This window comes from Alteromonas sp. NFXS44, from assembly GCF_040148705.1.
In the GTDB taxonomy this organism is placed as follows: domain Bacteria; phylum Pseudomonadota; class Gammaproteobacteria; order Enterobacterales; family Alteromonadaceae; genus Alteromonas.
Map to the genome: position 1 here is coordinate 461,372 of NZ_JAGDEA010000005.1, position 115,343 is coordinate 576,714.

At 49.0% G+C, this 115,343-nt stretch carries 102 protein-coding genes and 11 tRNA genes (2 of these 113 running past the window's edge); 72 read left to right on the forward strand and 41 right to left on the reverse strand.

The features are described from left to right. On the reverse strand, positions 1–735 hold the 5' portion of the coding sequence (locus tag J3369_RS07295; protein ID WP_303575007.1) for a cytochrome C assembly family protein. Its footprint begins 57 nt before the window's first position; the window shows 735 of its 792 coding nt (coding positions 1–735); its start codon is at positions 733–735; the stop codon falls past the left edge of the window. A gap of 218 nt (positions 736–953) precedes the next feature. On the opposite strand from J3369_RS07295, the gene ffh reads away from it, so the two are divergent. The 5 genes from ffh to J3369_RS07320 all read left to right on the forward strand — a co-directional run bounded on the left by ffh (position 954) and on the right by J3369_RS07320 (position 8,892). Beyond that, positions 954–2,348: a signal recognition particle protein gene (gene ffh / locus J3369_RS07300; protein ID WP_303575006.1), complete on the forward strand. Its 1,395-nt coding sequence runs from the start codon at positions 954–956 to the stop codon at positions 2,346–2,348. Between the two features lie 358 nt (positions 2,349–2,706). Continuing rightward, entirely contained in the window at positions 2,707–6,387 is a 3,681-nt protein-coding gene (locus tag J3369_RS07305) for an ATP-binding protein (protein WP_349585429.1), read from the forward strand. Beyond that, positions 6,384–7,019, forward strand: coding sequence for a condensin complex protein MksE (locus tag J3369_RS07310; RefSeq protein ID WP_349585432.1), 636 nt, complete (start codon positions 6,384–6,386; stop codon positions 7,017–7,019). Before J3369_RS07305 ends, J3369_RS07310 begins: the two co-directional genes overlap by 4 nt. Continuing rightward, positions 7,016–8,236 (forward strand): phosphoenolpyruvate carboxylase, encoded by a 1,221-nt coding sequence (locus J3369_RS07315; protein ID WP_349585435.1) that lies wholly within the window; start codon positions 7,016–7,018, stop codon positions 8,234–8,236. The genes J3369_RS07310 and J3369_RS07315 overlap by 4 nt, the downstream gene beginning before the upstream one ends. 248 nt (positions 8,237–8,484) lie before the next feature. Beyond that, positions 8,485–8,892 (forward strand): tellurite resistance TerB family protein, encoded by a 408-nt coding sequence (locus J3369_RS07320; RefSeq protein ID WP_119503352.1) that lies wholly within the window; start codon positions 8,485–8,487, stop codon positions 8,890–8,892. 123 nt (positions 8,893–9,015) lie between these two features. Here J3369_RS07320 and J3369_RS07325 read toward each other — a convergent pair whose 3' ends face one another. The 3 genes from J3369_RS07325 to J3369_RS07335 form a co-directional block, all read right to left on the reverse strand. Continuing rightward, complete coding sequence (locus J3369_RS07325; RefSeq protein ID WP_119500780.1) at positions 9,016–12,129, reverse strand: efflux RND transporter permease subunit; 3,114 nt, start codon at positions 12,127–12,129, stop codon at positions 9,016–9,018. Next, complete coding sequence (locus tag J3369_RS07330) at positions 12,122–13,177, reverse strand: efflux RND transporter periplasmic adaptor subunit (RefSeq protein WP_349585439.1); 1,056 nt, start codon at positions 13,175–13,177, stop codon at positions 12,122–12,124. Before J3369_RS07330 ends, J3369_RS07325 begins: the two co-directional genes overlap by 8 nt. 125 nt (positions 13,178–13,302) lie before the next feature. Further along, positions 13,303–15,063 (reverse strand): ABC transporter transmembrane domain-containing protein, encoded by a 1,761-nt coding sequence (locus J3369_RS07335; RefSeq protein ID WP_303574999.1) that lies wholly within the window; start codon positions 15,061–15,063, stop codon positions 13,303–13,305. A gap of 230 nt (positions 15,064–15,293) precedes the next feature. Here J3369_RS07335 and J3369_RS07340 point away from each other — a divergent pair, with 230 nt between their 5' ends. The 12 genes from J3369_RS07340 (at position 15,294) to J3369_RS07395 (ending at position 29,946) form a co-directional block, all read left to right on the forward strand. Then, the gene (locus tag J3369_RS07340) at positions 15,294–16,463 is read left to right on the forward strand and encodes an HD domain-containing phosphohydrolase (protein WP_349585441.1); all 1,170 of its coding nucleotides are present in this window, start codon (positions 15,294–15,296) and stop codon (positions 16,461–16,463) included. Continuing rightward, positions 16,460–18,490 carry an MHYT domain-containing protein gene (locus J3369_RS07345; RefSeq protein ID WP_349585443.1) on the forward strand — a complete coding sequence of 677 codons (2,031 nt, stop codon included), beginning with the start codon at positions 16,460–16,462 and terminating at the stop codon, positions 18,488–18,490. The genes J3369_RS07340 and J3369_RS07345 overlap by 4 nt, the downstream gene beginning before the upstream one ends. Continuing rightward, complete coding sequence (locus J3369_RS07350; protein ID WP_349585445.1) at positions 18,471–19,358, forward strand: response regulator; 888 nt, start codon at positions 18,471–18,473, stop codon at positions 19,356–19,358. Before J3369_RS07345 ends, J3369_RS07350 begins: the two co-directional genes overlap by 20 nt. 135 nt (positions 19,359–19,493) lie before the next feature. Continuing rightward, positions 19,494–19,745, forward strand: a complete 252-nt coding sequence (gene rpsP / locus J3369_RS07355) for a 30S ribosomal protein S16 (protein WP_070174859.1) — start codon at positions 19,494–19,496, stop codon at positions 19,743–19,745. A gap of 25 nt (positions 19,746–19,770) precedes the next feature. Next, on the forward strand, positions 19,771–20,292 hold the full coding sequence (gene rimM / locus J3369_RS07360; protein WP_349585447.1) for a ribosome maturation factor RimM: 522 nt from the start codon (positions 19,771–19,773) through the stop codon (positions 20,290–20,292). After that, the gene (trmD, locus tag J3369_RS07365) at positions 20,292–21,053 is read left to right on the forward strand and encodes a tRNA (guanosine(37)-N1)-methyltransferase TrmD (RefSeq protein WP_349585449.1); all 762 of its coding nucleotides are present in this window, start codon (positions 20,292–20,294) and stop codon (positions 21,051–21,053) included. The genes rimM and trmD overlap by 1 nt, the downstream gene beginning before the upstream one ends. A gap of 18 nt (positions 21,054–21,071) precedes the next feature. Next, positions 21,072–21,431: a 50S ribosomal protein L19 gene (gene rplS / locus J3369_RS07370; RefSeq protein WP_119500788.1), complete on the forward strand. Its 360-nt coding sequence runs from the start codon at positions 21,072–21,074 to the stop codon at positions 21,429–21,431. A 217-nt stretch (positions 21,432–21,648) separates the two neighbouring features. Then, complete coding sequence (locus J3369_RS07375; RefSeq protein WP_349585451.1) at positions 21,649–23,781, forward strand: TonB-dependent siderophore receptor; 2,133 nt, start codon at positions 21,649–21,651, stop codon at positions 23,779–23,781. A gap of 96 nt (positions 23,782–23,877) precedes the next feature. Continuing rightward, positions 23,878–24,393, forward strand: coding sequence for a maltose acetyltransferase domain-containing protein (locus J3369_RS07380; RefSeq protein WP_349585453.1), 516 nt, complete (start codon positions 23,878–23,880; stop codon positions 24,391–24,393). Between the two features lie 236 nt (positions 24,394–24,629). Next, positions 24,630–25,721: a 3-deoxy-7-phosphoheptulonate synthase gene (locus tag J3369_RS07385; protein ID WP_349585455.1), complete on the forward strand. Its 1,092-nt coding sequence runs from the start codon at positions 24,630–24,632 to the stop codon at positions 25,719–25,721. A 30-nt stretch (positions 25,722–25,751) separates the two neighbouring features. Continuing rightward, positions 25,752–26,897 carry a bifunctional chorismate mutase/prephenate dehydrogenase gene (tyrA, locus tag J3369_RS07390; RefSeq protein WP_349585457.1) on the forward strand — a complete coding sequence of 382 codons (1,146 nt, stop codon included), beginning with the start codon at positions 25,752–25,754 and terminating at the stop codon, positions 26,895–26,897. A gap of 394 nt (positions 26,898–27,291) precedes the next feature. Beyond that, on the forward strand, positions 27,292–29,946 hold the full coding sequence (locus J3369_RS07395) for a TonB-dependent receptor plug domain-containing protein (RefSeq protein ID WP_349585459.1): 2,655 nt from the start codon (positions 27,292–27,294) through the stop codon (positions 29,944–29,946). A gap of 104 nt (positions 29,947–30,050) precedes the next feature. On the opposite strand, the gene J3369_RS07400 is transcribed toward J3369_RS07395, so the two are convergent. The 7 genes from J3369_RS07400 to yciH form a co-directional block, all read right to left on the reverse strand. Beyond that, entirely contained in the window at positions 30,051–30,752 is a 702-nt protein-coding gene (locus J3369_RS07400) for a TorF family putative porin (RefSeq protein ID WP_349585461.1), read from the reverse strand. A 9-nt stretch (positions 30,753–30,761) separates the two neighbouring features. After that, on the reverse strand, positions 30,762–31,979 hold the full coding sequence (locus J3369_RS07405) for a BCCT family transporter (protein WP_303574991.1): 1,218 nt from the start codon (positions 31,977–31,979) through the stop codon (positions 30,762–30,764). 3 nt (positions 31,980–31,982) lie between these two features. Continuing rightward, positions 31,983–33,686 (reverse strand): choline dehydrogenase, encoded by a 1,704-nt coding sequence (gene betA / locus J3369_RS07410; RefSeq protein ID WP_349585464.1) that lies wholly within the window; start codon positions 33,684–33,686, stop codon positions 31,983–31,985. A 9-nt stretch (positions 33,687–33,695) separates the two neighbouring features. Then, positions 33,696–35,159, reverse strand: a complete 1,464-nt coding sequence (gene betB, locus J3369_RS07415; protein WP_349585466.1) for a betaine-aldehyde dehydrogenase — start codon at positions 35,157–35,159, stop codon at positions 33,696–33,698. Positions 35,160–35,482: 323 nt separating this feature from the next. Beyond that, positions 35,483–36,670, reverse strand: coding sequence for a prephenate dehydratase (gene pheA, locus J3369_RS07420; protein ID WP_119500799.1), 1,188 nt, complete (start codon positions 36,668–36,670; stop codon positions 35,483–35,485). A 255-nt stretch (positions 36,671–36,925) separates the two neighbouring features. Further along, positions 36,926–37,726 (reverse strand): response regulator, encoded by an 801-nt coding sequence (locus tag J3369_RS07425; protein WP_119500800.1) that lies wholly within the window; start codon positions 37,724–37,726, stop codon positions 36,926–36,928. 56 nt (positions 37,727–37,782) lie between these two features. Then, complete coding sequence (gene yciH / locus J3369_RS07430; RefSeq protein WP_119500801.1) at positions 37,783–38,106, reverse strand: stress response translation initiation inhibitor YciH; 324 nt, start codon at positions 38,104–38,106, stop codon at positions 37,783–37,785. A gap of 238 nt (positions 38,107–38,344) precedes the next feature. On the opposite strand from yciH, the gene J3369_RS07435 reads away from it, so the two are divergent. From J3369_RS07435 to J3369_RS07470, 8 genes are all read left to right on the forward strand, one after another. Beyond that, positions 38,345–38,650, forward strand: a complete 306-nt coding sequence (locus J3369_RS07435) for an STAS domain-containing protein (RefSeq protein ID WP_119500802.1) — start codon at positions 38,345–38,347, stop codon at positions 38,648–38,650. Positions 38,651–38,671: 21 nt separating this feature from the next. Then, positions 38,672–40,321, forward strand: coding sequence for an ATP-binding SpoIIE family protein phosphatase (locus J3369_RS07440; RefSeq protein ID WP_303574987.1), 1,650 nt, complete (start codon positions 38,672–38,674; stop codon positions 40,319–40,321). Positions 40,322–40,414: 93 nt separating this feature from the next. After that, the gene (locus J3369_RS07445) at positions 40,415–40,861 is read left to right on the forward strand and encodes a tellurite resistance TerB family protein (protein ID WP_303574986.1); all 447 of its coding nucleotides are present in this window, start codon (positions 40,415–40,417) and stop codon (positions 40,859–40,861) included. A 65-nt stretch (positions 40,862–40,926) separates the two neighbouring features. Then, on the forward strand, positions 40,927–42,987 hold the full coding sequence (locus tag J3369_RS07450) for a putative bifunctional diguanylate cyclase/phosphodiesterase (RefSeq protein ID WP_349585469.1): 2,061 nt from the start codon (positions 40,927–40,929) through the stop codon (positions 42,985–42,987). Between the two features lie 200 nt (positions 42,988–43,187). Beyond that, positions 43,188–43,460 carry a calcium-binding protein gene (locus tag J3369_RS07455; RefSeq protein ID WP_119500806.1) on the forward strand — a complete coding sequence of 91 codons (273 nt, stop codon included), beginning with the start codon at positions 43,188–43,190 and terminating at the stop codon, positions 43,458–43,460. A 98-nt stretch (positions 43,461–43,558) separates the two neighbouring features. Then, a complete protein-coding gene (locus J3369_RS07460; RefSeq protein WP_349586212.1) occupies positions 43,559–44,959 on the forward strand; it encodes a sensor histidine kinase in 1,401 nt (466 codons plus the stop codon). Next, positions 44,959–45,552 carry a hypothetical protein gene (locus tag J3369_RS07465; RefSeq protein ID WP_119500808.1) on the forward strand — a complete coding sequence of 198 codons (594 nt, stop codon included), beginning with the start codon at positions 44,959–44,961 and terminating at the stop codon, positions 45,550–45,552. The genes J3369_RS07460 and J3369_RS07465 overlap by 1 nt, the downstream gene beginning before the upstream one ends. After that, a complete protein-coding gene (locus J3369_RS07470; protein WP_349585472.1) occupies positions 45,549–46,889 on the forward strand; it encodes a sigma 54-interacting transcriptional regulator in 1,341 nt (446 codons plus the stop codon). Before J3369_RS07465 ends, J3369_RS07470 begins: the two co-directional genes overlap by 4 nt. 101 nt (positions 46,890–46,990) lie before the next feature. Here J3369_RS07470 and J3369_RS07475 read toward each other — a convergent pair whose 3' ends face one another. Next, complete coding sequence (locus J3369_RS07475) at positions 46,991–47,893, reverse strand: DUF72 domain-containing protein (RefSeq protein WP_349585474.1); 903 nt, start codon at positions 47,891–47,893, stop codon at positions 46,991–46,993. 26 nt (positions 47,894–47,919) lie between these two features. Continuing rightward, positions 47,920–48,075, reverse strand: a complete 156-nt coding sequence (locus J3369_RS07480) for a hypothetical protein (protein ID WP_349585476.1) — start codon at positions 48,073–48,075, stop codon at positions 47,920–47,922. Here J3369_RS07480 and aspS point away from each other — a divergent pair. From aspS to J3369_RS07560, 16 genes are all read left to right on the forward strand, one after another. Beyond that, on the forward strand, positions 48,074–49,837 hold the full coding sequence (aspS, locus tag J3369_RS07485; protein WP_349585478.1) for an aspartate--tRNA ligase: 1,764 nt from the start codon (positions 48,074–48,076) through the stop codon (positions 49,835–49,837). The two genes, J3369_RS07480 and aspS, sit on opposite strands and share 2 nt — an antisense overlap. Positions 49,838–49,843: 6 nt before the next feature. Beyond that, the gene (gene nudB, locus J3369_RS07490) at positions 49,844–50,281 is read left to right on the forward strand and encodes a dihydroneopterin triphosphate diphosphatase (protein WP_349585480.1); all 438 of its coding nucleotides are present in this window, start codon (positions 49,844–49,846) and stop codon (positions 50,279–50,281) included. Further along, complete coding sequence (gene ruvC / locus J3369_RS07495) at positions 50,278–50,796, forward strand: crossover junction endodeoxyribonuclease RuvC (protein ID WP_119500813.1); 519 nt, start codon at positions 50,278–50,280, stop codon at positions 50,794–50,796. Before nudB ends, ruvC begins: the two co-directional genes overlap by 4 nt. A gap of 87 nt (positions 50,797–50,883) precedes the next feature. Then, on the forward strand, positions 50,884–51,501 hold the full coding sequence (gene ruvA / locus J3369_RS07500) for a Holliday junction branch migration protein RuvA (protein WP_349585482.1): 618 nt from the start codon (positions 50,884–50,886) through the stop codon (positions 51,499–51,501). 12 nt (positions 51,502–51,513) lie between these two features. Then, positions 51,514–52,518, forward strand: coding sequence for a Holliday junction branch migration DNA helicase RuvB (ruvB, locus tag J3369_RS07505; RefSeq protein WP_119500815.1), 1,005 nt, complete (start codon positions 51,514–51,516; stop codon positions 52,516–52,518). A 434-nt stretch (positions 52,519–52,952) separates the two neighbouring features. Continuing rightward, complete coding sequence (gene ybgC, locus J3369_RS07510; RefSeq protein WP_349585485.1) at positions 52,953–53,360, forward strand: tol-pal system-associated acyl-CoA thioesterase; 408 nt, start codon at positions 52,953–52,955, stop codon at positions 53,358–53,360. Beyond that, positions 53,350–54,030 (forward strand): protein TolQ, encoded by a 681-nt coding sequence (gene tolQ, locus J3369_RS07515; protein WP_349585487.1) that lies wholly within the window; start codon positions 53,350–53,352, stop codon positions 54,028–54,030. Before ybgC ends, tolQ begins: the two co-directional genes overlap by 11 nt. Positions 54,031–54,049: 19 nt before the next feature. Then, a complete protein-coding gene (gene tolR, locus J3369_RS07520) occupies positions 54,050–54,475 on the forward strand; it encodes a protein TolR (RefSeq protein ID WP_119500818.1) in 426 nt (141 codons plus the stop codon). Positions 54,476–54,481: 6 nt separating this feature from the next. Continuing rightward, complete coding sequence (tolA, locus tag J3369_RS07525) at positions 54,482–55,294, forward strand: cell envelope integrity protein TolA (protein WP_349585489.1); 813 nt, start codon at positions 54,482–54,484, stop codon at positions 55,292–55,294. Positions 55,295–55,299: 5 nt separating this feature from the next. Further along, positions 55,300–56,655, forward strand: a complete 1,356-nt coding sequence (gene tolB / locus J3369_RS07530; RefSeq protein ID WP_119503354.1) for a Tol-Pal system beta propeller repeat protein TolB — start codon at positions 55,300–55,302, stop codon at positions 56,653–56,655. A 36-nt stretch (positions 56,656–56,691) separates the two neighbouring features. Next, positions 56,692–57,258, forward strand: a complete 567-nt coding sequence (pal, locus tag J3369_RS07535) for a peptidoglycan-associated lipoprotein Pal (RefSeq protein ID WP_303574978.1) — start codon at positions 56,692–56,694, stop codon at positions 57,256–57,258. A 22-nt stretch (positions 57,259–57,280) separates the two neighbouring features. Beyond that, a complete protein-coding gene (ybgF, locus tag J3369_RS07540) occupies positions 57,281–58,096 on the forward strand; it encodes a tol-pal system protein YbgF (protein WP_119500821.1) in 816 nt (271 codons plus the stop codon). Positions 58,097–58,602: 506 nt separating this feature from the next. Continuing rightward, positions 58,603–58,678 (forward strand) — tRNA-Lys (locus J3369_RS07545). A 45-nt stretch (positions 58,679–58,723) separates the two neighbouring features. Next, positions 58,724–58,799: transfer RNA gene (locus J3369_RS07550), tRNA-Lys, on the forward strand. 229 nt (positions 58,800–59,028) lie between these two features. After that, positions 59,029–60,090, forward strand: a complete 1,062-nt coding sequence (nadA, locus tag J3369_RS07555; RefSeq protein ID WP_349585491.1) for a quinolinate synthase NadA — start codon at positions 59,029–59,031, stop codon at positions 60,088–60,090. A gap of 99 nt (positions 60,091–60,189) precedes the next feature. Then, positions 60,190–60,280, forward strand: a tRNA-Ser gene (locus J3369_RS07560). A 57-nt stretch (positions 60,281–60,337) separates the two neighbouring features. Here the strand turns inward: J3369_RS07560 and sodC are convergent. Next, positions 60,338–60,868: a superoxide dismutase [Cu-Zn] SodC gene (sodC, locus tag J3369_RS07565; protein WP_349585493.1), complete on the reverse strand. Its 531-nt coding sequence runs from the start codon at positions 60,866–60,868 to the stop codon at positions 60,338–60,340. Positions 60,869–61,036: 168 nt separating this feature from the next. Further along, the gene (tpx, locus tag J3369_RS07570; RefSeq protein WP_303574976.1) at positions 61,037–61,531 is read right to left on the reverse strand and encodes a thiol peroxidase; all 495 of its coding nucleotides are present in this window, start codon (positions 61,529–61,531) and stop codon (positions 61,037–61,039) included. A gap of 165 nt (positions 61,532–61,696) precedes the next feature. On the opposite strand from tpx, the gene J3369_RS07575 reads away from it, so the two are divergent. Further along, on the forward strand, positions 61,697–62,122 hold the full coding sequence (locus tag J3369_RS07575) for a CBS domain-containing protein (protein ID WP_303574975.1): 426 nt from the start codon (positions 61,697–61,699) through the stop codon (positions 62,120–62,122). On the opposite strand, the gene J3369_RS07580 is transcribed toward J3369_RS07575, so the two are convergent. The 8 genes from J3369_RS07580 to asnS form a co-directional block, all read right to left on the reverse strand. Next, a complete protein-coding gene (locus J3369_RS07580; RefSeq protein ID WP_349585496.1) occupies positions 62,119–62,601 on the reverse strand; it encodes a GNAT family N-acetyltransferase in 483 nt (160 codons plus the stop codon). The two genes, J3369_RS07575 and J3369_RS07580, sit on opposite strands and share 4 nt — an antisense overlap. Positions 62,602–62,618: 17 nt before the next feature. Beyond that, the gene (locus J3369_RS07585; RefSeq protein WP_349585497.1) at positions 62,619–65,780 is read right to left on the reverse strand and encodes an efflux RND transporter permease subunit; all 3,162 of its coding nucleotides are present in this window, start codon (positions 65,778–65,780) and stop codon (positions 62,619–62,621) included. Between the two features lie 9 nt (positions 65,781–65,789). Then, on the reverse strand, positions 65,790–66,947 hold the full coding sequence (locus J3369_RS07590) for an efflux RND transporter periplasmic adaptor subunit (protein WP_349585498.1): 1,158 nt from the start codon (positions 66,945–66,947) through the stop codon (positions 65,790–65,792). Positions 66,948–67,058: 111 nt separating this feature from the next. Continuing rightward, entirely contained in the window at positions 67,059–68,156 is a 1,098-nt protein-coding gene (locus tag J3369_RS07595) for a GGDEF domain-containing protein (protein WP_349585499.1), read from the reverse strand. 18 nt (positions 68,157–68,174) lie between these two features. Beyond that, entirely contained in the window at positions 68,175–68,738 is a 564-nt protein-coding gene (locus J3369_RS07600) for a PqiC family protein (protein ID WP_349585501.1), read from the reverse strand. Then, the gene (gene pqiB / locus J3369_RS07605; protein WP_349585503.1) at positions 68,728–70,377 is read right to left on the reverse strand and encodes an intermembrane transport protein PqiB; all 1,650 of its coding nucleotides are present in this window, start codon (positions 70,375–70,377) and stop codon (positions 68,728–68,730) included. Before pqiB ends, J3369_RS07600 begins: the two co-directional genes overlap by 11 nt. 2 nt (positions 70,378–70,379) lie before the next feature. Further along, positions 70,380–71,510 carry a paraquat-inducible protein A gene (locus J3369_RS07610; RefSeq protein ID WP_349585505.1) on the reverse strand — a complete coding sequence of 377 codons (1,131 nt, stop codon included), beginning with the start codon at positions 71,508–71,510 and terminating at the stop codon, positions 70,380–70,382. A 150-nt stretch (positions 71,511–71,660) separates the two neighbouring features. After that, complete coding sequence (gene asnS / locus J3369_RS07615) at positions 71,661–73,058, reverse strand: asparagine--tRNA ligase (RefSeq protein WP_119500838.1); 1,398 nt, start codon at positions 73,056–73,058, stop codon at positions 71,661–71,663. A 276-nt stretch (positions 73,059–73,334) separates the two neighbouring features. Here asnS and J3369_RS07620 point away from each other — a divergent pair, with 276 nt between their 5' ends. Further along, the gene (locus J3369_RS07620; RefSeq protein WP_119500839.1) at positions 73,335–73,706 is read left to right on the forward strand and encodes a hypothetical protein; all 372 of its coding nucleotides are present in this window, start codon (positions 73,335–73,337) and stop codon (positions 73,704–73,706) included. A 75-nt stretch (positions 73,707–73,781) separates the two neighbouring features. Here J3369_RS07620 and J3369_RS07625 read toward each other — a convergent pair whose 3' ends face one another. Continuing rightward, complete coding sequence (locus J3369_RS07625; RefSeq protein WP_303574965.1) at positions 73,782–74,750, reverse strand: calcium/sodium antiporter; 969 nt, start codon at positions 74,748–74,750, stop codon at positions 73,782–73,784. A 316-nt stretch (positions 74,751–75,066) separates the two neighbouring features. Between J3369_RS07625 and J3369_RS07630 the strand changes: the two genes are divergently transcribed. Both J3369_RS07630 and J3369_RS07635 read left to right on the forward strand, forming a co-directional pair. Continuing rightward, positions 75,067–76,515 carry a RimK family ATP-grasp domain-containing protein gene (locus J3369_RS07630; protein WP_349585508.1) on the forward strand — a complete coding sequence of 483 codons (1,449 nt, stop codon included), beginning with the start codon at positions 75,067–75,069 and terminating at the stop codon, positions 76,513–76,515. Continuing rightward, entirely contained in the window at positions 76,512–77,663 is a 1,152-nt protein-coding gene (locus J3369_RS07635; protein ID WP_349585510.1) for a GNAT family N-acetyltransferase/peptidase C39 family protein, read from the forward strand. The genes J3369_RS07630 and J3369_RS07635 overlap by 4 nt, the downstream gene beginning before the upstream one ends. 52 nt (positions 77,664–77,715) lie before the next feature. On the opposite strand, the gene J3369_RS07640 is transcribed toward J3369_RS07635, so the two are convergent. From J3369_RS07640 to bioA, 4 genes are all read right to left on the reverse strand, one after another. Then, the gene (locus J3369_RS07640; protein WP_303574962.1) at positions 77,716–77,982 is read right to left on the reverse strand and encodes a hypothetical protein; all 267 of its coding nucleotides are present in this window, start codon (positions 77,980–77,982) and stop codon (positions 77,716–77,718) included. A 159-nt stretch (positions 77,983–78,141) separates the two neighbouring features. After that, a complete protein-coding gene (locus tag J3369_RS07645; protein ID WP_349585512.1) occupies positions 78,142–79,497 on the reverse strand; it encodes a TolB-like translocation protein in 1,356 nt (451 codons plus the stop codon). Positions 79,498–79,649: 152 nt separating this feature from the next. Then, on the reverse strand, positions 79,650–80,180 hold the full coding sequence (locus tag J3369_RS07650) for a DUF2937 family protein (protein WP_349585514.1): 531 nt from the start codon (positions 80,178–80,180) through the stop codon (positions 79,650–79,652). A gap of 15 nt (positions 80,181–80,195) precedes the next feature. Next, a complete protein-coding gene (gene bioA / locus J3369_RS07655; protein ID WP_349585516.1) occupies positions 80,196–81,527 on the reverse strand; it encodes an adenosylmethionine--8-amino-7-oxononanoate transaminase in 1,332 nt (443 codons plus the stop codon). A 38-nt stretch (positions 81,528–81,565) separates the two neighbouring features. On the opposite strand from bioA, the gene bioB reads away from it, so the two are divergent. Genes bioB through bioD form a run of 4 tightly spaced genes read left to right on the forward strand, consistent with a single transcriptional unit; the run spans position 81,566 to position 85,292 of the window. Beyond that, on the forward strand, positions 81,566–82,666 hold the full coding sequence (gene bioB / locus J3369_RS07660) for a biotin synthase BioB (RefSeq protein ID WP_349585518.1): 1,101 nt from the start codon (positions 81,566–81,568) through the stop codon (positions 82,664–82,666). Continuing rightward, on the forward strand, positions 82,666–83,823 hold the full coding sequence (locus tag J3369_RS07665) for an aminotransferase class I/II-fold pyridoxal phosphate-dependent enzyme (protein ID WP_349585520.1): 1,158 nt from the start codon (positions 82,666–82,668) through the stop codon (positions 83,821–83,823). Before bioB ends, J3369_RS07665 begins: the two co-directional genes overlap by 1 nt. Further along, positions 83,820–84,614 (forward strand): methyltransferase domain-containing protein, encoded by a 795-nt coding sequence (locus J3369_RS07670; protein ID WP_349585522.1) that lies wholly within the window; start codon positions 83,820–83,822, stop codon positions 84,612–84,614. The genes J3369_RS07665 and J3369_RS07670 overlap by 4 nt, the downstream gene beginning before the upstream one ends. Before the next feature lie 3 nt (positions 84,615–84,617). Continuing rightward, the gene (bioD, locus tag J3369_RS07675; protein ID WP_349585524.1) at positions 84,618–85,292 is read left to right on the forward strand and encodes a dethiobiotin synthase; all 675 of its coding nucleotides are present in this window, start codon (positions 84,618–84,620) and stop codon (positions 85,290–85,292) included. On the opposite strand, the gene pepE is transcribed toward bioD, so the two are convergent. Both pepE and J3369_RS07685 read right to left on the reverse strand, forming a co-directional pair. Beyond that, complete coding sequence (gene pepE, locus J3369_RS07680) at positions 85,269–85,985, reverse strand: dipeptidase PepE (RefSeq protein WP_349585526.1); 717 nt, start codon at positions 85,983–85,985, stop codon at positions 85,269–85,271. The genes bioD and pepE overlap by 24 nt on opposite strands. A 130-nt stretch (positions 85,986–86,115) precedes the next feature. Continuing rightward, on the reverse strand, positions 86,116–86,979 hold the full coding sequence (locus tag J3369_RS07685) for a transglutaminase family protein (RefSeq protein WP_303574953.1): 864 nt from the start codon (positions 86,977–86,979) through the stop codon (positions 86,116–86,118). Between the two features lie 398 nt (positions 86,980–87,377). On the opposite strand from J3369_RS07685, the gene cspE reads away from it, so the two are divergent. Continuing rightward, positions 87,378–87,590, forward strand: a complete 213-nt coding sequence (gene cspE, locus J3369_RS07690) for a transcription antiterminator/RNA stability regulator CspE (RefSeq protein ID WP_303574952.1) — start codon at positions 87,378–87,380, stop codon at positions 87,588–87,590. 450 nt (positions 87,591–88,040) lie between these two features. Here the strand turns inward: cspE and J3369_RS07695 are convergent, their stop codons facing one another. After that, on the reverse strand, positions 88,041–88,337 hold the full coding sequence (locus tag J3369_RS07695) for a hypothetical protein (RefSeq protein ID WP_303574951.1): 297 nt from the start codon (positions 88,335–88,337) through the stop codon (positions 88,041–88,043). Between the two features lie 210 nt (positions 88,338–88,547). Here J3369_RS07695 and pobA point away from each other — a divergent pair, with 210 nt between their 5' ends. Further along, on the forward strand, positions 88,548–89,726 hold the full coding sequence (gene pobA / locus J3369_RS07700; RefSeq protein ID WP_349585529.1) for a 4-hydroxybenzoate 3-monooxygenase: 1,179 nt from the start codon (positions 88,548–88,550) through the stop codon (positions 89,724–89,726). A gap of 74 nt (positions 89,727–89,800) precedes the next feature. Here the strand turns inward: pobA and gdhA are convergent, their stop codons facing one another. Beyond that, positions 89,801–91,141 carry an NADP-specific glutamate dehydrogenase gene (gene gdhA / locus J3369_RS07705; RefSeq protein ID WP_349585531.1) on the reverse strand — a complete coding sequence of 447 codons (1,341 nt, stop codon included), beginning with the start codon at positions 91,139–91,141 and terminating at the stop codon, positions 89,801–89,803. A 189-nt stretch (positions 91,142–91,330) separates the two neighbouring features. Between gdhA and J3369_RS07710 the strand changes: the two genes are divergently transcribed. From J3369_RS07710 to J3369_RS07720, 3 genes are all read left to right on the forward strand, one after another. After that, positions 91,331–92,020, forward strand: coding sequence for an SDR family NAD(P)-dependent oxidoreductase (locus J3369_RS07710; RefSeq protein ID WP_349585533.1), 690 nt, complete (start codon positions 91,331–91,333; stop codon positions 92,018–92,020). Between the two features lie 229 nt (positions 92,021–92,249). After that, positions 92,250–92,738, forward strand: coding sequence for a low molecular weight protein-tyrosine-phosphatase (locus tag J3369_RS07715; RefSeq protein ID WP_349585535.1), 489 nt, complete (start codon positions 92,250–92,252; stop codon positions 92,736–92,738). Between the two features lie 356 nt (positions 92,739–93,094). Then, complete coding sequence (locus J3369_RS07720) at positions 93,095–94,441, forward strand: class II 3-deoxy-7-phosphoheptulonate synthase (RefSeq protein ID WP_303574946.1); 1,347 nt, start codon at positions 93,095–93,097, stop codon at positions 94,439–94,441. A gap of 6 nt (positions 94,442–94,447) precedes the next feature. Here J3369_RS07720 and J3369_RS07725 read toward each other — a convergent pair whose 3' ends face one another. Further along, complete coding sequence (locus tag J3369_RS07725; protein WP_349585537.1) at positions 94,448–94,831, reverse strand: hypothetical protein; 384 nt, start codon at positions 94,829–94,831, stop codon at positions 94,448–94,450. 25 nt (positions 94,832–94,856) lie between these two features. On the opposite strand from J3369_RS07725, the gene J3369_RS07730 reads away from it, so the two are divergent. Continuing rightward, positions 94,857–95,246, forward strand: a complete 390-nt coding sequence (locus J3369_RS07730) for a DUF3224 domain-containing protein (protein WP_303574944.1) — start codon at positions 94,857–94,859, stop codon at positions 95,244–95,246. A 196-nt stretch (positions 95,247–95,442) separates the two neighbouring features. Further along, positions 95,443–97,080, forward strand: coding sequence for a rhamnogalacturonidase (locus J3369_RS07735; RefSeq protein WP_349585539.1), 1,638 nt, complete (start codon positions 95,443–95,445; stop codon positions 97,078–97,080). A gap of 46 nt (positions 97,081–97,126) precedes the next feature. Here the strand turns inward: J3369_RS07735 and J3369_RS07740 are convergent, their stop codons facing one another. Both J3369_RS07740 and J3369_RS07745 read right to left on the reverse strand, forming a co-directional pair. Continuing rightward, on the reverse strand, positions 97,127–97,339 hold the full coding sequence (locus J3369_RS07740; protein WP_303574942.1) for a DUF3820 family protein: 213 nt from the start codon (positions 97,337–97,339) through the stop codon (positions 97,127–97,129). Then, positions 97,339–99,126, reverse strand: a complete 1,788-nt coding sequence (locus J3369_RS07745; protein WP_349585541.1) for an ABCB family ABC transporter ATP-binding protein/permease — start codon at positions 99,124–99,126, stop codon at positions 97,339–97,341. The genes J3369_RS07740 and J3369_RS07745 overlap by 1 nt, the downstream gene beginning before the upstream one ends. A gap of 186 nt (positions 99,127–99,312) precedes the next feature. Between J3369_RS07745 and moaA the strand changes: the two genes are divergently transcribed. Then, entirely contained in the window at positions 99,313–100,281 is a 969-nt protein-coding gene (gene moaA, locus J3369_RS07750; RefSeq protein ID WP_349585543.1) for a GTP 3',8-cyclase MoaA, read from the forward strand. A 23-nt stretch (positions 100,282–100,304) separates the two neighbouring features. After that, a complete protein-coding gene (locus J3369_RS07755; RefSeq protein ID WP_349585545.1) occupies positions 100,305–100,862 on the forward strand; it encodes a GNAT family N-acetyltransferase in 558 nt (185 codons plus the stop codon). Between the two features lie 23 nt (positions 100,863–100,885). Here J3369_RS07755 and J3369_RS07760 read toward each other — a convergent pair whose 3' ends face one another. The 5 genes from J3369_RS07760 to J3369_RS07780 form a co-directional block, all read right to left on the reverse strand. Beyond that, entirely contained in the window at positions 100,886–102,511 is a 1,626-nt protein-coding gene (locus J3369_RS07760) for a response regulator (RefSeq protein WP_349585547.1), read from the reverse strand. A gap of 443 nt (positions 102,512–102,954) precedes the next feature. Continuing rightward, positions 102,955–103,030 (reverse strand) — tRNA-Val (locus J3369_RS07765). A gap of 29 nt (positions 103,031–103,059) precedes the next feature. After that, positions 103,060–103,135, reverse strand: a tRNA-Val gene (locus tag J3369_RS07770). A gap of 50 nt (positions 103,136–103,185) precedes the next feature. Further along, positions 103,186–103,261 (reverse strand) — tRNA-Val (locus tag J3369_RS07775). A 105-nt stretch (positions 103,262–103,366) separates the two neighbouring features. Next, positions 103,367–103,442, reverse strand: a tRNA-Val gene (locus tag J3369_RS07780). A 300-nt stretch (positions 103,443–103,742) separates the two neighbouring features. Between J3369_RS07780 and gltX the strand changes: the two genes are divergently transcribed. From gltX to J3369_RS07840, 12 genes are all read left to right on the forward strand, one after another. Next, on the forward strand, positions 103,743–105,152 hold the full coding sequence (gene gltX, locus J3369_RS07785) for a glutamate--tRNA ligase (RefSeq protein WP_349585549.1): 1,410 nt from the start codon (positions 103,743–103,745) through the stop codon (positions 105,150–105,152). A 90-nt stretch (positions 105,153–105,242) separates the two neighbouring features. Beyond that, positions 105,243–105,318, forward strand: a tRNA-Ala gene (locus J3369_RS07790). Between the two features lie 140 nt (positions 105,319–105,458). Next, positions 105,459–105,534: transfer RNA gene (locus tag J3369_RS07795), tRNA-Glu, on the forward strand. 261 nt (positions 105,535–105,795) lie between these two features. Then, a tRNA-Glu gene (locus J3369_RS07800) sits at positions 105,796–105,871 on the forward strand. A gap of 241 nt (positions 105,872–106,112) precedes the next feature. Beyond that, a tRNA-Glu gene (locus J3369_RS07805) sits at positions 106,113–106,188 on the forward strand. Positions 106,189–106,364: 176 nt separating this feature from the next. Continuing rightward, positions 106,365–107,420, forward strand: a complete 1,056-nt coding sequence (locus J3369_RS07810; protein ID WP_349585551.1) for a tetratricopeptide repeat protein — start codon at positions 106,365–106,367, stop codon at positions 107,418–107,420. A 169-nt stretch (positions 107,421–107,589) separates the two neighbouring features. Further along, a complete protein-coding gene (locus J3369_RS07815) occupies positions 107,590–108,498 on the forward strand; it encodes a M14 family metallopeptidase (protein WP_349585553.1) in 909 nt (302 codons plus the stop codon). A 90-nt stretch (positions 108,499–108,588) separates the two neighbouring features. Next, on the forward strand, positions 108,589–108,747 hold the full coding sequence (locus tag J3369_RS07820; protein WP_349585555.1) for a hypothetical protein: 159 nt from the start codon (positions 108,589–108,591) through the stop codon (positions 108,745–108,747). Positions 108,748–108,892: 145 nt separating this feature from the next. Continuing rightward, positions 108,893–109,843, forward strand: a complete 951-nt coding sequence (dusC, locus tag J3369_RS07825; RefSeq protein ID WP_349585557.1) for a tRNA dihydrouridine(16) synthase DusC — start codon at positions 108,893–108,895, stop codon at positions 109,841–109,843. Between the two features lie 117 nt (positions 109,844–109,960). Further along, positions 109,961–111,382 carry an amidohydrolase gene (locus J3369_RS07830; protein ID WP_502877431.1) on the forward strand — a complete coding sequence of 474 codons (1,422 nt, stop codon included), beginning with the start codon at positions 109,961–109,963 and terminating at the stop codon, positions 111,380–111,382. Next, the gene (locus tag J3369_RS07835) at positions 111,379–112,656 is read left to right on the forward strand and encodes an amidohydrolase family protein (RefSeq protein ID WP_349585561.1); all 1,278 of its coding nucleotides are present in this window, start codon (positions 111,379–111,381) and stop codon (positions 112,654–112,656) included. The genes J3369_RS07830 and J3369_RS07835 overlap by 4 nt, the downstream gene beginning before the upstream one ends. Positions 112,657–112,825: 169 nt before the next feature. Further along, on the forward strand, positions 112,826–113,608 hold the full coding sequence (locus tag J3369_RS07840; protein WP_349585563.1) for an alpha/beta hydrolase: 783 nt from the start codon (positions 112,826–112,828) through the stop codon (positions 113,606–113,608). 22 nt (positions 113,609–113,630) lie between these two features. On the opposite strand, the gene J3369_RS07845 is transcribed toward J3369_RS07840, so the two are convergent. Continuing rightward, positions 113,631–114,299 carry an arylesterase gene (locus J3369_RS07845; RefSeq protein ID WP_502877432.1) on the reverse strand — a complete coding sequence of 223 codons (669 nt, stop codon included), beginning with the start codon at positions 114,297–114,299 and terminating at the stop codon, positions 113,631–113,633. Between the two features lie 22 nt (positions 114,300–114,321). Here J3369_RS07845 and J3369_RS07850 point away from each other — a divergent pair, with 22 nt between their 5' ends. After that, positions 114,322–115,017 carry an ABC transporter ATP-binding protein gene (locus J3369_RS07850; protein WP_349585565.1) on the forward strand — a complete coding sequence of 232 codons (696 nt, stop codon included), beginning with the start codon at positions 114,322–114,324 and terminating at the stop codon, positions 115,015–115,017. Between the two features lies 1 nt (position 115,018). Then, positions 115,019–115,343, forward strand: the 5' portion of a protein-coding gene (locus tag J3369_RS07855; RefSeq protein ID WP_349585567.1) for an ABC transporter permease. It continues 2,201 nt past the right edge of the window; only the first 325 of its 2,526 coding nucleotides appear in the window; its start codon is at positions 115,019–115,021; the stop codon falls past the right edge of the window.

Genomic DNA, 115,343 nt, shown 5'->3' on the forward strand with positions numbered 1-115,343 from the left:
CAGACCAATAACGGTGAGTACGATAACCTGTTTGCCGCGCCAGCCCCAAATATGCTGACCGGTAAGCAGTACGATATAAACTGCCAGGGCAATTATCGACAGGACAGTTTTATGGGCATACATGGTACTGAACATGTCATCGAGGAAGACGAACCCGCTTACCAGCGATAAAATCAGCAGAAATGTGCCGACAAGCAGTAGCTTAAACAACATGCCCTCTACCAGCATTAACGGAGGTAGGGGCGAATTCAGCAGAGATGCGCCTTTCTGTTTCAGCTTAAACGTAATAAACGACATTTGCAGCGCATAAAGAAAAGCGATCACCAGCGTGCCGTAGGCAAATAACGAAAGGGTAATGTGGATAACCAGACCCGGCTGCATTTCTATGTGCATGATATGACTGACCGGCAGTACCTGAGCGGCTGCAATTGTCATCGCAGAAAAACCAAACACCACGGGCAGCAGAATGATATTCGGCATGACCGATGCGCTGATAAGCATGGATACGGTGATGAGCCAGGATACCAGTGACAATACATTGGTAATACTCATATTCTGGCCAGGGGCAATAACAATGGCCTGTGACAGGTAGCAAATATGGGCAGCCGCACCTGCCAGAGACAGGATCATTGCCAGTTTCTTGTTTGGTGTTTGCTGATTGACAATCTTGCCCATCAAAAGAAAAGCGGCAGCAAGATAAAAAATTATGCCGGCAACGGCAAATACGGTGGTCATCCCAATTCCTGTACGAAGGGGTGCTGTGTGACTTTTTCCTGCACCCGTTTTACTGGCTGTATTGATACTGCAAGTCCAAAGGAAATTCAACCAGAACCATTGTTTTTACACAGATTAAGACAATATAAACAGAGAAACACATATCAAGGTTCGTTGTGAACGCCTTTTTCGCTATAATGGCGGGAATAATGAGTTAACCGATTTGAAGAAGCTGCCTTATGTTTGAGAATTTATCTGAACGCCTTGGTCAGACGTTACGCAACGTCAGTGGCCGTGGCAGACTGACCGAAGACAACATTAAAGACACGCTCAGGGAAGTGCGGATGGCACTGCTTGAGGCGGACGTTGCCTTACCGGTAGTCAAAGAGTTTGTCGCCCAGGTCAAGGCCCGTGCTGTAGGCACTGAGGTGACCAAAGCCCTGAAGCCCGGTCAGGTCTTCATAAAAATTGTACAGTCTGAACTTGAGTCTGTCATGGGGGAGGCCAATGAAAAGCTGAACCTGTCTGCTCAGCCACCGGCGGTCGTTTTGATGGCAGGTTTGCAGGGTGCCGGTAAAACCACCAGTGTGGGTAAACTGGCTAAATATCTGACTGAGCGCGAAAAGAAAAAAGTGCTGGTGGTCAGTGCGGATATTTATCGTCCTGCGGCAATCAAGCAGCTGGAAACATTGGCTACAGATGTGGGTGTGGGTTTCCATCCTTCCTCTATTGAACAAAAGCCCATTGATATTGTTAACGGCGCCATCGATGCGGCGAAAAAACAATTTTACGACGTACTTTTAGTGGATACAGCCGGTCGTTTGCACGTTGATGCAAACATGATGGATGAAATCAAAGCGCTTCACGCGGCGGTTAAACCTGTTGAAACCCTGTTCGTGGTAGATGCCATGACCGGTCAGGATGCGGCAAATACAGCGAAAGCCTTCAATGATGCATTACCGCTTACCGGTGTGATCCTGACTAAAGCTGACGGTGATGCCCGTGGTGGTGCCGCGTTGTCGGTGCGTAAAATCACCGGCAAACCCATCAAGTTCATTGGTATGGGTGAAAAGGTTGATGCCCTTGAGCCGTTCCATCCTGAGCGTATTGCCTCGCGCATTCTGGGGATGGGTGATGTACTCAGCCTGATTGAAGAAGTTGAGCGTAAAGTTGATAAAGACAAAGCGCAGAAACTGGCGAAGAAAGTTCAGAAAGGTAAAGGTTTTGACCTTCAGGACTTTAAAGAGCAGCTTGAACAGATGCGCAATATGGGCGGCATGATGGGGCTGATGGACAAGTTGCCCGGTATGGGTGGCATGGCTGACAAAATTAAAGATCAGGCCAATGAAAAGCAGTTCAATCAGATGGAAGCCATTATCAATTCCATGACGCCGGCTGAACGTGAGCGTCCTGACATGATCAAAGGCTCCCGTAAACGTCGTATAGCTGCCGGTTCCGGTACACAAATTCAGGATGTTAATCGTCTGCTGAAGCAATTCACCCAAATGCAGAAAATGATGAAGAAAATGTCCGGCGGCGGCATGAAGAAAATGATGCGCCAGATGAAGGGCATGATGCCGCCAGGCGGAATGGGTGGCATGGGCGGTGGCGGCGGAATGTTCCCGCCACGGTAAGCCACAGAGATAAAACGAAAAAGAGGCGGCATGCTGTCTCTTTTTTTTTGGTGGCGGGCACAATGCATTGTCTGAAAATTGCCCGAACAGTGCGCCGCAACACCGACAAAATCACATCCACACTGGGCAATTTTGCCAATTCATAATACACTGCTAGCCCGCTTAAACGATGGATATCGCTGGCGACAGGGATGCCTTAAAGAAAAGGTTCGGGCCAGACTCTTTGCAGGCCGGAATGCTGGTTTGCAACGCCTGACATATTTCCCCTCCCGACAGCGGTATAACAATTTCAGCAAGACGCATACCGGCGGTCACGACGATAACAAAAAAGATATGCCGGTACGAAGACAGGATTATTATGGCTGGTTTAAAACGCATCATTCTTATTGATACCCACTTGCCGGGTGTCGTTGAACTTAAACTGGATGGACATACCAATATTTGCGGTACTAATGCATCCGGAAAAACCACCTTGCAGCGACTTATTCCCGTATTTTACGGGGAGTATCCCAGCCGCGTTGTACCGGCCACCCGGGACAGCTTTGAGCGCTGGTATTTACCCCGCACATCCAGTTTTATTATTTACGAATTCACCCGTGCTGAAGGGGATTTATGTCAGGCGGTATTGAGTTCTAACGGGACGGGGGTTAATTACCGCTTTATCGGTAAACCTTTTGATATTGACGATTACCTGCTGCCGCAAAAAAACGGTAAACGGGTGAGTATCAGCAGCGCCGAGCTTGCCAGAGCAATGAAACGCAACAACGTGCTGGTAACCAGTTTACTGACCACAAAAGACTTCCGTGCCATTTTGCAAAACGATCACGGTGTCCTGAACCAGAGCAGCAACGCACGGGAACTGTTGGGTTACGCCCGTATTTTCAGTTTGTGTCAGCCTAATTTGCATGTACGTCACATCGAGAAGCTGGCTAAAGCCGTGCATTCTAAAGAAGGCAAGATGGAAACCATCAAGGCCATGATTGCCGCTATTCTCGAAGAAGACGGTGTGCAGCCGCCCACGTCAAATTTAAGCCGCAACCGTGTGGATGACTGGCTGCGTGAATGCCAGCTCATCAAGCAGTTTGATCGTATCCGCCCCGAGTTTGCCAAACTTGAACAGGCCGATATGGCACTGGGAACGACAGAGAAGCAGCTAGGCGGTTTAAAGCAGGTGTTTGAGGCGGATAAGAGTCATTTATCCGCGGCTGTCGAAACGGCTAAGAATCAACTGGAAGAGAATCAGTTCCGGCGCAAGCAGAATGATAACCAATGGTCTGAGACCCGTGACACACTCAATCAGACGGTGTCATCTGCCCGAGCGGATGTAGAAAAATACACCTCGGAACTGGATGCCGTGGAAGAGGAATTCCAGAGCTGGCAGGAACAGGATATTGAACAGTTAAAAGAAGATGTGGCGAATCTTGGTCAGTGGCAGAACGAGCTGGAACTGGTATCCGGCCGGTATACCTTATTGACCGAAAAACATCAGGACATCGAATCAACGTTTAACCGCCGTATTGCTGAACTGGGTGAAAAGCTCAGTATGAACCTGGAGCAGCTTTCAGCCAGCCGTCAGGAAGCGGCAGATAAACGTAGTGATCTGCAGCAAAAAGAGCGTGATGCATTGCAAAACATCCGCGACGATTATGCACAGCAAATTCAATCGTTAAATCACGCACATCAAAACGCCCTCAGCGACCTGAAAGTTGCAGAAGCCGAACTGAAAGCCGGTCTGAATAACGCCGGTTATAACGAGTTTGAGCAGTCTCAGCTTGATTTACTGGATGCCGCAATAAAAGAAGCCAGCATCAATGAAGATGCTGCGCGCAGCGAGTATCGTCAGGCACAGCAGGCCCATAGTCAGGCGGTACTGCACCGTCAGTCAGCCTCATCGGCACTGGATAAAGCCCGCAACCAGCATCAGGCACAGGAAAAGCAGGTTGATGGTATCAATCAGCTGCTGTACCCCGGAGAAGGTTCCTTGCTGGAGTTTCTGCGTGGCAACCTGGATAACTGGGAACATACGCTGGGTAAGGTCGTGCGTCCCGAATTGCTGGAGCGCAAAGATCTCGTTCCGCAACTGGCTGAAGGTGAAAGCCTGTTTGGTATTAAGCTGGCACTGGAAGCACTGGATACGCCGGAATATGCCCATACTGAACAGGAGCTTAAAGCCCGTTTAAGTGCTGCAGAAGAATCTTTGGCGCTGGCGTTAGCGGCACAAAACGAGTGTGAAGCGGTATTGTCGAAAGCCAACGAAGACGTGCGTAACGCTGAGCTGGCGATGACTCAGAAAGATAATGCCGTACGCAGTGCAGAAGCCACCCGTAAGCGTGCCCAGCAGGATCGTGATGCAGTACTGAGTGAATATCAGCAGGCGTTGTCGGCCCGCAAACAGAAAGCGCGCAGCAAACTGGATGATAACGTTCAGGCCAGAAAACAGCTGGTGGCACAGTTTGAACTCGATCGCGATGAGATTAAAGATCAGCAACGGGAAGCCGAAACGGAGCACAGCTTCCACTGGCAGCAGCTTATTGCTGACACTGATGCCCGAATCAGCCAGCTTGATTCAGATATGCGTAAAGCCAGAGATAATGCGGCCAAAGACCGTCGTGACACTGAGCAGTGGCTGGAAAATGAGCTGAATAACCGCGGTGTGGACGTGGATGAAATCGGTGAGATGAAAAAGCGCATTAAAGTGCTTAAAGAAGATATCTACCGCACAGAAACTCATCGCCATAAAGTCGCTGATTATGAACGCTGGTATCAGACGGTGTTCACCGGCCACAAAGTTGCCTGGCAAAACAGCCTGGCGAAAGCCCGTCAGTCACTGGCCGAATCTGAGCGTGAACTGGCTGCAAAACAAACCGTGTACCGAGAAACTAGGGAGCAGCTTAAAGATCAGCATGGTCAGTTAGAAACGGCATTGAAAACTTCATCCGACCAATATGAGCAGGTGGTTAACTTTGCTAAATCGCTGGCAAAAATTGCCCTGCCGGCTGTACAGGCTGAAGAGGCTGTACGCCATGATGAGTTATCCGTTAATCAACGCTTATCTCAGGTGCAGAGTGCCCTGCATGAGCGTGAAGGCTTAATGTCTGATGTGAAAGCTTATGTTGAACGCTTTGATCAGCTTATCGCCGCGCAGGCGGGAACCGGTTTGTCAGATACCTGGGAACGGGCCCGCGAAGAATGTGCCGTGATGAACGCCCAGGGCGTGAAGAGCGTTGACCACCGTCGCATGGTCGGCCATCTGGCGCAATTGCTGAATGTTATTGTGCCGCAAAAATTACAGGGCCTGAAAGAGCAGGGACGTATCTTTGGCGCGGACCTGAGTCAGTACTATTACGTACTGGCAGATATCGATAAACGCATCGTCAGTCAGAGCCGCCGCATTACCAGAGAGGTTGACGGAGAACTGTTCCTGGATGGCGTGTCTGACTCCGCGGTAAAAATCCGCTCACGGATCAGTGAGCTGGAATTCTGGCCTGAACTGGAACAGTTCCGCGCATTGTACGACGAGTGGATGGGACAGGGCGCCAATGAATTGCCGGATGAAGAGTATGGGCAGAGTATGCGCCGTGTGCTGGATATTCTCGGTCGTGCCGCGCTGACCGGCGGCATCAGTAAACTGCTGGATATCGAACTGCATTTACGTGAAGGCAACAGCGATCTCGTGATCCGTACCGACAGACAGCTGAACGAGTCTTCCAGTCACGGTATGGCTTACCTTATTTTGTGTAAGTTCCTGCTTGCCTTTACCCGTTTGCTTCGTGGAGAAGCTGATACCACTATTCACTGGCCTATCGATGAATTGGGCACACTTCACCAGAGTAACGTGAAGAAGATCTTCGATGCCTGTCAGAACAATAATATCAGTGTGGTGGGGGCCTTCCCTAATCCTGAGTCTGATGTATTAACGCTGTTTGAGAACCGCTACCTTATCGATAAAGTCAGCAGACAATTACAGGTGGTTGAGCCAAAAGTCAGCGCCATTGCGGAACGAATTAAAGCCCGCCGCGAACAGGAGGTGTCAGCATGATGTCAGAACAGGGTCGTATTTTAAGTTTATTGCTCAAAGGGCAGTTTATCTGTCAGGTGAGTGATGAAGAAGGCTGGCGCTATCTGAAAAGCCGCGATAATGCGCAGAAGCTGGAGCCTCACCTGAATGTGCTCAACCGCACACTGGCGTCAACCGGTGAAGGCGACGTGTTTTTTGCTGCCTATTTAACGCTGGGCGACGATGAACGCAAAGTGTTAACTCAGCAGTTTCAGGAAACTGCATCCAGCCTGGTGCCGCTGGTGGAATGGTTGTTACTGGTACAGCAAGCCAGTGAGTCAGATATGCCCGTCACGATGGGTAACGCACTGCGTTTAAATGAACTGCAAAGCGTCATAGAAGATACGCCGGCTTATGCAGAACAGCTTGAAAAAATCTCACGCTACCGGGTGTTTAACTCTACCAGTATGAATCTGGACGGTCAGCTTAGGCAGGTGTTTAAGCGTCTGACCGATATGGGATACCTGATTAAACCGAATACCGAAAAGCAGATTTATCTGGTGACCGGTAAAGTTGAGCATCTTTTTGAGATGATTAAATTTATCGACGAAACCGAAAGTCTGTCGTTGTCTGAGCAAGCTGAGGCTGCCGTGCAGCAGGGGAGCCTGATATGAGTCAGGTGTTGGTTCAGGCCGGCACCCGGTTGCTCAATGCGTTGGGCCGCCACAGCGACCTCATTATGCACGCTTACGTGAATGGCTCAGTAAAAGAGGCGGATTTTAGTCGTAAGGTGCTGGAGCAACTGGTTCAGCTTGGGGTGTTATGGCGTCCCGATCCTCAAAGTCCGCTGCGGTTGAAAAACGCGGTACGTGCATTGCTGGAAGGCAGTTTGCAGGATGAAAGAAACCGTACCATCAACACTAACATCACTGCGTCGCTGGCAAGCTTGCGCACGTTAGCTGAGCACTACAAAGAATCGCTGCACTACAACCGTTTTAACGAAGCCCATGCTCATATGACGGATTTAACTGAGCATGTGTATCAGTTAACAGAATCACTGACCAACAGCGTAAGGGTGCTGTTCAGTCGCATTAACAATGAGTTTGGCTATGTCTCTTCGGTAGAAGCGAAAATTCGTGAGAACGAACTGGCGCAGGGGCAGGTGAGTGATTTACTGCAGCAACTGGAAAGTTTCCATTTCGATGAACTCAGTGAACTGGCCGGCAGTAACCGTGAGTTGCGGCATTTGCTGGTGGTTGCGTTACAGCAGAGTTTCTCTAAAGCTGCGCAGGAACTGTCTGTGGTGCAGGCCCGCTTACTCGACCTGCTGGGGCGTTTCCGTGAGTTTCAGGGACGTACCCGTCTGCTCAAGGGTTTTTTACTGCAAATGGAGCAACAACCGGATTTTACGCCCGGCAATTATCCTGCATTAAGTCAGGTGCCCGTATTGTTCAATCAGGCAGAGAGTGTGCTTGAAGCGGCGGCAGCCGACGTGAACCAGGTAGCTCATGAAGGTGACTATCAGATGATTGTCAGCACTCTGACTGACATTCATCGCCGTAAGCCGGATGAAAATGCCCACAAGGCCGCACAGGAAATCGAAGTCACGGCGCAGTCCAGCGTGTCACTGGAGAAGGATCCTATCCATGTTGCTGTGGATGATTACTTCTGTGATGTAATTGACTCCGGTCAGCCTAAATCAGCCCTTGAGTACTTTGAAGAACGGGATCTTGAGTTCGATAGAGAGGTATGGATTTATCAGGTTATCGGCGGTTATCAGTCGCTGGATGAAAACGATAAACAATTCTTCGCGCTGGATGCTTCCGGTCAGCCGGACGCTGTTTACACCGGCAATTTCTACATTAACGACGTTACGCTGGGGCTCAGATAGTCCCGGCGTAACCCGTCAACTCTGTGTCATTCATCCCGGTTTAGAACAATTTAGTCTGAACAAAGGATGAAAATTTTTTAAATTTCCATATAATTAACAATTGTGTAACATAATGAACTTTCTGTAGCAGCTATGCGTAATAGGCGTGTCACATAAAGGAACTAAAGTGGCGCGCGAATTTGATAATACCGGCTGACCGTCGTTGTTATCAGACTGTTAAGGCATATGGCACACGAATGGAGATTATCATGCAGTTGTCCCATGAGCAGGCTTTTAATCAAGCTCTGATCCGTTTATCTGTTTTGTTATATCAGGTAGACGGCAAGGTCACACTTTCAGAACAGGATTATCTGGAAGACGTTATAAACCATCTAGACTGGCAAAGCCCTATTTGCCGCGAGGCATTTTTTACTGACGCTATCTACCAGACACGGCAGGTACTGGATGCAGGCGAAGAGCAACGTTATCTGCGTACGTTGCAAACTGACTTACTCTTTGATGCTGATAAGGCGCTGGAAGTGGCTATGGCCATCACCGGCATTGACGGCGAACGCAGTGACGAAGAAACAGAGCTTTTGTCACTGCTGACGCACAAGGTGCTTGCGAAAGCGCTGGTAAACCGTGCAAAACCGGTATCACCCTCGGAATTAAATTAGAACGATACAATACGGCGTCTTTCAGAGATGACCGGTATCTGAATTCTGAACAGATAAAATAAGTACTGACGACATGAAAAAGGCCGCTTCAATTTGAAGCGGCCTTTGTTTTTGCTGTGTTGTTTACGCTATTTGCTGTTCATCAGCATCGGTGAGCTCTTTCTCCAGCCGCTGGGTTTCATCTGCCCGTGGCTTAGTGAAACGGGCGAGGGCGAGGTACAGCACCGGTGTCAGGTAAAGAGTAAACACTACTGCGATGCCAAGGCCTCCGAACACCACCCAACCGATGGCGTTACGAGATTCCGCGCCGGCACCGGAGGACAGGATAAGCGGCAGACCACCCAGGATGGTGGATACCAGTGTCATCATAATCGGACGCAGGCGCACCTTACCGGCTTCCACAATGGCGTCGTAAACCGAATAGCCATGATCGCGGAGCTGGTCAGCGAATTCGATGAGCAGGATGGCGTTTTTCGCCAGCAGGCCTATCAGCATCACCAGACCAATCTGCGAATACACATTAATTGTGGTATTGGTGAGGTACAGCGCATAAATCGCTGCTGCTATGCCGAAGGGTACGGTGAGCATAACCACAATGGCACTGTTAACACTCTCAAACTGCGCTGCCAGAACCAGCAGCACGATGATGAAGGCCAGTACATAAGTCAGTGCAACTTGCTGAGAGGTTTCTTCAAATGTTTGTGCTTCGCCAAGAAACACAGTGCCGATGCCATCAGGAAGTGTGTCGTTGCCGAGGGCGCGGATTTTCTCCACCGCTTCATTGATGGGGAAGCCGTCAGGTAATTCCATTTCCAGTTTAATGGCTCTGCGCTGGGACTGACGCTCCAGCTCAGCGGCAACACCTTCTTCCGTGATGTACGCTACGCTGCTCAGCGGGATGAGTGAGCCGTTATCAGACTTCACATAGAGATTAGTTAAATCTGACGGATTGCTGGTATTTCGTCTGCTGGATTCCAGCATGATTGGAATCGCCTGGTCACCCACATTCAAATCAGCAATATCATCGCCGTTAACGGCTGCCCTTAGTGTTGCTGCAATGTCACTAAGCGGTACGCCCAGTTCTTCTGCCCGGCGACGGTCGATATTAACCCGCATTTGAGGCTGGGTGGGTTCATAACTTACACGGGGCGAACCCAATTCCGGAATGTTGGTTTCAATCGCGGCTGCAAAGTCCATCGCGGCTTCATAAATACGTTCGTAGCTGCTGCCGGTTAAGGCGAGTTCAAGACCGCCACCCTGACCACGTAAATTCAGGCTGTTACCCCCGAACGCATTTCCCGGTGCTCCCGGAATTGCCTGCAACTGAGGACGGATTTCCGACACGATATCCTGTAATGATTTGTCGCGGTCATCCCAGTGTTTAAGAGGTACTGTGATAAATACAATGTTTGGATCCCAGGAGCCGACGACCGTATAGATAGAATCCACAGTGCCATTTTCGACGTAAGGCAGCAGCACCTCTTCCATCTTATGCGCCTGACGGTCCATAAAATTCATGCCTGCGCCGTCAGGGCCACGGGCAAAAATGCGGATTGTGCCCCGGTCTTCGCTGGGGAGCAGCTCATTGTTGATATTCTGAGCTGTAAACCAGGCGCCAACAGCAGCCAGAATACTCAACAGGACAATAAGCCAGGCGTATTTAAGCGACCATAAAAGTGAGCGCTGATACCCACGCAGGCATGCATTTCCGAAACGTCCCAGCGTGGCTGAGAATATGCCTTTCTCCTTAGCTTTCTTAACTGGCAAACGTGCGGTCAGAGCGGGTACCAGAGAAAGTGCGACAAAAGATGAAATAATTACTGCGCCGGCCAGTACGCCGCCGAACTCTCTGAACAGACGGCCCGCCGTAGACGGTAAAAATGCGATGGGGATGAACACCGAAGCGAGTACCGCAGTGGTTGCGACAACCGCAAAAAATACTTCACGGGTACCGATAACGGCCGCGGCTCTGGCTCCGAGGCCCATGCCCCGGCGACGCTGAATATTTTCTGACACCACAATAGCATCATCAACAATCATCCCGGTTGCCAGCACCAGTGCAAGCAGGGTCAGAATGTTGATAGAGAAGCCAAGCATCCAGATAACGCCAAGCGCGCCGGCCAGGGATACCGGAATCGACAGGGCGGGGACGATGGTTGCACGCCATGAACCAATGAAGACTAACAATGTAAACACAACCAGAATGATGGTGATGCTTAAAGAGCCAATCACTTCGCCCACAGAATCACGGATGAATTCAGCGTCATCACTGGTAACGACAATGTCCATATCAACAAAGCGTTTGTTCAGATCCTCCACCATGGCCATAACTTCATCTGAAATTTCGATGGTATTAGAGCTGGCTTGTCTGATCACGCCTAAACCAATAACCGGACGACCGTCAAGGCGCACCATACTGCTGCTGTCTGCAGGGCCAAAGAATACGCTGGCAACATCGCCGACCCGGATATCTCCGCTGATCACGATATCTGAAACATCCTGTGCTGAAACAGACGTCGCATCTGCGCGGACGATGAGAGACTGGTCCTGAGACTGGATGCTTCCTGCAGGAACATCAAAGGGAGCTAACTCGAGTGCATTTGCCACATCTGTCATCGACAGGTTGAAACTGGTCAGCCGCAGAGGATCGACAGACACGCGAAGTACGCGCTCGCGGTCGCCACTTAACTGCACATCAGCAACACCGGGAATACTTAAAAACAGCGGCGCCAGATCGGTATCAACACGCTCGGTCAGCGTTTCCATATCCAGAGTGTCACTGGATACTGCCAGACTGACTACTGCCTGAGCGTCACTGTCTGCACGGATAATGGATACCTGTTCCACATCCTCGGGTAACTGGCGCTGTACACGGCTTACTGATTCGCGGGTTTCATTGGCAGCATCTTCCAAATCAATGCCGGGTCTGAACTCAACCCGCACGCGGGCGGAGCCTTCTTCGCTCTGAGCGTAGATATTCTTCACACCGCTGACCCGTGCCACTGCGCCTTCCAGCCGGCTGGTCACTTCAGCATCCACGGTTTCCGGAGAGCCGCCGGGGTACTCTGCCGTTACAGTGATTTGTGGTGTATCAACGTCAGGCAGTTCCCGTACTTCCAGACCGTTAACAGCAGCAAAACCAGCAATGACGATAAGCAGATTAAGAACAACAATTAATACAGGGCGGCGAATAGAAACCGACGGTAAATCGCCGGTCTGAAGAGAATGCTTAGTCATTATTGTCGCTCCGGCGTGCCAGTTCGGTTGTGATTTGCTGACCTTCACGAAGACGCTGAACACCTTCAGAAATCAGCATATCACCCGGAGACAGGTTACCGGAAACGAGAATTGTGCCTCGCAGACGCTGATGCACAATCACATCAACCCGGCGAGCTTTTCCATTTTCAGCAATCCACACATAGGCACCGGTTGCACCCCATAACAATGAAGCTTCCGGTACGGCAGCATATTCATTACCATTAATCTCAAGGTTTACACGGAAGCTCATGCCCGGGCGGAAGTTATCCAGGTTGTTGTCCAGGATAGCCCGTGCGCGCAAGGTACGGTCAGTTTCGCTGATACGCGAGTCAACTTCAGCAATTTCGGCTGGCAGTGTTTTATCGCGGTTTGTCCAGGGTTGTAAAGTGACTTCCGGCTGGTTGAGCAGTACAGTCAGTGCGGCTTCAGGGGCGCGGAAATCAACAAAGAGTTTGCTTCTGTCATCTAAAGTCGTGATGGCGGTAGTGGCGGTAATACGATCGCCCACTTCAACATCTGTCAGGCCGACAATCCCGCTGAACGGTGCTTCAACGGTGCGGTCTTCTAAATCTGCTTTGGCTTCATCAAGGGTAACTTTGGCAAGGTCGCGGGTGGTTTGCGCCAGATCGAGTTCACTCTGGGGAATGGCCCCTTTTGCCCGGCTTTCCTGTAAACGTTTATAAGAACGTTCTGCGTCAAGTAGCTGGAGCTCTGCACGGCGAACGGCAACCTGCTGACGGCGGTCGTCCAGTTTCACCAGTACCCGGCCCTGTTCAACATACTGGCCCGGTACGAAATTCACTTCAGTCACTTCGTCTGCAACAGCGGGATACAACACAACCGAGCGAACGGCTTCTGCAGTTCCCACAGCTTCCACGTCCCGTTTGGCATATTGAAATTTAATTTCTTCAAGGACAACGAGCTTGGCCTGATTATCGCCAAAAAACTGGGCATTGGCACTGCTGCTCACTATGGAAAATAAAACAGTGAGACTAAAAAAAACAGAGGTTCGTAGTTGGGTTTTCATCGTATTTCCGTGTTTCATCAACGCTTGTCACTCTCCTGCGCGTTGAACGGAGAAGCGCCGGAGTCAGTAAAGTGATTGTTGTTAAATTTTTGTTTTTATAAGTTGTGTATAGCACCACAGCCTTGTCAGCTAAGCAATTGCAGTTCAGCGTACTCCCTGTACAGCGTATCGTTTTCTATCAGTTCATCGTGTTTTCCGGTACTTACAACGTGTCCTTTATCCATTACGATGATCCGGTCAACATGTTTCACTGTGGCCAGCCTGTGAGCAATAATGATGGTGGTACGACCCTGCATCAGCTTGTTCAGCGCCTCCTGCACCATTTTTTCACTGCGGGCATCCAGCGCGCTGGTTGCTTCATCAAGTAACAGCACCGGCCTGTTGGCAAGCAGGGCGCGGGCAATGGCAATGCGCTGCTTCTGACCGCCGGACAACCTTACGCCCCGTTCTCCTAACTGGGTGTGATATCCTTTTTCCAGCTCTTCAATAAATTCGTGGGCAAATGCGGATTTAGCTGCCTTCCTGACCTGCTCATCGCTGGCTGACGGGCAACCGTAGCGAATATTTTCAAGTACGCTGGTGGCAAAAACCACGGGCTCCTGAGTAACTATCGCGATCTGACTTCTTAATGATTCCAGCGATAATGATGTTACCGGTGCTTCGTCCAGCAGAATGGTGCCTTTGCGCACATCATAAAAACGAAGCAACAATTGAAACAGCGTCGTTTTTCCTGCTCCGCTGGCCCCCACCAGGGCAACCTTTTCGCCGGGATTGACTGTTAAAGACAGTTGATTAAACAGGACGCCGCTGCCGGGGTAACAAAAAGTAATATTGTCAAAAATGATGGCTGGCGGCCTGGCCGTGTCATTACTGAACTGTGTTATGCCAGGGGAGATGTCCGGTACCGTATGTAAAAGTTCCAGTAACCGTTCGCTGGCTCCGGCTCCACGCTGAACTTCGCCGATAACCTCGCTGATGGTTGCCACGCTGCCGCCGGCCATCACCGCATAGAATAAAAAGGCAGACAGTTCACCTGCCGTCATATCACCGGCAAATACTTGTCTGGCACCAAACCAGGCAATCAGGACGATAGCGCTGAGACTCAGCAGCATAATTAATCCAATCAGCATTGAACGGTAATGGATGCGGCGTCCGGCGGTTTCCATAACGGCATCCACGCCGGCCTTGAACTGGGAGCGCTCTAAATCTGCTGCGTTGAACGCCTGTACAGTCATTATTTCATGTAAACTTTGATCAATATGCGCCCCCAAATCTGCCACTCTGTCCTGACTCAGACGGGCATAATGACGTACCTGAGGGGCAAGCAAACGGATGGGGACTAACACCGCAGGCACCGCCAGTAATACGCACAAGGTCAGCACCGGGCTGGTGATGGTCATCAGCACCAGCGCGCCGGTGAAAGTGATAAAGGAACGGATCGCCATCGACAGACTCATACCCACCACAGTTTGAATAATGGTTGTGTCGCTGGTGAAGCGGGAAATGACTTCTCCGGTGCGTAATTTTGCAAAGAAAGACGGTGGCAGGGTGAGCAAATGAGAAAATACGCTGATGCGTATATCGGCACTGATGCGTTCACCCAGCCAGGTCATCAGGTAGAAACGCACATAGGTTGCCAGACTTGCTACCGCAGTAATCACCAGAACACCAATAATTGCCCGGTTCAGCATGTCTGCGTTGTCGTTCATAAAACCCTGATCGACGGCCAGCTTTATTCCCTGACCCAGAAGCAGCCACGCGCCGGAGGCAACCAGTAAGGCAATGATTGCGCCTGTTACCTGTATCCGGTAGCCCGCGAGCAGGGTCCGGATCCATCTGACAACCTGCCAGGTTGTTGCCTTATTCTTTCCTTGTTCTGAAGTCATGCCGGTATCTCAAAAAACACTGAACTTTGTATTTTACGCTACAGTTAACTATCAGGATTGCCGGATAAGACCACTTCGTCATTCAGCAAGACCAAAAACACAATAAATTTCTGACCCATAATTTGTATTTCACCGGAGATTGACCATAGTTAAACAACAGCAAAAGGTATTTTTAGTAGTCAGTCAGGTTCTGTGTCTCTTAAACAAGTGAACCGTCTCCGGGAGCCTCCATGCAAAACAAAGCACTACTGGTGGATGATGTGGCCAATGTGCTCGATTCTTTCCGGCGCAATCTTCGGGGGCAAGTTGCATTTGATGTGGCAAACAGCGGTAAAGCCGCGCTGGGACTGATGGCAGAAAATCACTATGCGGTGCTTGTCACCGACATGACTATGCCGGATATGAATGGCTTATCGCTATTAAGGGAAGTAAAGCGTCTCTATCCCGACACGGTGAGAATAATGCTTACCGGTAACGGCGATCAGCAAACAGCCATAGATGCAGTGAACGAGGGGGATGTTTTCAGGTTTCTCACCAAGCCCTGTTCTGTTGTTGAACTGAAGCGGGTTATAGAAGCCGGATTTCATCAACATAGTTTGATTATGGCTGAAAAGGGTCTGTTGAATCAGACAGTAAGAGGCATTGTCAGTGTTCTGGCTGAAGTCCTGGAACTGGTGAACCCCCAAGCTGCAGCACACAATGTACAGTTGAAAATGTACATGCTCCAGCTCGCGAGGGAACTGAAACTAAAACAAAGCTGGATGTTAGAACCCGTTGCTGAGTTATCACAGTTGGGAACGATTGTATTGCCGGGCGTACTGGCCGACCAGTATGAAACCAGTAAGCTGACGGCGGCTGAAAATGAACTGATTGAGCAACACGCCAGTCTGGCCAGCGATTTACTGGAAAAAATTCCCCGCTTTGAAGCGGTAGCCAGGAACATCCGCTATCAGGACAAGTGCTTTAACGGGGAAGGTGTCCCCGCTGACGATGTAAAAGGTGCTGACATTCCTTTCGGAGCGAGAATGCTTAAAGTGGTTAATGATTTTATCAGGGCTCGGGAGTCAGGCTTGTCCACGGTGGACGCATTACGCCGGCTGGAAACAGATGTCCGCTGGTACGACGGCAAAATTTTGTCGGCCTTTACCCGAATGTTGCTGCGCAAAGCCGATTTGATGTCAGTGCCGGTATCGTCCATTGAACCCGGTATGGTGTTATCGGAAAAAATCGCGACCAACGCCGGAAAGCAACTGGCCAGAGAAGGGCAGGTAGTAACCACTACACTCAAACAGATCCTCACTGTATGCATACAAAGTGGTGCGCTGAGTCCTGCACTGATGATCGGGGTCTACCTGGAAGATAACGGTGACGCCGGAAATGTGGAGGATATAGCAGTATGACTTTCTGGAGGTTTATCACGCCGGAGCCGGCGTTATATACGGAAGTAAACGGTCATTATAATCATTTTATTCTTTTTCTTTCTCTGCTCGTTTCTACGCTGGCGGCCTACTCGCTAATTGTCGTGTTAAAACGGATGTGGCAAACCGAATTATTGTCGACAAGACGCCAATGGAAGCGGTTTGGCAGTGTGACATTTGGGTTAGGGGTATGGGCGATGCACTTCACCGGCATGCTCGCCTTTATGTTGCCTATCGGCATGTCATTTGATGTGGCATTGACCATGGTGTCTATATTGCCGCCCATTGTTGGCGCTTATATCGCTGCGAAACTGATAGCGACACAAGTATTCACCTTTACCAATATTCAACTGAGTTCACTGAGTCTGGCGATGGGGATAGGGGCAATGCATTACACAGGCATGGAAGCTATGGAGACTGAAGCTGCCATGACCTACGATTTTGGCTTCTTCTTACTCTCCATCGTTTGCGCCTGGCTGTTTGCGATGGTTGCCATTTATATGGTGATTTACATACAGCGTAAAAACATTCGCGGGCAATTAGGATTGGTGGGCTGTGCCATGGTGATGGGCATGGCCATCGCAGGCATGCACTATGTGGCAATGTATGCGGTGCATTATTATTTGCCAGTAACATTTATTCGCTCAGAGACCGGGAGCCACGCTGAACCAGCCATTCTCGCACTGGCCATAACAACACTGGTGTTCGTCATTTTTGCAACAACGCTGCTGGGGTCAATTTTTGACAAGCGTTTACAGGCTGCTGAGCTTACAGCCAAAGTCAGTGCAGCCAGAGAGAAAGACATCGTTGAAAACCTGGCTGACGGCTTGCTGGTGGTAAATGAAAATGGCCGGATTACCGGCGTGAATACTGTCGGTCTCAGTTTGTTCGGATATAAAGATGCAGACCAGTTGCGCAATGAGGATATTACAAAGATCCTGCCCGGATTCGACATCCGGCTGCTGACAGGAGACGGTGAAGAAGGGAAGCAACAACACGTCATGCAACTGGACGGTAAACGGTCGGACGGTACTACCTTTCATTGCGAAATGAATTTTTCTCCTATGACCGTAGTTATACAGAACATGCATCTGTTCAACGTGGTTATCCGTGATATCACCCAACGACTTATGCTGGAAGACCAGTTGCGGCAGGCACAGAAAATGGAATCCATCGGCCAGCTTGCTGCCGGTATTGCTCATGAAATAAATACTCCGACGCAGTATGTGTCAGACAATATCTTCTTCTTAAAGGGCGCATCTGAAACCGGCATTTCTGTGATGAAAACCGTTCATGCGCTTCTCAACAGTAAGGATGAAGGCGAACAGGCTGAAATAAGAGCAGAACTTGAAGCTCTGATGAAGGGTGAAGATATTGAGTTCCTTATTGACGAGATGCCAGTGGCATTCGACCAGTCGGTTGAAGGTTTGCAGCGTATTGCAAAAATCGTCGGGGCGATGAAGTCTTTTTCCCATTCGGGTGACGAAAAAATGCATAAGGTCGACCTGAAAGAAGCAATCTCCTCAACCATTACGGTGGCCCGGGGAGAATGGCGTTATGTGGCCGACCTTGAAGCGGAGTTTTCTGAAGATGTGCCGCTGGTGACCTGCAGCAGAGACGAAGTGAATCAGGTGGTACTCAACTTTATTGTTAATGCCGCCCATGCCGTAGAAGAAAAGTTTGGCCGCGAACGGATGGAAAAAGGTTTGATTCAGGTGCGTGTGTATCCTGCGGATGACACGGTGATCATTGAGATTAGCGATAATGGAACAGGCATGAGCAAAGAGGTATGCAAACGCATTTTTGAACCGTTTTTTACGACCAAACCGCCCGGTAAAGGAACAGGGCAGGGGCTTTCACTGGCCTATGCAGTGATTATAGAAAAGCACAAAGGCCAGATATTAGTTAACAGTGAAATTGGACTAGGTACTACCTTTAAAATTGTTTTACCGGTGGAACACCCGCAGACCGTTGAAAGTGAGCTCAGTGATGAAAATACTCTTTGTTGATGATGAAAAAATGGTGCTCAACGGCCTTAAACGGGCGTTGTATCAAACCGGCTGGAAAATCAGTATTGCTGACTCGCCGCAAAAAGGGCTGGAGGCTATCGCCTCCGGTACGCCTGATGTGGTCATTACCGACATTATGATGCCGGTGATGAACGGTGTTGAATTTCTTGAGAAAGTAAGCGAAGGCAACCCGGTGATCAGTCGTTTCGTGTTATCAGGCCAGGCGAATGAGAGTTTAATACTGCAGGGAAGTCAGGTGTCTCACTGCTGGTTTACGAAACCCTGCTCACATGGTTTGCTGACCCAGCATTTACGTGCTGTTGAGGAAGTGAATCAGACATTTCCGGATAGTGCTGCTTGTCAGTCGATGACAGCCAGTTCGCCTTTGTTTAATTCTTTTACCTTGCTGAAACAGTTTATGCAGTGCGTCAATTCCAATTTGTGCGAGCTCACTGCATCTGTACGGCCTGATATCGATGATAATATGAAAAAGGCCGTGTCTCTTTGTGGAGAACGTTTTTTCGGGCAGGGAGATTACAGTGATTTCAAAGATGCATCATTGAAACTGACACTGGGGGAGAGTCAATTTTATGCGTTGTTGTTCACCGCTGAGTTAATGATGCGGCTGCCGGGGTTATTAGACGAACCTGCAGTGGGCGCCAAGCTGGAACAGGCACTTTCCCGGTGCAAAGACCATGCTACCCCCCTTAATGCACTGGTTCTGATGATCATGGCGTTGAAACAGGATTTGCTGGCCGGTGTGACCATCCCGGCAAAAGTTTCACCCCGACAGGCATTGTTATTTATGCTGCATATGTGGAACTTACCTTACCCCATCATCCACACCGTATCGGAAAAGGTGTCCTGAGGCGCTTTTTTCATCACTAAACTTGCAATTAAAGCGTAGATCCGTATAATGCCGCGGCCTTCTTGTTGGCGCTGATTTTTCAGTGCTTTCAACGAGGTAAGTTAACGGTAACGCTACAACGAGTTTGAGGCAACTATGGTTACTATTCGTTTACAGCGTGGTGGCGCGAAAAAGCGTCCATTTTATCAAGTGGTTGTGGCTGACAGCAGCCGCGCAAGAAACGGTCGTTTCATCGAAAACGTCGGTTTCTTCAACCCAACTGCACAAGGTCAGGCAGAACGTCTGCGTTTAGACCTGGAACGTGTTGAATACTGGGTTGGTGTTGGCGCGAGCTTATCTGAGCGCGTTAACAGCTTGGTAAAAGAAGCTAAAAAAGCGGCAGCGTAAGCTGTCCTTAATCTGGTAGGTAAAGATGAGTCAAGCGTCTGACAAAGTGATTATTGGCAAGATCGGGGCATCGTATGGTGTGAAAGGTTGGGTCAAGATCAACAGCTTTACTGATGTACCAGAAGGTATTTTTGACTATTCACCGTGGCAACTCAGTGATGGTAAAGAATACCGGATTGATCAGTGGCGACCCCACGGTAAAAGTCTGGTGGCGAAAGTTGTCGGTGTAGAGAGTCGCGATGACGCAGAGCGCATCAAGAATCTGGACATCGCAATTAACGAAAACCAGTTACCTGAACTTGGTGAAGGTGAATTTTACTGGCGGGAGCTCACCGGCATGCAGGTAGTAACTACGCAAGGTTACGATTTGGGTGTGGTGAAAGATGTGTTTAACACCGGCGCAAATGACGTTTTGCAGGTCCGCGCCAAAGTGAATGACGCATTTGGTCAAAAAGAAAGATTATTGCCGTATGTGATGGACTCCGTCATTAAATCGGTAAATAAGGCTGCAAGTGTGATTACGGTAGACTGGGATCCGGGGTTCTAGTGACTGCGGAGAAATGGTTCGGCGTTATCAGTTTGTTTCCTGATATGTTCGCACCCTTCATGCAACAAGGCGTTGTGGGACGGGCTGTGAAATCAGGCATTCTGGATGTCGACATGTTTAACCCACGTGATTACACACACGATCGTCATCGTACCGTCGATGATCGCCCTTATGGCGGTGGTCCGGGTATGTTGATGATGGTGAAGCCTTTAACTGACGCCATCGCCGCGGCTAAACAGGCCGGCGGTGAACATGCAAAGGTGATTTACTTATCACCACAGGGTAAAAAGCTGGATCAGGCAGGGGTTAAACGCCTTGCCAATAACGACCGTATGATTTTTATCTGCGGGCGTTATGAAGGAATCGATGAGCGCGTCATTGAGGCCCATGTTGACGAAGAATGGTCAGTAGGGGATTACGTGCTAAGCGGCGGCGAACTGCCAGCGCTTGTGCTCATGGATGCGGTAGCCAGAATGGTTCCGGGTGTACTCGGTCATCAGGCTTCTGCCATTGAAGATTCTTTCACCGACGGGTTACTGGATTGTCCGCACTATACGCGGCCTGAAGTACTCGACGGTAAAGCGGTTCCTCCTGTGTTGTTGAGCGGTGATCACGAAAAAATCAGACAGTGGCGACAGATGCAATCGCTGGGAAGAACCTGGCAGCGTCGCCCCGAGTTATTAAACCACCTAGCTCTGACTGAGGAGCAGCAGCGTCTTCTTGAAGTATTCAAGTCGCAGTTGCAGCAAGATGACAGTTAACTAGGACGAGAGGATATGATGAGCAAAGTCAGTCAAGATATCATCAAGAAAATTGAGCAAGCACAGCTCAAAGCTGATGTTCCTGCATTTGGTCCAGGTGACACAGTAGTAGTAAAAGTTCGCGTTACTGAAGGTGACAAAGAGCGTCTTCAGGCGTACGAAGGTGTTGTTATCGCTAAGCGTAACCGTGGTCTTCACTCGTCTTTTACCGTACGTAAAATTTCAAGCGGCGAAGGCGTAGAGCGTGTGTTCCAAACACACAGCCCGGCGGTTTCTTCTATTGAAGTTAAACGTCGTGGTGCAGTTCGTCGTGCTAAGCTTTACTATCTGCGTGAGCGTTCAGGTAAATCTGCACGTATCAAAGAGAAGCTTAACTAAGATTACTAATCCTTGCGTTACTGTTAACTATGAAAAAGCCCGCTTTAAGCGGGCTTTTTTGTACCTTCTGAAAAACCTTTACAGCCAGCCTTTTTAACAAATGTCATGATAAATAATGATTATCTAATGTTAATGATAATAATTATTATTTGAAATTCGCTATGTCCTCTTTATAATGTCGTCCGAATTTTCACTTTGGTTAAGAGCAGGTTTCACAATGACTAAAAAGCACATTTTTGCGCTTTCACCTATCATGCTGGCAATGGCTGTACAGGCGCAGAATGCTGATGCAGACAACAACGGTGCGCAAGCGGATGAAGACAATATCGAAGTAATCCGAATTGTTGAAAGCCGCGTTCAGCGTATCAGTTCAGGCGCGACTGGCCTGGGTCTGGACAGCTTTGATACGCCACAGTCGCTGTCGATTCTGGAATCTGATCTGATTGAAGACTACCGTTTAAGTGATATCAACAGCCTGTTTAAACAGGTGACAGGTATTAACGTCGACCAGTCTGAAACCGACCGGACATACTTCAACGCCCGTGGTTTTGACATCACCAGTATGCACATTGACGGCTCGGGCATTCCTTTCGGCGATATTTTTGTCGGTGACCTGGATACAGCGATTTATGAAAAGGTTGAGTTTATCCGTGGTTCAAACGGTCTGATCACCGGCCTGGGTAATCCGTCCGGTACGGTAAACTATGTGCGCAAACGCCCCGGTAACGAAACCGAAGCCAGTGTTGACTTTACACTGGGCCGCTGGGCATCCATGCGAACTGTGGCTGATGTATCCACGCCACTGACTGATTCCGGCAGCTGGGCAGCCCGTGTGGTGGTGGCCCATCAAAATAAAGAGAGCTGGCTGAACCTGTACGAAAATGAACGCAATGTGTTCTACGGTATCGTTGACGGACAGCTGAGTGACAGCGTGACTGTGATGTTCGGCTATTCGCATCAGGACAACAACAGTGACGGTGTAACCTGGGGCGCGGTGCCTCTGATTTATTCAGACGGCACTCAAGTCGACTTTGACCGCTCTACCACGACAGCAATGGACTGGACATACTGGGATACCCTGAATAAAACCGCCTTTGCCGAACTGAACTGGTTTATTAACGATAACCTGCAATATACGTCGAAGCTGAACCACATCCGTTATGAAGATCATTCTGCATTATTCTATACCTACTCCAACACGGGTTTAGAAGCAGACACAGGTCTGGGAATGCTGGGTTATCCCGGCAGATTTGATGCCGAAGATAAAACCTTAATCTGGGATAACAACCTGCAGGGCGTGTTTCAGGCGTGGGGCAGGGAGCATACATTTAATGTTGGTGTCAGCCTGGCTGATGCAGAAACCAGCGATCTGGATGCCGGTGCACTGAGCGGCTTTGATGACATGCCTGCTCTGCCGGGCTGGACGGGGACTGAAGTGGCACTCCCTGAGTGGGCGGCTCCTTATCAGGCCGGTTATACCGATATTTCACTGAACCGTTTCTATGGCTCAATACAACTGGCAGTGACCGACGCACTGGACCTGGTGCTTGGTGTCAGCTTTGTTGACTATGAAAACGAGGGTGAGTCCTGGGGCGCGTCAACCTCTACGACTGAAGATGGCAGCAGCCCGTATATCGGCTTTACCTGGGAAGTACTGGAAGGGCTGAATGTATACGGCAGCTACAGCGATATTTATCAGCCACAGTATTACCTGAATGAAGATCTTCAGCCTCTGGGTTCAGCAGAAGGCCGCAGCTATGAAATGGGCGTTAAGAAAGAGTTCGCAAACAACTTCCTGCTGACTGTTTCACTGTTCAGAACGGAACAGGAAAACCTGTATGAATTCATCGAATACGGCGATGGTGACGGTGTTGACGATGACGATTACTCTGATGACTTTAATTATGCGCTGTACCGTGGTGTAACCGTAGACTCGAACGGTTTTGAAGTTGAACTGTCCGGTGCAATCACTGATGAGTTATCCGTTCAGGGTGGTTTAACGGTGCTGAGCATGGATGAAGAGAACGGCGATGAAGCCCGTACCTTTATTCCCCGTCGTACTTTTAAGATGCTGGCGGATTATGCGCCTGTGTGGAATGAAAAGCTGAATATGGGTCTGTCTGCCCGGTATCAGAGTGAAACTTATTTCACATCAGGTTATGGCCGTATTACTCAGGATGCATACGCTGTGCTGGGCGGTTATGTGACTTACAGCTTCAGTGATAATCTGTCTTTCAGCCTGAATCTGGATAACATTACTGACGAGAAATACCTCAGCTCAGTAAGAACCGAGCAGGCATTTTACGGATCACCCACAAACTACAGTCTGACGGTTAGCTGGGATTATTAATTCCTGCTGACGATGTAACAAAATGCCCGCCTGAGTAGCGGGCATTTTTGTGTCTGTGATAGGCTTTCTCTTCCCCAAATTTGCAGGCATTCCTGAATGGAAAACGGTACTTCACTTTTACAGCACAACCCTGAATTTCTGAACATGCTGGCAGGGGAGTGGTATCTCACTAATGATGCCGGCCTCAGGCAAGTCAGGGCACAGGCAAAACAGCTGTGTCATCAGGCTGACGTTCTCTCAGGAACGGAAAAGTCACAGGTACTCAGTCAACTTATTCCCGGTGCCACGGGCTTACAGACAGGTCGTCACTTCAATTGTGATTACGGTTTTCAAATTGCTTGCAGGGGTGTGTTTACCGCTGGTTGTTATTTGACCATTCTCGATGGCGCTTCTGTGGAAACCGGCGATAATGTAAGGGCCGGAGATAATGTGGTTATTGCCACCGTTGAGCATCATAAAGACCCTCAAAAGCGACTTGCCGGATGGCAACGGGCACGTCCTGTGGTGATAGGGAACAATGTAACTATCGGAAATGGCGTAATAATTCTGCCGGGCACCGTAATAGAAGACAATACAGTCATCCCCGACGGCGCAGTCGCAGGCCGGCGATAACCTGGTTTTTAGAACGATTTTGCCGGCGTAGTGTCAAAAAAGTCTCGGGTGGTGGTTGCGGCCTTTATCAAAAATTGATAAAAAGTCAACGAGCTACGCCAATAAAGATTTTTATATTCTGTAAACTTAGATTTACATCGTGAGCGGGCAGTTAAAATACCGTGTAGCGCCGGCGGCAATTTTGCGAAAGGTCACTGCAGGCAGGCCAACCAATTTTATTTTATGAAGAGAGTCTCATGATTAAGGACACCGTTAACAATGTACACGTCAGTGCTGAACAGGTACTGATCACTCCGGATGATTTAGCTAAAGAATTGCCGGTTTCTGATAAAGCCCTTTCGGCTATCTCTGAATCCAGAAAAATTATTTCCGATATTATTCATGGCCGTGACCACCGTTTACTGGTGATCTGTGGTCCCTGTTCCATTCACGACATCGACGCAGCAAAAGATTATGCGCTGCGCCTGAAAGAACTTCATGAGTCGTGCAAAGATACCCTGTTCATCGTTATGCGTGTGTATTTCGAAAAACCACGTACAACCACAGGTTGGAAAGGGCTGATAAATGACCCGCATCTGGACGGTACGTTTGATATTGAAACCGGTCTGCGTAAAGCCCGTGAGTTACTGATCTGGTTAGCAGAGCTGGAAATTCCTGTTGCGACAGAAGCGCTGGATCCAATCAGCCCGCAATATCTGGCAGAGCTGTTCAGCTGGAGTGCCATCGGTGCCCGTACTTCTGAGTCTCAGACCCACCGTGAAATGGCATCAGGTCTGTCTATGCCTGTCGGATTCAAAAACGGCACAGACGGCAGTCTGGATATTGCAGTGAATGCATTGAAATCAGCGGCTTCCGGTCACAGCTTTATGGGTATTAACAAGCAGGGGCAGGTAGCGGTGATTTCTACCAGTGGTAACCCTGACGGCCATATCATCCTGCGTGGTGGTAAACAGCCAAACTACGACTCCGTTTGTGTATCTGACTGCGAAGTTGATTTGGAAAAAGCCGGTCTGACTGCCGGACTGATGGTGGATTGCAGTCATGCTAACTCCTCCAAAGATTACCTTCGTCAGCCGCTGGTTGCACAGAACGTAGTTAATCAGATTCTGGAAGGTAACCAGTCGATTATCGGTATTATGCTTGAAAGTCATATTAATGCCGGTAACCAGAAAGGTGATGGTGTGCCTGTTGACGAGCTGGAGTACGGTGTGTCAATCACTGACGGTTGTATTGACTGGGAAACCACAGATACGCTTATTACCCAAACCAGAGATAAGCTGATAACTGTGTTACCATTGCGCCAAAATAAACGGTCTGCTGTAGCCTGAAGCTGCAGCGCCTCTCTTCAGAGTCGCAACATGACGGATCATTCCAGTAAACTGGCCGCGCTGCGGTCAGGTATTGACGAACTCGATGCTGAGCTCGTTTCTTTATTATCCCGGCGGGCAAAACTGACCACTCAGGTCGGTCAAATCAAGGCTGAAACAGGCATGCCTGTGTATGTGCCCGAGCGGGAAAAAGAACTCATTGCCTCAAGACGTGCCGATGCAGAAGCCGCCGGCGTATCTCCTGATTTTACCGAAGATCTATTGCGCAGGATCATGCGTGAGTCTTATCACACCCAGAATAACCGCTACCGCTGTATCAATCCTGATATTCAGCAGGTTGTTATTGTCGGTGGTGCCGGTGCGCTGGGTAAAGTCATCGTCAGTCTGTTTGAAAAGTCAGGTTATCCGGTGGCGGTGGTAGAAAAAGACGACTGGTCAAAACCGGAGACGGAACAGCTTTTTACGCGGGCAGATCTTGTGATTGTTGCTGTACCTATTACATTGACTGAAGCAGTCATCAGACAGCTGGATACTCTGCCTGAGCATTGTGTGCTTGCTGACATCACCAGTATCAAAGTGAAGCCTCTGACCACCATGCTGGCGTGCCACAAAGGTCCGGTGGTGGGTTTACACCCCATGTTCGGACCCGATGCGCCCGGTATGATAAAGCAGGTTGTGGTGGTATGTGATGGCAGGGGAGAAGCCAGCTATCAGTGGTTAATTGAGCAAATGCGCACCTGGGGTGCCACTGTTCATCACAGCACGGCAGAAGAACACGACCGGGCAATGGCCTTTATTCAGGTAATGCGCCACTTCAATACATTTGTTTATGGCGCCCATTTGCAGGGTGAAAACCCGGATCTCGAAACTCTGACAGTATTCAGTTCACCGATTTATCGTCTTGAACTGGCAATGGTAGGCCGCCTGTTCGCTCAGTCGCCGCAACTCTACGCAGACATTATCTTCAATAATCCTGATAACTTTGCGTTGTTAAAGCGTTTTCATGAGCGTTTCGGACAAGCATTATCGTTATTAGAAAAAGGCGATAAACAGGCATTTATCGAAGAGTTTGACCGTATTGGCAGCTGGTTCGGAGATTACGCGAAAAAATGTCTTGTCGACAGTAAACAGCTTTTATTAAAAGCCGACGATGATGAGATGTTGAGAAAAAATTAATTATCTTTATTTGATATTTAATTAATATAGAAAGGTGGACGTTTGTCTGCCTTTTTTGTTTTGTATGATATTTAAATCAAATTCTTCGAATTAAAAGGTCATTTCACAATTAATTAAAGGTTAGTGTTCACTATCAATAAAATGACTGTTTAGTTAGGCTTTATTTAGGTTTCACTGATGTGTGTAAAACTTATTCATCCACTGTCTTTAAAATGTAATTAAAAGTAAAAAATGGAATTTTTGTCGCTATTTCCCCTTTTGTAAATTGATTTACACAGCTGGATTATGGTTTATTCCCCGCCGCGATTTCAGTCGCACAAATATAACCATCAATAATCAGAACTTCGTAATTGTCTGATTTCAGATAATGCAAATAGTTCAGGGGAACTAAAAAGTGAACATCAATCCTAAAATCGCCCAATCGATTAAAATTGCATTTGCAATGGGAGCAGCTTCAACCCTTCTAACGACAACACACGCCTTTGCACAGGATACAACCACAGCAGAACAGCAGGTTGAAAAAGTGCAGGTTACCGGCTCACGCATTAAGCGTACCGACATGGAAACGGCCAGTCCCGTTGCAATCATCAGCGCTGAAGACATTTCTTTAGGCAGCTACACGTCGGTTGAACAGGTTTTACAACAAAGTCCTGCTGCCAGTGGTATGGCAACAGGTGCCGCATCGAATAACGGCGGTGTGGGGGCTGCCCGCATTAACCTGCGTGGTTTAGGCGCCAACCGTACACTGGTACTGGTTAATGGCCGCAGAATGGTAAATTCCGGTACCGGCGCAGACTCTTCGGTTGACCTTAACACTATCCCGCTGGCGGCAATCAAGCGTATTGAAGTACTGAAAGACGGTGCTTCTGCGGTATACGGCTCAGACGCTGTTGCCGGTGTGGTTAACATCATTACAAAAGACGACTTTGAAGGTTTTCAGATTGATGTCGGTTATGCAGGCAGTGATGAGGGTGATGCCAACACAGGTAACATCAGTATTGTAACCGGCGCCGGCGGTGATAAAGGCAATATCGTTCTGGGTATCAGTTATGTTGACCGTGGCTCTGCTATGCAGGGTGATCGTGGTTTCTCTGCCTGTCCTGACAACGATTATGATGCAGAAGGTAACTGCCAGTCAGGCAGTTCCTACGTACCGGGTGGTGCATACAATGCCGGCGACGGCTGGGGAACACTGGACAGTGATAAAGACTTCTCTGAAGGATACACGCCTTACAACTACTCTGAGCGTTCTTATCTGTACACGCCGCAGGAACGTATCGGCTTATTCGCGAACGGTAATTACAACCTGACTGATGATGCACAGGCATACATGGAATTTTTGTATACCAAGCGTACATCCACGCAGCAAATGGCACCTTCTCCGATCAGTGCAACCCTGACCGCTGATGCTACAGGTAACCCTTTCGGTGTCGCAACCTCCATGCGTCGTCGTATGACAGAAGTGGGTGACCGTGTTTTCGATCAGACCACAGACACCATCCGTTCAGTCGTTGGATTCCAGGGCTATCTGGACATCGGCAACGGTTTTGACTGGGATGTGTCGTACACCTACGGCCGTAACGATGCCACAGACCGTTCTTCCAATTACATCAACCTGACTAAAATTTATCAGACCATGGACACTGATGTGTGTGACGATGTCACCATTCCCTGTCAGGACTGGTTCGCCACTGAAGGCAATATCACTCAGGAAACTCTGGATTACATCACTTATACCGACCAGGCATCCGGTGGTAACCAGTTTACTTCCTGGAATGTAAACCTGTCAGGTGAGCTTTTTGAACTGCCAGCCGGTTTCGTCGGCTTTGCCGGTGGCGCGGAATACCGTAAAGAGAAAGGCTGGTATCAGCCTGATGCGGTGACTGTTGCAGGTGATGGCAGCGCCTCGGCACAGGATCCTACTTCCGGTGGCTACGACACCACGCAGGTTTACGCAGAATTTGCTGTGCCTCTACTGGCTGACGTCCCCGGAGCAGAAGAGCTGTCTCTTGATGCCGCTATCCGCTGGTTTGATTACAGCACGTTTGATTCTGATATCACCTGGAAGCTGGGTCTGACCTGGCGAGTGAACGAAGATCTGATGTTCCGTGGTGTGGCGTCTACTGCATTCCGTGCCCCCACCGTCGATGAACTGTACGGCGGTAACGTGGGTTCTTTCGATTACCTGGTTGATCCGTGCTCAGGCTATGGTAGCCTGGATACTGCGTCAAACGTATATCAGGCCTGTAATGCGCAGATTGGTAACACCTCTTATGCGTACACGGATTCTCAGATTGAAAATACCTACGTGACCATTGACAACCTGAGCCCGGAAGAGGCTGATACTTACACATTAGGTGTGGTGTACAGCCCGTCTTTTGTGGAAGGCTTATCAATGACACTGGATTATTTCACCATTGAATTGAGCAACGCAATTTCCCGTATCGATACACAGTCTTATCTGGACAGCTGTTACGGTGGTGATGAAGAAGCTTGTAGTGTTCTGAGCATCGTCCGTGACGATATCACCGGTAACATTGATTATATGGAATCACCGCTGACTAACGTGGGGACCCTGAAAACCCGTGGTGTTGACGCCAATGTGACCTACAACTTTGACGCACTGGGTCTGAACTGGAACGTTAACTGGGATACCACCCGTCTGCTTGAGTACACTGAAGACAATGTGGAATACACAGGTAAAATCGACGGTAACAACGGTGGATTTGCAGAGTGGAAGTCAAACTTTGCGATTAAAGCCGGTACCGATGACTGGAAGCTGCGCTGGAAGATGCGTTACATCGGTGGCATGACAGACGATTACTATCTGGAATCTTACGGTCTGATGACAGATGTGGGTACTGTGGTGTACCACGATGTTTCAGGTGAATACTACATCAATGATCAGTGGTCAGTGTCTGCCGGTATTGACAACCTGTTTGATAAAACGCCTCCGTACCTGTATTCGTACAACGATATGAACACAGTACCGGAAGTTTACGACGTGCTGGGCCGTTATTTACACGCCCGCATCACTGCACGCTTCTAAGCTTTGTGCAATATGAGTAAAGCAAGTCCTCAAACATGCTTGCTTTACTCTGATTGAACTGCGCAACCGGTCGTCTCCCTGGTACCGTGTTGCGCTTTTTTTAGTTAAAAGCTGAATGTGCGGCTGACACTGGCAAACAATCTTGCATCCGCCGTGTCGTAACTCAATGTTGTATCCTCCGCTGCAATCTCGATGTCAAAACCATGAAACTGTGTCTGATACGCCACTTTGTAATGCACATAACTGCTGTCACCGGTATCCCACTGATACTTATCTTCATCCAGTGAATGAGAGTTATCTACCGTCAGCTGTATTGCATGGTTGTCTGCAATACTGAACGTGTGGGCGACTTTCCCGATGACATGATCTGCGCCGGTACCGAAATAATCCCACGAATACCACAGTGTGGTTTCTGTTATACCCAGACGGTGGGTAAAAATCAGTTTTCCGTACATCTCCGGGTAGTTATATTCGCTGGCTTCAGAGCTGCCATAGTAGCTGTAGTAAGCAATACCGAAATCAGCATCTGTTGATTCATTCAGTGACTGATAATAACCGGTGTAAAAATCCAGTTCGCGTTTTGCTGCATCGCCGTAATCCACATTGGACGTCCAGCTGCCAGCATACCAGCCGTTGTCAGCTGCATAGTCGATACTGCCCTGAAGGGCCGGATTATTCTGCGTCTGACTTACGCCGTTAAACATGTAATCGGAGGCGCCGGTTACCGTCGCTGACCAGTCCGCCAGCGCGGAGGGTGCAACGGCAAGTGAGCAAATCGCTACCATTTTTGAATATGTAAACTGCATATATTCTCCTTACTGCATGGTTTCGATTTTTTCAAAATCGAGTTCATTTTCTTTCGGTGAGCTGTCAATTTTTCTGACCGGTGTGAATTTCTTGTACAGAATATAGCCCAGACAGCAATAGAACAGGGCAATTACCAGTGCGCCGACCCACTGAATTTTCAGGAAGTCGATTTTGAACAGCATGGTCAGTGCTGCCAGTGCGATGAAGTTCAGGAAAAAGTACTTCCATTTACCCAGTCGTCCTGACGACAGATTCAGGTTGTCGGTATACAAACGAATGAGGGAATCCAGCGAGTTGATCACGAACACAATACCCACAAACACCATGGCGATGTTGCGGATCCCTGTGGTGTCTAAACCTGCCTCGTGATAGTGATACAGCACACCAAACCACAGTGCGATGGGAATCGAGGGGAAGATCAACATCGCTGACAGGACCTGCCAGGTTTTTAAGCCGCCGACGAAGCGGGAAGTAAACTGACCAATCATTATGCTCCAGGCAAACCACCAGAACAGATAAAACGCGTGATAGTTATTCAGCGGGAACAGAAAGTGCTCAATATTGGCGAAATAGCCGCCCAGCAACGAGGTGGCAGCGAAGTATTCTGAAATGTCACTTTTACCCCATAAGAAAGCACCGCCCCACATGAATGCGATGAGCGAGATAAACAGCCAGGTTGTAGAAACACTTAAAATTCTGACGTATTTAATATCTGTACTGCTGTACACCGAAAAAGCGATGGCTGCGAACACGATAAGATAAAACACGGGTACTATGGACTCGCCATCTCCGAGGGACGGCAAATACCATGGCAGGTTTTTAAGAAGCAGGAACGCCGTAAATGCACAGGTACCGATGATCACCACGTTATTGATGAACTTTACCCAGCTGATTTCAAAGAATTTTACCTTCGGCTCGATGACACAAAAGTAAAAACAGGTAACAAAGTAAAAAGCCCAGATGAAGAAGCCCCAGAACCCGAACTCAATGGCGAGAGGGTTGGTAAAGGCATACTCCGGGTTTGCCGGGGTATCGGCATAGGTACTGAACTCCGTCAATGGAAACATGATCAGTCCCACATCCAGTCCTGAAGTAAACAGAATGGAAATGAAGGTCAGTGTTTTCACCGGCGTCACACCGATCATGGTTAACTTGCCCCATTTCCACAAAATGAAAACAATGGCGATAAGGGTTAGCGCGATACCCGCGCTTAACCATAAATTCATAGGTTACTCCTGATTGTTCACCGGCGATTCAACGCCCATTACACCCATATCTCTGCTGCGCTGACGTTGCTTCCACTTGAGATCGCCGAGCACATCACGGTTCTCTGAAGCCAATGGTTCATTACCCAAAATCAGATCGGCAGCCCGCTCAGCCACCATGATGGTCGGTGCATTCAGGTTACCGTTAGGAATGGTGGGGAAGATGGACGAGTCAACCACGTGCAGATTAGCGATACCGTGTACCCGGGTTTGTGAGTCGACGACGGCCATATCATCCTCACCCATTTTGCACGAACAGGAGGGGTGATAGGCACTTTCCACCGCCCGGCGGACAAATGCGTCGATTTCCTCATCAGTCTGTACCTGCTTGCCGGGCTGGATTTCTTCGCCGCGGTACTTGTCAAAGGCAGGCTGATTGATGATTTCACGGGTCAGCCTGACGCAGGCACGGAAGCCTTCTATGTCATCCTGATGTTGCAGATAGTTGAACTGTATTGCCGGAGCCTGTGAAGGATCGGCTGATTTTACATGCACGAACCCACGACTCTTTGGTTTGTTGTGACCAATGTGCACCTGGAAGCCGTCACCTTTCACTGCGCTTTTTCCATCGTAACGCATGGCGGCGGGTAAAAAATGGTATTGCAGATCAGGCCATTCCACACCTTCTTTCGAGCGGATAAAGCCGCAGGACTCAAAGTGATTGGTAGCACCGGGGCCATCTTTAAACAGCAGCCAGCGGGCTCCGATCAGGCCTTTTGAAAACCAGTCCAGTTTGCGGTTCAGTGTGACAGGTTCTTTGCAGTAGAACTGAAAATAAAACTCCAGATGGTCCTGCAGGTTTTCTCCCACACCGGGTAAGTGATGTTGACAATCAATACCGGCTTTTTCGAGTACTTCGCGGTTACCGATACCGGATAGTTGCAACAAATGAGGAGATCCGATGGAACCGGCACTGAGAATAACAGCCTTGCTTGCAAACGCTTTTTCAGTGCCGTCTTTGCCGGTGAACTGAATACCTTTTGCGACTTTGTCTTCAAGCAGGACTTTTTCAACAGTCGCCAGGGTCACAATGGTCAGGTTGTCACGGTGCTTAACCGGATCCAGATAAGCCCTTGCGGCAGAGCAACGTTTCCCGCCTTGCACGGTCATGTGCATCGGGCCAAAACCTTCCTGCTGTGCGCCGTTGTAATCGAGCGTTTCTGCATAGCCCGCCTGTTTACCCGCTTCAATGAAAGCGGTATAAAGGGGGTTCTGCATCTGGTTGCCGTTATTTGTTCCCAGCGGGCCGTCTTCTCCGCGGTACGCGTTGGCACCCTCGTACCAGTCTTCTGCACGTTTAAAATAAGGCAGACAATGTTGATAATCCCATTGCTCAGCACCGTGCTCTGCCCATTCGTCAAAGTCGCGGGCATGGCCCCGTACGTACACCATACCGTTTATTGATGATGAGCCACCCAGCACCTTTCCTCTCGGGCAGTGCATTTCACGGTCATCAAGATAAGGCTCCGGTTCCGTGTGAAACTGCCAGGCGTATTTGTCGGTATTCATCGGAATCGACAGGGCAGTGGGCATCTGAATGAAAATGCTTTTATCACTGCCGCCGGTTTCTACCAGTAATACCTTATGCTGCGTATTGGCAGACAGGCGGTTTGCCAGCACACAGCCTGCAGAGCCCGCACCGACGATAATGTAGTCATACTGTTTCATCGTGCCTCCTTAAAACGGTGCTTCAAGTGGTGTCATGCCCATGTATACCGATTTTGTCTGGGTATACTGATCAAGGGTTTCGATACCGTTCTCACGACCGATGCCGGATAGCTTGTAGCCGCCCACAGGCATTTCAGCAGGAGAAGCGCCGTAGTTATTGATCCAGCAAATTCCGGCTTTCAGCTGGTGGATGACACGGTGAGCCCGCTGTACATCTTTGGTCATGATGCCTGCTGCCAGGCCCAGAGGGGTGTTATTAGCACGGCTTATCACTTCGTCTTCATTTTTAAAGGTCAGAATACTCATGACAGGGCCGAAGATTTCTTCCCTGCAAATAGTCATGTCGTCCGAACAGTCAGTGAAAATGGTTGGTGCCACGAAATAGCCGTTGGGGGCATCGTCCGGTTGCAACGTCGTGCCGCCGGTGAGCAGTGACGCGCCTTCAGCTCTCCCTTTTTCGATGTATCCCATCACAAGATCCTGATGTTTTTTCGAAATCAGGGCGCCGAAATTGACGTCCGGGTTCATCGGGTCGCCGGCTTTGATATTGTTTTCCGTGCGGGTTTTCAGTTCACTGACAAAAGCGTCATAAACACTTTCATGAACAAATACCCGTGTGCAGTTTGTGCATACTTCGCCCTGGGTGTAGAAATTCCCCAGCATGGCTGCACTCACAGCCTGAGAAATATCGGCATCGTCAAAAACGATAAGGGGAGATTTTCCACCTAACTCCATGGTGACATCTTTTAAATTGGCGGCAGCGGCTTCCATTACTTTACGGCCCGTGCCTACTTCGCCGGTAAACGACACTTTTTCAATGTCCGGGTGAGTGGTCAGCCAGTTACCTGTGTCGCCGTCACCATGAACCACATTAAACACACCGGCTGGAACGCCGGCTTCTATGTAGACTTTGGCCAGCTCAACCGCTCCCCGTGGCGTTTCTTCTGATGGCTTGAACAGCATGGCATTGCCGGCGGCCAGTGCCGGCGCTGATTTCCAGCAGGCGATCTGGATTGGATAATTCCACGCACCAATCCCGGCACAAATGCCCAGAGGTTCTTTTCGGGTGTAGTAGAAATCCCCGCCCAAATCCTGTTGCTGACCAACCTGAACAGGGGCCAGATTGGCGAAGTATTCGATAGCATCAGCACCGGTGACCACATCCACGCAATCTGCTTCCTGAATAGGCTTTCCGGTATCCAGTACTTCGTAACGGGCCAGTGCGTCGTTGCGCTCACGAAGAATGGCGACGGCTTTAAGCAGTATTCGCGAACGTGCCATTGCAGTCATAGAGGACCACTGCTTAAAACCTTCTCTGGCACTGTCTATTGCTGCCTGACGTACTGAGTCATCAGCAACTTCAACATCGTAAATGACTTCTCCGGTGGCCGGGTTAGTAACAGAGAAGGTTTCCCCGGACTGGTTACTGACAGGTTTGCCGTGGATAAAATTCAGAAGTCTTTTTTCAGACATTAGATACCTCAGTAAAAATTAAAAATGACCATGACACCGGCCAAAATACGGGTAGCAAAATACCCCCGCAGTGCAGGTATCATTCAGTTCGAAATCGCGTTATATACTTTCTGAGAGGGTGTTTTGGCTCACTTTCGTTTGAAGTCAAACGGGTGTGATGACGCTTAATTATTATTTAGTGAATTTGAAAGCTTTCTGTATCAAATAGATAGCATGCTGGACTTCAGCAGAAAAAAACGCAGTAAAAATCGCGGAGCATGGTCGCAGAAATGAGAGGAAAAGGCAAATCAGCCCCTGCACGGGGCTGAATTAAAGGTTGGCGATTACTCGCTGTCGATGAGCGCGCTGGCGGCGGCTACTTTCGTCGGACTGACTTCTTCAGTGGGATAACAACCCAGCACCTTCAGGTAACGGGTCATCTTTTTCAGACTCTCAATGGCATTTTGTACCGGCCCGTCTTCCAAATTTCCTTCGAAGTCGATGTAAAACATCTCTTCCCAGGGATTACCCGTAATCGGCCGTGATTCCAGTTTGGTCATATTAAGCTGGTTGTCTTTGAGCACCGTCAGCGCTTCAACGAGAGCCCCAGGCTTCTGTACAGTAGACATAATAATCGTGGTCTTAGCCGGAACCTGTAGCGGTACTTTTACCGGATCTCTTGATACAACAAAGAAGCGGCTGTGGTTCTCTTTCTGATTTGCCAGATTAGACTTAATAGCCATTAATCCGTATAGATTTCCGCCGGCTTCACTGCCGATAGCGGCCACATCGTCACGTTGTAACTCACTGACAGTCAGCATCGCTGAAGAGGTGGCATCCATGGTTTTCACTTCGACATTGCCCAGTTCCGCGAGGAAATGGCTGCACTGAGTAAATACCTGAGGGTGGGCATACAAGGTTTTAATTTTGCTGAGACTGGTGTCTTTAGCTACCAGTAAGCTGTGGCGGACAGGGTGGGTAAGTTCACCGATGATACTCAGGTGTGTGTGTTGCAGCTGGTCATAAACTTCATTGATGCTGCCTGAGCTGGTGTTTTCAATGGGTAGTACAGCGTAATCAGCTTCATTACTTTCTACTTTCTGAACAATTTCAGCAAAGCTCTGACAGCCCATTTCCATCAGTTCACCGGGCCGGCGGGAGAAATATTTTTGTGTTGCCAGATAACTGTAAGACCCTTTATCGCCCAGAAAAGCGACACGGTTAAGCGGCAGGCTGCTGCCGGGATTCGCCCGTTCAGCCAGCATGGCTTGCTGATTCAGTACACTGTCTTCAATAATGACGTGAAAAATTTGGGTGACGTAGTGGGGATCCAGGCCAGCGTTCCGGCCTTCTTTGATTAAACGGATAAGCAGTTGTTCTTCCCGTTTAACGTCTCTCACCGGAATGTGGTGGCGGATTTTCGTTTCTGCTACTTCATTGGTCAGCTGACGCCGCTCGGCCAGCAGGGTTAACAACTGGCTGTCCAGTTCGGTAATGCGTTTTCGTATTGCGTCTAAAGCGGGTTCTGACATAGTTCTACACTCGTATTCGTGGCAAAAAAAAACCTCCCGTGCGGGAGGTTTATACACACAGCGCATCCTCCCTCAAATGAAGGTGATAAAACCAAAAAAGAATGCGTTAGTGTGCTTTATATTCGTTTTCATATGCCCGACTTTATGACGATGACCGGTGAGTGTCAATAGTTTTATACAGTTTTGCACCGGTCGTTACCACCGTTCATCTTCAATCTTAGTGCCGGTTGTGCTAACAGCACCGGGGTTTACCGGTTACTCGCCTAAAAGTGCCGCCAGCATAGCCCGCACTTCGGTAGGTTCGAAGGGTTTATCACACAGGGCATTAACCCCGGTTTGCTGAATGTTAGCCATGTGCATACTGTCCTGAGACTCAGATGTCACCATGATAATCGGAATATGCGCAGTTTCCGGGTTAAAGCGGATAAATTCAGATAATTCACGGCCGTCCATTTCCGGCATATTGTAGTCTGTCACTACCAGATCAAATTCGGCATCTTTGATATGCGTCAGGGCCATGGCACCGTTTTCTGCTTCAGTGATCTTCTTCAGACCCATTCCTTCCAGCACCCGGCGAATATGATTGCGGGCCAGACGGCTGTCATCAACCAGCAATACACGGACTTCATGCACGTCGAACAATTCCAGTTCAAGCTCATCGTGGTTGATTAAATCTAAACTTGCGTTCAGTGCACGGGAGAGGTGAATCGGTTCAAAAGGCTTGGGCAAAATTGCGGCCACACCTGCCTGTTTAAATTCTTCCAGTTTCACAGTACGGCTTTCGCTGGACACCAGCATAAAAGGAATGGATGCATATTCCTGATGACTTTTAATGAATTTTAGTAACTCAATGGCGGTGCCGTCTTCAAAATACATGGCACTGACAACCAAATCTGCACTGTGGGATTCGATAGCCTCGCGGGCTTCTTTAATTGAGCTGACAGCGTCAATTTCTCTGACGTTTTCCTTGAGTAACAGGTTTGTAATTATTTTTCGTTGTGTATCTGAAGGTTCGACCAGCACTATGTGCAAGTCAGAGATTGAAAGCTTTTCCATTTTTTCTCACCTGACGTCACTATATTGAATGAGACTAATTGTAGTAAGGATTCGGTTTATCCACCGGCCAGTTTAACGGTAAATTGTTTGTCCTGAAGTAAAGTCCGCAGTTTTTCGCGGTCATCAGTTTGCACTTCTATGAGGCCTTCTTTTACTGCGCCACCGCAGCCACATTTCTTTTTCAGCTCGGTACACAAGGCCTTCAGGGCTTTTGCATCCAGGTCCAGACCGTGGATAACGGACACACCTTTACCTTTGCGTCCTTTTGTTTCACGGTGAATTCTGACCACACCATCTTTGGAAGATGAACGGGTCATTTGTGGTTTCGATTCCTGAATACGTCCACCGTCGGTACTGTATACTAATTTTGAGTCTTGCATATGTATGTCTCTGATTACGTTTGTATGGCACCGTACGGGTGATATAGTCTTTAGTCTAATATCAGTGCGCTTTTCGCTATTTCCGCATGCATCTCAGTACGTTAGTGCGCCTGCTAAGGTAATGATAAGAAATATTACAGGGAAATCCCAATGGATTCCGGCTTTTTCCGTTGTTTATGTTTTATAAACGGTTAATAACGGACTACGCTTAAACAAGATTTAATCAAAGGAAGAGTGAATGACAATTGCAGCTGGTTTATCTGATGATGGCGTCACCTGGGTAATCGAACTGGACGATAAATTTGATTTCGGCAAGGTGCAGGAATTCAGAGATGCGTACATGTCGTTACCTCAAACTGTTGAAACCGTAGAAGTCGATTTGGGCAAAACGGAATACATGGACAGCTCGGCTCTTGGCATGTTGCTCAACATGCAGAAAACACTGGCAGATAAATCGCTGAAATACAAAATTACCCATTGTCGTCCTCAGGTCGGGCGCATCTTAACTATCTCCCGGTTCGACAAGAAATTTGCCATTTCCTGATAAGCAGAAAGGCTCAAAGCCATGAAAATTCTGATTGTCGATGACGAGTCGCTGAACCGCTTTTTGCTTCTGCACATGCTGGAAGAAGAGGGGTACACCGATTGCCACGAAGCGAAAAATGGTGCAGAAGCACTGGAGATGGCCTCACGGCTTAAGCCTGATCTCATTTTGCTTGATGTGATCATGCCCCAGATGAACGGATACGAGGTCGCTCCCCACTTAAAGCAAATGTATGGTGACAGCTATTTGCCGGTGATTTTCATCACTTCACTGGATGATAAAGAGAGTCTGGCACGTTGTCTTGAAGTGGGTGGTGATGACTTTGTCGCCAAGCCTTTTGACAAAGTCATTCTGGCAGCAAAAATCCGTGCTCACGGGCGTATCAGGCAACTCAGCAATAAAATAGAATTGCAGAACCGTGCCTTACGGTATTTTCAGCAGAATGTTGACCGCGAACATACTATTGTTGAGCATATTTTTAATAATGCCATTGTAAACAAGTCTGACATTACCGCTTTCTTCGATTTCGATTTGTCACCGGCGGCGGTGTTTAACGGAGATGTGTTTCTGTGTGAAGCCAGTCCTGCCGGCGGCGTGTATTTCATGGTGGGTGACTTCACCGGTCATGGTCTTGCATCTGCTATCGGTGTGCTGCCTGTCAGCCGGTCTTTCCGTTCTATGGCCAGGCGTGGTCTCTCTGCCGGGGAAATGGCGGCAAAACTGAATACCACCTTATTATCTTTACTTCCGGCTGATATGTTTTGTGCCGCTGTCATTGTGGAAATCGATGCCAGCGGCAAGCGGTTTTCTGTCTGGAATGGTGGCATGCCTCAGTTATTGCTGAAGGAAGCTGGCACACGCCGGGTGCGCACCTTACCGCCAAGGCATATGGCTTTGGGTATCCTCGAGTCTGGTGAATTTGAAGATGACTGTGAGGTGTTCGAAGCGGCAGAGGGAGACCAGTTACTGGTCTACACCGACGGACTGATGGAAGTGATGAATGCCGCCGGAGAAATGGCTGACGAACAGGGCGTTATTAAGTGGTTTTCCGCACAGGCAAAGGTAACTTCACAATATTTGCACGACAGGGCAGTGAATTACCGTGGCGACCTGCAGCAGGCCGATGACATGACTATTGTGTTGTATACCTGTCAGTCACTGGCAACAGTAAAAAATGATTTTACCCTCAACGAGCTGCCCTACAGCATCAGTTTGTCTCTCAGCGGGGCAGAGCTTAAAAATCAGCATATCGTACCGTCGCTTATCGAAATGATTAATTCACAACCAGGTATGACGTTGCTGCGATCAGATCTATACACTGTACTTTCGGAGATGTTTAATAACGCACTCGAACATGGCATTCTGAAACTGGACTCTGCATTAAAGTCCTCACCGGACGGCTTTCTGGAATATTATCAGGCGCGGGAAATCAGACTTAAACAACTGCAGGAAGGCTCGGTCAGTTTTTTAATTCAGTTTCTGCCCAAAGATGCAGCACTGGATATCACAATCAGCGATTCCGGAGAGGGGTTTGATTATACTGCGCCGGCTAATACCGGTGAAGACAACAGTTTTGGCCGGGGACTGACACTACTCAACGAGCTTTGTGAGCAGGTGACTTACTCAGGTAACGGCAATACATTAAAGGTACGGTTGTCCGTTGACCGGTAATTTATCGCCGCCGCCTGATTGCTTATCTCACGGGGTGAAACATTCTGGTTGAAAACGCGTATAAACAGTTAAACGTTCAAACCGGAATATCACATGTTAAAAGCCGTACTTGATTTGTTCAGGGATAACCCGTCAGATAAACCGCAAGCCCATACAGTTGAGCTGGCCACCGCTGCGTTGCTGAGTGAAATCATTCGCGCAGACCGCGAAGCAGACCCGAGAGAACTTGAGGCATACCGCACCTTGCTGGAAAAGCAGTTTTCTCTGGATGCTGATGAGTTGAACGCATTAATGAACGAAGGTCAGACTTCGGCAGAAGAAGCGGTCGATATGGTGCAGTTCACACATGTTATTAATCAAAAGTGTAATATTGATGAAAAGCAGGCTATTCTAACGGGCTTATGGGAAGTAGCCTATGCCGATAAAAATATTGCTCCTGTTGAAGAGCATACCATCAGACGTATAGCCGACTTATTACATTTACCTCACAGCCAGTTTATTAAAACAAAGCTTTCCGTTACGGAACAGTCTGCCGGTTGAGCAGTTTGCAAAGCTGAGTCGTCCGACTGGTGTAAACAATCAGGCAGGTTAGTTTGTCCCGGTCCATGAAGTTGCCGTTGACGTTGCTGATATCTACAGCCGTAGCGGCGTCTGTAATCGTTGTCTACATCGTGTCGCTGAACGCGCAGCAAGCCCGTGTTACCTCCATGCAGCAGGAGCAGATGTCTGCCCTCGTGCAGAATGTTGCTGCCCGCCTGGAACCGGCGCAGGGTGACCGTGACATCGATGGCGAAGTGGCGCGAAAGGAACTTGCTCTGCAGTTGTCACACCGTCAGGTCACTGCGGCTTTCGTATTTGATTTAAGAAAAAACCTCATCACCTCTTCGGTTAAACAGAATAACCTCGCCAGTGACTCCTTTGCTGTTACATTGCCTGCTGGCATTCAGATGGCTGACGGACTTATGTATGCCGTTGCCAATATCGGTAAAGAGCCTTATCTGACTGGCAAAGTGGTGATAGTCAGCGACATGAACGGGCTGCTGGCGCAGTCGCAGAAGACATTATTTTTCTCTGTCATTCCCTGGCTTGCCGGCACCATCTTTCTCACCGTGATTGTCGCGCTGCTGGTAAGCCGCAGATTGCTCAGACCCCTGCAGGCCCTGATCGAATTTACCCGTGATATCGCCAGAGACAAAGACTACTCAAAGCGATTTTCTGATAAACACAATCACGAGGTCGCCAGGCTGGGCACCAGTATCAACAGTTTTCTCGATACAATCGAAGTCGAGCTGATTATCAATAAAGAACAGAACGATACGCTGGTGGAACAGCAACAAACAATGATGCGGCTGGCGAATTATGACAGCCTGACAGGACTCCCTAACCGGCAATTTGTGGTGGATAACCTCAGGCTTGAGCTGGCCCGGGTGAGACGCACCAAAGATGATTTGGCACTGGTTTTCTTTGATCTCGACGGATTTAAAGGGATCAATGACTCGCTGGGGCATGAAACCGGTGATCTGATCCTGATAGAAGTGGCAGACCGTGTGGTGAACTTGTTGCGGGAAGGCGATTTAATTGCACGGCTGGGCGGTGATGAATTTATCATTGTGCCTGACAGGGACGTGTCGGATGCAAGCCTGAAAAACCTGGCGGATAAACTGGTCAGCGCATTTACCGAACCCTTCATGCTGAGAGGTCTGGCGTTGACCGTCGGTGTCAGTGTGGGGATTGCCAGAGCCAGTGATGCGGAGTACGAGCTCAGTCAGTTAATGAGTAATGCTGACCTTGCCATGTACCGCTCTAAAGCCAAAGGTCGCGGAACTTACACGTTATTCACCATCGATATGGTTGAATCGTACAAGCGTAAAATGTCTATTGCAAACAGCATTGACGGTGCCATCCGGCAGGATGAATTTCTGGTTTACTATCAGCCCAAAATTAGTCAGCAGGGTGAAATTATCGGCCTTGAGGCGCTCATACGCTGGCAGCACCCTGAATTTGGTCTGGTGATGCCGTCAGAGTTTATTCCTATTGCAGAGCAGGGCGGTAAAATATCGGCCATCACCCAGTGGATGATTGAACGGGTATGTATGGAACTGCCCGATCTGCAAATGCTGATCTCCCGTAAATTTAAAGTAGCAATCAATCTGTCCGGCCACGATTTACGCCACACCGGATTGTTCGACGATATCTACGGGTTATTCGAACGTTATCAGGTGAATCCTGAGTATTTCGAATTTGAAGTCACCGAATCCGCCTATCTGGAAAACTTTGCTTTTGCTGATAAGTTCTTCAAGCGTCTCAGCAATCTCGGTTGTGCTATTTCTCTGGATGATTTTGGTACCGGCTATTCATCGTTAAGTTACCTCACGCAAATCACCATCGATACGCTTAAGGTTGATCGTCAGTTTATCCGTGAACTGGACACCTCTGAGCGCTCCCGTCTGGTAACCGGTACCATCATTGATTTGGCTAAACGACTGGCCTTAACCGTATGTGCCGAAGGTATAGAGCACCCCGGTCAATGGGCGTATCTGATTGAGCATGGCTGTGATCATGTTCAGGGGTACTTGTTCAGCAAACCTGTCCCTCTCTCCAAACTGCTGACTATTGACCAGAATTATCTGCATTTATTAAATGCTCCGGATGCGGCGCAGGGATAAAAATTTGCGTCGCCAGTGTAGATAATTTGCAACACCTCCAACTTCTTATACGTAGTGTTTAATCACAAGTTACTGATTTTGTTGGTTAATGGTATTTTGGCACTACTTGTGCAAACTCCTGCTTAACGTGAGCTTCTGTATAACCGGACGGGTCTCAGTCCTTTACATCCGCTCACAACCCGCGAGCACAGGAGGTTGTTATGAAGCGAATTGAGAAAGTATTTTTATTGTTATTCACCATTATTGCTGTTCAGGCTGTCGCTGTTGCAGAGGCCAATGCCGGTGAAGCATGGCTATCTGAACTGGATGAAGACCAGGACGGTTATATCTCCCTGAAAGAGGCTGTTGCTGATACCCGTTTGTTACGCCTTTTCAGTCGCATTGACGATAATGCAGACGGTCAGTTGAGCATTGACGAACTGAAAGCCAGCGAGGAAGTAGAACTGCTCAGCATGCGCGCATCTGCTAAATAATCTTTTTAACGATGGCACAGGGTATTTGGTGCCATCATCTATTGCGGCATTGAAAGGGGTATGCGATCCTGAAAGACCGGACTTCATTTAGTGATCGAATTTTGCGAGTTGGTTCCCTCAGACAACTTACGTTAGGTAGTTTTTTACTTGCGCTGGTTCCCCTTATAGCACTGCTTTGGCAAAGCCAGAGCGATCTTGCCAAAGTCAGCAGGATGACCACCAAAGAGACACGTTTCGTTGTGACGGTCGTGGGCTACCTGCAAAATCTGGATGGCGCTGCCATCGACCTGGAACGTACCCTTCGCCAGTACGCCATTATCCAGAACGCCACCGTCGCCGATTTAACTGACAATGCGATTGCACAGTTTGCCAGCGCGCAAAGCAAGCTCTGCGGTATCGTTCCGGCGAGTGAAAATTGCGGGCTGCTAAAAAAGCAAATTGAGCAATTACGAAATTTCCGCACTATTAACGATCAGCTTTTGCTGAATGCGTATCTCGCTTCATTAAGTAACGGTGTTACTGCCATCCGCAAAGACGTGGACAAGGCTATTCAAACCCGTCTGGCTGTGCAGCAGGAAGACATGACTGATATGCAGGCCAAGCAGGCATGGTCGACGGCGCTGCTGGTCAGTGTGTCATTGTTGCTGATTTTGCTCGGCAGCCAGTTGATAGTGAATCCGGTGCGCAAGCTCAAGCAAATCATTCAGATCCTCGCCCATCAGCGTGGTGAGTTGCCGCCTTTGTCTACGAAGGCGCCCTACGAATTAATTGGGGTAGAAAGAGATCTTCATTGGCTGGCGGAACGTTTACAGCAGCTTGAACATATCCGCACTGCGCTTTTGCGACATGCCGCCCACGAACTTAAAACGCCTCTGGCAAGCATTAAAGAAGGGTGTAGTTTGCTTTCTGAGAATGTTGTCGGTGAGTTAAATCCCCAGCAGGTTGAAGTACTTTCTTTGCTCAGTTCCAGTACCCAGCGCCTGAATACGCTGGTAGAAAAGCTGCTGGATTACAACCTGCTCCTGCAGCAGGCTGAACCCAAATTTACAGACATTAATCCTCAAGATCCGGTCAGAGATTGTATCGAAGACTACGCCCTGGCACTGCAGGACCGAGAAGTTACTGTGGATGTAACCGTAGAAACCATTAGTGTCGACGAGGAGTTGTATCGTCGTATACTTGATAATCTGGTATCGAATGCTGTGGCACACGGTGCAATAGGCAGACCTATTTCCGTCAGAATTTATCAACAGGAGGAGGTAGCAGTACTCGATGTAGCTAACCGGGGGAAAAAGATTCCGCCGGAAAAAGTGGGTAAACTTTTTGAACCGTTTACCCGGGGTGACGATCCAAGAAACGACAATGTCATTGGTACAGGTTTGGGCTTGTCCATTGTTTCAGACTGTGCCCGTTTGATGCACGGTGATGTGGCGGTTGTTGATGTAGATTATGCCGATGTCTGTTTTAGAGTAAGCATTCCGCAGAAGGAAAAACGTTAATGAAAATCAAATTATTGCTGCCACTGGCCGCCATGCTGGGTGGATGTGCAGCGATAGAAGGGAATGAGTCTGCACCAGTTATTCCGGTCGAGGAAAATACGGTCGCACCGCAACTGGTGGAGAGTGATTCCCTTTGTCTGGTAGAAAAAGACACAGAATCTTTTGAGCACCAGTGCGATTTGCTCTATTGGGTGAACCTGTGGGTTCAGGCCGACAATACCCGCTGGCCTGTACGCAGAGATGCTATCGCCGGGTTGTCCGATTCCACAGAGGATAAAATAAAAAAAATCATTTTATCACTGCCTGTAGACACCCCTTATCAGAGTCGCCTTCGTGCCCGGCACTGGCTGACCGAAGTGAAGGATAAGCTGACGCCGGATATGCAAACCGTGGTGGCCACTATTGTTAATGCCCCCAACGATGAAATGCTTGAGCTTGAATCGGCGATGGTGATCTTAAACCGCGTGAACACCGATAAAGAAAAGCAGTTGCAGATGCTCGAAAAAGAACTGGAATCACAAACTAAGAAGATGGAAGAGTTGCTTAAAGTTGAAGCAACGCTGATGGATAAAAACAGGAGTACGCAGCGATGAATGAATCCGGAGCGCGAAACGCCAGATTATTGCTCGTTGACGACGATAAAAGTTTACTTCGCCTGCTGACCATTCGCCTTGAAGGCGAAGGATATCAGGTCACGGCGGTGGAAGATGGTCAGGCGGCATTACGCAAAATTCGTAGTGATGACTACGACGTGGTGTTGTCAGATTTACGTATGCCGGGCCTTGATGGTCTGAGCTTATTTGAAGAAATCATGGGCGTCCGTAAGGATATTCCTGTGATATTGATGACTGCCCACGGTACGATTTCTGACGCCGTTGCGGCAACCCAGCGTGGTGTGTTTGGCTTTTTGCCTAAGCCGGTGGATCACGATGAATTACGCAAGTTATTGCAAAAAGCCCTGAGTCAGTCGTTATCTGTTCAGCCGGAAGAGTGGTGCAAAGATATCATCACCCGTGCTCCGGAAATGACCAGTGTGATGGACCAGGCTTTCCGTATTGCCCAGCGTGAAGTGAGTGTGCTTATCAGTGGTGCCAGCGGTACCGGTAAAGAACTGCTGGCGAATGCTATTCATCGTGCCAGTAACCGTCGTGACAAGCCGTTTATTGCCATTAACTGTGGTGCATTGCCGGAAAACCTGCTGGAGTCAGAATTATTTGGTCATGCAAAAGGCGCCTTTACCGGTGCGGTGCATGCAACCCCCGGTTTGTTCCGTGAGGCGGATGGCGGCACCTTGTTCCTTGATGAAATTGGCGACATGCCGATGACGTTACAGGTCAAATTGCTGCGTGCGTTGCAGGAGCGTCAAATCCGGCCTGTGGGCAGTGCCAAACACGTAGACATCGACGTACGTATTATTTCTGCAACACACAAAGATTTGCATAAAGAAATGGAAGAGGGCAGCTTCCGGGAAGATTTGTACTATCGTCTTAACGTGGTAAATCTGAAACTGCCTTCCCTTAAAGAGCGTAGCGAAGATATTCCGTTGCTCGCCCGTACCTTGCTCCAGCAAAGCGGTCAGCGTCACGGTGTGAATGTGACGCAATTTTCTGATGATGCCATGCAGCTACTGGTGAAATCAGAATGGCCCGGCAACGTTCGGCAACTGGTTAACGTGGTTGAGCAGTGTGTGGCGCTGACACAAACGCCGGTGATCCCGCTGCATCTGGTGCAACAGGCGCTGTCGGCTACCCGCCAGAGCTGGCCGACACTGACCGAAGCCCGTGATGCATTTGAACAAAAGTATCTGCACAAATTATTGAAAATGACCGACGGTAACGTGACCCGTGCCGCCGAGCTGGCTGGTCGCAACCGTACCGATATGCACAAGCTGATGAAAAAACATGAGCTTGATGCCGGCGATTTCCGCTAAAAGCCGGTAATTTCACCAACGTTATTTTCTGATAATGTCCCGCCGCACTCTGTTAAATGAGCAGAGTGCGGGTATTTACTTTCAACCCGGTTCTTAATTTTTCAAAACAGAGAAGTTTGCTCAGCAGGCGGTGGTGCGAAAGTCAGAGCAGGCAATGCTGCATCAGGATAGCAGTCGTTATAACTGTCGATAAATTCTGCTGCCAGCCAGGGCGCATCGCCATTTTGTGGTTTATGAAAGAACATGTATGGTGTGCGGCCTTCAAGCCGCCATTCATGGCATTTTCCTATCCAGGGCTGTAAGCAGCGGGTATTGGCGGCATCGTCATTACCACCCACAAAGCGCACAACCGGTGCCGTCGATGTCGCAATCACATTCACCGGCAGTCTGGGCTTTTTCATCCGCACTTCTGTGGTCAGTTCGCTGTCAGACGGACCGGCGAATAATCCCCGCGTATCCATAATGACCCGGTTTACCTTCTGTTCCATGAGCATGCGGTTAAATTGTTGTTCCGCGCCGCCTTTATCAAAAAATGCCGGATGGCGTACTTCAACGCCAAGGGGAATATCTGCCGGAAATTGCTGCAACATGGCGGAAATGGCCTGCAAACTGTCAGGGCCGGTGCTGGCGGGCAGTTGCAACATCAGCATGCCCAGCCGCTCTTTCAACGGGGCCAGCAGCGACAACTGCTTTTCAATATCAGGGTGGTTCGGGTCCGGTGCACCGCTGTGAGTGATGGTCTGGTGGACTTTAAACGTAAAGCGGAAGGCCTGCGGGGTCTGCTCAATCCACCGTGCCACAGTGTCCGCTGAGGGCAGGGCATAGAAGGTGGTGTTGCCTTCCACTGAATTCATCTGCTTTGCATAATATCCGAGGGCGTTTTTTCGTGCTCCTGCATCGTTAAACCAGTCCCCCGGCCAGCGGCTGTGTTGCCACTGAGGCACACCAATGTAGACAGGTGGCAGAGAATTGTTCAGTTGGCTGTGGAAATCGCTTTTAGTCATTGGGCTTTACGATGCATTTGTTTATACTATGCGACCTTATTTTTATCTAAAGTCTGAGGCTTAACCGGATAGTTGCCTGACTGAGACAAGTCACCGTCCGGCTGCATTGAAGCACTGACCGCAACGCCTTGCAAGTCAGCATCGCCAGGCAGACAACACATTACCAGAGGTTCAGGGACCATGCGCACAGATTACTGTGGGAATATTGATTCATCTTACGCCGGCCAGGAAGTCACACTTTGTGGTTGGGTTAACAAGCGTCGTGACTTAGGCGGCGTTATTTTCATCGATCTTCGTGACCGCGAAGGCATCGTGCAGGTGGTATTCGATCCTGATTTACCGGAAGTACTGGACGTAGCCAATAAACTGCGTAATGAATTCTGCGTGAAGCTGACCGGTAAAGTGCGTGCCCGCCCTGAAGGTCAGATCAACAAACAAATGCGTACCGGTGAAATTGAAATTCTGGGCACGGGCCTGGAAATCATCAATAAGTCTGCGGTACTGCCGCTGGACTGGAACCAGGAAAACTCAGAAGAACAACGTCTGCGCTATCGTTACCTCGACTTGCGTCGTCCTGTAATGAGCGACCGCCTGAAGTTTCGTGCCCGTGTTACCGGTGCGGTACGTCGTTACCTGGAAGAAGAAGGTTTCCTGGATATCGAAACCCCGATTCTGACGAAAGCTACGCCGGAAGGTGCCCGTGACTATCTGGTACCCAGCCGGACTCACAAAGGCGAATTCTTTGCGCTGCCGCAGTCTCCACAGCTGTTTAAACAGTTGTTGATGATGTCGGGCATGGATCGTTATTATCAAATCGTAAAATGCTTCCGTGACGAAGACTTACGTGCTGACCGCCAGCCAGAATTCACCCAAATCGATTTGGAAACCACCTTCCTTGATGCTGATGGCGTAATGTCTATCACCGAAGGCATGATCCGTGACCTGTTCCTGAAAATGCTTAACGTGGACCTGGGTGAATTCCCCCGTATGACTTACGCAGAAGCGATGCAGCGTTTCGGTAGTGATAAGCCTGACTTACGTAACCCGTTGGAACTGGTAGATGTGGCTGATTTGCTGGCTAACGTAGAGTTTAAAGTATTCTCCGGTCCGGCCAACGATCCGAAAGGCCGTGTGGCGGTTATCCGTGTGCCCGGCGGTGCCAGTCTTTCCCGCAAACAGATTGACGAATACACCAAATTCGTCGGTATCTATGGCGCCAAAGGTCTGGCATGGATGAAGGTGAATGAAGACAAGCCTGGTCAGGAAGGTCTGCAATCACCCATCCTGAAATTCCTGTCTGAGGACATTACTGATGCGCTGTTACAGCGTACCGGCGCACAGGCTGGCGACATTCTGTTATTCGGTGCGGACAGCAAAAACGTAGTAACTGAAGCTATGGGTGCACTGCGTCTGAAGCTGGGTGAAGATTTCGAATTGCTGGAAGGTGACTGGAAACCACTGTGGGTTGTTGACTTCCCTATGTTTGAAGAAGCGGACGGTGCGCTGTTTGCGTGTCACCATCCATTCACGGCACCCCGCGGCCTGACCGCTGAAGAGCTCAAAGCGAACCCGGCTGAAGCGATTTCTGATGCCTACGACATGGTACTGAACGGTGTGGAACTGGGCGGTGGTTCTGTGCGTATTCACAATCAGGACATGCAGTCTGCAGTATTCAGCATTCTGGGTATCGACGAAGAAGAAGCGCAGAACAAGTTTGGCTTCCTGTTAGAAGCGCTGCAGTTTGGCGCGCCGCCCCATGCTGGTCTTGCTTTCGGTCTGGATCGTCTGGTGATGCTGATGACCGGTGCAACGTCAATTCGCGACGTAATGGCATTCCCGAAAACCACCACGGCTGCATGCCCGCTGACAGATGCACCGAGCCCGGCGAATCCGGCGGCGCTGGCGGAACTGGCCATTGCGACTGTTAAGAAAGATGCTGAATAATTCCGGATGGCGTTAAAGCGACCGGAATCTGTGCTGGTGGTGCTCTATGACGAGCACCACCGCATATTGTTACTACAACGCAACGATGACCCCTCATTCTGGCAATCTGTGACAGGGACTGTTGAAGCCGGTGAGCTTCCTGCAGAAACTGCTGTCAGAGAAGTCGCCGAAGAAACAGGCATCGTGCTGACTCCCTTGCAGCTTAATGACTGCTCTCATATTAACCGCTACGAAATCCGCCGGCGCTGGCTGCACCGTTACCCGCAGGGTACCCGTTTTAATACTGAGCATGTCTTCAATGCCTGTGTCTCTTCGGCCAGTGAGCTTGTGCTAACTGAGCATCTGGCGTTTGAATGGCTGGACAAACCTGATGCCCTGGCTAAATTATGGTCGCCTTCAAACCGTGATGCAGTAGAAGCATTTGTGCCGGAGTGCCGAAGATGATTATACTGGGTATAGATCCAGGTTCCCGTGTAACAGGGTATGGTGTGATTGCCAGAAAACAGGGCAAAATTGTTTATTTGGGCAGTGGATGCATTCGTGTCAAAAGCGATGTTATGGCTGACCGGCTGGCACAAATTTTTGCCGGTGTGGGTGAAGTAATACGTGAATTCACGCCGCAGCAATTTGCCATAGAGCAGGTTTTTATGGCGAAAAACCCGGATTCTGCATTGAAGCTCGGGCAGGCAAGAGGGGCTGCCATTGTGGCGGCTACGCAGTCTGAATTGCCGGTGGCTGAATATTCGGCCAGACAAATCAAACAAGCTGTTGTGGGAAAGGGGAGTGCGGAGAAAACCCAGGTACAGCATATGGTTAAACACTTGCTTAATTTGCCGGGAACGCCTCAGGCCGATGCTGCCGATGCCTTGGCTGTCGCACTGTGCCATGCACACACGGAACAAAGTCTGATTAACATGGCGGGACAGGCCAGTAAAACCGTCCGTCGCCGCCTGCGCTGAATCTGTGCTGACAGGCTCTTAGGGAGCCACGTGCCGGCGAAAAACAGGCGGCACTATAGTCCGGCAACTAAATTGGTTATCAAATAAATGATTGGAAGAATTGAAGGGCGATTATTAGAAAAGCAGCCCCCTGAAGTGCTGATAGATGTGAATGGTATTGGTTATGAAATTCAAATGCCGATGACCAGTTTTTATCAGTTGCCTGCTGTCGGCGAAAACGTAGCTGTTTATACCCACTTTGTTGTGCGTGAAGACGCCCAGCTTTTATTTGGCTTTGCCGATAAAATGGAGCGGGGTTTGTTCCGCGAACTCATCAAAGCTAATGGCGTGGGGCCAAAATTAGGTCTGACTATCCTGTCAGGCATGTCAGCCGGACAATTTCTTATCAGCGTGCAGAATGAAGATGTGAGCGCTCTGGTCAGTTTGCCCGGGATTGGTAAGAAAACCGCAGAGCGTCTGGTAGTTGAACTGAGAGACCGGCTGGCCAAATTCGGTAAACAGCAGGCGGTGGACATTCCGTTTGATATGGAAAATAAAGCGGCTGATACGATTGTTCCTGTGAACGATGCGAAAGAAGAAGCGCAGAGCGCGCTGGTGTCATTGGGTTACAAGCCGGTTCAGGCAAATAAACTGGTTACTTCGGTTTATCAGGATGGCATGAACAGTGAAAACCTTATCCGCGAAGCTTTGAAAGCTGCGATTTAACGGGAATAAGTGATGATTGAAGCAGACAGACTCATAGCGCCGGCTGCCACCACCGAAGATGAAGTTATCGACCGTGCCATAAGGCCGAAAATGCTGGCTGACTACACGGGTCAGCCCCATGTGTGTGAACAGATGGAAATTTTTATTCAGGCGGCGCGCAATCGTGATGATGCCCTTGACCACCTGCTCATTTTTGGTCCTCCGGGATTAGGAAAAACCACGCTGGCAAATATTGTTGCTAATGAAATGGGCGTGAATATTAAAACCACATCCGGTCCGGTGCTGGAAAAGGCCGGCGATCTGGCAGCACTGCTTACCAATCTTGAAAAAAACGACGTGTTGTTCATTGATGAAATTCATCGACTGAGTCCTGTGGTGGAAGAAATCCTGTATCCGGCTATGGAAGACTATCAGCTTGATATCATGATAGGTGAAGGCCCGGCTGCCCGCTCTATTAAACTGGATTTACCACCGTTCACGCTGGTGGGGGCGACCACACGTGCCGGCTCTCTGACTTCGCCTCTGCGTGACCGTTTCGGTATTGTGCAACGTCTTGAGTTTTACAATATCAAAGATCTCACCACCATTATTCAGCGCAGCGCCAGTTATCTGAATCTGGATATGGATGCCGCCGGTGCTGAGGAAGTGGCGCGGCGCTCCCGTGGTACGCCGCGGATCGCAAACCGTTTGCTTCGCCGTGTCAGAGACTATGCAGAAATTAAAGCCGACGGAAAAGTACATGCAGACATTGCAGCGAAAGCGCTGGATATGCTGGATGTGGATAAAGAAGGCTTTGATTACATGGACAGAAAACTGCTGACGGCCATTATCGATAAATTCGACGGAGGTCCGGTGGGGCTTGATAATCTGGCAGCCGCAATCGGGGAAGAAAAGGAAACTATCGAAGACGTTATCGAGCCGTTTCTTATTCAGCAGGGGTTCCTTCAGCGCACCCCGAGAGGCCGTATTGTGTCTCAGCGGGCTTACCTGCATTTCGGATTTGAACCAAAAAGCTAAAATATCCTTTCTTGCCGGTCAGTGATTCATTGGCCGGCCATTTCTTCTTTCTGCTGCTATTTATGATATTTTCTTTCGGGCATAAAAAAAGCCCGCTCAAATTGAACGGGCTAAAACAACAAGTGTTGAAGGAAATAAATCCAGGGAACTCATGTCAATCAGGAGAAAACTCGTGTGAAACCGTTCCAGAACCGCTTCACTCTGTTCGACAGATGGGCGCATTATAGAGTAGTTTCTGAACCTGACAATTGAGGAAAATTATTTTTTTCTATTAGAAAAACTAATGTGTTAAGTTGCTGTAAATGGCTTGCCGTGGAATTTGTTTTTACCGCAGAAATAAAGCGTTTTAACGGCATAAATGGACCATTTGGTGAGTTCACCGGTAAGTTTTTCTTTATGACGTTTTCATTACATTTTTAAAAGTGGAGTATTGCATGTCTGCAAAACATACCATGCCGGTGCGGGTTTATTACGAAGACACAGATGCCGGCGGTATTGTGTATTATGCGAATTATCTGAAGTTCATGGAGCGGGCCAGAACCGAGTGGTTGAGATCGCTGGGCTACGAACAGGACAAGTTGATGGAACAATCCATAGCCTTTGTCGTCAAACGGGTTGAAATGCATAACCATGCGCCGGCCAGATTTAATCAATTGTTGAGTATTGAATCGCAAATTGTAGAATTGAAGGGCGCAAGTTTGACTTTCAGACAAGAAATAAAAGATCCGCAAGACAGCTGTTTAGTGTCGGCGGACATAAAAATTGCATGTGTAGACCCTGTGGCAATGAAGCCACGGAAATTACCAGCCACTTTATCAGGGGATTTAGCTAGTGGAATCTGATTTAACCTTTATCGGTCTGTTCCTTCAGGCCAGTTTTGTTGTTCAGCTTATTATGTTGTTGCTGCTCAGTGTGTCAGTGGCTTCATGGACGTTCATTTTTCAGCGTACCAAAGCATTGAATGCAGCAGATAAAGAAATGCGCCAGTTTGAAGACAAATTCTGGTCAGGCGCAGATCTCAACCGTCTTTATCAGGAATTATCCGCTCGTTCTGATGTAACAGGGATGGCCAATATTTTCTGCGCCGGTTTTAAAGAATTTGTGCGTCTGCGCAAAGGTAACAATGCAGTGAACGGCATTGTTGACGGTACCTACCGTGCAATGCGTGTATCTATGTCCCGTCAGGTGGAAGAGCTGGAAAGCCGTTTACCCTTTCTGGCTACTGCCGGCTCTATCAGTCCTTACATCGGGCTGTTCGGTACGGTATGGGGCATCATGAATGCATTTATTGCACTGGGTGAAGTGCAGCAGGCCACACTGGCCATGGTGGCGCCGGGTATTGCAGAAGCCCTTATTGCAACCGCTATCGGTCTTTTTGCTGCTATTCCGGCAGTTATCGCTTACAACCGCTTCAGCCATAAAGTTGAGAAACTGGAGAACAGCTACGGCAATTTCATGGAAGAGTTTTCTGCCATATTGCACCGTCAGGCGATGACGGCACAGCCACAGTAACGATGTCCGGAGACTGATTATGTACATTCGTAAACGGCGTCGTCCGGTATCCGAAATTAACGTGGTGCCTTATATCGACGTGATGCTGGTACTGCTGATCATTTTTATGGTTACCGCGCCGCTTATTTCCCAGGGTGTGAAAGTGGAATTGCCGAAAGCCAGCGCCCAGCCGATTGAGCAGGAAGATACGCCGCCGCTCATCGCTTCAGTGGACGTACAGGGTAACTATTACCTGAACGTTGGCAACGACCAGGAAACCCCGCTGGGTACGCAGGAACTTACTGCATTGGTGGCCGAAAAATTAAAGTCTGAACCGCAAACGCCGGTGGTGGTGAAAGGGGACGGACAGGTTGCATATAACGAAGTGATTCAGTTGATGGTCTTGCTGCAAAAAGCAGGGGTGCCGTCAGTGGGATTGATGACAGACCCGGTGGACGAATCATAAAAAAGTATGCGTAAATTAAATTCTAATCAGCAGGCATTAGCTAAAGCCATTGGCGTTCACATGGCGATTGCTGTAGTGTTGCTAATTAGCGTCAGTTTTTCGCCCGATCCTTTCGAGCCTGTAAGCAACAGTGATGCGCCTGTCATTCAGGCAACATTCATCGATGCGCAGGCCATTGCCGATAAGAAGCGTGCTGAACAGGCTGCAGCTGAGAAGGCTCAGGCGGAAGCAGACGCCCGTCAGCGCAAAGCCAGAGAAGCAGCCGCTCAGGAGCGCAAGCGGAAAGAAGAGCAGGCGGCCAGACAGGCAGCTGAAAAGAAAGCGGCAGATAAGAAGCGCCGCGAAGAAGCTGAGCGTCAAAAGCAGCAGGAACTTAAGCGTATTGCTGCGCAAAAGGAGAAAGAACGTAAGCAGCGCGAGGCACAGGAAAAAGCCGACGCGGAAAGAAAAGCAAAAGAAGCCCGTGAAAAAGCAGAACAGGAAAGAATTTTGCAGGAGAAAGCCGAAGCTGAACGCGCAGCTCAGGCTCAGCGTCGCCGGAAACAGGTGATGTCTGAAGTTGATCGCTACCGGGCGTTGATAACCTCTAAGGTGCAAAGCTTCCTGTATGCAGATGACAGCTTTAAGGGTAAAGAATGTCGTCTGAATATTCGCCTTGCAACGTCAGGTTACGTGACTCAGGTTAAACGCCTGGGTGGTGATGATGCGTTATGCCGTGCAGCAGAAGCAGCCGTGCGCCGGCCGGATAAGTTGCCTATGTCGGATGATCCGGCCGTGTACGAACAAATAAGAGATATAAACATAACGGTGAGACTGTAGTGACGATGAAAAAAATCAGGATGTTATTAGGTCTTGTCATACTAAGCGCTAGTGGTATGGCAAAGGCAGCATTGGAAATAGTGATCACTGAAGGGGTAGACAGTGCGCGCCCGATAGGTGTTGTCCCGTTTAAATGGGAAGGGGCCGGCCAGATGCCGGAGAACATCTCCGAAGTGGTGATGGCAGATTTAATGCGCAGTGGCAAGTTTAACCCGATTGCCGTTGCTAAAATGCCACAACAGCCGGCAACCGATAAGCAGGTTAATTACAGTGCCTGGGCGGCTACCGGTGTGGACACCATTGTTGTGGGCAGCGTGGCGCCGGAAGGGGCTGACAGATACAGAGTATCGTTTGAGCTGATTGATGTGTTGCGTGGTCAGGTTACCGGCGGCAAAAGTCAGGGTATGAGCAATGGCAAACTGGTTGACAGTGCCGATCATGTGATTGATGCCCGCCAGTCGGTAATCGGCTCTGCGGATTTTCGTCAGTACGCTCACCGCATCAGTGATGTGGTTTACGAAAAATTGACAGGTGAACGCGGTGCGTTCCTCACCCGTTTAGCGTATGTTGTGGTGCGTGACAGAAATAAAGAAAAGCTGCCGTACCAGCTGGTTATTTCAGATTATGATGGTGAAAATGAGACGAGATTATTGTCTTCACCTGAGCCGTTAATGTCACCATCATGGTCGCCTGACGGTGAGAAACTGGCTTATGTCAGTTTTGAGAATAAACGTCCGCAGATTTTTATCCAGGATATTTACACCATGGCGCGCACAAAGATGACGGATTTCCCCGGCATCAACAGCAGCCCGGTTTTCTCGCCGGATGGTAAAAGTCTGGCAATGGTGTTGTCAAAAGATGGCAATCCGGAAATCTATGTGATGGATATTGCGACGAAAAATTTACAGCGCATTACGCGAAATCGTGCCATCGATACGGAGCCGGCCTGGACACCGGATGGCAAGAGCTTAACATTTAGCTCGGAACGGGGTGGTAAACCTCAGATTTATAGCGTAAATTTATCTTCTCGTAAGGTTAGACGCCTTACATTTGAAGGCGAACAGAATCTTGGCGGTACCATTACACCTGACGGTAAACAAATGGTATTGGTAAATCGCACACGGGGTGATTACCGTATCGCTAAACTTGGATTGGAAAATGGCGGAATACAAGTACTGACGAAAACCTTTCTGGACGAGTCTCCGAGTATTGCGCCGAATGGAAGCATGATTATTTACAGTACCCTTCACAATGGCACACAGGTTTTATCTCTGGTGTCTTTAGACGGGCGCTTTAAGGCCAGGTTACCAGCCACAAATGGACAAGTGAAGTCGCCGAGTTGGTCACCATTTTTGTTTTAAAACAGATATACACAAATAAATATAAGGATTAAGAGGATGCAAATGAATAAAGTGATGAAAAGCTTCATTATTGCCTTGCCAGTGGTGACTATGATGGCTTGTTCTTCCGGCCCGTCTGAAGAAGAACTGGCCGCTGAACGTAACCGTGTTGCCCAGGAGCAGGCAGAAGCGGAACGTCAGGCTCGTGAAGCTGAACAGGCGCGTGTACAGGCAGAAGCTGCTACCCGCATGCAACGTCAGCAGGAAATGGTTGAAGAGCAGAAAGCGGCGCTGAAAAAAGAGCAAACCGTTTACTTTGATTTCGACCGTGCAACGATTAAAGCAGAATTCCAGGCTTTACTGGATAAACACGCTGAGTTCCTGGTAAACAACCCGGATCAAAACGTGGTTATCGAAGGCCACACTGACCAGCGCGGTACACCAGAGTACAACATTGCTCTGGGTGAACGTCGTGCACAAGCTGTTGAAACTTACCTGATGAACGCAGGTGTAAGCAGCAGCCAAATCTCTACTGTTTCTTACGGTGAAGAGAAGCCAGCAGTTATGGGGTCAACTGAATACGCGATGGCACAAAACCGTCGTGGTATCGTAGTTTACCAATAAGGGTTAAGCTTTGGTTAAACCAATGATTCAGGGCGTCACCATGTGTGCCGCCCTTTGTATTTCAGCCGCAGCGCAAGCTCAGGCACCTGTTTATGATGTCGGTAACAGCAGCTCGCAGCAAACGGCGAATTCAGGCAATTCCTCCAGTACATTGGAGCAACGCATCACTGTACTGGAGCGGATGGTAGACAGTCGCACGCAAATGCAGCACCGTTTACAGCAACAACTCGACACCATGCAGGGTGAAATTGATGAGTTGCGCGGGGCTGTGGAAGTGCACACCAATCAACTTGAGAAAGTGCTTGAGCGCCAACGCGAGTTGTATCTGGAAATTGACAAGCGTGTTGAAGCGTTAAAGCAGGCTGGTGTGGGCAGTGCATCCGGTTCAGCTTCTGATTATTCATCACCTGCGCCGTCTCAGCCAGCACCGTCGAAACCTCAGTCACCGGCACCGGCCAGCGCAGAAAGCGAGAGTGATGCCTATGACGCTGCAGTCAATCTGATCCTGAAATCCAGAGAATACGACAAAGCCATTCCGGCTTTTCAGTCTTTCCTGTCATCTTATCCAAACAGTGAATACGCGCCCAACGCGCATTATTGGTTAGGGCAGTTGCTGTTTAATCAGCAAAAGTGGTCTGATGCATCTGAACAGTTCAATATTGTTATTGATCGCTTCTCAGACTCTCCCAAACGACCTGACGCATTACTTAAGCTTGGAGTGATAGCAGAAAGACAGGGCAACAAAGGGCAGGCCAGAAGCCTGTTTCAGCAAGTGGTCAATGAATATCCTGATTCATCAGCCACCAAACTTGCCCAGTCCCGTTTATCCGGATTATAAGCTGATTAAAAAAACCTCCTCCGGGAGGTTTTTTATTGCCCGCAAGATTCTGGGTAAAATTCGCCTGCCTGTTTTTTATACGGAAATACAAAAGTTAGCGGTGGTGAACTCAAATTCCTAACTGCAAATTTGTCTGCGAAGTGTGATGTTGAGAACGTAAAATAACCATCTGTTGCCGGCGTCTCAAAAATAATTAAAATTATTTTGAGAAGGTTGGTGAATAATCCGGCAGTTGCACAAAATTTTTTTTAAAGATGAGAAAAAATTCAGGCAAATCCCACTGCAATTTCGCGTCTGGATGCTACATTTTTATCTGTCCGGCAGGGTTAAATTCAAAATAACTCTCCGAAAAGCGGGGGAATACTGTACGATTTGATTTCATTTTGACCGTTTGAACAAGAAAAACGAGAAAAGTGAAAATAAATCCGGATTTAAGGTTGCACTGCCTCAGAATCTGAGTATTATATGCCGCCGTTGCCACAGAGTGGTGACGCAGAAGGGCGAAAGGGTCGTTAGCTCAGTTGGTAGAGCAGTTGACTTTTAATCAATTGGTCGCTGGTTCGAATCCAGCACGACCCACCACTTTCTCCTCAGTGAGAATATCGCTTTTCACCGCAACCATAAGATGGGTCGTTAGCTCAGTTGGTAGAGCAGTTGACTTTTAATCAATTGGTCGCTGGTTCGAATCCAGCACGACCCACCATCTTATCTTTGCTCCGGTTATCCGGAACGTCTTAAAATCCTTAAATACTTCCTGTTAGTTATTATCCTGATTCGTTATCAGTTTTATTATCCGCAAAAGCATTGCATCGTTATAAGTCATAGCGCTTTAATCCGGGCAAACACTTTTATTCATAGCGTATCCCTATGTAATTTTTATGACAGTCGGGTATAATCCGTCGCCCTATTGTCGATTATTCAGGCTATTTGTTATGACTATTGCTTTCAGAGTCGATCAAGTTGATTATCCGTTCCCGGCCAAGCCTGCGCCGCTTACTGATGTGCGCAAGGCCGAACTGAAGGAACAGATCAAGCAACTGCTGCGTGATCGTAATGCTGTTCTGGTAGCTCACTATTACACTGACCCCGAGATTCAGGCGCTGGCCGAGGAATCCGGTGGTTGCGTTGCAGACTCTCTGGAGATGGCTCGCTTTGGCCGTGATGCCACTGAGCAAACGTTAATCGTGGCCGGTGTCCGCTTCATGGGTGAAACAGCAAAGATTCTCAGTCCTGAAAAAACCGTACTGATGCCAAACCTGGAAGCAACCTGTTCGCTGGACATCGGTTGCCCGGTGGAAGAATTCAGTGCTTTCTGCGATGCGCACCCTGATCACACCGTGGTTGTTTACGCCAATACGTCTGCGGCTGTAAAAGCAAGAGCCGACTGGGTGGTGACATCCAGTATTGCACTGGAAATTGTCGAACATCTGGACGAGCAGGGTAAACCTATTATCTGGGGCCCTGACCGCCACCTGGGTGCGTACATTGCGAAGAAAACCGGTGCTGATATGCTGATGTGGCAGGGCGAGTGTATTGTTCATGACGAGTTTTCAGCGCAGAAACTGAGTGACATGAAAGCGGTATACCCTGATGCAGCCATTCTTGTACATCCGGAATCACCAGCCAGTGTGGTTGAGCTTGCGGATGCTGCCGGTTCGACAAGTCAGCTGATTCAGGCCGCTCAGGATATGCCTAACAACACGTTTATTGTGGCAACAGATAAAGGCATTTTCTACAAGATGCAACAACTGATGCCGGAAAAGACGTTTATTGAAGCTCCAACGGCCGGTAACGGCGCAACCTGTAAAAGTTGTGCTCACTGCCCGTGGATGGCAATGAACGGCTTACAGGCCATCTACAACAGCCTGACAGAAGGCGTGAACGATCACGAAATTCATGTAGATGAAGCTTTGCGTCACAAAGCCCTCATTCCGCTGGACAGAATGCTCAACTTTTCAGCACAACTTAAGCAGAAAAAGCTGGCAACTGCTTAATAAAAGCGCAGTTGAGGTTTTTTTCCCGGTGAGTACTTGATTCAGCGGGAGACTTTCCCTACTATACGCGCGCTTTGACGAATTTCGTCAGACAATTCCGGAGAGATGGCTGAGTGGCTGAAGGCGCACGCCTGGAAAGTGTGTATACGTTAATAGCGTATCGAGGGTTCGAATCCCTCTCTCTCCGCCAGATACTAAAAACCCGCATTCACTGCGGGTTTTTGCTTTTCAGGCCTAAAATTTAATATCAGGCACCAATCACGCCGCACAATGCTCTGGCACCGCCACCACCGAGTTTTTCCGGCGCGTCCGAGTAGTTATCGCCGCCCTGGTGAACCATCAGTGCTTTGTCTTTTACGTCTTCCAGTGATAACCGTGGTGCCAGTACCGGATGGCTGGCATTGCCCTCATCATCAACCAGCAGTATGGGTAAATCACCCATGTGGCTGTTATCTGCCCAGGGATAGCCGTGTTGACCGGTTTTTTCCGGGTCCATATGACTGCCTGCTGCACCGGCGGGAACGTTCTTTCCGTCTTTCAGAGCAGAATCGCATGACGGATTTTCATGCACGTGGAAGCCGTGTCCGCCTGCCTCAAGACCGGATAATGCCGGCGTAAACACGAGTCCGTATTCGCTCTCTTCAATTTTTACGGTGCCGGCTGATTCACCGGTGGCAGGGTCTTTCAAGGTAACAGTGAAAAATTCTTCGTCTTCTGCAGCAATGCTACCTGCTGCGAAAAATAATGACATAGATAAAACGAGGGCTGATTTTTTCATGAAGTCTCCGTGTAAATGAAATCTGAGGGCCGATGCAGTGGAGAAGCGGTTCTTGCAGTGGCTGTCAGGGTTTCTACCCGGTTAGCACGGAAGGGAGATCAGATTTTAATGGTGACAAATACAAAAAAAGCAGCCATCAGAGGCTGCTTCGCTTAAGAAAAATTATGCTTACAGAGCGGCAATAGCTGCTTCGTAATCCGGCTCATCAGCCGTTTCAGCGACTTGCTGGGTGTAGGCCACTTTGCCTTCTTCATCAATTACCACAACACTGCGTGACAACAGGCCTGTCAGTGGACCGGTAGTGAAAGTCACATTGTAGTCTGTACCAAAATCTGAGCGGAACGTTGAACCGGTCAGAACGTTTTCAATCCCTTCTGCGCCACAGAAACGGCCGGCAGCGAATGGCAGGTCCGCAGATACACAAATGACCACAGTGTTGTCCAGTGAAGCGGCTTTTTCATTGAATTTACGTACAGACATAGCACACGTGCCGGTATCTACAGACGGAAAGATGTTCAGTACCACTTTCTTACCTGACAAATCTGCAGAGCTTACGGTAGATAAATCGGATTTTACCAGCTCAAACGCCGGTGCAGGTGTGCCAACGGCGGGTAAGTCACCCAGAGTTTCTAACGGATTGCCCTGTAATGTAACTGTTGCCATGGAAGTTCCTTCATAATTGGAGTGAATGTTCATGATCTATATTGATGGAGTCAGGCGGGATTTCAACCGCTTAATCCGTAATTTATCTAATTATTTTTCTGTCTGCTTTGTAAAGCGGTTATATGCCGTATACTCAGAACGTAAAGAGATAAGCGGGGGAGCGATGTGAGCGTTAATAGTATTATGAGTCAGCGGGTAGTGAGCGTGAAAATGGACGACAGCCTGCACACCATTAAGGAGCTGTTTGAAGCCACGGGGTTTCATCATTTACTGGTTGTCGAGGGCCGCAAGCTCACCGGGATTATTTCTGACAGAGACTTGCTGAAAGCCTTGAGTCCGTTTATCGATACGATTTCAGAAAGGGCGAGAGACAGGGCGACACTGGAACGCCGGGCCCATCAGATCATGACCCGTGATGTGATTGCCGTTAAAGAACACAGTTCCGTTCTTAATGCCATCAGCACCTTCAACCGTCACCGCTTATCCTGTCTGCCGGTCATCAACGCAAAAGACGAACCTGTCGGGGTATTATCCTGGCGGGATATTCTTCGCTACATGGAAGACAAGGTTACCGCCAGGCAACAAAGTTAATCTGCGGCGAACTGTTTGAGGGCGTCGCCGTCCAGACGGTATCTTATCCACTCATCTTGTGGTTTGGCGCCAATAGACTCGTAAAAATCAATAGCAGGTTGATTCCAGTCCAGCACGCTCCATTCAAACCGGCCGCAGTTTTGTTCTGTTGCGATCTTTGCCAGATGTTTCAGCAGAGCTTTGCCTGCACCGCAGCCTCTGGATGCCGGTGATACATACAAATCTTCCAGATAAATGCCGTATTGTCCCTGCCAGGTGGAATAACTGAAAAAATAAACGGCAAAGCCAACCGGGCCGTTTTCATTTTCACATAGCACGCAGTGTGCCTTTGGTTGATCTGAAAACAGCGTATTTTTAATATGCGCTATAGTTGCTTTTACTTCATGCTCTGCTTTTTCATATACCGCCAGTTCGGTAATGAAATCGAGTATTTGCTGGCTGTCCTGCACTACTGCAGGACGGATGGTAAGTTGGCTCATCAAAGAAACTCCGTAAATTATTCCGTGCGTGGCTGACCGGTGGATTTACGTCCGGGCACCACTTTTTTCGTAATCCGTACAACGTTATGAAACAGCCACTTAAAGGCATTGCCTGAATCAATAAGAATGAGATACAGACAGGGCACCAGAATAAGCGTCACCAGTGTGGCGTACATCACAGCAAATCCCAGCGCGATAGCCATAGGAATCACCAGAACAGCCTGCAGGCTTGTTTCAAAGAGAATGGGCAGTACACCCGCAAAAGTCGTAATGGATGTGAGCGTAATGGCTCTGAAGCGGGCAGAACCCGCTTCTTCCACAGCATCCCGGATACTGTATCCCTGGCGGCGGCGCTGGTTGACAAAATCTGTCATCACCAGTGAGTCATTAATCACAACCCCGGCGGCAGCAATCAGACCGAAAAACGACATAGTACTGAGATCATAACCGAGCAGGAAATGTCCGAATGCCGCGCCGGTGAAGCTGAACGGAATAACTGACATAATGATGAGAGGCTGACTGTAGCTCTTTAACGGCACGGCCAGCAGTATGTAAACCATAATCATCGCGGCAGTGAAAAACAGCATTTGCTGATCCTGTTGTGCCTGCTGCTCTTCAATATCACCGCCCAGTTCTGTCATGACGCCGGGGTAAGTTTTTTGCAGTTCCGGTAGTAAGTTTTCATAGATGGCTTTGATAGCCTCACCCGGTTCTACTTTCTGTTCGTCGATGCTGCCCCAGATATATACACTGCGATAGCCACTTTCACGGCGGATATAGCTGATCCCGGGGGCTTCGGTAAGCTCCGCGATGTCACCCAGCATGACTTTCTGACCGGCAGGAGTGGTAATCACACTGTATTTAAGATCGGCAAGCCGTTCCCGCTGCAGGGCAGGGTACCGCACCATGACTTTAACTTCCTCGCCGTCACGGATCACCCGCTGGGCTTCGCCACCATAAAAGCTGCTGCCAATCTGCCCGGCGATGTTTTGCAGCGTCAGACCAAGATCGTAGGCTACCGGCTTCAGTGTCATCTGTACTTCTTTGCTGGCTGGATCGATGGTTGAGCTGACGTCGAACAAGCCGTCTTCCCGCTGAAGCATTTCAATGAAAGCCAGTCCGGCTGCATTCAGGGTTTCCAGCTCCGGTCCGAACAGCAGGAAGCCAAATTCTCCGTCATCGCTGCCGCCGTTGATATCATCTATGACAACCAGTGATTTCATTGCCGGAATGTCCGGCATGGCTTCACGCCAGCGTCTGGCAAGTTCGAAGGTGTTAATTACCCGTTTACTTTCATCTACCAGCGGGGCAAACACTTCGCCGTTAGTACGGTCGTCGTTAAACACCAGAATATCCCGGACCATGCCGTCGCCACCAAACTCCTGTTTGATTTTTTCATCTTCATCGAGGATGGTTTTTTCAATGATTTTTAACGCATCGAGTACGGCGCTGTCCGGTACGTTTTCGTTCATTTCAACGCGGACTGAAGGGAAGTCGTGGGGCACTTTGCCTTGCGGGACCATGCGAATGAAATTGCCCTGAATTAAACCCATTGCCAGCATCAGCAGTGCCACAAACACCATCAGCACGGCCCATCGCCATTCAATGGCTTTAACGACGGTACGTTTGTACGGACCGTTGACGAAGCCATTAAAGCGGCTGTTAAAACGGGCGCGCCAGCTGTCCGGCTTCACCGGCTTAAATGTGGTGTGAGCGATGTGCGCCGGCAGAATAAGTTTGGATTCAATGAGACTGAAAACCAGACAACAAATCACCACCACAGCGATGTTCACCATGAAAGGTCCGTCCATACCGTCACTTAATGTGAAGGGAGCAAACACGGCAATGGTGGTCAGCACCCCGAAGGTTGCCGGTGTTGCGACACGTTTGGCTCCGCGGATCACGTTATCAATGCCGCTGCCTTTGCTTTCAATTTCAGTGTAGGCACTTTCTCCGATGACGATGGCGTCATCCACCACAATACCCAGTACCATGATGAAGGCAAACAGAGAAATAATGTTCAGACTGATACCGAGAAGCGGCATCATCATCACAGCACCGAGAAAACAGACCGGCAGCCCGAGCATGACCCAGAAGGCGAGTCTGAAGCGTAAAAAAATGGTCAGCAACAATGCAACCAGAATGGCACCCTGAAGCAGGTTTTTCAGCATCATGTCCAGGCGGCCGTCGAGGTAGTACGTCATGTCGACCATGGTTTCCAGCGACACACCTTCCGGAAATTGTTCATTTTTGTGCGCAATGTAAGCTTTTACTGTTTCTGCCACTGGCACAATATTCTGTGAAGGTGTTGCTTTGACTGAAATATAGATGGCGTTTTTACCGGAATACCTGAAGTAGTATTCGCCCTCAGTGAAGGCATCGCGGATCTCTGCCACATCGCCGAGCAATACTTTGGCACCGCCGGGGCCGACTTTTACCGGGATGGCAGCAAATTCTTCGCCACGGTAGTACTGATTCTCAACACGCACAGAGATAATGCCAGAGCGGGTTTTCAGTTGTCCGGCAGAGAGGTTGGTGGAATACGCCCTGATGGCGGTGCTGATATCACTGATCGAAAGATTGTATTTACGTAACTGATCAGGATTCACTTCAATGGCAATTTCGTCTTCGGGATAGCCCACGTCGACCAGCGAAACGTTATCCAGCAGTAATAATTCATCCTCGACTTCTTTCGCCAGGACTTTCAAATCTTTAAGAGGAAGATCGCCCACAATGGGCATGTCGATAACTTGTTGCCTGAACGCCAGTTGCCGGATGTTTACAGGTTCCATGTCTGCAGGGAAGGTGGCAATGCTGTCGACTTTCAGTTTAATTTTATCCAGGACGTCGCTCAGTTCTTCCTTATCGTCAATCTCCATATTGACTTCGCCACCATTACGGTAAGCTCTTGAGATCGTACTGTTGATTTCGGAAACGTCTTTTACCGCCTCTTCAATTTTTATCAGGATCCCTTCTTCAATTTCCTGCGGAGACGCGCCCGGGTAACTCACATCAACACGGATGTAGTTAACCTCGACGTTGGGGAACATTTGTTTCTGGATAGAGGAATAGGCAGACAAACCCATGATGATAATAAAACCCATCAACAGGTTTGCAGCAACAGAGTTTCTGGCGAACCAGGCAATCACGCCGCGGTTCGTATCGTGTTCCTGATGCATAACTTCCCCTTAAATACCGGCGGAAGTGCTATTCGCATGAGCAGCAACCAGTTTGTTGCTCTGCTCAATCACTTTCACTGCCATTCCGTTAAGCGGATATTCCGGCGGGGAGGTGACAAGTTGCAGACCATCAAAATTCCCGCGAACGAAATAGAAATCGTCCTGTTCACGGACAATCTCTACAATCTCCGACTGCAACGTGGCATCTTCACTCACCAGCCAGATCCGTTTATTGTTAACCAGTTCCTGTGGAATACGGAACACATTTTCCAGTGTTTTACCGTTAAAGCTGATGTTGGCGAAACTGCCGAATTTAATCAGGGCTTTGCCGGAGCGGACACCGTAAGGGTCGTCAATACGTGCAACCAGATGACTCATTCTGGTGGACTGATCCACGATCCCCAGATCGCGGTGGAGTTTGGCCGGGATGGTACGCTTATCTACGGTTACTGTTGCATCGAGGCTGGTGACGCTGACAGGCAAAAATGACTGGTCGAAGCCGGCAACCGGGAAGGTAATTTCAGCGGTTTCCACATTATTCAGGGTAGCAGCCACTGTACCGGGAGTTACGTAGTCACCGGTGCCGATTTCACGACTGACGATCAGTGCATCGTAAGGAGCGCGTACTTCACAGTTATCCAGGTCCCGCTTAGCAATGCGTAACATGGCTTCAGCAGATTTTACGGCGGCTTGTGCGCTGAGTAACTGAGGTTTTCTTAAATACAGGTCGGTCACACGACTCTTTGACATGCCGGCCGCTTCCCGCTCCGCCACGTTCGCCTGAGCCTGCTCCTGTATTAATTGTGCCTGTGCTGATGACAGGTTAGCTTCGGCCTGCAGCAATGCGGCTTCGTAGGCATCTTTCTCGATGGAAAACAGGATTTCACCACGACGGACAAGCCCGCCGGGCACAAAATCCGGGTTCCAGGACGTTACTTCACCCGATACCTGAGCAGCCAGCATAGTGCTTTCAAGCGGCGTGATCTCGCCATAGGAATTAAGGGTGACCGCGTAATCTTCGGCCTGAAGCTCGCTGATTGTCACTGTCGGACGGGTATCTACGATTTCAGGTTCTTCTTCTTTATCACCCGCCGAGGCGATAAGTGTCATACCTGCAAATCCTGCAGCAAGAATGACGATTGGCAGGGCAATTTTTTTCCATTGCATGTGACGCTTCCCCAGTTTCCATCTCTGTTATTATGATACTTGTTGAATCTGCTGATTGTATTGTCTGTTTGTAACAGCGTATTTATTTTGTTTCAGCGACTGCTTTTTTTATTATTGCATAACACTGGCGCATACAACTTTATTACGACCAGTTTGTTTTGCTTTGTATAGTGCTTTATCGGCCAGAGATAACCCACGGTTAAGTGAAATTTCCTCATTTATTTCACATAAACCGAAACAGGCTGTGACCTTTATTTCTTTTTGTTCCAGCCAGATGCTGGTTTTTGCCAGCGTATTACGTATTTTTTCTGCCAGAACATAAGCACTTTGTTCTCCGGTTTCAGGCAATACCATTAAAAACTCTTCTCCGCCCCAGCGGCACACAATATCTTGCCTGCGCACATTTTGCCGGAGCAGGGTTGCAGTACGTTGCAACACAATATCGCCGTTTCCGTGCCCGTAAGTATCGTTGATTTCCTTAAATTTATCTACATCAACCAATATGAGAGTGAATGCTGAACGGGTACGCTGATGCCGTTTTATTTCCTGTCCCAGTAATTGCTGCATACCTCTGCGGTTTGGCAGAGAGGTCAGGGTATCGTGTAGTGCCTGTTGTTCGTATCTGTCACTGAGTTTCTGCATCAGCTCAAAGGTCCGCTCACGGCTGTATTCGTAAAATGCAGACAAGAATGTGACAGTGGCAAACGACAGTATCAGCCGGCTTTTAAAATCTGTGGAGTAGCTGGTAAACAGCAGGGCATCGTGTGGTGTGAACAGAATAATGACGATGAGCAGCGTAAAGACTGCCATCACCATCAGACCCCGTTTGAAGCCACCGAAAAACATTGCAACGGGGGGTAATATGTAAATCCAGAGCGGACCGGTATTGTTATGCCCGCCGGAAACCACCAGGTAAGTTTCCAGCCCCATCAGGCAACCCGTCAGTAAATAAACGGATACCATCTGGCCGATTTTATTGGGGTAGGCAGCCTGAATCTGACTGGCAAGAAAAAACAACAGCGAAGCAGACAGTAAGCTGAATCCGAGCGCCCATCCACCTTTCATCAGAGAGCTTATCCCCAATACCAGTGTGATGCTGATCCCTACCAGAGCGAACAGATTGACAACAAGGATCCGGCGATTGGTTTCTTCGTCAAATTCGGGGTGACACCCACGTTTTAAAAAAAGCGATGTGGCCGGCTTAAACATTATCCTGCTTTTGAATCGTTACGGCGCCTTATCACTTATCGCTGAAGCCAGGTCATCGACAAGCAGGCGCATAGTTGCCACAGCCTCTTCAAAGCCATCGCCCTGCATGGGGCGGCGGAGATCAAACTGATGTATTTGAGGCTGTGTGTTTTCGTCCTCTTTCCAGTATTGACCTTTAATCAGCACGTTGCCATCAAATGCGGGAATAAAATCGTCGATTTTGATATGTAATCCTGACACAGGGTATTGTGGTGAATACACGGCAGCAGGTAAAACCGCCACTCCGTGATGTTGCAGAGAGGCGGTTAAAGCCTGACGGAGACTTTTATCCAGTGGCTCAGCCCATACATGGCGGGGGGAAAAATACACCGTAGCAGGTCCGGTTTGCATAGCCAGAGAACGCTGCTTCAAATACTCAGGTAAACTGAGTTGTTCAATATAAACCCGTGCTGCCGGCTCAGGTTGTTCTTCTGTCGTCGCCTGAGGGGAATGCAAAACGTAATAGGTTAAGGATGCCGGTGCACTGCTGCAACCGCTCAATAACGCAGCAAAACAGGCAGCGGTGAATAACTTAGTTCTCATTAAACATTCCTTTTCCGGCTTTCGGCTGAATATCTTCTTCGCTGTTGTCCGAGAAGATTAACCCGTTAGGTTTCTGATTAAGTTGCAGCAGCAGAGGCTGAATATTCCGTAGGGTTTCCTGCATCGTATCAACGGTTTCCTGAATTTCACCTTTACTCAAACCGCCTTCGGTATAGTTTTCCAGTAGTGCAGACATGTTGATCATCATTTCATTCAGGTTCTTGTTCAGGGCTTTCGCGTCAATATCGCCCATCAGAGTATCAAAATCACTGCTTGCCTGTTCAACCCGGTTAGATGCGGCTTTAATGTCGTCGATCACATTGGTGACCTCTACAATCATGGTTTCCAGAGGTAAATTATTGAGCTTATCCAAAATTGCATCAGCTTTTTGCGTGAGCTGAGTGAATTCGTTCGACACTGTGGGAATGACTTCAATATCGCTGATGGTTTTTACCGTCAGAGGGCTGGCATTGATGTCATGTTGTAAATCGACATAAAGTCCGCCGGTAAGCACATTTCCCATGCGTAGCGTGGCGCGTAAATCTTTGCCAATCCACTCGTGCATGGTGTCTTTAACAGCCTGCAGACTTTCCTGTGTATCCTGTTCACGCACTTTGCCCGGATAGATGCGGATAAGTACAGGAATGGGGTAATTCTGATCAAGAATATTACCGTCTATCAGGTTGGCCGGATTAATTTGTGCCACTTCACCTACTTCAATACCACGATATTCCACCGGTGCACCTTCGGTAAGGCCCCGTACGGTTTCGTCTATCAGCAGCACGTAACTGGCATACAGTTTATAGCGGGCGTTAGAGGCGGCTGCATCATCAGAGAAAATAATAAAACTGGCATTTTCATCTACCTGTCCACCAGAACTCGCGCCTTTAGGAATACCGAAAGTGACACCGTTAGCCAGCAACGTTTCCAGCGAACCGGTTTCAACTTTTACACCACTGGATTTAAGGTGCAGCTTTACGCCACTGACATTCCAGAACCGTGTATTCTGGGTGATCAGTTTATGATAGGGGGCCTGAATGAAGGCGCTGTAATACACCACACGTTCTTCAATATTAAATTCTGCTTCTTCAAATTCGCCGACTTTGAACCCCTTGTAAATGATCGGGTCGCCGGGTTTATAAGCAAACTTATCATTACTTTTCAAAGTCAGATGCAAGCCCGGTGTGCCGGGCGGTGTAGCCGGCGGGCGTTCAAGAGCAACAAAGTCAAATTTACTGCGACCGCTGTCATCGGCTGACATGGCGATGTAAGAACCTGACAGAAGGGTATTTAAACCGGAGACTTCAGAAAAACTGATCCGTGGTGCCACCACCCAGAAATCGGTATTTTCTGTCAGCAGCCGCTCAGCACTGGCATCAATGCGTGCGGTGACAAGTACACCGTCAAGGTCCGGCTTCAGCTCAATTTTCTTCACCTGACCAACTTCAAGATCCCGAACCTTTACCGGCGTCTTGTTTATCTCAATGCCACTGGCTGATTTCAATTCTATGGTGATTAATGGTCCCTGATTTTTCCACTGGTACCACACCATCCATCCGCCGGTAATAATGGCAATAATCGGGATTAGCCAGACCTTAGAAACGTGAGTTGTTGATTTTATTTTAGCTTCGTCTGTCATGCTTACTTCCTGTTTTGCCAAATCAGGCGGGTATCAAAAGTCATTGCAGCCACCATAGTAACAAAAACCACGCCACAAAATGCGAGGGCGGCCGGGCCGGGATAAATAGAAAGCGTGTTACCCAACTGCACCAGTGCTACCAATACTGCTACAACGAAGACATCGATCATGGACCAGCGCCCTATGCCTTCCGTCACGCGGTAAAACCGTGTCCGGATGCGGGCACGTTTCTCAAGACCGCGCTGCACGGTTAAATTCAGCCACGCGAGTATGATGATTTTCGCCACCGGAATAATAACGCTGGCAATCAGAATAATAATGGCCACCGGATAGTCGCCGGATTGCCACAGTGTGATAGCGCCGCCCACGATGGTACTGGGCTCATCACGTCCGAACATTTCGGTATGCATAATGGGAAGCATATTCGCCGGGATATAAAGCAGTGCAGCGGTAACCAGTAATGCCCAGGTGCGCTGGATACTCACTGAGGCGACTGCCGGTGTCAGTGGTTTCGGTGGCGGCACTTCTCCAAAGATCCAGAACGCATAGCGGTTGATATCGAACTGGATGATGCAGGCGGTCATACAGACAGAAAAGGCAATGAAAGCATAAAATGACAGGCCGATAGCAATGTCTGCCATAGAAGATATTTTGATCAGGCTGACCAGAGTGCCTACCAGAAATATTTCCGCCATGCTCCAGGGCATCAGCGCTTTCACCCAGAAAAACACATGCTTCACAAACACAGGTTTTTTATTGTGTTTGCGGCAGTGGCTTAAAATCATTATCCCGGTGAGCACGAGCCCGGGGAAAACCACGGTGGCCAGGCCGGTAATAATGGCCAGTGACAGGTAATCCTGATTCAGCAGCGCATTGAAACTGTCTGGCAGGGCGATCTGGTGCTGAATGCCACTGGCACGGAAGGATAAGAAGTTAAAGGGCAGGGAAAGGCCCAGAAAAATAAGTGCACTGATGGCAAACGCCAGTACTTTATCATTTTGGTGATAACGGTAAGTCAGCAGGGTATGGCCGCATTTGGGGCATACAGCCCGTTGCCGGTGATCCAGCGAAGGTAAATGTACTACCGTCAGACATTGGTCACATTGAATTGTAGACAGCGCGTTTTCCTGCATGCCCGGCCAGATTTATCCTGTAGAAACAACCAACTTATACAATAGCATGAATTTGTTCAACATCAGCGCCTTTATCTGTAACGGAATGTCACCCGCCTTAAAAAGCAAAAAAGGTGGCACAAAAGGCCACCTTTTTTCTCACTGAAAAAATCAGTAGTTAGCGTTACCCGGAGTACGCGGGAACGGAATGACGTCACGGACATTCTGCATGCCTGTTACATAAGCAACCAGACGCTCGAAACCCAGACCGAAACCGGAGTGAGGGACGGTGCCGTAGCGACGCAGATCACGATACCAGCTGTAATCTTCTTTGCTCAGGCCCATTTCTTCCAGGCGGCGGTCGAACACATCCAGGCGCTCTTCACGCTGTGAACCACCAATGATTTCACCAATACCCGGCGCAAGGATATCCATTGCAGCAACGGTTTTGTTGTCATCATTAATACGCATGTAAAACGCTTTAATGTCTTTCGGGTAGTTCTGCATGATAATCGGCGCACCAACATGCTCTTCTGCCAGATAGCGTTCATGCTCTGATGACAAGTCCACACCCCATTCAACCGGGAACTCGAACTCTTTACCACTGGCTTTCAGGATTTCGATGGCATCGGTGTAGTCCATACGTACGAAATCAGAACTGATCAGTTTTTCCAGACGCGTAATGGCATCCTTGCTGATTCGCTCTGCAAAGAAAGCCATGTCATCGGCACGTTCTTCAAGCACGGCTTTGCACACATATTTCAGCATGTCTTCCGCCAGCTGTGCCACATCGCTTAAGTCAGCGAACGCCACTTCCGGTTCAATCATCCAGAATTCCGCCAGGTGACGGGAGGTGTTGCTGTTCTCTGCACGGAATGTGGGACCAAAGGTGTATACCTTTGACATTGCTGCACAGTATGTTTCTACGTTCAGCTGACCGGATACGGTAAGGTAAGTTTCTTTACCGAAGAAATCTTCCTTATAGTCAATGTCACCTTTATCAGTGCGGGGCAGGTTCATCATATCCAATGTGGACACGCGGAACATTTCACCGGCACCTTCTGTATCACTGGCGGTCAAAATGGGTGTGCTGATCCAGAAGTATCCACGTTCGTGGAAGAAGCGGTGAATGGCCTGCGACAGACAGTTGCGGATACGGGTAACAGCACCGATAACGTTTGTGCGGGGACGCAGATGCGCATACTCACGCAGATATTCAATTGAGTGACGTTTGGCTGCCATCGGGTAAGTATCCGGGTTTTCTACCCAACCTAAGATTTCGATACTTTTGGCTTCCAGTTCTACCGCCTGGCCCTGGCCCTGAGACGGTTTGACTTCACCTTCAACAGATAAAGAGCAACCTGCCGTCAGGCGCTGAATATCAGCATAATTTGACAGAGAATTTAACGCGATTACCTGTACGGGATTAAAGCAACTGCCATCGTGCAGAGCGATAAAAGAAAGTCCGGCTTTTGAGTCGCGGCGAGTACGCACCCAACCTTTTACCGTCACCGTTTCGCCAACTGCGTACTTACTATCAAGCACGTCGACAACGGGCGCATGCGTCATTTGAATGTCTCCATCTTACCTGTTTGAAAAAATAATGTGTTATCAGGCGTAAAAATGCCGTAAATAACTAAAAGACACAGAAGAATTGCCGATAGTGAATGACAAAGCTAAACGCTGATAAACAACGAAAAAAACTATTAATCTTGTTATGGCATGCCAACCGGTCAGGCATGGCGGGTATCTAAAGTGTCGGTTCGTACGTATAAACGAATCGCTAGTATACTCATTCAGAAACGGGATACCAGCGAACTTTCTGCACGGAGAACTAAAAATATCATGAATTCGCAACAACCGGACAGACGACGTAAGCCGAGAGATAAAGACGGTTTTTACCAATTTGTACTGACAGTCAACTCAGTTTGCTGGCTGGTGCTGATTGGGGCGCTGGTGGTATTTCATTTTGCCCGTCCGGAAATGGTCACGGGCTTGCAAACATACTGGGGCATTGAAGGCCGCACTACCTGGTCTGAAGAGCATGTGGACGCGTTGATCATGTTGTTGCAGTTGTGTCTGGGTATGACGTTGCTGACCATGCTGCTGCGTTCCCGTCGTAACCGTCGCCGTGAAGACAATTACGGGGTGAATTTATTTATTCTCGCGGGTATTTCAATGTTAAGTCTGTTTACCCTGAATGTCAGCGTGGCCTAGTACAACGGTGAAAGCTCAATTAAAAAAGCGGCCTGTGACGCCGCTTTTTAAAACATACTCACCCGCAACGGGTTATCAGACGAAGGCTGACTGCACCAGATACCAGGTGTAAGCTACATATCCGAGTACAAATACACCACCTTCCAGTCTGTTCAGACGACCCTGACCTTTAATACCGATACAGAAGATGAACAGTGCCACCGACAGCCCCAGCATGATCATCACGTCCCGGTAGAAAAAGCTTGGCTCAACCTGCATGGGTTGAATCGTACCGGCAAGTCCTACCACCGCCAGTGTATTAAACATGTTAGAACCGATTACATTTCCCAGTGCAAGATCATGTTCACCTTTACGGATAGCCATTAGTGAGGAAGCCAGCTCAGGAAGCGACGTGCCCACAGCAATGATGGTTAATCCGATAATGGTATCGCTGACACCAAACCGGGTGGCAATTTCCACTGCTCCCCATACCAGAATACGGGAGCTGGCGACCAGCAAAGCTAACCCGGCAAGCAGCCAGATCACATTGGTTTTTACGCTGGCATCGTCCGGATTAATTTCACCTTCATATTCGGCGGCAAGGGTATCACTGCTGCCTTTCATGCCAGTCCAGATACTCCAGCCCATCAGCAGTATAAATAAACCAAGCAGGGAGAATGCATCGTCTTTGGATACATGAAAATCAATTAATTGCCAGCAGGCGAAAAAGGTAAGGCCAAGCAGAACAGGCAGTTCGCGGCGGATGATATCTGAGCGGACGGCAATGGGGCTGATGACCGCGGTCAATCCAAGAATGAGTGCGATGTTAGCGATATTGGAGCCATAGGCGTTACCCAATGCAATGCCCGAATTACCCTGCATAGCAGCAAATACCGACACGATGATTTCCGGTGCCGAGGTACCGAATCCGATGATTAGCATACCTATGAGCAACGGAGATAAACCAAAATGCCGTGCCACACCGGCGGCACCGCCGACAAATTTTTCTGCACTCCACAGCAGAACCAGCAGGCCTGCAATTATCGCTAAACTGGGTAAAAGCATATCAACTCCTTGGTACCCGTAACGGCGATAAGAATACGGGCGGGACATATACAGGTCGTGTGACCACTATATAGCGTTTCTGCTGCGTTATTTAAACGTTCTCTGATAAAAAAAATTAAAACGATTTAGTGCATAAAAATAACAGGCGGAACGCTATCACAAAAACTCATGGTAACGACAAAAAAAAGCCGTTCTGAAAACACTGGTGAATGCCCGCAGTTGAATTACACTGCCCGGACAGAAAAGGTTACTTTTAATGAAATTAACATTGTGGTAACAAATAGTTCTTACTTATTCAGGTATCAAGAAGCATTTCATGCATAAAACTCTTATCGTTGTTGACGACATTAGTGGTTTCACTCTGCCGGACCAGACCATTCTGACTTTTCAGGATTATCTGGACGAATTCCCGAAACGGAATGAACCCAAAACCCGTGTTATCAACTTGTGTGACACATCCCGCTATTTAAGTCAGGGATATTACTGTTCGTTGCTGGCGCAAGCGCGTCAACACCGTGTGTTACCGTCTGTAAAAACGATCAATGATTTGCGCATTGCCGATGAGGGCAGTGCCCGTTTACCGCTGCCGGACAAATTTAAATGGCCGGTGACAGAAGGCATTGAATCTTTCTTTGTACTGTTCGGTAAAACAAAAGATCAGGCTCTGTTGCCGGTTGCGGCCACAGCGTTTGAAGCATTTCCGTGTCCGATTTTACAGGTCACATTACACATAGCTGCTGACAACATCGGCTTTATGGAAGTGCAGGCACGTGGCTTTGCTGATTTGCCGGATTCACTGAAACAAGACTGTATTGACGGTTTACAGCAGTTCACACAACAACAGTGGCGCAGTGACCGCAAAGGCAAGAAGATGCGTTGGGACATGGCGATTCTGGTTAATCCTGATGAGCCGACACCTCCGTCTGACGACAAAGCGATTAAAAACTTTGTTAAGGCAGCTGAAAAAGCGGGCTTCAATGCTGAAGTGGTAACCAGTTTAACACCGGAAGCCGTGGGCCATTATGATGCCCTGTTTATCCGCGAAACTACCGCGATAGACCATCATACCTATCGTCTGGCCCGTGCAGCAGAGCGTGAAGGCCTGATTGTTATCGATGATACCCAGTCGATTTTGCGTTGCTGTAATAAGGTGTATCTGCAGGATGCGTTTGCTTATCAGCAAGTGCCTGCACCGCGAAGTGAGATGGTTTCAGACAGCGCTGATGACACCTGTCAGGAGTTGATTTCAACTCTGGGGTTACCTCTGGTGCTTAAGTTGCCTGAGAGTTCGTTTAGTCGCGGTGTATATAAAGTGGAAAGTGCAGAAGCGTTGAAAACACGTCTGGTAGAAATGCTTGAAGCGTCAGCACTGGTTTTGGTGCAGGAGTACGTGTTTACCGAGTTTGACTGGCGGATTGGTGTGCTTGGTGGCAAACCTATCTATGCCTGTCAGTACTTCATGGCACGCAACCACTGGCAGATTTACCATCACGAAGGTGACCGTTTCAGTTCCGGTGGCTTTAAAACCATGCCGACTTTTGAGGTGCCAAAAGCAGTCTTACAGGCGGCGATCAAGGCGGCCAAAGTGGTGGGTGACGGCTTGTACGGTGTAGATATTAAACACTCAGGCAACAAAGTGTACGTGATTGAAGTTAACGATAACCCGAGTATTGATTCGGGCGTTGAAGACAAATATCTGGGCAAAGAATTGTACCAGTTAATTATGCAGGAATTTGCAAACAGGTTGGAGTTACGCGGTCGATGAGCGCCAAACTTGCAGCTCGTGAAGTCGCAGAGCCCGTATTGTCACTTTCACCCGTGACGGTGCGGTCTGCGGCGGCTGAGGATTTATCGTCTTTGTGTGATGTTGAGCAACGTTGTTTTTCTCATGACAAATTAAGCCGTCGTCGTATGCGGTTTTATTTGACGGCGCCTCATGCTGAATTGCTGGTGGCTGAACGGGGCGGCATCATACTCGGTTACGCATTGTTGTTATTACGTCGCGGAACCATGCTAACGCGCCTTTACTCTATTGCAGTGCTGCCGGAGGCGAGGGGACAACAGGTTGCCCAATCGCTGATTGGTGAACTGGAAATCAGGGCATTGTCGCGGGGAAAGCGCTTTATGCGCCTGGAAGTGTCTGAGGACAACAAGGGCGCAATAACACTGTATCAACGTTTAGGTTTTAGTCAGTTTGGTATGTATAACGAATACTACGAAGATAAATCTGACGCCATTCGTATGCAGAAAGTACTGAACTATCCATCCAGTACTGCAGAAGTTGATGTGTATCCGTGGTATCAGCAAACCACCGAATTTACCTGTGGTCCTGCATCGCTGATGATGGCGATGGCACAGTTGAATAATGAGTACGTGGTGTCGCAAGAAAAAGAGCTATCTCTCTGGCGACGTGCAACTACGATTTTTATGACGTCAGGTCATGGTGGTTGTCATCCGGTAGGACTGGCTCTGGCAGCTTCTGACGAAGGCTTTAAGAGTGAAGTATGGTTGAACCGTACATTACCGCTTTTCACTGACGGCGTAAGAACGGCCCATAAGAAAGATATTGTAGAAGTTGTGGAACAGGGTTTCCTGCATGAAGCCGGACAAAAAGGCATTACCGTCCACATTCACGAATGGAAAATGGAATCTTTGGATGCCTTGCTGGAAGAAGGTGCTGCGGTACTGTGCTTGATCAGCACCTATGCGTTTGATAAGAAAAAAGCGCCGCACTGGGTCACTGTGACAGCCTCAGACCAGCGTTGTTTCTACATTCACGACCCGGATCCTGAAACGTTTGAAGATCAGGTCGTCGAGTATCAACACATTCCAGTCGCGCGGGAAGATTTTGTGCGTCTGGTCAGCTATGGCCGGCGAAAAGTCCGGGCGATAGTCATTATCAGAAAACGCTGAATTTAAGCGCGGTGTGAGAATAAATCACTCCGCGCTTATTCGTTTTCAGTCTTCAACGGCTGATACGCGCGTTGAAGTTACGCAATGCTTTTACCAGATTAGACAATTCTGCCGCTGAGCCCTGAAAAAGAGAAGGCTTAGTGAAAGTCGTGCCCTTACGGGCAGTGTTAAACGTACGTTTAATATCGAAAGCGGCAGTGCGGTCTGTGAGTCGTTTCCATTCGCTTTGCAGAGCGCCCGGAATAGCGTGGCGTTTTGCCAGAATGTTGTCTCGAATTTGCAACACTTGCCCAATCAGTAACGTATTTTCATTCAACATAGTTAAAACCTATTTCAATGTTGTTAGTAGTCTAAAGCCTTTATTTATGGAGTCCTGACACCAACTTATTGCCGTTTGACCCTGAATAAAGGAGCGCATTGAATAAAGACTGTTGCAACATCGATGCCTGTTTATCCTTTAGTATAATAAAAAGGCAGGTCAGTCCCGGCGCTTTACCTCATCGTATTGTCGTTTAAGTAAGGATTCAGGCAGGTAAATAACAGCAATGTTCAGGGACCGGTCATCCTCTGCCAGCATTGCCGACTGTATTTGAATTTTTGTGCCGTCGCGGCTGAACGTCGGGTGAGTATGATCCCTGGCCGTCGTTTTGTGGCCACCGCTGAGCAATTGCATTTCATCTGTGGTTCTGTCAATCAGATACAGATTACGTTCGAAGTCATCACTCACAGCCCAGCGCCCGTCCGGAGAACCGTGTACATGCCATAATCCGCTGCCACTGCGGGTTTGCCCGGTAATTCGCATTTCATTTGTACGCAAGTTCACAATACCCAGTCCTGTGGGTTTCTGGCGGCTGGCTGACGGGCCCCATTCATCATTTGTACCCACCTTGCGATGTCCCATGATGGCAAAGGCAACTTCATCTCTGGAGATCACCGCTTCATGGGTGACCCACTCATAATCTGCTTCAGGGTATAGGGCTTTGACTTCTCCACCGACTTTCATTGTCCACATTCGTTGTGGCGATTTGCCGCCGGTTTCCCAACAAAATACCAGTTCCCTGCTTACCCACGGGTTGGTCTGTATGTGACCAAGCTGGAAGGGCAGTGCCACCACCATGTTTATCTTACCGGTTTGAATATTCATACTGGCGATGCCTGTCGGGCCCGCGCCCATATTCCGGGGACCGAAATTTTCCTTGAGCGCAACCTTATCACTCAAGTGTCTGGCTGCTTCTTCCCGGCCAATACGGAAATAAATGATATCTTCGGCGGCATCCAGCGCCATATCTCCACCGGCCCCCATGGAGGCGGGTACAACTCCCACTGTTCGTTCATAGTGTCCTGACTGCTTCACCGCGTTATTTTTCACGTCCTCCAGCAGTGCTTCAATGTTCACTTCGATGATGGCTTTATCGTTCGGGTTGTCGCCGTAACGGGGTTGGGCATCTGCTGCAACAGCAGGATCCCGCATCAAATAGAGCTTGCCGCTTCGCTGTGCGTTCACCAGCATGCCAAAATAACCACCTTCACTAACCTGCACTAACAGGCCGGTTTCTTCGTTGACGGCCATGGCCTCTCCCGGCACCCGTGCAGATCTGAATACCAGCCACTCACCGTCAGCCGTCCATTGAGGATGGGTAGGGTAAATTTTCGAGTCACCCTTTGACTGTGTAGTCAAAAAGGCAATTTTTACACCGGTAACCGGATCGCGGATAAGTTTTCGTTCCGAAGGAAAAGTGTCACCGGTGGCCGCGCTGGCCGGATTTTGTAACAGACAGGCAAAAAATAATGCGAAGAAATAAAGCGGGTTCAGGCAAAAGCGGGTAACAGTCATGGCAATTTTCTTTTTGTGGTTAACTGAACTGAAAGCAAACCACAGTGTTTCCCTTTGCGCGACGGATACCTGATTTTTTTGTCAAATATGAAACACAGCAGCCAGAAGCGGTGCTAACGGCTTAACTTTTCACGGGGTCCCTGATGCTTATCTTAACTAAACCGGACCCGCGCCTTTCTCGCCTGACGCCAGTGATAAACCCGGCGACCAGCCCAAAGCGGCGAGACTACAAGAATGTTCAATGCAATGGCAATAATCAGACTGAATACAATGGCCGCTGGCGTCAGGGGGATGGACGGCGCAAAATTATCCAGCACTCTGAATAAGGTATCTTTCCTTGCGGGGGCAAACATATAGCGGGCCTGCTCAAAGTAGTTGCCGGTGGAGAGGGTTTTTAAGCCATTGTCTGCTTCTTCCAGTTTTGCCTGCAGCGCGGCTTTATTTTCAGCGTCCTGCTGCACCACGCCATCGGCGTTATTTCGCAGGCTTTCTAATAATGCATCTACAGAACTGAAATTGAATTGTCTGGCAAGATTTTCCAGCTCTATGACCTGTTCTCTGGTGGCATCGTAGTAGCCTGAGAGATACTGGCGGTAATGATCCGCCAGAATGGGAACCTGCAATGCAGCGATGAAGAGTCCTGCGAACAGAATTTTATCAATTACCCGGGCCATCAACTGCATTGTTCATCCTTTGTTTTACAGACTGGCTAAGGTGTCATAAATGCCCGTTGTCAGTCTTTCAAGTTGGCTTTCAGTAATTATGTACGGTGGCATGATATAAACCAGTTTACCGAAAGGCCGGATCCAGATCCCTTTTTCGACGAAATGCTTCTGCAGTATGGCCACATTGACCGGTTGTTTCATTTCAACCACACCGATTGCACCCAGCACCCGCACGTCAGCCACACCCGGAAGCGCTTTGCACTTTGGCAGGCTGGCTTTCAGTTGTGATTCGATGCCGGCTACCTGTTTTTGCCAGTGTCCTTCATTGATAAGTGACAGACTGGCATTCGCTACAGCACAGGCAAGCGGGTTACCCATGTATGTCGGGCCGTGCATGAATACGCCGGGTTCTCCCTGGCACACACCTTGTGCCACATCCTCTGAACACAGTGTTGCAGCGAGGGTCAGATAGCCTCCGGTGAGCGCTTTTCCTACACACATAATATCCGGGCTGATATGTGCATGGTCGCAGCCGAACAATTTTCCGGTGCGGCCAAACCCCGTGGCTATCTCATCACAGATAAGCAGCACATCGTATGCATCACACAATTGACGGCAGCGTTTCAGGTACTCCGGATGATAAATCCGCATGCCGCCGGCGCCCTGAACCACCGGCTCAATGATCAGAGCGGCTAATTCATGATGATGGCGTTCAAATAGTTCCTGAAGGGGCAAAATGTCATCTTCACTGAAGGTCTGATCAAACCGTGTTTGCGGGGCGGGCGCAAACACCTGTTTACTGATTACACCGGAAAATAAACTGTGCATCCCGTTGACCGGATCGCATACCGACATGGCGGCGAAGGTATCGCCGTGATAACCGTTGCGGGGCGCGATAATCCGGTGCTTTTCCTGACGGCCCTGACAGGCCCAGTACTGCAATGCCATTTTCAGTGCCACTTCAACAGATACCGAGCCGGAGTCGGCCAGAAACACCCGGTTCATGCCGTCCGGTGCCATATCAAGCAGCGTGCGGCAAAGTGTTACCGCCGGGTCATGGGTCAGACCGCCAAACATGACGTGGGAAAACTTGTCGATTTGCTGTTTGGCTGCGTCGTTTAAAACAGGATGATTGTAGCCATGAATGGCTGCCCACCAGCTCGACATACCATCAACCAGGTTTTTACCTGAGGCCAGTGTAATTTCTGCGCCGTCAGCTCCGGTCACCTCAAAGCAGGGCAGGGGAGAGACAGCAGACGTATAAGGGTGCCAGATATGCTGGCGATCAAACTCAATATTGCTCAAAATATAACCATTGGTAAAGGTTTGAAAATGGTCAGAGTTGACAACTCTGTAACCAGGCATAGACTAAGCCAGCATTTCTCATTAGTAAAGGATAGGGCATGACCATCGCGTCCAACGCACCACAACAACAGGCAGACATTCGCCACGACTGGACCAAAGCCGAAGTTAAGGCACTTTTCGCATTGCCATTTAATGACTTACTGTTCAAAGCCCAAACGGTTCACCGTCAGTATTTCGATCCGAACGAAGTGCAGGTGAGCACGTTATTATCAATTAAAACCGGCGCGTGTCCGGAAGACTGTAAATATTGCCCGCAAAGTGCCCGCTATGATACCGGATTAGAAAAAGAGCGCTTACTGGAAATTGAAAAAGTGATTCAGCGCGCTAAAGAAGCGAAAGCCACCGGCTCTACCCGTTTCTGTATGGGAGCTGCATGGCGTAACCCCCGTGACCGCGATATGCCATATGTCACCCAAATGGTGTCTGAAGTGAAAAAGCTTGGTCTGGAGACCTGTATGACGTTGGGTATGCTTACCCGCGAGCAGGCAGTGGCACTGAAGCAGGCCGGTCTGGATTACTACAACCACAATCTGGATACTTCCCCTGAGTTTTACGGTGACATCATTACAACCCGTACCTACGACGACCGTCTTAATACCTTGCAGAATGTGCGTGATGCCGGCATGAACGTATGTTCCGGCGGTATTGTGGGCATGGGTGAATCTGCAGAAGACCGTGCAAGCCTGCTGATGCAACTGGCTAATCTGCCGGAACAGCCGCAAAGCGTTCCCATTAATATGCTGGTGAAAGTAGAAGGTACGCCGCTGGATAAAGTGGACGATCTCGAACCATTCGAATTTATCCGTACCATTGCTGTCGCCCGCATCATGATGCCTGCCTCACACGTGCGTTTATCCGCCGGCCGTGAAAACATGAATGAACAGATGCAGGCGCTGTGTTTTATGGCTGGTGCCAACTCTATTTTTTACGGTTGCAAGCTGCTGACAACCTCTAACCCGGATACCCACGAAGACGTGTTGTTATTCCGCAAGCTGGGCATTAACGCTGAGCGTACCCGCGAGTTCTCTGATGAAGCTCATGAGCAGGCATTGCAGGAAGAAATTGCCGCGCAATCAGCCCCGGCTGACTTGTTTTACGATGCCACCGCGCCCCGTAAAACCGCGCCTGCGGAGGCCTGATGGCATTTGATTTTATCAATGCTGAGCTTCAGAAAAAGCAGGTTGCCGGTTACTTGCGTCGCCGGCATTGTGTGGAATATGAAAAGGACGGCATTATTTGTGTAGCCGGCGAGCACTATCTGAACTTTGCCAGTAACGATTATCTGGGCATGCGTCAGCATCCGGGTGTGCTGCAAAGCTGGGTAGAAGGCTTAGCTCAGTTTGGTGGTGGCAGCGGCGCGTCTCCGTTAGTGACGGGCTACACCCAGGCCCATGCGGCCCTTGAAGCCTGTCTTGAAGAGCATCTTCAGCGTGAAGCGGTACTGCTGTTTAATTCCGGCTTTGCAGCAAATCAGGCCATCTGTCAGGCACTGTTTCACAATGGTGGCAACGTACTGGCCGACAAATACATGCATGCTTCATTCATTGACGGCGTGCTTGCCAGCAAAGCTGAATTCAAGCGTTTCCGTCATAACGATTTAGCGCACTGCGAAGCACTACTATCCGGTTTATCCGGCGATACCCTTATCGCCAGTGAAAGTATTTTCAGCATGGACGGAGACAGCGCACCGGTTGGAGGACTTGTGTCACAAAGTCGTGACAGCGGCGCGTGGCTGATGCTGGATGACGCCCATGGATTTGGCGTACTGGGCGAAAATGGTTTTGGAGTGGCGGAGCACTATCAGCTTACGCAGCAGGATTTGCCGGTACTGATGGGCACATTCGGCAAGGCGGTGGGTACAGCCGGTGCCTTCGTTGCCGGCAGTCAGGCCTTTATTGATTATCTGGTCAATCACGCCAGGCATTATATTTACTCCACCGCGCTGCCGGCCTCTCAGGCTATTGCTACCTTGTATTCGCTTACGGCCATATCAACGGGTGATGAGCGTAAAACGTTACATGAGAATATTGCGACGTTTCGTTCTCTTGCTCTGGCGCAGGACCTTCAGTTAACTGAATCTGTCAGTGCCATTCAGCCTGTGATGTGCGGCGATCCTCATAAGGCACTGGCATTGTCTGAAGCCCTGAAACAACGTGGGATATGGGTACCGGCAATACGTTATCCGACAGTGCCGAAAGGTGCTGACAGATTGCGGATCACCATTACTGCTCAACACAGTGCCCGGGATATCAGCGTGCTGGTGGATGCACTAATGCTGGCTATGGAGGCGGTGTGAATCAACCCGCTTCAAAAACCGCTGAAACAACCGTATCCCGCAAACAGGCGATTGCTGCCCGCTTTGACCGTGCCGCTGACTCATATAATCAGGTGGCAGGAGTTCAGGCCCGTATCGCTGCCGATGCCCGCAGTTTGTTGCACGTTGAACCGGGCAGCCGGGTGCTTGATATCGGCTGCGCCACAGGGCGGGAAACCATATTGCTGGCGAAAAACGGTGCACAAGTTACCGGTCTCGATATTGCCGCAGATATGCTCCAAAAGGCGCAGCGGGATTATCCGTCTCTGACATTCAAAGAAGGTGATGCGGATGCACTGCCTTTTTCTGCACAGCAATTTGATGCGGTATTTTCCTCAATGGCGTTGCAGTGGAGTGATGATCCAGCCACGGCGATGCCGGAAATTGCCAGAGTGCTTAAACCCGGGGGCAGGGCGCAGTTAGCCATTATGGTTGCCGGTTCTTTTCACGAGCTTATTCTGGCCCGTTCAGTGGCGGGGTTGCCTGAATCCGTGAACACTTTACCTCAGTCTCTGGTGTGGGAAAAAGCCGCCTGTCAGGCTGGCTTTCATGTCGTGAAAAGTACGGTTGAAACATACACAGAGCACTTTGACGGAATACGCAGTCTGCTGTATTCAATCACTAAAGCCGGTGCAGGCTTATCAGACAGCGGACACGCTCAGTATTCTTTCACCCGGCATTCACTGAAAGCGTTAGAAAAGGCTTTCTGTAAAGCCCCGAACGGCACGCTGTCCCTCACTTATCACGTATTACAGATATCGCTGGAACGCTAATTTATGTTCGCTTATTTTGTTACCGGTACCGACACAGAAGTGGGTAAAACCTTTGTGTCGTCTTTATTTTTAAAGGCTGCGGCGCAATCAGGACTTTCTTCTGTTGGGTACAAGCCAGTCTCTGCCGGATGTGAAGTCATTGACGGCACGCTCAGTAACGAAGATGCAAGAGCTTTACATGCGGCGTCCTCATTACCCGTATCACTTCAGGAAGTGAACCCCGTGACCCTTGAACCGCCTGTCGCACCGCATATTGCTGCAGAGCAGGCGGGTTTGAAAATTGAAAAAGAAGATCTGATCAAAGGGTACGAACATCTGGCAGACAAACACCCTGACTTTATGCTCATGGAAGGAGCCGGTGGCTGGCGGTTACCGTTAGGCAATGGCCTATGGATGCCGCAAATCGTTCAGGCGCTTAAGCTGGATGTCATAGTGGTAGTGGGCATGCGGCTGGGGTGTCTGAATCATGCCGTACTCACCTGTGAAGCCATTTTAAATGACGGCCTGAATATTAAAGGCTGGGTGGCGAATCAGTTGTCTGCTGACATGCCGGTATACGATGAAAATCTGGCGACACTTAAAGCTGTGTTGCCTGCTCCCATGCTGGCCGAAATTCCTTTCGGCGCAGATGAGAATACGGTAGCAGACCTGGTATCAACGGCGCAGAAACTGGCTTAAGTCATCCCCGTCTTTAATGGCGGTTTTTTGTTTTCCTGAGAATACAAAACCGCCATATTCCCCTTTAAATGTCAGTTTGCCTCTGGATAGCTCAAGCGCAGTGCCCTCACGTATTGCCAGTACCGGTGTATCCGGATTCAGAGTCGTGAATTCAGCAAGACGTTGATCGCGGGTTTCCCCGTTAAAACCCGGCGGGTGATAATCGGAATAGTGCGGATTCAATTGACAGGGAAGCAGCGCCAGCGCGTCAAACGACGGCGGCTCGATAATAGGCATGTCATTGGTGGTTCTGATGGTGGCACCGCAAATATTTGAACCGGCACTCCATCCGATATAAGGAACCCCCGCATCTACGGCCAGACAAATGGGCGCAATAAGAGAGTTTTTATATAAATTTGCCAGTAGATTAAAGGTGTTACCACCGCCGGTTAATATTGCTTTGCCTGCCTGAATGGCTTCTGTTACTGCTTGTGCAGGATGCTCAAATGTATGTAACCCGGTAACACGGCATTCAGGTAAAGCTGCCTGTACTTTTGCTGTGTACTCGTCAAAAGATACTGTCACACCGGCGTAAGGAATAAACAGCACGTCCCGTTTGTCACCCAAATGAGAAAGGATCATGGGTTTGGCGTGGGCAAGGTAGTCTTCGTTTCCCACACGGGAACTGCTGAGCATCAGCACATGAGCAGGCATGGTCACTCCGGAAATTGAATTTTTTGATTTTAAAAGATGATACGCGAACACGAACCCTGTGTTTAGTGTGGTGTACAAAAAACATTTTGGAAAGGAGACGGGGAGTGTCAGGGATAGTGGTGTTAAAACGCTAACTAATTTCGGTGACCCACACTTCTACTTTTAAGCTGGCATCAGCCTGGCCTCTGAAGGCTCCTGAAATGGGAGGCACAAGTTCAGGTAACCTGCTGACAGCCACCGCTATATGATTTGCACCGGCAAGGCTACCATGAGTCGGATCAAAACCTTTCCATCCGGCGCCCGGAATGAATACTTCAGCCCACGCATGGGTGGTACCGGGCAGAACAGGTGAGTCCTTAGTATACACATAGCCGCTTACGAAGCGGGCAGCAAACCCCAGATTACGAGCTGTATCGATAAATAAATTAGCCAGATCACGGCATGAGCCCTTACTTTTCGTGACTGTAGTCAGTGAACTTTGTACCCCTTCCTCATCTCTTTTTTCATAACTGATAGTTGTGTAAATATGCTGATTCAATAAAAGAAGCAGTTCGAAGGTTTGAACAGGTTGCACCGGTGCCCGCACTTTTGCAACCCACCTGGTCAGGACAGAACAGTCTATAAGTTTGCTATCTTGCAGGTAAGGTGATAGAGATATGCGATCTTCCGGCTCATAATAAAAAGGATAATTAACTGCATAATTCTCAAGTAAAAAATCCTGGGGCGATAAATCGAACTTTTGAACAACTGAATCGCTCACTATAGAGAGTTGGCGTGTACTTCCTGAGAATCTGGCAATTGCCACAGAATTATTCTCTGTATCCCGATACCACTTCAACGTCGTGGCAGGAGTAATATTTAAAACAGACGACTCGATGTGCTGATCGTGGCCTTCTCTTGGCCGTAACCGGAGGGTATGAGCACTTAATTCTACTTCGTGAATAAAGTTGTAAGTAGTTTGGTGGTTCACTCTGAAGCGCTTCATGGATTGCATCAGTTATACGTACCGTAGTATCAGAATACATCTTTTCGACATGCGTTGTTATTACATTATCTTTTTTTAAAATAAAGTACGATTTTACTGAATAGTATTACATCCACTTCAACAGGACTATTGTTAGATACGCATGACAATCATTGGAAAGAGCTTGAATTTTTAAGAAATAAAAAATTAATTATTAAAATGCTTTACTTGAAAAAGTAATTGGCGTATTCTCATCACGCTTTAAAAAATAACTCCTTACCTTATACCGCTCTTGCTTCTCTCTTTCTTCTTTTTCTCACGAAGTCGAACTAGTATTTACATTTGCCCTATTCGTTAATGTTTTACTATTTTATCGCACTTGCTGGTGGAATCCACCAAAATAAATTAATTAAAAAGAGAAATATGAAATGTCTAATTCTGTAAACGGTACAGTAAAGTGGTTCAATGATGACAAAGGTTTTGGTTTTTTGACACCAACTGAAGGTGGAAAAGATGTCTTTGTACATTTCCGCTCAATTGCAACAGAAGGCTTTAAGTCTTTAGTTGAAGGACAGCAGGTTCAGTTTACTATTGAACAAGGTCAGAAAGGCCCTCAAGCAACTAACGTAGTTGCTCTATAAACCTAATCCTGTTTAAGGTCAGCTCTTGCTGGCCTATTTTCCCATTTAATTCCCTTCCTCTATAAACAGCCTCTTTCACTTTGTAAATCTCTAAATAATATAAGAATAATTATGAACTTTGATTTTAATGCCTGCAGTATTAATGTGCTGCCTCCTATTTCTGATATATCTGTTAACAAAAATAATGTTGCCTTTAAAGATAGTAACTCAAAACAATACGTGAATCTGAAGAGTTCGCCGGAAGCAAAAAGATTTGTTATCTGGTTGCTTTCTTTCTAAAAATTGTTTGGCGGTAAAATGGTCATGGCGAGTTTAATTTTGCTTGTTCTATGGTGCCGATAAAATTTAATCCCTTAACTTATCTGACAGTAATTACATTTATTGCTGGCTTACCGGTACAAAAAAATCAGTTAGCTTTGAATTAAGTTTAACCGGTAATGCCGTTCAGAATTACCCCTGAGGCGGTCTCCGGCCCGGAGGCTCACCCATATTATCAGGCCGGCAGGCCAGTTCTTCTGATGAAGTGTCTTCGTCTGGTCCGGATGGCGGTGCCATACACTGGCCTGACATAGTCTCACCATTCCGGCCGCTCATGGAGCAACTGTCACCCTCTGATGAAGATGCACAGGCGTCAAATGCTTCCTGAGGGATTGAAGGCCGTTCTTCCCGTTCCGCTGCACAGGCGGCAAGTGCAGTGAATCCTGCTACAAAAATGACACAGCGCTTAATCGATTGTTTCTTTACCATAGTATGTTCCGGTTGGGCTCAAGGTATTCTTAACTGACTACCGGAATGGTCTTTGTGTTCTTCCCTTTTCGATTTCTTTACGCTGTTCAACGGTATGTCAAATGTTAATTTGACGAAAAAGTACAGTTGATTGCGGGAATAGTGACTAAACGCAGGTGTTAAATTCATTCACGATAGGTTAACAATTTAGCCCTCTGCCGGAAGAAGAAAATGAATACCACCAAAACTGATGTCGCTATTATCGGTGCAGGCCCGTCGGGACTGATGCTGGGCCACCTGCTCACTCAGGCAGGCATCAACTGTATCATCGTAGAACGTAAATCACCGGATTATGTGTTAAGCCGTATCCGCGCCGGTGTGCTTGAACAGTGCACCTTACAGGTAATGGAAAAGCTCGGTTTGGATAGCAGACTGAAAGCTGAAGGTTTACCTCACGACGGCGTTATTCTCGCCGATGGCGAAAGGGTCATTGAAATTGATGTGAAGGGTTTGACCGGCAGCCAGGTGGTTGTTTACGGCCAGACTGAAATTACCAAAGATCTCATGGACGCATCAGACAGTCGCGGTGTAATGCGGGTATACGATGCAGATGATGTTGCTCTGCATAATTTTGAAACTGAAGCACCCTGCGTAACCTATACAAAAAACGGCGAACCTCATCGTATCGATTGTCGTTTTATCGCCGGTTGTGACGGCTTCCACGGGCCTTCCCGTAAAGCCATGCCGGGAAGCAACACGAACTACGTGGAAAAGGTCTATCCATTCGGCTGGCTGGGTGTGCTGGCAGATGTGCCGCCTGCCACACACGAAGTGGCTTACAGTAATCACGACCGCGGTTTTGCCTTATCTTCAATGCGGTCGCTTACCCGCAGCCGCTATTACATTCAGGTAGGGTTGGATGAAAAGGTGGAAGACTGGTCTGATGAACGGTTCTGGGATGAACTGGCTGTTCGTCTGGGTCCTGAGATCTCCTCAAAGCTGGTGACCGGACCTTCAATCGAAAAATCCATTGCGCCACTGCGTTCATTTATCTTTGGCAGCATGCGTCACGGCAGCCTGTTCCTGGCGGGAGATTCTGCGCATATCGTGCCGCCCACCGGCGCGAAAGGGCTCAATCTGGCATCTTCGGATATCACCTACTTGTCGGCAGCAATAATCAGTTACTTCAAAGAAAAGCAATCTGATGGCATTAACCTGTACTCTGAAAAAGCGCTGAACCGCGTATGGAAGTCGTCACGTTTTTCATGGTATCTCACCACGCTGATGCACCGCTTCCCTGAAGGCGGAGAGTTTGACCGCAAAATGCAGGTGGCGGAACTGGAATACATTGCCGGCTCAAAAGCAGCGCAGACCACTATTGCTGAAAATTACATAGGTCTGCCACTTTAACAGTGCTTTACAACAGCACCAGACGATATGAAATCCCGGCGACATCTGCCGGGATTTTTTCTCTTGTTGACGGACTACAGGCCCTGGGCAACCATCGCATCTGCCAGGCGTCTGAATGCGGCGATATTCGCGCCCTTAGCATAATCAGTAAAACTGTCTTCACGGCCTTCTTCCACACATTGCTCATAAATGTGCTTCATGATTTTTTTCAGTTCGTTATCCAGTGTGTCATAACTGCTTCTGCGAAAACTGGCGTTCTGCATCATTTCCAGGCCAGACAATGCCACGCCGCCGGCGTTAGAAGCCTTGCCCGGTACGAAAGGTATACGTTGTTCAGCAAACACTTTCTGTGCGTTAGCAGTGCACGGCATATTTGCACCTTCCAGCACGTACTTTACGCCGTTCCCGCAAAGCACATCAGCGTCATCTTCATCCAGCTCATTTTGCGTCGCGCAGGGCAGGCAGATATCTGCGGTCTGATGCCATGGCTTTTTGCCTTCGTGCCATTCTCCGCCACTCTTCTCCCTGATGGCTAAGAGGATGTTGTCGTAGTTGTGCTTCTGCTCAATTGCAAACTGAATGTCGTGCTTTGACAAACCGTCCTTTTTTATCAGGCAACCACGGCTGTTCGACAGGCTTGTCACCACAGCGCCGGATTCACAGGCTTTCAGCGCTGCGTGCAGCGCCACATTGCCCGCGCCGCTGATACCGGTGCGTTTGCCTTCGAGGGTATCGTCATTTGCAGCCAATACCTCCTGCAACATGTAAATCAAACCGAACCCGGTGGCTTCTGTGCGCACATGGCTGCCGCCGAATGAAATGTCCTTTCCTGTCAGTGTGCCGCCAAATTGATTGTGGATACGGCGGTACTGGCCGTACATGAACCCGATTTCCCGGCTGCTGACGTTAATATCGCCGGCTGGCACGTCGGTCTGCGGGCCGATATGACGCTGCAATTCAGCCATGAACGCCTGGCAAAAGCGCATGATTTCAGTGTCGCTTCTGCCTTTCGGATTGAAATCCGAGCCACCCTTCGCGCCGCCCATGGGCAGGCCGGTTAATGCATTTTTGAAGGATTGTTCAAAGGCGAGAAATTTTAAAACAGACTCGTTGACGGTGGGGTGAAAGCGCAGGCCGCCTTTATACGGACCAATCAGGCCGTTGTGTTGTACGCGCCATCCGCGGTGTATTTCGACCCCGCCATCATCGTTCATCCACTGAACATTGAAGTGAATAATACGCTCGGGCACGCAGAGCCTTCTGACCACGTCGTAGCGCTTATAAGCTTCTGACGCGTTTGAGACTGGCATGACATGATCTACAATCTCCTCAACGGCCTGCAGGTATTCCTTTTGATCGCCGTACAATTCTGTCAGCCATTTAAGCACACTGTCACGATTTGATAGTTGACTCATAATGCATTCCGTTTCAATAAATATGTGTATTGCTTACCTGTACGGCACTGATGTTGATCATTAATTCCTTGTCATCTGAGGTTTACGGCTGTCCTGAACGGGCATGCATGCACCATGGTTGAACCTTGGCGCTGGTGGCGCGTACCCAACAATACAATTGACTTTATTCACTGGATGACAGGAGACATTATGACCTCAACTGTACTGGTAACCGGCGGTAACCGCGGTATTGGCCTGGAAATCGTTCGTGGCTATGCGCAGGCGGGCTTAAAGGTGTTGCTTGGCTGCCGGGATGAAGAAGCCGGCGAAGAGATTAAGAAGGACATTGTCGGCAAAGACATTCAGATAATAGAAATTAACCTGTCCAATGAAGCTGCAGCCAAAGAAAATATTATGCGTGCTCAGGCCATTTATGGCGGTGTGGATGTGCTGGTAAATAACGCCGGTGTCCTCCATGAAGAAGACTGGCAGGACGTGTCTTCTGATTCACTGAAAGAGGCTATGCAGGTCCACGTAAACGGTCCGCTGACATTGATTCAGCAAATTCTGCCCGGCATGCGTGAAAGGGGGTATGGTCGCATCGTCAATGTCTCATCGGGGTGGGGCGCTTTTTCAGAAGGGATGGAAGGACCGCTGGCCTATGCCGTCAGTAAAGCTGGGCTGAATGCACTGACAAAACACCTTGCGGCGCAGGTGGCCGGCGAGAAAAATATAAAAATTAATGCCATGTGTCCGGGCTGGGTACACACCCGCATGGGAGGACGTGATGCACCGCGAACACCGCAGCAGGGGGCTGAAACCGCTGTCTGGCTGGGACAACTTGGTGAAGACGGTCCTTCCGGACAGTTTTTCAGAGATAAAAAATCTATTGGCTGGTAAGTATTTGTTGTCCGGCTTTATTCCGGAAGCAGGTCGTATGTGCGGCCTGCTTTAATCTCCGCTTTCACCAACTCCGTCAAGAATTCGTTTATGAAAAAGCCAAATTATGGCAGTCTATACGGCGAAATTGTGGAAAGGATTTTCCTTAGGGTAGTACAGCGGGTCTGAACCGGGCGCCGGACATAACTGGTCGCTTCACAGATATACCGCAGAAAATAAGAAAATTGACATGTTCAAGTCGAAAAAGAAAACATCAGTGCTTTTTGTGTGTCTGGGCAATATTTGCCGTTCACCCACGGCTGAGGCCGTTTTCCGTCATAAAGCGAAAGCGGCGGGTTTAGACCTCAAAATTGATTCGGCCGGTACCCACGGATATCACATCGGAAAGCAGCCGGATGGCCGTTCGGTATCAGTGGGTGTGCAGCGTGGCTATTCATTTAAAGGCATCAAATGTCGCCGTGTAGAAGATAAAGATTTTACTGATTTTGATTACATCATGGCCATGGACACCAGTAACTATGAGAATCTGATGAAGGTGAGTCCTGAGGAAGAACAGCACCGTATTCATTATTTTCTCGACTTTGCTCCGGGCGATGAAAAAGAAGTGCCGGATCCGTATTACGGCGGGAAGCAGGGCTTTGAACTGGTGCTGGATTTAATCGAGCAGGCATCGGATGGTTTCATCCGTCATCTGAAGCAACAAAAGCCGGCCGGCTAGGTCATTGCGGGCTGTATCGCCCGCTAAAAATCTGCGTCGTCATCTCTGTTATAAGCCATCGCAAAAAACTCACCAAATTTCTGCGATGAAACCTCCGGCACCGGTTGAATTGTGGTAGACTCCCGCCAGGTGTTTCATATAAAGACGTAGCTGTCAGCCTTACTGGCCGCAGGATACGCGATAAAGTACATTCAGGTTCATCATTGCACTTCGCAACCTTTCTGCTGAACCCGTTACACAAATCAGACTACACCAACAGATACATGCATGAACTGATGCCGTTGAAGCGGCACCGGTTGTATCGTCCGGGGACATCAATTTTTCTGTGCCATCGCTGCCAACAATGAGGAGAAAGCGTGAGTAACTGGCAACCTGACAGCTGGAGATCAAAACCGATCCTGCAGCAACCTGAATACGATAATCAGGAACAAGTCGCTTTTGTAGAGCAAACATTAAGCAAATATCCACCACTGGTTTTTGCTGCTGAGACACGTGAGCTGCGCCGTCAGCTTGGTGAAGTGTGTCAGGGAAAAGGTTTTTTACTGCAGGGCGGTGACTGTGCCGAGTCTTTTGACGAGTTTAATGCGCCTAAGATCCGTGACACGTTTAAAGTCTTGCTTCAAATGGCAATCGTGATGACTTTTGCCGGCCGTTGTCCTGTCACTAAAGTTGCCCGCATGGCCGGTCAGTACGCCAAACCGCGCTCTTCTGACTACGAAACGATTAATGGTGTGACATTGCCCAGCTACCGTGGCGATATCATCAACAGCTTTGAGTTTACCGAAGAAGCCCGTCGCCCGGATCCGAACCGTCTGCTGGATGCTTATCATCGCAGTGCGGCTACGCTAAACCTGCTGCGCGCATTTGCTCAGGGCGGTCTGGCTGACTTAAACGAAGTTAACCGCTGGAATATGGCGTTTTTAGAGAATAACCCGCTGAAAGACCGTTATTCTGACATTGCCAGCCGTATTCAGGATTCTCTGGAATTTATGAAGGTGATTGGTCTGAATGCGCTGAACACGCCTTCATTGCATGAAACCAGCCTGTTTACATCTCATGAAGCACTGTTACTTAACTACGAACAGTCTCTCACCCGTATCGACACGTTAACCGGTAAGCCGTACAACTGTTCTGCCCACATGGTGTGGATTGGTGAGCGTACCCGCCAGCTTGATCATGCCCACGTTGAGTTTTTCCGTGGTATTCACAACCCCATCGGTGTGAAAGTTGGTCCGACGATGGATGAGGATGAGCTTATCAGACTGATTGACGTGCTGAACCCGGACAATGACCCGGGTCGTCTCACTTTCATTACCCGTATGGGCGCAGATAAGCTGGAAGCGAACCTGCCGCGCCTACTGCGTCGTGTTAAAGCTGAAGGCCGTAACGTGGTATGGAGTTCGGATCCGATGCACGGTAATACGTTCTCGGCATCAAGCGGTTATAAAACCCGTAACTTCGATGCGATTTTAAGCGAAATTCGTCAGTTCTTCGCAGCCCACGAAGCTGAAGGCACTCATGCCGGTGGTGTGCACCTGGAAATGACAGGTCAGCATGTTACCGAATGTACCGGTGGTGCTTATGAAATTTCAGATGAAGATCTGAAACAGGCATACAAAACCCAGTGTGATCCGCGTTTGAACGCCGATCAGGTACTGGAAATGGCGTTTCTGGTAGCAGACCATTTACGTAAAGGCGCGTAGGCCTGTCTATTTCCCGCTGGCGGCAAAAGTCGCCAGCGCTTCTTCTCTTTCCTGCTCTGTTAACACACCAGTAAAAATGGTGTTTCTTCGTAACGCATTCCAGCGTGGCTCATCGCTGAGTAACTGTGCTTTGAATGCTTCCGCGTCATGTTTTAATTCCAGCATGCTGTGCCATAAAAGATAACTGCCGTAACGCAGGAGCTTTTGCTGATAACGGGCTTCCAGCGTTTCTCCTGCCTGCGCGATCAGCACCGGATTGCTTATTACCTTGTCAGCAATTGCCCGGTGAATTTGCAGTATACAGTTGTCGATATCTGCATCCCGTTGTCTTCTCGACCTTGAATACATCTTGCTACTTCTTAAGGTTGCTGTATGGTTATACAGTGTCATTCTAACTCATTCCGGAGAAAGTACAATGGAAGTGCAGGGCAAATTTGATGTGTCGTTACAGCCGGTTGAAGGCTTCATGACAGCTAAAGACGGGATGAATCCCGGTCGTATGACCATAGAAAAAACATTTCACGGTGCCCTCAGTGCCACAAGCAAGGGCGAAATGTTATCCCTGATGACAGCTGTTCCCGGCTCTGCTGGATATGTGGCAATAGAAATTGTGTCCGGAACCCTGAATGGGAAGTCAGGCTCATTTGCTTTGCAACATTTCGGCGTGATGGATAAGGGCAAAGACTCCCTTATTTTAAAAGTGGTGCCGGACTCCGGCACAGAAGCGTTATCTGGCCTTTCTGGTGATATGAAAATCATTCGGGAGGGTGGGGAGCATAGTTACGTATTCGACTATTCGTTGTAAATATTCCCGTTCGGGACTGCCGCTCTGCAATCATTTACAAAAGTGCAGGTACTCCCCACATATTCAGATATGGAAGTTTCTGATTACTTAAGCCGTTGTAACAGGCTGCATCAGCAGTTTTAATTGACGATAAGTTTGCTCTGTCATTAGCATGATTTTTTATGGTGGCTTTTAAATTTACCGGCGGAAGTGTTACATGCGAAGAGTATTCTTTCAGTTGTCTTTACTTTGGGTAACCGGTTTCATCCAGAACGCGCAGGCTCAGGACATGCAGGGGTACTACAACGTCAGGGACTTCGGGGCTGTTGGCGACGGTATAAGCAGGGACACAGATGCGATTAATGGTGCCATCATCGCTGCCAGCAGGGATGGTGGGGGAACGGTGTATTTTCCGCCCGGCACTTACGCGAGCTTCAGTGTTGAGCTGAAAAGTCAGGTTGATATGCACCTCGCGAATGGCGCAACGCTGCTGGCTGCAACACCGCAGGATGAGAGCGAAGGATATCTGAAACCTGAGCCCAATATCTGGGGTGAAAAATATAAGTACCAGGATTTTGGTCACAGTCATTTCAGAAACAGCCTGCTCTGGGGCGAAAATATTCACGATGTCACCATTTCCGGCAGCGGTCTGATCGACGGTAAGGGGCTGTGGAAAGGCTTATACCCGCCACTGGGGCCGGCACCTTCAGTCAATCCGGGTAACAAAACCATTGCGATAAAGGGCGGCCGGAACATTACATTCCGGGATTTCAGTATTTATCGCGGCGGGCACTTCGGGATCCTCGCCACCGCCATTAACAACCTGACCATCGATAATCTGCGCATCGATACCAACCGCGATGGCATTGATATAGACGTGTGTAAAAACGTGCGGATAAGCAACGTGGTGGTTAACAGCCCCAATGACGATGCTATCGTGTTGAAAAGTTCCTATGTGATGGGCAAAGCCATCGTTACCGAAAATGTGACCATCAGCAACAGTATTGTCAGTGGTTACGCCATGGGTACCATGCTTGATGGCACTTATCAGCCAATGGAGGGCGCTGTACCGGATGGTGACGGGGCAACGGGCAGGATAAAGCTGGGCACCGAGTCTAACGGTGGTTTCAAACGTATTACCATTAATAATGTGGTGTTTGATCACAGTCGCGGTCTGGCGCTGGAAACCGTAGACGGCGGCTTTATTGAAGATGTCGTTGTATCCGGTCTGGTGATGAACCGGGTGAGTAATTCTCCCATTTTTATTTATAACGGTGCACGCATGCGCGGGCCGGAAAACGCGCATGCGGGTGGTATTCGTCGTGTGCTGATCAAAGATGTAACGGTAAGTCATTCTGACGGGCGTTTTCCGGTGATCATCCATGGGTTACCGGAATCGCCGGTGTCTCAGGTAACCCTGAAAGATATGTATCTGATCGCCGGCGGCGGACTGACGCAGGAAGATGTGCTCACTCAGAAACCTGATCACGTCAGCGCCTTTTTTGCCCTGAAAGAAGAGGAACCGCGACATTCGCCTTTTGATGTGCCGGAGCGTCGTGCAGCCTATCCTGAACCTGCAATGTTCGGGTTATTACCTGCTTCCGGTTTGTACATGCGGTACGCAAAGGACATAAAGCTTGAAAATATCAATCTGCAGCTTGAAGCGCCTGATACCCGTTCTGTGCTCGTCTTCGATAGTGTCAACGACATCACAGTGCGGAATATGGCGTTGCCGGGGGGCGCGCAGAAAGACCAGATCACTGTAATTGATAGTCGTGATATCAGATTATCTTCCCACGGGCAGAAGCCTGAGACGCTTTCAGCAGACAAAGCAACCGACTTCAGCGGTTTCTGAATTCAGCAGGTTCTGAAAGACAGACTCCGTGACTCCGGCTTTGCTGTCAGTCCTCAAGTAAGGGCTCTGCGACAGCTTCCAGCCCGTTTAATTTGATCTCGTACATCAGAGCCAGCTGTTCGCCAAGCTTTCCCTGCGGGAAGCCTTGTTTGTGAAACCACACCAGATAAGGTTCCGGCAGATGGAACAGTTTTCTGCCGGCATATTTGCCGAAGGGCATTTGTACGTTAACTGCGGTTTTTAAGATCGCCGGATCCATTAGTCTTCCTGTTTTTGTTGTAGTGTCCACAGGCGGGCGTATTCGCCTTGCTGCATCAGCAATTCCTGATGGGTACCCTGTTCTGCCAGTTCACCCTGTTTTAGTACAAGAATGTTACCTGCATCTGTGATGGTTGATAACCGGTGTGCAATCATAATCGTGGTGTGTCCTGATGCAAGCTCCGACAGGGCCTCCATGATGGCACGCTCAGCACCGCTGTCCAGAGAGGAAGTAGCTTCATCGAAAAGTAGCACCGGCGGATTTTTCAGCACTGCACGGGCGATGGCTACCCGTTGCTTCTCTCCGCCAGAGAGTTTTAATCCCCGCTCACCCACACGGGTTTCGCCCTTCTCAGGCAATTGAGCAATAAAACTGTCCAGATGGGCGGTACGAATCGCTTGTTCGATATCCGCCTCACTGGCATCCGGGTTACCGTAGCGGATATTTTCCAGCAACGTATCGTTAAACAACACGGTGTCCTGGGGGACAATGCCCAGCCTTTCTCTCAATGATTGCTGCGACACTTTCCGGATGTCTTGTCCGTCAATCAATATGCGCCCCGATCTAGTGTCGTAAAAGCGGAAAAGCAATTTGACAAGCGTCGATTTACCGGCGCCGCTGGCACCCACAATGGCCACCTTTTCACCTGGCTTGATGGTAAAACTGATATTTTTGAGGATAGGCCTGTCATCGCGGTAAGAAAAACTGACATTCTCAAAACAGATTTCTCCACGGGTGATGTTCAGTGGAGGTGCATTGTCTTCATCTTGCACTGAAGAACGGGTATCCAGGAGGGCGAACATATTGTCTATGTTTGCCATGGAACCACGGATCTCCCGGTAAACGAACCCTAAAAAGTTCAGGGGCATAAATATTTGCATGGTAAATGCGTTTATTAATACAAAATCACCGATGGTCATGTCACCCCGTGCGACGCCGTAAGCGGCGTTTGCCAGCATGGCCGTCATTGCCACTGCGATGATGAACGCCTGACCGCCATTCAAAGCAAATAACGATAACCGGTTTTTACGTCTGGCCTGTTCCCAGTCTGCAAGGTTATTGTCGTAACGGTTAGCTTCATATGCCTCATTGCTGAAGTACTTCACTGTCTCAAAGTTCAGTAAGCTGTCTACCGCCCTGGAATGGGTTGATGAATCAGCCTGATTCATGGCATGAACAAAGCGCGTGCGCCAGTTTGTTGCCTTCATGGAATAAGCTACATATGCAATGACGGAGGCAAGGATAATAGTGGCAAAAGAAAGGCCGTACTGAAAAAAGAGCAGGCCGGTCACAATCAGAATTTCCAGCAGAGTAGGGCCGATGTTGAATACCATAAACCGCATCAGAAAGCTGATGCCGCTGGTACCGCGCTCAATATCCCGCGACAAACCACCGGTCTGACGGTTCAGATGGAAAGATAAATCAAGGTCATGCAAGTGATTAAAAACCCGTAGCCCCATACGTCGCATGGCCCTTTCAGTGACCCGTCCGAACAGCGTGTCTCTGACTTCACCGATGATCACGTTAAGCAATTTCAACGTACCGTATGCAACAATTAATGCCAGAGGCACGGCAACCAGACCGGTGGCCGCATCTTTTGTGTTCAGTGAATCGACTGTGTATTTAAGTACATAGGGCAGACCGATTGCTGCAAGCTTTGCCATGATCAGGCAGACCAGTGCGGTGGCAACGCGGCTTTTAAACTCAAGTAAATAAGGCCAGAGCTGATCCAGCACGTGCCAGCGCACCGGTGTGTCCGGTGAAACATTAAATCGGGATGGTCTCATCGTGAAAATGTGGTGTACGACTGTATGTAAATAAGAGTACCGCAAAGCGTTGCGCGCTCAAAGTTTCACGTTAAACGCATTTTTTGTGTTCATGACGACATAGTTCTTTCGTGGTAAAGTGCTAATCTGAATTGTTTCTTTCATTTTCCTGTCTTTACAGGGCCAATGCTAAGCGGGAGTGTCTTTTTGTTACAGGACAACTTTGGTCGCCGGTTTCATTATCTGCGTTTATCCATCACAGAAGCATGCAATTTTAAGTGCCAGTATTGCCTGCCTGACGGATACCACGGGCCTTCTGACGACACTTTTCTTACGCTGCCCGAGATTGACACGCTGGTACAGGCCTTTGCCGGTCTTGGCACATCTAAAATCAGGATTACCGGTGGTGAGCCCAGCCTGAGGCGGGATTTTACCGACGTGATTGCATTGTGTAAGAACACTGACGGGATTAATAAAGTGGCGACCACCACCCACGGCGGACGCCTGGCCAGAGATGCACAAAAATGGCGTGATGCCGGTCTTGATCAGGTGAATGTGAGCATTGACAGTCTTGACCCCCGCCAGTTTGCCGACATTACCGGACAGAATAAATTAACTCAGGTGCTGGATGGTGTCAGTGCTGCCATTGATTCCGGCATGACTGTGAAAGTGAATTCTGTTTATCTTAAACATTTTGCCGGTAAACAACTTCAGCAGTTTAAAGACTGGTTGAAAGACACGCCGATTACGTTACGTTTCATTGAGTTGATGGAAACCGGTGATCATCCTGAATTCTTTGCACAACAACACTTATCCGGCGGGCCGCTGAAGCAACAGCTGCTTAATGAAGGCTGGATGCCGGTGTTGCGCAGCAAAGATGCCGGTCCGGCGCAGGAGTTTCATCATCCGGATTACGCAGGCCGCATTGGGCTCATCATGCCTTACAGCAAAGATTTCTGCGCCAGTTGTAATCGTCTGAGGGTCGCCGCAAACGGTAAATTGCATCTTTGTCTGTTCAGTGAGCACGGCATTGATATCCGCCCTTATCTGCAGCAGGGTGATGTGCAGGCTTTAATGGCACACTTGCAGCAGTTGCTGACTCAGAAGCACGCGACGCATTATCTGCAGGATGGTAATACCGGAGCAACGTCACATCTTGCGATGTTGGGCGGCTGATTACCGGCCGCGGGTAGTAAATCATGCACATTCCTCATACAAAAAGATTGTCCTTTCATTTTGTCACCGCCGATGACGCAGAGTTTTTGTGGTCGGTGGATCAGGGTGAAGCCGTGATGAAGTACATCAATGGCGGTAAAAAAACATCTATGGAGACGATTCGGGAACAGTTTATTCCCCGGATCCGGGCGTTTTCTGATGAACCGAAAGGGTGGGGGCTTTGGCGGGTGAGTGCTCTGGAGTCACCACAGGAAGATCTGGGTTGGATTCTGGTGCGGCCTTTCGGATTTTTCACCGGTGAAAGGGATGATAATAATCTGGAGCTGGGCTGGCGCTTTCACCGCAAAACCTGGGGAAAGGGGATTGCCACCGAGGCCGCAGCACAGGTCAAACAGGCGTTATATGTTAACGGGACAAACCAGTTTTCAGCCATTGCACTGCCGGATAACAAGGCATCAGTAAACGTAATGGAAAAACTGGGTATGACGTTTTCGCACCGTTATCTCTATTCTGATGCAGTGTTTAATGATGAAGTCGTGGTTTACCGGCAGACACTGTTACCAGCAAAACCGGTGTGCTGAGAAACCGTCAACTGATCAGGTGATTAAAGGCCGCTGAGACTACTTTTCACCCGGTGATAGCGGCGTTCCTGTTCATCTGTCAGAGTGGCCGACTCCAGCGTTTTCATGCAGTTGAAAATTAATTTTTTATTATCTTCTGTTTGCCTGGCAGGGTTATCCCTGAGCTCAGACGCGGTGGTTTGCAGCAGATTCAGCGCTATGGCCGGGTTCTTTGGCATAACCGTAAATGCCTGGCGGAAGGCAATAAGCGCATTGGCCACATCCCCTTCGCGGAAATAGTTTACAGCCGTGTTATTCAGCGCTTTCGGGCTTTCTGCAATCTCCCGCTTCTCCTGCTGTTGTTGCTTCAGGTAATGCATAAACAGCGCACTTTGACTTTCATCGGTAACACAACGGCGCTCAACTTCATCCAGAATCGCTAACGCATGCTCCTGCAAGCCAACCTCATGAAAAGCTTTTGCTCTGTCCATCAGGGCTTCAGTATTTTCATGGCTCATATCGGCATTTTGTAACTGAGTCAGCAGCAAACGGGCTTTATCGGTTTCATCTTCAAGATAATACAGCCTGGCATCAATGACCTTGAGTTCACTGTCGACCTCCGCTTTCGGGAACGCTTCTTTCATCTGGCGGATAAAGTCCTGCGTTTGCCTGACCAGTTTTCCTGTCTCTGCTGCATCGGCGGTCATGGCAAAATCGATGCCCGCGCGGGCCACGTTGAGGTAATTTTCTGGTTTATCGTGAATAGAATTTTTAGCGTATTTTACCACCCGTCTTGCTGCGTCAAATTGCGCAGGGAAATCATGGGTGATCTTAGATAAATCCACAGCCTGTTTATGCCGGTGCACATTACGGGGAGAAATTGAGGATGCCAGAGTGACAGACTCAAGTGCATCATCGAACTCCTGTTGCTTTATCTGCAGCGCCGCCAGTAAATCGTAGGCGCTGAGCATGGCGTCCGGCTGAAATGCCAGCCTGAGGATAAGCTTTTCCGCTTCATCATCTTTATCCAGTTGCAGGTAGCAACGTACCAGTCCCAGTTTTGCCCAGGTAAAATCCTGCACATTGATGATGGCCTGATAAAAATCAGCGGCTTCTTCAAAGTGTTCACATAAAAGCAGTAATTCACCCTTTGTTCGCAGGGCCAGCGGGAAAAATTCAGCGTTTTTAGGCTCTGTCAGAAAGCGCTCAAGTTCGTCAAGTGCGCCTTCGAAATCCCCCTTGTCCATTAACACATAAACATCTTTGAGCGCTTGTTTGCGAATCAGTACGCGACTCAGGCGTTTATCCAGCTCTTTTACCGAGAACGGTTTGGCAAGAAATTCGTCCGGTTGCAGCTCAACGATTGAATGAACGATCTCAGCAGTAGTGTCTGAAGAAATAAAAACGAACGCAGTGGTCAGGGGCAGGATCTTGTGGGCTTTGAGTTGTTCGTAGAGAAAATAACCTTCCTTTTCTTCCCGCAGATCATACGCGCACACCACAAGTTCAAAGGTTTCTTCTTTTATCAGGCGCAGGGCTTCGTCAGCTTTATCAATATAACTGATTTGCTGGAACCCGAGTTCTTCCATTGTGTATTTCAAATATCCCTTCGCCAGGATCTGATCATCTACAATCAGAACACGAATAGCGCGGGCAAGCTTGATATTCATCGTGCGTGTTACTACCTGTCCATAGCAATACATTGTGCTGTTTTTGTATCGGCAGCATCCTGCAAAACTATTAGGAAAATCAACTGCAATAGTTAATCAGCACCTTAGCACGGTTTGAAATACAAAGAGAATGGGAAAGTTAACAGGGAAGTGGTGGACGTCTACTGTGTCTCGCAACGAAGTTGTTGAGCCAGTGAACGAACAAGTTACTTGATATATAAATGAAATAAGGAATCTAAAAAGGAATTGGTGGACGTCTGCTGTGACTCGCAACGAAGTTGTTGAACCAGTGAACGGACCAGCTACGGGGTACTTAGCAATGAAATAAGGAATTCGGGAAGGAATTGGTGGACGTCTGCTGTGACTCGCAACGAAGTTGTTGAACCAGTGAACGGACCAGCTACGGGGTACTTAGCAATGAAATAAGGAATTCGGGAAGGAGGTGGTGGACGCTACTGGACTTGAACCAGTGACCCTCGCCTTGTAAGGGCGATGCTCTCCCAACTGAGCTAAGCGTCCGAATTTTTTGCTGCAACAAATGGAAGAATTGGTGGACGCTACTGGACTTGAACCAGTGACCCTCGCCTTGTAAGGGCGATGCTCTCCCAACTGAGCTAAGCGTCCGGTAATTTGTTGCTAAAAGAAAGAAACTGCTCACAGTGATAGTGAGAAAGTGGTGGACGCTACTGGACTTGAACCAGTGACCCTCGCCTTGTAAGGGCGATGCTCTCCCAACTGAGCTAAGCGTCCTCTTTCTTTTCAAACAGCGTCACTATAAATAAGTGGTGGACGACTACTGTGACTCGCAACGAAGTTGTTGAGCCAGTGACCCTCGCCGTACCAAATCCAAAGAAATGGTGGACGCTACTGGACTTGAACCAGTGACCCTCGCCTTGTAAGGGCGATGCTCTCCCAACTGAGCTAAGCGTCCGCTGTTTGTTACCTGTCCGTGCTGGACAAGTGGGGCGGTATTATAGGGTTGCATTCGATGGTGTCAACAACAAAATTACGGAAAAATGACTACCTGATTGAATTCCGATCAATTAGCAGTGTGCTGATGTTTCTCTGTCCGGTGGGTGGCGGAATTTTAAGCACTAAATGAAAATCCCGTCCATTATTTCGCAGTTAACCGCTGATATTAAATAATGGCACGATAGCTGGCTTTTGCCGCGCCGGATTGGCTGGTAGAATGCACGCAATTTTTACTTCCATTTAAAGATAGAGAAACTACATGTCTGTCGTAACGCGATTTGCTCCCAGCCCTACCGGCTATCTTCACGTAGGTGGTGCCCGTACCGCTCTTTATTCCTGGCTATATGCGAAAAGCAAGGGCGGGGAATTTGTACTTCGTATAGAAGATACAGATTTAGAGCGTTCTACTGATGATGCAAAGCAAGCTATTCTCGATGGTATGCAATGGTTGGGTTTAACCTGGGATAAAGGTCCTTATTACCAAACTGAGCGATTTGACCGTTATAAAGCGCTGATCCAGCAAATGTTGGATGAAGGTAAAGCTTATAAGTGCTTCATGAGTTCAGAAGAACTGGACGCTATTCGTGAAAAGCAAAAAGAAAACGGCGAGAAGCCCCGTTATCCCGGTACATGGCGTGACCGTACTGACCATCCGGAAGGTCAGCCTTTTGTTATCCGTTTCAAAAACCCGCAGGAAGGCACGGTAGTCATTAACGACCATATCCGTGGCAAAATCGAAATCAGTAATAAAGAGCTGGATGATCTGATCATTCAGCGTTCTGACGGTTCGCCTACTTATAACTTCTGTGTTGTAGTGGATGACTGGGATATGGGTATTACTCACGTAGTGCGTGGCGAAGACCACATTAATAACACGCCACGTCAGATTAATATCCTGGAAGCGCTGGGTGCGCCGGTACCTGAATATGCTCACGTATCTATGATTCTTGGTGATGATGGCAAGAAGCTTTCTAAGCGTCATGGTGCTGTGAGTGTAATGCAGTATCGCGATGATGGTTATCTGCCGCAGGCGGTACTTAACTACCTGGTTCGTCTGGGTTGGTCTCACGGGGATCAGGAAATCTTCTCACTGAAAGAAATGATTGAGTATTTCGATCTGGATGCCATTGGTCAGTCTGCTTCTGCTTTTAATACTGAAAAATTGGTATGGCTGAATCAACACTACATGAAAACTTTGCCGGCCAGTGAGGTTGCTTCACGTCTGAAATGGCATTTTGATGAGATGAATATCGATTTGGCTGCCGGACCGGCATTGGAATCGGTGATTGCCATCCAGGCTGATCGTGTTAAAACGCTCAAAGAACTGGCGGAAATCAGTACTTACTTCTATGTGGACTTTGAAGACTTCGATGCGAATGCTGCGAAAAAGCATCTGCGACCTGTTGCCAAAGAGCCTCTCGAGGTTGTTAAAGAGAAACTGCTGGCTATTGAAGAATGGAATCCGGAAAATATCGGTGCTGCTATTAATGCGGCGGCAGAATCTCTGGGTGTGGGAATGGGTAAAGTCGGTATGCCTTTACGTGTTGCAGCAACCGGAAGTGGTAACTCTCCGTCGCTGGATGTAACGTTGAATTTGCTCTCAAAAGGCAAAATTGAAGAGAGAATAAACAAAGCGCTTACTTTTATAGCAAACAGGGAAAATTCCTAAAAAAACCGTTGACAGGGCAGTGGGGTATGCCTAGAATGCGCCCCGCTGTCACGGAACAGTCACACGAAATACAGTGACCATTCTAAGTATGGGGCCATAGCTCAGCTGGGAGAGCGCCTGCATGGCATGCAGGAGGTCGGCGGTTCGATCCCGCCTGGCTCCACCAAATTCTTAAAGAATTTACAGTAGTCGGAAATGTATTTTCCGGTAAGTTCTTAGGTAAGGCTTTCAAAAAGGTCGCCCGGTTCGCCGGCTCACCTCGCCTTGCAGAAATTTAGCGAAACTTGTTTCGCTGGCAAAATTTCTGTCCCCTTCGTCTAGAGGCCTAGGACACCGCCCTTTCACGGCGGTAACAGGGGTTCGAATCCCCTAGGGGACGCCATATTATATCGTGGCACAGTCGGTTAATACTGTGAGATAGGCCGGAGTTGTTTTTTTTGCTTGCATCAGTGAGTTACACTTAAACATCTTCAGGACTTGAAAGTCAGTAAGAAGAATAAGGTCGCTCATCTCGCGGGCTCGATTCGCCTTACTGAAAATCTCGGAAGCTTGCTTCCGAACCTAGGATAAGGCCGCTCTCACGATAAATCGTGAATCGCCTTACAGAAATTTAGCGAAGCATGCTTAGCAAGACAAAATTTCTGTCCCCTTCGTCTAGAGGCCTAGGACACCGCCCTTTCACGGCGGTAACAGGGGTTCGAATCCCCTAGGGGACGCCATTTATATCGCGTCACAGTCGATTGAAACTGTGAGATAGGCCGGAGTTGTTGGTTTTAACCAGCAGCTTCAGGACTTGAAAGTTCAGTAAGAGGAATAAGGTCGCTCATCTCGCGGGCTCGATTTGCCTTACTGAAAATCTCGAAAGCTTGCTTTCGAACCTAGGATAAGGCCGCTCTCACGATAAATCGTGAATTGCCTTACAGAAATTTAGCGAAGCATGCTTAGCAAGACAAAATTTCTGTCCCCTTCGTCTAGAGGCCTAGGACACCGCCCTTTCACGGCGGTAACAGGGGTTCGAATCCCCTAGGGGACGCCATATAAGAAAGACCAGCAAATGCTGGTCTTTTTTTTGCCTTGAATTTACCTGCCTGAATTATTCTGCGGGAACCGCACTGGTGATCCTGCCATCATCACAAATTGTTACTTTTTCACATACTTTCCAACCTCTAATCTTGCTAGTCTGATAGTTGATTAATAAAAGGAATTATCCCTATGCAAGGAACGCTTTTCATAAAACGTTTGTCGACTGTCGCGCTTTGCGTGAGTGCGCTTACTTTTCCTGACATTGCCAGTGCAGACACCCTGATTTCCGATGAAGCACTGGACGCCTGGTTCAGGGAAGGTAAGTACGGGCAGGTCATCGCGACGCTGGAAGATGAAAAGAATAAGTCGGCAGAGCGTTTTTCTACTTACATCTCAGCACTGATGAATACCGATCTGGATGACGCAGAAGAGGCAGCGGAAGATTTTATCAATGCCTATCCGGAAAATTATCGTGTGTACATGCTCCATGCGAGTGTGATGGGCGCACAGGCAGGAGAAAGTATTTTTTCAGCGTTGGGCTATGCTAAAAAAGCCCGTAAGAGTCTGGAGAAAGCTATTGAAGTGGCTCCTGACGAAATCCGCACTTATCAGGCTCTTTTCCAGTATCACCTTTTTGTTCCATCCATAGCCGGTGGCGATATGGACACGGCAAAATCACTGGTGGCTGATATAGCAGCACTCGACCCTGACGAAGGACAGATTGCCGAAGCAAAATATCTGCTGGCCGGTGATAAAAAAGAGGAAGGTATTTCGCTCCTTAAAACGTTGATGGAGAAACCTGAAACCCGGGTTTACGCCAGATACGTGCTGGGCGATCAATATATGAGTGATGAAGCTTACCCACAGGCTTTTGATACTTTGCAGCCTTTGCTGACGCTGCACCTGGAGGCCGCTTCCGTTGAAGATGAGTCTGCATGGGAGGCATACAGCGAGAATCGGTTTAACCAGTTATACGGTCTTTATCGCCTGGGGCAAACAGCGGTCCAGTCCGGTGAATATACCGGTACCGGCATTCAGGCGCTGGAGACTTACCTGAGCGAATTGCCCGAAGCCGGTATCGATACAGATGGCTTGCCTTCTCTGAACTGGGCGAATCTCCGGCTGGCTGAATTGTATCTGCATGATAATAATAAGGAGCAGGCAAAACTTACCCTTCAGCGTATCAGCGGCAAAGAAGATGAACGCTTCAGTAAACTGCTTAAGAAACTGCAGAAAAAAGTCTGACTGTCATTTCAGGCTGACAGCCCGCCACAGTATGCGTGCCCGGTAATTCTCTGCCGGGCCGGATAACGTGATAAAGTGCATATTCATCTGACTCGCGATAACAGCAACTTTAAATGCCGTGATATCGTGTCATTCAGAACATTGTTGTTAACAGAAACAAAGGTTGGATATGCAAGATTACCCTATTGGTACCCCCGGAACGCCCTGGTCAGACACAGAGAAAAAACAGTGGCTGGATGCCCAGTCTGTTAAACGTAGCTATAAAGAAGAAGTGATTGACCGGTTGCCCGCGGTACCTGAGAATTATGAAATCACACAGTATGGTGCATTACCTTACGACGAGTCCCGCTATCCGCTTTACGTCATCAAACCAAAGTTATTCGTTAAATCCCTGCCAACCGTACTTATTACTGGTGGTGTTCATGGTTATGAAACCAGCGGCGTACAGGGAGCACTGAAGTTTGCCACAGACCATCTGGCTGAGTGGCAGGACAAATGTAACTTCGTAATTGCACCTTGTGTCAGCCCATGGGGTTACGAAACGATTAACCGCTGGGATCCCCTTGCCGTTGATCCTAACCGCAGTTTCCGCGCGGATTCTCCGGCACCTGAAGCAGCCATGGTGAAAGCGATGGTTGATGCCATTGAAGAGCCGGTCCATATGCACATCGATTTACACGAAACCACTGATACTGATAACTCCGAGTTCCGGCCGGCCCTGGGTGCGCGGGATGGTATCACTCAGGACGTCTGGGAGATCCCGGATGGTTTTTATCTGGTTGCTGACAGCGGGAAGGTTGAGCTGGATTTTCAGAAAGCGGTCATCGAAAAAGTGCGGGGCGTTACACACATCGCACCTGCAGATGAAAATAACAAAATCATCGGGGCAGAGGTGCTTTACGATGGTGTGATCAGCTATGACAAGAAATCCCTGTTTCTGTGCGGAGGCCTGACTGATGCGCCATACGTTACGACAACCGAGGTTTATCCCGACAGTCCATCAGCCTCTGATGAAATATGCAATGATGCTCAGGTTGCAGCCATCATAGGCGGTCTGGAATATATTCTGGCCGGTTAAGAACAAAATATTCTTTGTTTACACTTCTGGACGTTTGAAAGTATAGACGTCTAAATGTATAGTGTGCTTCCTGACTTAGCGAGGCACACTATGTATACTTTCAAAGCATTGATTTACGACGGCAACCGCCAGCGCATCGTTTCTCACGATTGCAATACCAAAGCTGAGTTCGAACAGTACCTGACCCGTGAGTTCGGATGCTATGTGTGTTTGTGGATTGCTCAGGACGTGAAAAACATCGCCAGTTAACCGGCGAGCCTCGCAGTATCATTACTTCATATTGTATTACCCATTACTCAACGGCTTTCATTTCATCTGTGGCAGGATGATTCGCTGCCTTTTCTCTGCTAAACTTCGCGCCCGTTTCTAAACCATACCGGCACAGTGTAAACACATGAGAATCTTACTTGCTCCCATGGAAGGGGTCGTTGACCATCTGATGAGAGACATGCTTACCCGCGTGGGGGGCTTTGATTTATGTGTGACCGAATTCGTGCGGGTGGTCGATCAAAAATTACCGCATAAAACCTTTTATAAGCTTTGTCCTGAGTTGCATAACGGCAGCGTGACACCGTCTGGCGTACCGGTAAGGGTTCAGTTACTGGGCCAGCACCCTGAGTGGCTGGCAGAAAATGCGCAAACAGCAGTAGAGCTGGGTTCCCCCGGTGTGGATCTGAACTTCGGATGTCCGGCAAAAACCGTGAACAAAAGTAAGGGCGGGGCGGTGTTGCTGAAAGAAACTGAAACCCTTTACAACATTGTCAAAGCGGTTCGGGAAGCCGTGCCGGCAGATCAGCCTGTCACGGCGAAAATCCGGCTGGGTTTTGAAGATAAATCTCTGGCCATCGAAAATGCCATTGCTATTACAGAGGCAGGCGCGGACCAGCTTGTTGTGCATGCACGCACAAAAACCGAGGGTTATAAGCCACCTGCTTACTGGGACTGGATTGCTAAAATTCGCGCTCACACCAATATTCCGCTGGTTGCTAACGGTGAAATCTGGCATGCCGGTGATGCACTGCGCTGTCAGGAGCAGTCTGGCTGTACCGATTTGATGCTGGGACGTGGCGCACTGGCCATGCCGAATCTGGCGCGGACTATCCGGGGCGAGCAGGCGGTTATGCGCTGGGAAGAAGTGGCGGATTTATTGATTCATTATTCTGGCTATGAGATTTACGGCGATAAGGGACGGTACTATCCGAACCGCATTAAGCAATGGTGTGGTTATCTTAAGCGTCAGTATCCGCAAGCGGAAACCCTGTTTAATGATATCCGTAAATTGCAAAAAGCGGATGAAATTGTCGCTGTACTGCGTCGTCAGTCCTCGCATAGCAGCGTCGCTTAATCTCACCGTATATTGTTTGTTTTCCCGCAATTGTCTAGGTTATTAGTGGGGAAGGCTTTTCGACAGAAACAGCCGTAATACTCATACTAAAAACGTAAACAATAAAAAACGGAAAACATCATGAAACACACACCAACAAAGCTGGCTTTAGCGCTGGCTTGTCTGTGTTCCACTGTTTTAGTCGCTTGTTCCGACAAGCCGGCTGAAAAGGGAGAGCAGGCGCCTCATGTGTCAATCAACACCGATCCTTATCCCGGCACCTACACACCCATAGCCGGAAAGCCCACAGTCATTACCAACGTCACCATCCTGGATGGTGTGGGTAACCGCATTGAAAACGGCATGATTTATTTTGCTGACGGGAAAATCGTAGCAACAGGTGAAACTGTTGAATACCCCGCTGATGCGGTTGTTATCGACGGTGAGGGAAAGTGGGTTACTCCTGGTATTATCGACAACCACAGCCACCTTGGTGTTTATCCGTCTCCGTCAGTGGGCTCTACGTCTGACGGAAACGAAATGACGAAGCCGGTAACCCCGGGCGTATGGGCAGAGCATTCCGTATGGCCACAGGATCCCGGTTTCGGCCGCGCTCTGGCGGGTGGTGTCACCTCGCTGCAAATACTGCCCGGCTCAGCGAATTTATTTGGCGGCCGTTCAGTGGTACTGAAGAACGTACCAAGCCGCACTATGCAGGATATGAAGTTTCCGGATGCCCCTTACGGGATGAAAATGGCCTGCGGTGAAAACCCGAAACGCGTGTATGGCCAGAAAGGCGGTCCGATGACCCGTATGGGCAATGTTAAAGGCTACCGTCAGGCGTGGTCTGACGCCCAGGCTTACATGCGTGAATGGGACAAATACGAAGCGGATTACGATGCAGGGAAAGACCCAAAGGCTCCGAAACGGGATCTGGATTTAGAAACCATGGCCGGTGTGCTTAATGGTGACATTCTGGTGCATATGCATTGCTATCGCGCTGATGAAATGACGGTCATGATGGACATGATGAAGGAGTTTAATTATCAGATTTCCTCATTCCACCATGCTGTTGAAGGCTACAAAATTGCAGACAAGCTGGCAGAAAACAATGTGTGTGCCTCCATGTGGGCCGACTGGTGGGGCTTCAAGCTGGAAGCTTATGACGGGATCCGTGAAAACATTCCGGTGGTACACGCTGCGAAAGCCTGTGCCATTGTACACAGTGACGACGAACTCGGCATTCAGCGCTTAAATCAGGAAGCGGCCAAAGCCTGGTCTGACGGAAAGCGTGCCGGCATGGATATCTCTATGGCCGATGCGTGGCAATGGCTGAGCGCCAACCCGGCAAAATCACTGGGGATTTTTGATAAAACCGGTTCTCTGGAAGTAGGAAAGAATGCCGATCTTGTATTATGGACAGGAAATCCTTTCTCGACTTACACCAAAGCTGAACAGGTCTATATCGATGGTGGCAAGGCTTACGATCTGAAGAGTCCTGACAGCTGGCCGTTAAGCGATTTTGAAGTGGGTCAGGTCGGTGAAGGAGATGTAAAATGAAGCGCTTATTAACACTTGCTGTTGCCGCAGCACTCAGTACCGGTGTAATGGCTGAGAATATTGCCATTACAGGGGCGAAAGTACTTACCCAGACAGCACAGGGCACGGTAGAAAACGGCACTGTATTGATTAAAGACGGAAAAATTGAAAAAGTGACAGCCGGCGGCAACGTGCCGGCGGGCTATACCCGTGTGGATGCCAGCGGAAAAGTTGTCACCCCGGGTTTTGTCGGTGCGTTAACCTCTCTTGGCCTTGTTGAAGTGTCGTCCTGGGCGGGTGAGGTGGATTCTTCTGCCGGAGCAACGCCTGTCAGCACAACCGGTGCGGCTCTGGATGTCACATATGCGATAAATCCTGACTCCACGCTTATCGACGTAAGCCGTATTGAAGGGGTAACCTCAGCGGCAACGACGGTGCAGTATACTGACATGTTGTTCCATGGTCAGGGTGCGGTGATCAGTCTTGACGACAACGCAGAGATATTAAAAAACAAAGCCTTTATGGTGGTGAACGTGGACGGTAATTCAGCCGACAGCCACGGCGGCTCAAGGGCAGCATTGTGGGTGACACTGGAAGCGCTGTTTGATGAAGTCAGCAGCACGAAGTCCGTGCCTTCACTGACTTCAAGCTGGGACGGTATTAACGCCCGGGCTGATATCAAAGCGCTTAAAGGTGTTGTCAGAGGTGATGTACCGTTATTCATCGAAGCCGACCGTGCAGCAGATATCCGCCAGGTGCTGGCGTTTAAAAAGCATCACCCGGCTATGCATCTTGTGTTACTGCATGGTGTGGAAGCCTGGCGTGTTGCTGATGAACTGGCTGAAGCCGGCGTGCCGGTCATTCTTGATCCGCAGCTGAACTTACCCGGTAACTTCGAGCAGTTAGGTGCAACGTTACATAACGCGGCAAGACTGGAAGAAGCCGGTGTGAAAGTCGCTATAGGTATGGAAACTCACAATATCCGTCTGGCTGCCCAGCATGCCGGGAATGCTGTTGCCAACGGCCTGAGTTATGAAGGTGGTATCGCCAGTCTTACTTCAGTCCCTGCCGCGATTCTGGGTGTGGACGGTCAGGTTGGTTCACTTGCTCCTGGCAAACGTGCCGATGTTGTGATCTGGAGTGGTGATCCCCTTGAAGTAACAGAAGTGGCAGAACAGGTCTATATTGAAGGTGAAGCCATTGAAATGTCTTCCCGTCAAACCAAACTTCGCGACCGCTACATGAAACTGACAGAACAACCTGAAGGCGTGACTTCACATTATGTGAAGCCGTAAAGATGTAAAACAAACAAGAGGATGCCGGGCATCCTCTTTTTTTGTGAGAAACAAGGTAATGAAAAGCGGGATATCAACATTGAATACACACGTTCTGCGAATGAAAACAATGCTTTGCACTGCATTATTGTTTTTTTCGTTTCAGAGTAACAGTGCTGAGATGCAGATTATGCTGAAGCATGAAGACTACAATACACCGGCAATCCTGAACCTGCCCGGCAACAGACAACCCGTCGGCGCAGTATTAATGCTTCATGGCACCGCATCACACAAAAACGAAGTTGGTAATTTGTTTCAGCGGCTGGCAGCAAGGCTATCTGAAGAAGGCATCGCTTCACTGCGTATCGATTTCGCAGGCACCGGTGACAGTCCTGTAAGCTATATGGATTACACCTTAGAAAGTGCTGTGAGAGATGCACAATCAGCGCTGGATTACCTGATGAAGGAGCAGGGGATTACGCGAACAGGTGTATTGGGGTTTAGTCAGGGCGGACTGATTGCTCAGTTATTAATTAACAATAATAATGATTTACCTGCACTGGCATTATGGTCATCTGTAACCGGCGACGGTACAACTGCGATGCAGTCGTGGTTTGACGGGCTGTATCCGCAAGCCGTTGAGGATGGTTATGTTACTTTAACTTTCCCCTGGCGGTCCGATCTTAAGCTCAGTCGCGACTGGTTTGAACAACTGAAAGCACAGCGCTCTTTAACGGGAATGAAAGCCTACCGGGGTCATGTGCTGGCTGTCTCAGGAAGTGCCGATGATGTTGTACCGTATACATCAACGGCAGTTTTAAGATTATTTCCGTTTGCCTCATTTGACACCATCACTATTAAGGACGGCACACATATATTTAATGCGCTGGACAATGATCAAACCAAAGCTGAGCAGGTGCTTGAAATCACGTCTGACTGGTTTGTGCGGGTGTTTCCTGCCCAGGTAGAATAGGTCACCCGCTGAACTGGCGGGCTCAGCTCCGGTTCAGAATGAGCGGTGCGAGTTGCTGAGCCATAAACTGTGCAATCATTGGCTGGGCTTCTGCATTAGGATGAATCCCGTCGTTTTGCATCAAAGATTTATCCAGCGCTACCTGTTGCAGGAAAAACGGGATTAAATTTATGTCATTTTCTTCTGCCACCGCATCAAATGCATTGGCGAACATCTGTGTGTAGCGACGCCCGTAATTTGTAGGAATTTCCATATCCTGTATGAACACAGTGGCCCCCGATGCTTTTGCCAGCTTAACCATATCGTTCAGGTTGGATTTCGTCTTTGTGACCGGGTGACCTTGTAATCCGTCATTACCACCCAATTCTATAAGTACATGTGTTGGCTGATGTTGTTCCAGCAATCTGGGAAGTCTGGCCAGGCCGCCGTCAGTGGTTTCTCCGCTTATCGCGGCGTTTATTACATCAATCTGATGCTGTTCGTCATTCCAGATATTTTGTAACAAACTAACCCAGCCTTCCTGTTGCTTTAAACCATAGCCTGCACTTAGGCTATCACCCAGGACTAACAGTTTGAAATGCGGTGATGTTTGCTGATTTTCTGACGCAGCGTGCAGATGATCTGAAACCACCAACAGCTGTAAAAATAAAAGAGCCCATGCAAAAGCAAAGCGGCGGTATCGTTGTAACAAAAACACGGCAGTGACAACTCCTATGATTAGCACCCGAAATATTACGAAAACAGTATCTACGAGTGAAGGTGAGCTTCAGATCCTTCAACCAATTTCATTCGAAGTCAAGGCAGGTGAGTCTGTTGCCATTGTCGGCGCGTCTGGTTCCGGCAAATCCACTTTACTGAGTCTGCTGGCAGGGCTGGATGAAGTGAGCAGCGGAGAAATCCATCTCGACGGCGCTCCCCTTCATACCATGAACGAAGAAGCGCGGGCACGGCTGAGAGGGGAAAAAGTCGGGTTTATTTTCCAGAGCTTTATGCTGGTGCAAAGTCTGACAGCCATCGAGAACGTTATGCTGCCTGCGGAGATTTCAGGGCTAAGTGACGCGAAAGGCCGCGCGAAGAAAATTCTGGAGCAGGTGGGATTGTCCCACAGAGCGCATCATTATCCTAATCAGTTGTCCGGCGGCGAGCAACAACGGGTTGCTATCGCAAGGGCGTTCATCGGCCAGCCGAAAATTCTGTTTGCTGATGAGCCTACTGGTAATCTCGATGCTGCCAACAGTGAAAAAATTGAGCAGCTTTTATTTCAGATGAACCGCGAACTGGGCACGACACTGGTGCTGGTTACCCATGATAATGAGCTGGCACTTCGTTGCTCCCGACAACTGACGATGCAGGCGGGGGAACTGACCGAAACTACGGTGTCAACCGGTCCTGTCGCTGAGGAAGCCTGATATGGGGATGGCATTTAATTTAGCGTGGCGTTTGTTTAAGCATGAGGCCCGGCGGGGTGAACTTACCATTATCCTGCTCGCTATTGTGCTATCAGTGGCGTCGGTATTGTCATTGTCGTTGTTCAGTGAGCGCCTTCAGGGCGCACTTACCGAGCGCTCCGCCAGTTTTATGGCTGCAGACAGTCAGTTACGCGCCTCTCAACCGGTGGATACGGCCTGGATTGCAAAGGCGCAAACGGACGTACTGGGCACTGCGACACAGGTCGCCACCCGTTCTATGGCATTCGGTGAAGAGCAGATGTCACTGGTGGACTTGCGTGCCGTAG

Coding starts and splice junctions, on each gene's coding strand:
- ffh (WP_303575006.1), top strand. CDS start 954: ATGTTTGAGAATTTATCTGAACGCCTTGGTCAGACGTTACGCAACGTC.
- J3369_RS07305 (WP_349585429.1), top strand. CDS start 2,707: ATGGCTGGTTTAAAACGCATCATTCTTATTGATACCCACTTGCCGGGT.
- J3369_RS07310 (WP_349585432.1), top strand. CDS start 6,384: ATGATGTCAGAACAGGGTCGTATTTTAAGTTTATTGCTCAAAGGGCAG.
- J3369_RS07315 (WP_349585435.1), top strand. CDS start 7,016: ATGAGTCAGGTGTTGGTTCAGGCCGGCACCCGGTTGCTCAATGCGTTG.
- J3369_RS07320 (WP_119503352.1), top strand. CDS start 8,485: ATGCAGTTGTCCCATGAGCAGGCTTTTAATCAAGCTCTGATCCGTTTA.
- J3369_RS07325 (WP_119500780.1), bottom strand. CDS start 12,129: ATGACTAAGCATTCTCTTCAGACCGGCGATTTACCGTCGGTTTCTATT.
- J3369_RS07330 (WP_349585439.1), bottom strand. CDS start 13,177: ATGAAAACCCAACTACGAACCTCTGTTTTTTTTAGTCTCACTGTTTTA.
- J3369_RS07335 (WP_303574999.1), bottom strand. CDS start 15,063: ATGACTTCAGAACAAGGAAAGAATAAGGCAACAACCTGGCAGGTTGTC.
- J3369_RS07340 (WP_349585441.1), top strand. CDS start 15,294: ATGCAAAACAAAGCACTACTGGTGGATGATGTGGCCAATGTGCTCGAT.
- J3369_RS07345 (WP_349585443.1), top strand. CDS start 16,460: ATGACTTTCTGGAGGTTTATCACGCCGGAGCCGGCGTTATATACGGAA.
- J3369_RS07350 (WP_349585445.1), top strand. CDS start 18,471: ATGAAAATACTCTTTGTTGATGATGAAAAAATGGTGCTCAACGGCCTT.
- rpsP (WP_070174859.1), top strand. CDS start 19,494: ATGGTTACTATTCGTTTACAGCGTGGTGGCGCGAAAAAGCGTCCATTT.
- rimM (WP_349585447.1), top strand. CDS start 19,771: ATGAGTCAAGCGTCTGACAAAGTGATTATTGGCAAGATCGGGGCATCG.
- rplS (WP_119500788.1), top strand. CDS start 21,072: ATGAGCAAAGTCAGTCAAGATATCATCAAGAAAATTGAGCAAGCACAG.
- J3369_RS07375 (WP_349585451.1), top strand. CDS start 21,649: ATGACTAAAAAGCACATTTTTGCGCTTTCACCTATCATGCTGGCAATG.
- J3369_RS07380 (WP_349585453.1), top strand. CDS start 23,878: ATGGAAAACGGTACTTCACTTTTACAGCACAACCCTGAATTTCTGAAC.
- J3369_RS07385 (WP_349585455.1), top strand. CDS start 24,630: ATGATTAAGGACACCGTTAACAATGTACACGTCAGTGCTGAACAGGTA.
- tyrA (WP_349585457.1), top strand. CDS start 25,752: ATGACGGATCATTCCAGTAAACTGGCCGCGCTGCGGTCAGGTATTGAC.
- J3369_RS07400 (WP_349585461.1), bottom strand. CDS start 30,752: ATGCAGTTTACATATTCAAAAATGGTAGCGATTTGCTCACTTGCCGTT.
- J3369_RS07405 (WP_303574991.1), bottom strand. CDS start 31,979: ATGAATTTATGGTTAAGCGCGGGTATCGCGCTAACCCTTATCGCCATT.
- betA (WP_349585464.1), bottom strand. CDS start 33,686: ATGAAACAGTATGACTACATTATCGTCGGTGCGGGCTCTGCAGGCTGT.
- betB (WP_349585466.1), bottom strand. CDS start 35,159: ATGTCTGAAAAAAGACTTCTGAATTTTATCCACGGCAAACCTGTCAGT.
- pheA (WP_119500799.1), bottom strand. CDS start 36,670: ATGTCAGAACCCGCTTTAGACGCAATACGAAAACGCATTACCGAACTG.
- J3369_RS07425 (WP_119500800.1), bottom strand. CDS start 37,726: ATGGAAAAGCTTTCAATCTCTGACTTGCACATAGTGCTGGTCGAACCT.
- yciH (WP_119500801.1), bottom strand. CDS start 38,106: ATGCAAGACTCAAAATTAGTATACAGTACCGACGGTGGACGTATTCAG.
- J3369_RS07435 (WP_119500802.1), top strand. CDS start 38,345: ATGACAATTGCAGCTGGTTTATCTGATGATGGCGTCACCTGGGTAATC.
- J3369_RS07440 (WP_303574987.1), top strand. CDS start 38,672: ATGAAAATTCTGATTGTCGATGACGAGTCGCTGAACCGCTTTTTGCTT.
- J3369_RS07445 (WP_303574986.1), top strand. CDS start 40,415: ATGTTAAAAGCCGTACTTGATTTGTTCAGGGATAACCCGTCAGATAAA.
- J3369_RS07450 (WP_349585469.1), top strand. CDS start 40,927: ATGAAGTTGCCGTTGACGTTGCTGATATCTACAGCCGTAGCGGCGTCT.
- J3369_RS07455 (WP_119500806.1), top strand. CDS start 43,188: ATGAAGCGAATTGAGAAAGTATTTTTATTGTTATTCACCATTATTGCT.
- J3369_RS07465 (WP_119500808.1), top strand. CDS start 44,959: ATGAAAATCAAATTATTGCTGCCACTGGCCGCCATGCTGGGTGGATGT.
- J3369_RS07470 (WP_349585472.1), top strand. CDS start 45,549: ATGAATGAATCCGGAGCGCGAAACGCCAGATTATTGCTCGTTGACGAC.
- J3369_RS07475 (WP_349585474.1), bottom strand. CDS start 47,893: ATGACTAAAAGCGATTTCCACAGCCAACTGAACAATTCTCTGCCACCT.
- aspS (WP_349585478.1), top strand. CDS start 48,074: ATGCGCACAGATTACTGTGGGAATATTGATTCATCTTACGCCGGCCAG.
- J3369_RS07480 (WP_349585476.1), bottom strand. CDS start 48,075: ATGGTCCCTGAACCTCTGGTAATGTGTTGTCTGCCTGGCGATGCTGAC.
- nudB (WP_349585480.1), top strand. CDS start 49,844: ATGGCGTTAAAGCGACCGGAATCTGTGCTGGTGGTGCTCTATGACGAG.
- ruvC (WP_119500813.1), top strand. CDS start 50,278: ATGATTATACTGGGTATAGATCCAGGTTCCCGTGTAACAGGGTATGGT.
- ruvA (WP_349585482.1), top strand. CDS start 50,884: ATGATTGGAAGAATTGAAGGGCGATTATTAGAAAAGCAGCCCCCTGAA.
- ruvB (WP_119500815.1), top strand. CDS start 51,514: ATGATTGAAGCAGACAGACTCATAGCGCCGGCTGCCACCACCGAAGAT.
- ybgC (WP_349585485.1), top strand. CDS start 52,953: ATGTCTGCAAAACATACCATGCCGGTGCGGGTTTATTACGAAGACACA.
- tolR (WP_119500818.1), top strand. CDS start 54,050: ATGTACATTCGTAAACGGCGTCGTCCGGTATCCGAAATTAACGTGGTG.
- tolA (WP_349585489.1), top strand. CDS start 54,482: ATGCGTAAATTAAATTCTAATCAGCAGGCATTAGCTAAAGCCATTGGC.
- tolB (WP_119503354.1), top strand. CDS start 55,300: ATGAAAAAAATCAGGATGTTATTAGGTCTTGTCATACTAAGCGCTAGT.
- pal (WP_303574978.1), top strand. CDS start 56,692: ATGCAAATGAATAAAGTGATGAAAAGCTTCATTATTGCCTTGCCAGTG.
- ybgF (WP_119500821.1), top strand. CDS start 57,281: ATGATTCAGGGCGTCACCATGTGTGCCGCCCTTTGTATTTCAGCCGCA.
- nadA (WP_349585491.1), top strand. CDS start 59,029: ATGACTATTGCTTTCAGAGTCGATCAAGTTGATTATCCGTTCCCGGCC.
- sodC (WP_349585493.1), bottom strand. CDS start 60,868: ATGAAAAAATCAGCCCTCGTTTTATCTATGTCATTATTTTTCGCAGCA.
- tpx (WP_303574976.1), bottom strand. CDS start 61,531: ATGGCAACAGTTACATTACAGGGCAATCCGTTAGAAACTCTGGGTGAC.
- J3369_RS07580 (WP_349585496.1), bottom strand. CDS start 62,601: ATGAGCCAACTTACCATCCGTCCTGCAGTAGTGCAGGACAGCCAGCAA.
- J3369_RS07585 (WP_349585497.1), bottom strand. CDS start 65,780: ATGCATCAGGAACACGATACGAACCGCGGCGTGATTGCCTGGTTCGCC.
- J3369_RS07590 (WP_349585498.1), bottom strand. CDS start 66,947: ATGCAATGGAAAAAAATTGCCCTGCCAATCGTCATTCTTGCTGCAGGA.
- J3369_RS07595 (WP_349585499.1), bottom strand. CDS start 68,156: ATGTTTAAGCCGGCCACATCGCTTTTTTTAAAACGTGGGTGTCACCCC.
- J3369_RS07600 (WP_349585501.1), bottom strand. CDS start 68,738: ATGAGAACTAAGTTATTCACCGCTGCCTGTTTTGCTGCGTTATTGAGC.
- pqiB (WP_349585503.1), bottom strand. CDS start 70,377: ATGACAGACGAAGCTAAAATAAAATCAACAACTCACGTTTCTAAGGTC.
- J3369_RS07610 (WP_349585505.1), bottom strand. CDS start 71,510: ATGCAGGAAAACGCGCTGTCTACAATTCAATGTGACCAATGTCTGACG.
- asnS (WP_119500838.1), bottom strand. CDS start 73,058: ATGACGCATGCGCCCGTTGTCGACGTGCTTGATAGTAAGTACGCAGTT.
- J3369_RS07620 (WP_119500839.1), top strand. CDS start 73,335: ATGAATTCGCAACAACCGGACAGACGACGTAAGCCGAGAGATAAAGAC.
- J3369_RS07625 (WP_303574965.1), bottom strand. CDS start 74,750: ATGCTTTTACCCAGTTTAGCGATAATTGCAGGCCTGCTGGTTCTGCTG.
- J3369_RS07630 (WP_349585508.1), top strand. CDS start 75,067: ATGCATAAAACTCTTATCGTTGTTGACGACATTAGTGGTTTCACTCTG.
- J3369_RS07635 (WP_349585510.1), top strand. CDS start 76,512: ATGAGCGCCAAACTTGCAGCTCGTGAAGTCGCAGAGCCCGTATTGTCA.
- J3369_RS07640 (WP_303574962.1), bottom strand. CDS start 77,982: ATGTTGAATGAAAATACGTTACTGATTGGGCAAGTGTTGCAAATTCGA.
- J3369_RS07645 (WP_349585512.1), bottom strand. CDS start 79,497: ATGACTGTTACCCGCTTTTGCCTGAACCCGCTTTATTTCTTCGCATTA.
- J3369_RS07650 (WP_349585514.1), bottom strand. CDS start 80,180: ATGCAGTTGATGGCCCGGGTAATTGATAAAATTCTGTTCGCAGGACTC.
- bioA (WP_349585516.1), bottom strand. CDS start 81,527: ATGCCTGGTTACAGAGTTGTCAACTCTGACCATTTTCAAACCTTTACC.
- bioB (WP_349585518.1), top strand. CDS start 81,566: ATGACCATCGCGTCCAACGCACCACAACAACAGGCAGACATTCGCCAC.
- J3369_RS07665 (WP_349585520.1), top strand. CDS start 82,666: ATGGCATTTGATTTTATCAATGCTGAGCTTCAGAAAAAGCAGGTTGCC.
- bioD (WP_349585524.1), top strand. CDS start 84,618: ATGTTCGCTTATTTTGTTACCGGTACCGACACAGAAGTGGGTAAAACC.
- pepE (WP_349585526.1), bottom strand. CDS start 85,985: ATGCCTGCTCATGTGCTGATGCTCAGCAGTTCCCGTGTGGGAAACGAA.
- J3369_RS07685 (WP_303574953.1), bottom strand. CDS start 86,979: ATGCAATCCATGAAGCGCTTCAGAGTGAACCACCAAACTACTTACAAC.
- cspE (WP_303574952.1), top strand. CDS start 87,378: ATGTCTAATTCTGTAAACGGTACAGTAAAGTGGTTCAATGATGACAAA.
- J3369_RS07695 (WP_303574951.1), bottom strand. CDS start 88,337: ATGGTAAAGAAACAATCGATTAAGCGCTGTGTCATTTTTGTAGCAGGA.
- pobA (WP_349585529.1), top strand. CDS start 88,548: ATGAATACCACCAAAACTGATGTCGCTATTATCGGTGCAGGCCCGTCG.
- gdhA (WP_349585531.1), bottom strand. CDS start 91,141: ATGAGTCAACTATCAAATCGTGACAGTGTGCTTAAATGGCTGACAGAA.
- J3369_RS07710 (WP_349585533.1), top strand. CDS start 91,331: ATGACCTCAACTGTACTGGTAACCGGCGGTAACCGCGGTATTGGCCTG.
- J3369_RS07715 (WP_349585535.1), top strand. CDS start 92,250: ATGTTCAAGTCGAAAAAGAAAACATCAGTGCTTTTTGTGTGTCTGGGC.
- J3369_RS07725 (WP_349585537.1), bottom strand. CDS start 94,831: ATGACACTGTATAACCATACAGCAACCTTAAGAAGTAGCAAGATGTAT.
- J3369_RS07730 (WP_303574944.1), top strand. CDS start 94,857: ATGGAAGTGCAGGGCAAATTTGATGTGTCGTTACAGCCGGTTGAAGGC.
- J3369_RS07735 (WP_349585539.1), top strand. CDS start 95,443: ATGCGAAGAGTATTCTTTCAGTTGTCTTTACTTTGGGTAACCGGTTTC.
- J3369_RS07740 (WP_303574942.1), bottom strand. CDS start 97,339: ATGGATCCGGCGATCTTAAAAACCGCAGTTAACGTACAAATGCCCTTC.
- J3369_RS07745 (WP_349585541.1), bottom strand. CDS start 99,126: ATGAGACCATCCCGATTTAATGTTTCACCGGACACACCGGTGCGCTGG.
- J3369_RS07755 (WP_349585545.1), top strand. CDS start 100,305: ATGCACATTCCTCATACAAAAAGATTGTCCTTTCATTTTGTCACCGCC.
- J3369_RS07760 (WP_349585547.1), bottom strand. CDS start 102,511: ATGAATATCAAGCTTGCCCGCGCTATTCGTGTTCTGATTGTAGATGAT.
- gltX (WP_349585549.1), top strand. CDS start 103,743: ATGTCTGTCGTAACGCGATTTGCTCCCAGCCCTACCGGCTATCTTCAC.
- J3369_RS07810 (WP_349585551.1), top strand. CDS start 106,365: ATGCAAGGAACGCTTTTCATAAAACGTTTGTCGACTGTCGCGCTTTGC.
- J3369_RS07815 (WP_349585553.1), top strand. CDS start 107,590: ATGCAAGATTACCCTATTGGTACCCCCGGAACGCCCTGGTCAGACACA.
- J3369_RS07820 (WP_349585555.1), top strand. CDS start 108,589: ATGTATACTTTCAAAGCATTGATTTACGACGGCAACCGCCAGCGCATC.
- dusC (WP_349585557.1), top strand. CDS start 108,893: ATGAGAATCTTACTTGCTCCCATGGAAGGGGTCGTTGACCATCTGATG.
- J3369_RS07835 (WP_349585561.1), top strand. CDS start 111,379: ATGAAGCGCTTATTAACACTTGCTGTTGCCGCAGCACTCAGTACCGGT.
- J3369_RS07840 (WP_349585563.1), top strand. CDS start 112,826: ATGCTGAAGCATGAAGACTACAATACACCGGCAATCCTGAACCTGCCC.
- J3369_RS07850 (WP_349585565.1), top strand. CDS start 114,322: ATGATTAGCACCCGAAATATTACGAAAACAGTATCTACGAGTGAAGGT.